Raw genomic sequence first — 111,953 nt, 5'->3', positions numbered from 1 at the left:
GTATTTGAGCATCGCCAGCCGGTCGATCCCGCAGCCGAACGCGAAGCCCTGCCATTCGTCGGGATCGAGACCGCAGGCCTCGATGACTTTGCGGTGAACCATGCCCGAGCCGAGGATCTCGAGCCAGCCATCGGGTTCGGCGCCGCCGACGACGCGCTTGCCCTTGACCAGCGTGTAGCCGACGTCGATCTCGACCGACGGTTCGGTGAACGGGAAGTAGCTGGGGCGCAGGCGGAGGACGATGTCGTCGCGCTCGAAGAACGCCTTCACGAACGTCTCGAGCGTCCACTTCAGGTGGCCGAGCGTGATGCCCTTGTCGATCACGAGGCCCTCGACCTGATGGAACATCGGCGTGTGCGTCGCGTCCGAGTCAGAGCGGTAGGTGCGGCCGGGGGCGATGATGCGGATCGGGGGTTTCTGCGACAACATCGTGCGGATCTGGACCGGCGACGTGTGCGTGCGGAGCAGCGAGAAGGTCGTCTTCTCGTCGGCGGTGCCCGCCGCCTTCGCGTCGATCCCCTGCTGGAGATAAAAAGTATCGTGCATCGCGCGGGCGGGGTGCGTCTCGGGGATGTTGAGCGCGGTGAAATTGTGCCAGTCGGTCTCGATCTCGGGACCGGTCGCGACCGCGAAGCCGAGGTCGGCGAAGATCTCGGCGAGTTCGTCCATGACCTGGCTGACGGGGTGGATCGTGCCGGCGGGCGTCGCGTCCGCGGGGAGCGTCATGTCGAGCGTTTCGCTGGCGAGGCGCGCGTCGAGCGCGGCGCGTTCGAGTGTCGCCTTGCGCTCGGCGATGCCGTTGGCGACGGCTTCGCGGAGGCCCTGGATCAGCGGGCCTTGGACGAGGCGCTCTTCGGGGGTCATCTTGCCGAGCGTCTTCAGGAGCGCGGTGATCGTGCCCTGCTTCCCGAGCGCCTCGACCCGGCACGCATCGAGCGCGTCGAGCCCGGATGCGGCGGCGATCGCCGTCAGCATGTGGTCGCGCATCTGGTTCAGGTCTTCGGTCACGTCATACTCCCAGGGCGGGTTCGGTTAGGCGGGGCAGCCCGAGGCCGATACCCAGATCGTCCCAATTTTCGTTGCGCGCTTCGATCAGCTCGATCTTCCACGCTCTTCGCCATTCCTTCAGCCGCTTCTCGCGAACGATCGCGGCCTCCATCGTGTCGAACATCTCGTAATAGGCGAGACGCTTGATGCCGTACCGGCGAGTGAAGCCGGGGATCAACCCCTCTCGGTGCTGAACCAGCCTGGCGAGGAGATTTGAGGTGACGCCGATGTAGAGCGTGCCGTGGCGGCGGGAGTGGAGGATGTAGACGCACGGCTGGAAGGTTTCGCGCATTTTCGTGCCCCCTGATCACCGCTTGAGCGCTCATCTCAAGAGCTCCGTCATCCCGGCGGACGCCGGGACCCATGGTAGCGGGTCGGGTTGTGGTAGCACGTTTTCGCCGGGTCCACCGTAACCATGGGTCCCGGCGTTCGCCGGGATGACGGAGGGGGGGAGGGGGTGGCCATAATCAGGGCCCACTTCCACAAATACAGAAAGGGCGCCGGTGGTCTCCCACCGACGCCCTCCCGAAACTCACCTCAGTCGCGAAATTACGCGGCCTGGGGGAGAGCCGCCTTCACCTGGGCGACGATGGCGCTGAATGCAGCGCCCTCGTGCATGGCGATGTCGGCCAGGACCTTCCGGTCGAGTTCGATCCCTGCAAGCTTCACGCCGTGCATGAACTGCGAATACGTTAGACCCTCGGCGCGGACGCCGGCGTTGATGCGCTGGATCCAGAGGCCGCGGAACGTGCGCTTCTTAACCTTGCGGTCGCGATATGCGTACTGTCCGGCCTTCTCGACGGCCTGACGGGCGATGCGGATGGTGTTCTTACGACGGCCATAATAGCCCTTCGCCTGAACCAAAATACGCTTGTGCTTGGCGCGGGTGGTAACACCCCGTTTTACGCGTGCCATTGTCTAATTCCTTCTCAGCTCAACGCAGGCCGTAAGGCGCCCAGGCCTTCACTGCTGCGGTATCGGCCTTCGACAGCAGCTTGGTGCCGCGGTTCTGACGGATGTACTTGCCGTTGTGATGCGCCAGACGGTGACGCTTGCCGGCGACGCCGTGCTTGAGCAGGCCGGTGGCGGTGAGCTTGAAGCGTTTCTTGACGCCGCTCTTGGTCTTCAGCTTGGGCATTTTTATCCTTTCGGTTACGAAGGAGGACGCTGAAATCGCCGCGGCAGCCCACACTGGCCGGGCGATTCGTAGAACGCGTTCCCTTCGAGGAAGCGGGCCGCATAGACGCAATGATCCGCCATATCAACCGTTGTGGAACTGACGCGGCTGTCGTGCGATAGGCGAAGCATGGACGACAGCCCGACGCAGCCGATCGAGAACCCTCCCCCGGCCCCTGCGCCGGTCGATGCGCAAAAACGTCGCAAGCGGCGGATACTGCGCAACATCCTGCTCGGGATCGTCGCGGTCGTCGTCGCGATCTGGCTGGTGCTGTACATCACTAAGGGGCGTTTCCTGAAGCATCCGTTCGAGCGCGTCGTCGGGTCGCTCACGCACCGGACGCTGACGGTGCGCGGCGACTTCCAGCTCTATTTCGCGCCGTTCCGCATCAAGCTGTACGCGGAGAACTTCACGCTCTCGAACCCCGATTGGGCGAGCAAGCCGAACCTGTTCCAGGCGGACAAGCTCGACACGCGGATCGCGCCGCTGTCGCTGCTCTTCGGCAAGCGGCGGCTGTATTGGCTCGATCTGGTCAACGGCGCGGTCGATCTTGAGTGGAACGCGGCGCATTCGGCCAATACCTGGACGTTCTCGAACAAGAAGGGTGGCAAGCCGCTGGAGTTTCCGCGGATCGACGTGGCGACGGTGACAGGCACGACGGTGCGCTATCTCGATCCGCGGATGCGCGTGCTGGCGGACCTCAAGGTCGCCGACATCCGCTCGGTCGACGCGACGATCGGGCGCGCGGTCGGGCTGACCGGCAAGGGGCGGTTGCGCGAGACGCCGTTCACCGTGACCGCGCAACTGCTCTCACCGGACGCGACCGCCAATCGCGGGCAGAACAAGCTGGTCGCGCGGGCGCGGGCGGCGGGGAACATCATCGACGTCGCGGGGACGCTGCCGAGCATCGCCGATGTCGAGAACGTGCCGCTCGCCGTCACCGCACGCGGCGCCAATCTGTCGACGCTGCTCGGCGTGATCGACGTCGCGATCCCGAACACGCGGACCTACAAACTGCGCGCGCAGCTCATCAAGCAGGGCGACGAATACGCCTTCACGCACCTGCGCGGCTTTGCGGGCCGGACCGATCTCGCGGGCAAGCTGACGATTACCAACGGCGAGCGGATCCATCTCGATTCGGTGCTCACGACCAAGAGCCTAGACATCATCGATGCGGCTCCGTTCATCGGCTTCAATCCTGACATCGTTGAGTCGAAGGGCGCGGTGGCGGCCGCTGCCGCAACGGGCGCCGCGCCGCAGCGCCTGCTGCCCGACGGGAACCTGCCGGTCGCGACGATGCAGATCTTCGATGCCGACCTGAAATGGACGATCGGGGTGGTGAAGTCGCGCAACCTGCCGATCTCCGACATCGACCTGACGCTCGACCTGGAGCGTGGGCGGCTGGCGCTGTCGCCGCTGACCTTCTCGATGGCGCGCGGCAACGTGGCGTCGGACGTCATTTTCGACACGCGCGCGCGGCCGAGCGCGGTATCCTACGACATCCGCCTTGCACCGACGCCGCTGGGTCGGCTGCTCAAGGGCTATGGGCTGACCGAGGCCGGGACGACTGGGACCGTCAAGGGTCGGATCAAGCTCGATGGCCGGGGCGACTCGATCCATGATTCGCTGGCGTCGTCGCGCGGGCGGATCGCGTTTGTGCTGCCATCGGGAGCGCTTTCTGTGCGCAACGTTCAGTTGGCTGAGCTCGACATCGGCACGTTTGCGCAGCGGATGTTCCAGGGGAAGCTGGACGAGCCCGTGCAGATCAATTGCGGGTTGATCGGCTTTACCGTGCGCGGCGGCGTTGCGGCGGCGGACCCGATCCTGATCGATACGCGCAAGAACGTGATCGTCGGCCGCGGCGGTTTCAGCTTCCGCAACGAGGCGGTGGATCTGGCCTTTCGGGCGGATTCGAAGAAGTTCAGCCTGTTTGCCGGGCAGTCGCCGGTCGGAGTCGGCGGAATGTTCGCGGCGCCTAAGCTCAGCGTGATCTCGAAGGATCTGCTTGCGCGGGTCGGCAGCGGGCTCGGGCTGGCACTGGTGGCGACGCCCGTCGCGGGGATTCTGGCGTTCGTCGATGTCGGCGATGCGAAGTCTACCGCGTGCGGGCCGGTGCTCTCCGGGGCTACGGCGGCGGCGCAGCGGACCACCAAGGGCCAGCCGCGGGACGACGTGGGGCATGGAACGACCGCCAAGGCCGAGGACGGGAAGACGTCTGACGCGGAGCGGAAGGGGCAGCGGAAGAAGTTTCTGGGGATCTTCTGAGGGCGCGGGGAGATGGTACGCCCCCTTTCCCTAGCTTGATCTTCTTCGCGTCACGCGAGCGCCGGTTTCGATGGTTGAGCGCGCTTAGAAGGCTAGCGTTGCGTGTCCGTGGGTCCCGGCGTCCGCCAGGATGACGGAATGGGGTGTGAGCGGGGCTCGGTGGTGGACATGCAGGTCGGATGTTGCCCGTGGTCGGTTGTTGCCGGTGGCCCGTTGCTGCCTGTGGCCGGTGTCGCACGTAGTGTGAAGTACATACGCTGCTGGAGCTGGATAGCGGCTTGGCTACGACGCAGCCGTCGAAGCACTTACTCCTCACCACACCAACCCCGTCACCCCGGCGGACGCCGGGGCCCATGGTTGGATCCGCTCAGAGGGCTACCTGCCCGTGTCCGTGGGTCCCGGCGTCCGCCGGGATGACGGATGGGGGTGTTGATGTGGGGGCGTTGCGGTTTGCGATGACGCCTTTTTGATCCCTTCCCTCTTGCGAGAAGGACTGATCGCGTGCCGGACGCCGGTACGTACGTCGTGCCCTCCCCTAGCCCCTCCCGCAGGCGGGAGGGGAATCCTTATCCGTGGTCATGGCCGTCATGCGCATCGTGATCGTGTGCATCCTGCAACCGGTGCATCGCCTCAAGCACGTCGTCCATTCGCGCGGGGTCGCCGATCGCGAGCACATGACCTTCGCTGTCCGCGGTCAGCGGGTCGCCGTTCCAGTCGCACATGCGGCCGCCGGCGCCTTCGACTACCGGCACTAAAGCGGCAAAGTCGTAAAGCTTGAGGCCTGACTCGCAAACCACGTCGAGATGGCCGCTCGCGAGCAGGCCGTAATTGTAGCAGTCGCCGCCATATACGGGACCTTGCCGCGGGTTGCCGCCCGAGATCGCCGCAACCAGCGCGAGATAGTGCGGCACGTCGACCTCGTCGAAGAGATGCGGGCTGGTGGTGGCGATCGTCGAGCCCGCCAGTTCACGGCAGGTGCGGGTGCGGACCGGTACGCCGTTGAGTGTCGTCGGACGTCCCGCAACACCGACCCAGCGCTCGCGCTGGATCGGCTGGTCGATGATCCCGAGTACCGGCCAGCCATCCTCGACCAGTGCGATCAGCGTCCCGAAGATCGCACGCCCGACAGTGAAGCTGCGCGTGCCGTCTATCGGATCGAGCACCCATTTGCGGTTGGTGACGCCCGGCTTCTCGCCATACTCCTCGCCGACGATGCCGTCGCCCGAGCGTTCGGCGTCGAGCAACCGGCGCATCGCCGATTCGGCCTCGCGGTCGGCGCGGGTGACGGGGGACTGGTCGTCCTTGATCTCGACGCCGTGCTCGTGGCGGAAATAGGGTCGGATGACGTGGCCCGCAGCATCCGCGAGGCGGTGCGCGAGATCGATATCGGCTTGGGTTACTGGCATATTTCCAGCCTATCGAGCGCGAGCGTCACGGGCAATGGACGGATCGATCACGCCAGCGTAGGTCATTGCGATCTAAACGGAGTATCATCCATGCGCCTCGTCTCGACACTTGCCACCGCCGCTGCCCTCCTCGTCGCGGCGCCTGCACTGGCGGCACTCGCGCCCGGCGCCAAGGCTCCGGATTTCACCACGCGCGGCGCGATCGCCGGCAAGGTGTTCACCGTCCACCTCGCCGAGCAGCTGAAGAAGGGCCCGGTCGTGCTCTACTTCTTCCCGGCGGCCTACACCGGCGGCTGCAACGCCGAGGCGCATGCGTTTGCGGAAGCAATCCCGGCGTTCACCAAGGCAGGCGCGACCGTGATCGGCATGTCGGCCGACAATGTCGAGACGCTCAGCAAGTTCTCCGCCGAGAAGTGCGCGGGCAAGTTCGCGGTCGCCAGCGCTGGGCCGAACGTGGTCAAGGGCTACGACGTCGCGCTTGGCAAGCAGATGGCAGGACGCGACATCACCAAGCGCACCAGCTACGTCATCGCCAAGGACGGCCGCATCGCGTTCGTCCATGACGAGATGAATCCCGAGGCGCATGTCTCGACGACGCTTGCTGCGGTCCAGAAGCTCACGGGCAAGTAATGATCGATACCGGACCGGCAAATACCTGCCGGTCCGGTGACATTATGATAACGCTTTCGGGTCTATCGCTTTGGCGAGGACGCGGGGGATGACATGCGCGACGTACGAGTGGCCGGATCGATACGGGGCGCAAGACCTGACACGACGCTGTTCGAGCGGATCGGCGCGTTCCTCGACGAACAGAAGTTGAGCCCCGATCCCGCGCATTACGCATTTGCCTATGCCGTGATGTCGGCGCCCGGGAGCGAGTTGGCCGCGCAAGTCGCTGCGCTGACGCAGGACGGCGTTCGTCTCACCCGATCGGATATCGAGCGACTCGGCGGAATGGTGATAGACGGGCCGCCGCCAGGCCAGTCGCGGCGAACGAGCGGCGCTGCGGACACCAATCCGGTACCGGATACCGCGATCGCGCTCGTGATCGAGACGCAACAGCAGGTCGATGGCTTCGTGCAGATCGTGCGGACGATCCAGGCTGAGACGCATGGCTTTGGCCGTGAACTGGCCAAAAGCGCGGCGTCGATTACGCAACTGGCGGAGATCGACGAGATCGCGGAAATCACAAGCGCGATGATCGCCCGTATCCACGACAGCGAGGTACGTCTGGCGGCGGCCACCGCGGAGGCCGATTCGCTCCGGTCGAAGCTGATCGAAGCGTGCGATACGGCACGCCGCGACGTACTGACCGGCCTGCCCAACCGACGCGCGTTCGAGGAAGCGTTCGCGACGCGCGACCGGGACGCCGGGCCCTATTGCCTCGCCTTGTGCGACATCGACCGGTTCAAGCGGATCAATGACGTGCACGGCCATGGTGTCGGCGACCGCGTGCTCACCGCGATCGGCCAGGCGATGGCGGCCGAATGCGCGCCACATCTCGTCGTTCGCCACGGCGGCGAGGAATTCGCGGTGCTGCTCGGCGGGATCGCCTTGGCCGAAGCTGCGGACATGCTCGATTCCGTCCGCGCGACGGTCGCCGCCAAACGCTTCCGCAACCGCGAGACAGACACCGCGCTCGGCGTGATTACGGTATCCGCAGGCGTGACCGCGATCCATGCGGACGAGGCCGCCGAAACCGCGTTCCAGCGGGCCGACCAGTTGCTCTACACCGCGAAGAAGGACGGGCGCGATCGGGTCTGCGCGGGTTGATCCCGAGGGTTGGCGAAATTTGCGACGAAGAATTGGTGCGTCGTACCAACTCGATCTTCGCAAAAACAATAAACCGCGTAAAATCAACGATCTAAAAAACTGGCACGCACCATGCAATTCATTCGATATCGGCAGCCGGATGGTCCGGCGCCCGACCATCGAAGGAAAATCTCATGTCGATCCGTTTCGAAACCGCTCAGCGCATCGCCTTCTCGCTCGTCGGCGCACTGTTCTTCGCAGCCATCGCAGTCGGCACTGCCGTCCCGATCATCCCCATCGCTTGATCGGGAAACCCATCATGAACCGCAGCATCCTCATCGGCCTCATCGCCTTTTCGACCACCATCCTGCTGATCGCGACACAGACTGGCGGCGCGCTCGCCTGACCGACGAGGCGCCTGCCGGGCGTCACGGTCAGGCGGGCGAGGCCAGCCCCACCGGCCCTACGGGCGCCTCTTCTTCGCGCGAATAGGTGCCGATCAACAGCCCTGCCGCCAGCACATGCCCGGTGATTGCCTCGATCACCGCCGAGCGCCCGGGTGTCGCACCGACATCCCCTGCGCCTACGCCGATCGCGAAGACCTGAAACGCATAGCGATGCTCGCCGTGTCCGCTGGGCGGATCGGGCGGCAACCAACCTTCGCGCAGATAGGAATTCCGACCGACATCGCGACCTTTCGCGTCGCCCTCACCGTCCGCAGCGATCGCGCCTTCGGCCAGATGGCCCGAATCCGCTTCGAGTCCCCAGATGATCGCATGGACTAAGGGTTGCGGGGCCGGGGCATCGGCATCCTCGACGATCAATACCATGCGCTCGGTCCCTGCCGGCGGTTCGCTCCACACAAGCGGTGGCGACACGCCTTCCCCGTCCGCAGTGAAGCGCGGCGGCATCCGTGCTTCGTGCGCGAACGCCGGACTGGTCAGGGTCAAGGTCTCGAAGTTCTCGCCGAGCTGGACGATCGCCAGCTTGTCGATCCCGGCACGCAGGCCGCTCATCGCATGGCCAAGCCAGGCGGGGATGTGTTCGAGCATGGCTTATCCTTCCGACGGGCAGGTTTCGGCACGACGGGCGGGCGCCGCGCCGTCATACCAGTCGCTCTGCGGGCCCATCTTGGCTGCGTCATGGTAGCAGACCTGGGTCTTGCCACGCTTGGGGTCGACGATCACCGTCCAGTTGTGATCGCCGCAATTATGCTCTTCGCAGCCCCAGGATGCCACGCGGTCGCTCATCTTGAAAATGGGCGTTGCTGGCCCCGACCGACCGCGGATCATCTCGCGCAGCTTCGCATCGCCGACCGCGTTGACGAGGCCGGTCGCGACATCAGTGCGGTCGAAGAAATCGACGCCATCGACCGCATCATGCGGGTATTTGCCGACATAGGCGGTGATCGGCGTGGTCTGCGCCTGACCTGCGATCGGCGCAGGCGCACGGGTTTCGGGCGGGGTGAAGCCGCTGGGCGCTGCGGTCTTGGTGGGATCGTCGTTACGTCCGCATCCGCCGACGAGGAGCGGCACCGCAAGCAACGCGACCGCGATTGCCGTCCTCATGATCGCACCGTCGTCATCACCTGATCTCCTCAACTCCCTTTGCAACGCATCGACCGGCATCGTGGTTGCGGAGGGGAGCCGATGCGACCATCTCGGGTGCATGGAGCATGATCTCGATCGTTTCGTCGCGGCGCAAGACGGCGTCTATCCGCAGGCGCTGGCGGAGTTGCAGCGCGGGGCCAAGCGCAGTCACTGGATGTGGTTCATCTTTCCACAGATCGCCGGACTGGGGCAGAGCGCCATGGCGCGAACCTACGCGATCACCGGGGCAGACGAAGCTCGGGCGTATCTTGCGCATCCGGTACTCGGACCGCGACTGATCGAGGTCACGCAGACGGTAACGGCTGCGCCCGGATCCGCCGAAACGATTCTCGGCGGGATCGATGCGGTGAAGTTGCGGTCATCGATGACGCTGTTCGCCGCGGTTGCCGACGATCCTTCGCCGTTACGCACGGCGCTCGACCGGTTCTTCGGTGGCGAAGACGACCAGGCGACATTGGACCTGCTGCGCCGGACGCCGAACCGATAAGATAGGGGCATTGGCGGCAACGCGTGTAGTGTGACCGCGGGGCCTTCCGCCCCATGAGGTGCCGTGATGGCGAAGAGCCAGAAGAAATCGAGCAAGGAAGTCCGCAAGCCCAAGGCCGAAAAGGCACCCAAGGCGAACGCGTCCAACCCGACCACCAAGGGCAAGCCCGTCGAGATGACGACGCTGAACTGAGGCGCGCCGGGGCGGGTACCGCGCCGGCAAGATCTTCGACCGGGCGATGACGGAGCGCCCTCCGTTGTTCCGGTCGATCGGGCGCAGTGCAGTGTGCCCGAGACGATGACGGGTCCGGCGAATCAACCCTGCTGCCTGACCACCCGATCCGGGTCAGCCCGCCGCGGCAATCTGCCGTAGTGCCTGTTCGAAGACTTCGACGGGCTGGCCGCCCGAGATCAGATGCCGGTCGTGGATCACGATCGCTGGCACCGCGTTGATTCCGCGGGCGCGCCACAGTTCCTCCGCCGCGCGAACCTCACCCGCGTAGCGTCCCGATCGCAGCACCTCTTCGGCGGTAACGGGATCAAGCCCGGCCTTGGTCGCGGCATCGACCAGGACGCGGTGATCGCCTGGATCGACATTATCGGTGAAATTTGCGGTGAAGAGCGCGTGCTTGAGCGCCGCCTGCCCCCCTTCGATCTGCGCCCAGTGCAACAGCCGGTGCGCGTCGAACGTGTTGTAGATCCGGCTTGCGTCGGTCATCGCCATCGTGAAACCGAGGTCGCGTGCCCGGTCGACGATCATCGCGCGGTTCGCCGCGGACTGCTCGGGCGTGGACCCGTATTTCTCCGCGATATGCTCGCCGATATTCTGGCCGCCTGCGGGCATTGCCGGATTGAGTTCGAACGGCTGGAAGACGATCTTCGCGTCGAGCGCATCCGCCGCACGGACCAACGCCTCTTCCAGCGCGCGCAGGCCGATGATGCACCACGGACACGCGATGTCCGACACGAAGTCGATCTTGAGATGGGCGGTCATGTCAGTCTCCGGCAAGCGCGTACCGCGGTAGATGGCGGCGGTCGGATGAGCAACCGCGGGGCTTTTGGCTGACGACGGCCGTCCGCATTCCTACATCCGCTTAATGGCCAATCCGACCGCAGACCTTTTCGGCACACCCGTCCTGCCAGGGCTCGAATATCGCGACGCGCTGCTCAGCCGGGACGAGGAGGAGGCGCTGATCGCTCGGATCGACGAACAGGATCTAGCGCCGTTCCGGTTCCAGGGTTGGCTGGGCAAGCGGCTGACCCGGTCGTTCGGCTGGCATTATGATTTCGACACCAGCCAGTTCGGTGCGACCGATCCGTTGCCCGACTGGCTGCTGCCGATCCGCCAGCGTGCCGCCGTGTTTGCGAAACTGCCGGAGGATGCGCTCGTCCAGGCGTTGCTTATCCGGTACGATCCGGGCGCGGGAATAGGCTGGCACCGCGACCGGCCGGTGTTCGAGCATGTCGTCGGTATTTCGCTCGGCGTACCGGCAACGATGCGGTTCCGACGGCGCACGCCCGGTGGGTTCGACCGCGCCGCCGTGCCGCTTGCGCCGCGGTCGGTGTACCATCTCAGCAGCGAGGCGCGGCATGACTGGGAGCACAGCATCGCCGAGATGGAAGTGACGCGCTGGTCGATCACCTTCCGCAGCTTTACCGCCAGCGCACGGTCAAACCGGCGCTGACGGTTCCGTCCTCACACGTCGAGGTTGGCGACGTTCAGCGCGTTGTCCTGGATGAACTCGCGGCGGGGTTCTACGACTTCGCCCATCAGCTGGGTGAAAATCTCGTTCGCGCTCTCGGCGTTGACCGCGGTGACGCGGAGCATCGAGCGGACCGACGGGTCGAGCGTGGTTTCCCAAAGCTGCTCGGCGTTCATCTCGCCAAGACCCTTGTAGCGCTGGATCGCGAGCCCCTTGCGCCCAGCGGTCAGGATCGCATCGAGCAGGTGGCTCGGACGCGAGACCTGCGTCGAGCCGCGTGCGGCGACGGCGGTGACCGAGCCGATCACACCGGCGCCAGGTTCCGCACCCTCTTCAGCCTCGGGCTCTTCGGTCGCCGCCGCCTTGCTGGCGGGAACGAGGTTCGAGGTGTGGGCGTAGCTCTCGGCATGCTCGCCCGACAGCGCGTGCAACTTGCGCGCTTCGGCCGACACCAAGAAACTGGCCTCGATGATGTGGTGATCGGTGACGCCGCGCCATGCACGCTGGAAGTGGATGCCGCCGTCTTCGGTCAATACCGCGGTCCAGCGGGCGTCGCCGTCGTCGAGTTCGAGACGACGCGTGACGATCTCCAGACGCGAAGTACGATCCTCGACCGACGCTTCCGGATCGAACACGCCGCCGAGCGCCAGCGCCTCGATCATACCGGCATCATAGCGCTTGGGGACGTAGCGCATGAGCGTCCGCATCCGGCGTGCGTGGTCGACCAGATCCTTGAGGTCGCGCCCCGAACGGCCGCCGCCTGGGCCGTCGAGCACCATCGTATTGACGCCCGCGTCGACCAGATATTCGTCGAGCGCCGCGTCGTCCTTGAGGTACACTTCCGACCGGCCCTTGGTCGCCTTATACAGCGGCGGCTGGGCGATGTAGAGATACCCGCCCTCGATGATCTTGGGCATGTGGCGGTAGAACAGCGTCAGCAGCAGCGTGCGGATGTGCGCGCCGTCGACGTCTGCGTCGGTCATGATGACGATCTTGTGGTAACGCAGCTTGTCCGCGTTGAAGTCGTCGCGGATGCCGGTGCCCATCGCGGTGATGAGCGTGCCGATCTCGCGGCTCGACAGCATCCGGTCCTCACGCGCGCGCTCGGTGTTGAGAATCTTGCCGCGCAACGGCAGGATCGCCTGGAAATGGCGGTCGCGGCCCTGCTTGGCCGAGCCGCCTGCCGAGTCACCCTCGACCAGGAACAGTTCGGACTTGGCGGGATCGCGCTCCTGGCAATCGGCGAGCTTGCCGGGTAGCGAGGCGATGTCCATCACGCCCTTGCGCCGCGTCAGTTCGCGGGCGCGCTTGGCAGCCTCGCGCGCGGCGGCGGCGTCGATGATCTTGGCGACGATCGCCTTCCCATGCGCGGGGTTCTCTTCCAGCCATTCCGCCATCTTGTCGGCCATCAGGCTTTCCAGCGGCTGGCGGACTTCGGACGAGACGAGCTTGTCCTTGGTCTGGCTGCTGAATTTCGGATCGGGCAGCTTGACCGAGACGATCGCGGTCAGGCCTTCGCGCATGTCCTCGCCGGTAAGCTGCACCTTTTCCTTCTTCAACATGCCCGATTTCTCGGCGTAGTTGTTGAGTGTTCGCGTCAGCGCGGCGCGGAACGCGGCCATGTGCGTGCCGCCGTCGCGCTGCGGAATGTTGTTCGTGAAGGCGAGGACGTTCTCGTAATACGAGTCGTTCCACTGCAGCGCGACGTCCATCGTGACGTCGTCGCGCGTGCCGCTGATCGCGACCGGCTCCGGCATCAACGGCACTTTCGCGCGATCGAGATACTTCACGAACGCGGCGATCCCGCCCTCGTAATAGAGCTCGACGGTCTTCATTTCCTCGTGTCGCGCGTCGGAGAGGAACAGGCGTACGCCCGAGTTCAGGAACGCGAGCTCGCGATAGCGATGTTCGAGCTTGTCGAAGTCGAAATCGGTGATCTTGAAGGTGGCGGGCGATGGGAAGAAGGTGACTCGCGTCCCCTTCTGGCCTTCCGTCGCGGGGCCGACGACCTTCAATGGCGCGACCGCATCGCCGAAGGCGAAGCGCATGTAATGCTCTTCGCCATTGCGCCAGATCGTCAGGTCGAGCCATTCGCTGAGCGCGTTGACGACCGAGACGCCGACGCCGTGGAGGCCGCCCGAGACCTTGTACGCGTTCTCGTCGTTGGTGTTCTCGAACTTACCGCCGGCGTGGAGCTGGGTCATGATGACCTCGGCTGCGGACACGCCTTCCTCGGTGTGGATGCCGGTCGGGATGCCGCGACCGTTGTCGGTGACCGAGACCGAGCCGTCGGCGTTGAGGACGATGTCGATCCGGTCGCAATGCCCCGCCAGCGCCTCGTCGATCGCGTTGTCGCTGACCTCGAACACCATGTGGTGGAGGCCGGACCCGTCGTCGGTGTCGCCGATATACATGCCGGGGCGTTTGCGGACCGCGTCGAGGCCCTTCAGGACCTTGATCGAGTCCGCGCCATAGTCGCCCATGTTCGGGAGGTTGGGATTGTTGGTTTCGGGGTTGGATGCCATGCCGAGTATATAGGCATTCGAGGGCCGAAACGGAAGCGAAATGGCCTGCGGGGGCTGGGGCGTCGGCGAGTGAAGTATAGGAAGTGCAGACGCTGGGAGCGTTTTGGCGGGGATGTGTACTTTGGTGATTGGGCGCGTCGGTTCAGAGAGGGTTGGGATCGCCATGCGGGATGGTGACAGGGTCTGGTCGTGTAGGACAGCGCGCTCGCGGCTTCTCCGATGAAGCCACCTCCCCGGCGCAGGCCGGGGCCCAGGTGGAAAGGTTTCAATAACAACGTGCCGCACTCTGTTAACGACGTCGCCCAACTGGGCCCCGGCCTTCGCCGGGGTGGTGGCCGACTAAAGCCGCGCGGCCCTTACGTCCCTCTCCCCTTGGGGAGAGGGAGGGAGGAGCCGTAGGCGACGGAGGGTGAGGGGGAGTTGGGGTGTGCGCCCGAGCCTCACTCCCCTCTCCCTTCCCACGGCAAGGGCCGCGGGCCCCTTCCCTCTCCCCGGAGGGGCGAGGGAGACCGGCTTCAAAAGCGGTCGGCGCGTTGGCCTAGCAGGGTCACTTCGACGCGGCGGTTCAGGCGCATGCCGGCCGGCGTTGCGTTGGTTGCGACCGGGTCGCGCTCGCCGTGACCGACCACGCTGAACCGCGCGCGGACGACGTCCATGTCGTCGAAGGCTTGGCGGACGCTCGCCGCGCGACGCTCGGACAGGTCCTGGTTATGCACGTCCGTCCCGCGCGAGTCCGTGAACCCGTCGATCGCGACGCGAACACCGGGGTTGCCGCGCAGATAGCGGGCGAGCGGGCGCAGCTTCTCGATCGCGCCGGGACGCAGCACGGCGCTGTCGGTGCGGAACAGCACGTCCTCCTGCAGCGTCAGCGTCGCGCCGCGCGGGGTCTGGCGGAAGCCGTAGTTGCGCATCGCGCCGCGATCCCAGGTCGTGGTGGTCTCGACTACAGTCGTGCCGCCGCGGTCGCCGCGATAACCGCGTGGGTCACGGCCATACGCATCCCAGTCGAACCGGTCGCGGCGGGGGCCGGCGATGCGCGCAAATTCGCGGTTGGCGTCGTCGGCTTCCCGCGGGCTGATCCGGCCATCGCCGTTCGCGTCGAAGTTCGGCATCACGAACGCGCGGCCGCGCGGCGTGTCGCGCAGTTCGCGGAAGAGCACCGGAACACCGGCGCCTTCCAGGCGATAGCCGGGACGCGACCAAGGCGCGCGGCTCATGTCGTAACGCCCCTCTGGCCGTCCGCCGTCACGGACCTGCGCGAAAACGGGGGCGGTGGTTGCTGCCACCATCAGGACGCCGAGGGCTGCGCGCGTGAAATTCCGAGTCATCATGATCTCTCCGTGTCTTCGATGGACGGAGCTTTGCCCGCGCCCGCTTGAACGCACGGTGAGTCCAGTCGACAGCGCGCGTTCAGCCTAACGCCCGACCGCGATCCGCGTTGCCTGCGCGCCGATCGCGTCGAACAGCGCGTCTTCGGTTCCCGTCATCCACACCTGGCCGCGGCCTGCGAGCCGGGCGAACAGCGCCGCGCGGCGGGCTGGATCAAGATGTGCGGCGACCTCGTCGAGGAGGAGGACGGGGGGCTGGCCGGTCCGCTCGGCAACGAGGTCAGCATGCGCGAGGACGATGCCGAGCAGGAGCGCCTTCTGTTCGCCGGTCGAAGCGAGCGACGCGGCGCGCGCCTTGTCGAGGTGGGTGACGATCAGGTCGACGCGGTGGGGGCCGCTGAGCGTGCGTCCGGCAGCGGCGTCGCGCGCGCGGCCCTGGGCGAGGTCGGTTTGCAGGCGCGTGGTGTCGCCGGCCCAGCCTTCGAGTGTCAGGCCGGCGCGGGGGAATAGGCTGTCGCCTTGTTCCGCAAGCCGTGTTCCGAGCAACGTCACCGTCTCGCGCCGGGCGGCATCGACCGCGGCGCCGTGCTCGGCCATCTGCGCTTCGAGCGCGGAGAGCCAGTCGCCGTCGGGGCGGCCTTCGTCGGCGAGCAGGCGGTTTCGCGCGCGCATCGCGGCGTCGTAGCGGGCGGCGTGGTGGGCGTGGCTCGGGGCGAGGGCCAGCGTGAGGCGGTCGAGGAAGCCTCGGCGTTCTCCCGCGGGGGCAACGAAGAGGCGGTCCATCGCGGGCGTGAGCCAGAGGATCGTGAGCCACTCGGCTAGTGCGTTGGCGGTGGTGGTCGCGCCCTGGATGCGGACGATGCGGCGTTCCGGGGCGGAGGCGAGCGTGCCGGTGGCGACGTCGACTTCGGCTGGAGCCGGTGCCTGCCCCTGTGCTTCTGACTCCCCTTCCGCTTGCGGGAGGGGTTGGGGGAGGGGCGCGTTTTCCTCGACGCCGGACGCCAGTACGTACGTCGTGCCCTCCCCTGACCCCTCCCGCAAGCGGGAGGGGAATTCTGTTGCGCTCTTCTGCGAGCGCTCTGGAAACAGCGTGGCCGCTACGCCGAAGCCGCCTGCCCCACCTTGTCGCGCCATTTCGCCAAGTGCCGCTCTCCGCAGCCCACGGCCGGGGGCGAGCAGCGACACCGCTTCAAGGATATTCGTCTTGCCCGCGCCGTTCTCGCCGGTCAGCACGACGAACCCTGGTCCCGGCGTCAGCGTCAGGTCGGCATGATTGCGGAAATCGGTAAGGACGAGGCGCGAGAGCATTGCACCCGCCTTAAAGGACTTTCGAAGCCGATTGCATCGCCCTTTTCCGTTCGGCCCGAGCGAAGTCTAACGGCATGGCACGAGCGCCAGTGCTTCGACTTCGCTCAGCACGAACGGGGGAGGGATCGATCCGATCACAACCGCGCTAGCGCCACGCCCCGTCCGCTATCGAGCGCAGTCCGCTATCGAGCATCGCGTTAGGCGGCGATCCGCTCCGGCACGACTGCGGGTGCGGCCGCCGCGGTCGCCGCCTTCTGCGTGCTGAGATACGATGCGAGCGCCGGTCCGAGTTCGCGCTGCGCTCGCTGATACGCGACCGGGGTCACGATCCCGAGCCGTTCGCGCGCGTTCTCCAGCGGCTCGTGGAGCAGTTCGAGATAATCCTCGCCCGACACCCATTTCGCTTTCCGCCCGTTGCGATAGCCTTCCCAGACCGCCTTCGCGAACAGCTTGCTGCCGGTGACGCGCATGCTCTTCAGCGCCGCCGCGGAGCCGATCAGCGCCCAGCCGAGCCCGCCGACCTGCGCATAGCTGAACGCAACGAGTGCCGCCTCGCCCATGCTCTCGTCCGCCTTGTAGCCGGTCAGCACGTGCCAGATGTCGTGCGTATCGCGCACCCGCCGGCCGAACCACGCGTAGGGATGCGCCAGATCGTCCTCGGACGGCACGAGCCGCGAGACCTCGACCAGGCCGTCGGCGGAATAGCCCGTCGTCTCGAGGAAAGTGCGATACGCCGCCCCGACCGTGCCGGGCGCGAAGCTCGCGACGAACGCGGAGTCGGAGAAACGCTGCGCCAGTTCGACGCGGTCATAGGCGATCCGTCCGCCCTGCTCGGTGGCGATCAACCGCGCGTAGTTCATCGGCGCATTGCCGACGTTGAGCGCGCGCATGATCCGGAACACCTGCGTGGTGTCGTCGCCGTTCGCGAGCAATTTCTTGATCGCATCGAACGCCGTACGCCAATCGCGACGACCGGTCGTACCGGGAAACGGAGGAAGCTTCGCCATCGAGTCGACTCCTTACTGACACTGCTGTTAGTATTGAGCGCTGGGCGTGGAGTCAATCAGGACGGATGATCTCGGCTTGAACGAACTAACCTCTCCGCCAGCAGGTCACCTCGTTCGATCCGCTCTTTGTCAGATCCGATATGACGAATCCGCTGAAGCGAGCTTTCCTTGAAAACGTGGATCAAACCCTAGCGCTTTGCAGCGCATCCTGAATGTCTCTCGCCCGGTTAGCGAGTGAGGCGCCGTCTCGCGTCGCATCGAAAAACGAAGGATCGTCTGGGACGATTTGCGTCAGGGACACCGCAGTGCCTGTCATGCACACCATCAACATGGCACGCTGGCCACCTACTTCAGCGTAATCGACATCTACGCCAAGAACCGCATTGCCGCCTTGCTCGATAGCTTGGGCCCGCAGTGACGCTTTGCATAGGTTTTCGCCGTCACGCAATTTTGCGTTATATGCGCCAGATTGAGTGCCAAACAGATCGGTAAAGGCAGACGCAACGTCCGAGAAAATGCCCGTCCCGGTCACTGTTTGCGCGGTAATTATTCCAAGCGGCTCATAGGTCCAACCCATCGGCTGTTGCAATGAGACGATAGGAACATGCGACAGAATCGCTGTTAGCTTGGCGCGGAGTTCGCGTGACTCCAATTCCAGCGCTTCCGTCGCATCTCGATACGATGGATCACCGCACTTGTTGCACGCAGCATCGAGATACTCGGAACTTGCCAAGTTAATCACGCGGAGCCGGCCGGGAGACAAAGGTTGATTTGACGAAATCATTCCAACCTTGAGCACGGCTCCGCAATTTGAGCAGGTATCGCTCACACCCGCATCGGCATCAGCACGTACAGCGCGGGCGACTTGTCGTTTTCGCGGATCAGCGTCGGGGCGGCGGCGTCCGCCAGATGCACCTCGACCATGTCGCCGTCGATCTGCGCGAGGATGTCCATCAGGTAGCGGCTGTTGAAGCCGATCTCGAACGGCAGCGCGACGTAATCGCCGGGGACTTCCTCGGCGGCGGTGCCGTTTTCGGGCGATGTGACCGACAGCGTGATCTTGTCGCGGTCGAGCGCCATCTTCACGGCGCGTGTCTTTTCGGTGGCGATCGTGGAGACGCGGTCGACGCCTTCCATGAAGCTCTTCGGGTCGATCTTGAGGATCTTGTCGTTGCCGGTCGGGATCACGCGGCTGTAATCGGGGAAGGTGCCGTCGATCAGCTTCGAGGTCAGGATCGCCTGGCCGAGGTCGAAGCGGATCTTAGTGGGTGACAGCGAGACGCCGACCGAACCGTCGACCTCGTCGAGCAGTTTGCGCAATTCGCCGATGCATTTGCGCGGCACGATCACGTCGGGCATCGATTCGGCGCCCTCGGGACGCGGCAGCGTGACGCGCGCGAGGCGGTGGCCGTCGGTCGCGGCGGCCTTCAGCACCGGGTTCGAGCTGTCGCCGTCCGCCACGTGGAGAAAGATGCCGTTGAGATAATAGCGCGTCTCTTCGGTCGAGATCGCGAAGCGCGTCTTGTCGATGATCTGCTTGAGAGTCTCGGCAGGCAGTTCGAACTGGGTCGGCAGTTCGCCCTCGGCGATCACGGGGAAATCGTCGCGCGGCAGCGTGCCGAGCGAGAAGCGCGCACGGCCGGCGACGATGCTCATCCGGCCTTCCGACGCGGCGAGCTGGACCTGCGAGCCTTCCGGCAGCTTGCGCGCGATGTCGAACAGCGTGTGCGCGGACACGGTGGTCGCGCCGGGCTGGTCGACCGCCGCCGCGATCGATTCGTTGATCTGCAAGTCGAGGTCGGTCGCCATCAGCTTGAGCGTGCCCTCGGCGGTCGCCTCGATCAACACGTTCGACAGGATGGGGATGGTGTTGCGCCGCTCCACCACGGACTGGACATGGCTCAGCCCCTTGAGGAGCGTTGCGCGTTCGATCGTCGCCTTCATGAAAATCCCCCATGCCGCCGCGGTCTGACTCGATACCGGGGGCAACTCCAAACCTACCTACCCAACAACAAAGGGCCGGGGCAAGCACCCCGACCCTTCGATCATGCCGACTCTTCGATCATGCAGGTAAATTCAGGGTTAACCGGATCAGAAGCGGAAGCCGTAGCTCGCCACGACCTGATGGCGGTCGGTATCGACGTCGAAGCGGCTGCTGGTGCCGCCGGTCGCATAGTCGATGTCGCCGCGCTCATAGTTCGAATAGCGATATTCCAGCTTGGCATAGCTGTTCGGCCCCATCGCGTGCTCGGCGCCTGCACCGACGCGCCAGCCGTCGAGCTTGAAGTTGGTGTCGGTGGTCTGGCTGGTGCTGCCGGCAAGGACGTTCAGCTTCGAGTTGGTGTAGCCACCCTTGACGTACAGCATCGTCGTCGGTGCGACGACATAGCCCGCGCGTGCGCCGACATAGATGTCGCGGCCCTGCTTGACGCGGCCATAGCCGAAGTCGCTGGTGTAGTCGTTGCGGTCGCTCTTCGCGGTCGAGCCGGTCAGTTCGGCTTCGGCGCCGAGCACGATGTTATCCGACGTCGCGATGTCGTAGCCGATGCCGCCGCCGTACAGCAGGCCGTCGATCTTCTGGTCGTCGCGCCCGTTGTTGTTGGACACGCTGCTGCCGGCGCCGGTGTGGTCGTAGCCGAGCGTGGCCTCGACACGGGGGCCGGTGAAGGTCGGGTTGGTCTGCGCGAGGGCGGGTGCTGCGACTGCGGTGGTGGCGAGCAGCGAGACGACGATAAGCGTACGCATTGGGGTTACTCCTTACTGATCTGGCGCCCCATTACGCGGGGCGGACCGCTCCAATGGACCAACCGCGCGGGCGTTGCATGAACCCCAGATAAACGCGGAAATCCGTTGCTTTTGCGCCACAGGGGGTTGAAACGCGGGCTATGATTCCAAGCCAACGGCAGGGTGAGAGCGACGCCCGATCAAGCGATACTCCGACCCCGCGCAAGGGTCGCGATTTCGTCGCACGGCATGGCGAAACCGTGTTCAACGCAGCGCACCGGTTGCAGGGGGATGCGGCGCATACGCCGTTGACGCGCGCTGGGTTCGCGCAGGCGGACGAGGTTGGGCGGGCGTTGAGGGAACTGCTGGGCGTTAAGCCGGCGCTGACGTTGTGGGCGTCGCCGACCGGGCGGGCCTTGCAGACGCTGGCGGTGATCTGCGAGCATCTGGAGCTGGACTGGCACGACGCCCGGACCGATCCGCGGTTGGTCGAGATCGACATGGGATCATGGGGCGGGCGCTATTATGCGGACGTTATCGACGAGGTCGGGCCGGTGATGCTGCCGGGTGGGGCGTTGAAACCTTCGCCAGACGGCGAGACCTATGCGGAGATCGCGGCACGAGTCGGCGGTTGGCTGGCGGATACGGCGGAGGATCCGGGCGATCGGCTGGTGATCATGCACGGGATTTCGAGTCGGGTGATGCTCGGCGTGATGACCGGTGCGGCGGTCGATCCGCTGCTGGGCGCGCCGGTTGCGAAGGGGTTGCCGCAAGGGTCCGTTACGCTGGTCGAGAACGGACGCGCGACGGTGCCGCATCTGGGTACGGGGTTCGCTCCGGCGTGAAATTCGCGTGGGTCGAAGGTCTCAAACCCGAGTTGTCTACTTCTGATCCCCTCCTTGGAAGGGAGGGGTTGGGGGTGGGTCGGTTTTCCCGTGTTCGAACCGCTGGGGCTCGATCGGGCCTACCCACCCCCTGCCCCTCCCTTCCAGGGAGGGAGGTTCTGTGGCGTTTGGTTTTGGCGGTGGGGGTGTTTGGGATTGCTGCTCCGGTAGCGGCGCGTGACACGATCGGCGTCTACCAAGGGTGGGGTGCGTTCCGGGACGCTACGCCAGCGCGGTGTTACGCGATCGCGCGGCCGGTGATGGCGGGGGGGCGTGCGTCCGGGTTTGCCAGCGTCGCGACGTGGCCGAAACGGGGTCTGCGCTCGTCCTTGTATGTGCGGCTCAGTCGAGAGCGGGATCGGTCGGCGGGGGTGACGCTGACCATCGGCGAGCGGCGATTCGCGTTGGTTGCGAACGGGCTGGATGCTTGGGCTGGGGATGCGCCTAGCGATCGCGCGATCGTCGCGGCGATGCGGTCTGGGCGGAGCATGAGTGTCGAGGCGGTTGGTGTTGGTGGGCGGCCGTTCGTCGATGTGTATGCGCTGTCGGGCGCGGCGACGGCGGTTGATGCGGCTGTGTTGGCGTGTAGCGGGGGGTGAAACTTCGGGCGAGCCTCCCACCCACTGGTAACACCCCGGCGAAGGCCGGGGCCCAATTGGGGGACGGGAATGACGACACTCAGTTCTCCGTTACAACGACCTTTCCAATTGGCCCCCGGCCTTCGCCGGGGTGGTGGCTCTTTCTCGAGTAACTGCGGAGTGACTGCGAAGCGATTCTGGCGTGCGTCCTGCAGCCAGTAGAAAAATCACGAAAATTCCGCTACGGGCTCGCGCATGCAGACCGCCGCGAACCTCATGCCTATTCCCGGGCACATCGATCCCGTGCCCGTTCCCCGCAGCTTCGTGCCGCGCAACGATGGGCGGATCGACTTGCTCGGGCTGTCGCTCGCCGATCTGCGGATGGCGCTGGAGACATCGCAGCTTGAGGAGAAGCAGGCCAAGCTGCGCGCGAAACAGCTGTGGCACTGGATCTACAATCGCGGTGCGACCGAGTTCTCGGCGATGACCGATATCTCGAAGACGATGCACCCGTGGCTGGAGCAGCGCTTCGTGATCAGCCGGCCGAACGTGGTCGAGGCTCAAGTGTCGACCGACGGGACGCGGAAGTGGCTGCTGCGGTCGGACGATGCGCAGGATTACGAGATGGTGTTCATCCCCGACGCGGATCGCGGTACGTTGTGCGTGTCGAGCCAGGTCGGCTGCACGCTCAACTGCACCTTCTGCCACACCGGCACGATGCGGCTGGTGCGCAATTTGACGCCCGCCGAGATCGTCGGCCAGGTAATGCTCGCGCGCGATTCGCTGGGCGAATGGCCGAGCCAGCCCGAGGGCCGCATGCTCACCAACATCGTGATGATGGGGATGGGCGAGCCGCTGTATAATTTCGAGAATGTCCGCGATGCGCTGAAGCTGGTGATGGACGGCGCGGGGCTCGCGCTCAGCCGGCGGCGGATCACGTTGTCGACCAGCGGCGTGGTGCCGATGATGGCGCGTGCGGGCGCGGAGATCGGCGTTAATCTGGCGGTGTCGCTGCATGCGGTGACGAAGGAAGTGCGTGACGAGATCGTGCCGCTCAACCGCAAATACGGCATCGAGGAGCTGTTGCAGGCGTGCGCGGATTATCCGGGCACGAACAACGCGCGGCGGATCACGTTCGAGTATGTGATGCTAAAGGACAAGAACGATTCCGACGACGATGCGCGCGAACTCGTGCGGTTGCTGCGGAAGTATGAGCTGCCGGCGAAGGTGAACCTCATTCCGTTCAACCCGTGGCCGGGGGCGCAATACGAGTGCTCGACGCCCGAGCGGATCAAGTCGTTCTCCAGCATCGTGTTCGGCGCGGGCATCTCGGCGCCGGTGCGGACGCCGCGCGGGCGTGACATCGATGCGGCGTGCGGACAGCTGAAGACCGCGTCGGAGAAAAAGAGCCGCGCGCAGATCGATCGCGAGGCCGCCGCCGAGTCCGACGCTTTTGCTTGAGTGGACTGCGGTCGCGCTGGCGGCAGGGGCTGGTGTTCTCGGCGGGGCGATGAACGCGCTCGCGGGCGGCGGCAGCTTCGCGACGATGCCGACGCTGATCGGGCTGGGCGTGCCCTCGACGTTTGCGAACGCGACCAGCAACGTCTCGCTCCAACCGGGCGCGATGGCGAGTGCGTGGGCGTACCGGCATGGGCTGCAGCCGATCTCCGGCGTCGGCATGAAGACGATGGCGGGTATTACGTTCGTCGGCGGACTGGTCGGCAGCCTGTTGCTGGTGGCGACGTCGGCGCGCGCGTTCGACCTGATCGTGCCGTGGCTGCTGCTGTTCGCGACGCTGGCGATCGCGTTCGGCACGCGCGCATCGCTGTGGCTCCGGTCGCGGGTCGAGATCGGGCCGAAGTCGCTGGTCGCGGTGCAGGCGTTGCTGGGGATTTATGGCGGATACTTCGGCGGCGGCGTCGGGCTGATGCTGACCGCCGCCTGGGGGCTGCTGTCTGGCGCGACGCCCGCCACGCTCGCGCCGCCGCGGACGCTGATGCTGGCGGTCGCGAACCTCGCCGCGACGATCATCTTCATCGCGACCGGGATGGTGGTGTGGGCGCTATGCGTGCCGATGCTGATCGGCGGCATCATCGGCGGCCATTTCGGCGCGAAGCTCGGCCTGCTGCTGTCGCCGCAAGTGATCCGCGTGTGGACGCTGCTGGTGACGATCGCGACGACGATCGTGTTCTTCTACCGCGCCTATTCCTGAAGCCCGGTCTTCGCGGCGAGCCATTTCGCCGCGACCTCGGGTGTTTCCTTGTCGGTATCGCGGTCGACCCGGTAGTTCGCGGCACGCATCGCCTCGACCGGGATGCGGCCGACCATCGGCTTCAGCGCGGCAAGGAACTTGGCGTCCCCTGCCCGCTTCGGCGCGACCATCAGGATCGCGTCGTAGCCGGGGATCGCACGCCGCGGGTCGGTCAGCACGGTGAGGCCATCCGCGGCGATCCGGCCATCCGACGAGAAGGCGGAGATGACGTCGACATTGCCACTCTCCAGCGCGCGGTACATGAAGGTCGGGCTGTACGGCGTCGTCTTGGCGAAGCGGAGCGGATAGGCGCGCTTCACCGCGGCCCATTCGGGGCGTTCGAGGAATTCGAGATCGCTGCCGAGCGTCATGCCCGGTGCGGCCTTCACCAGATCGTCGAGGCTGGCAATGCGCTTGGACTTGGCCGCATCGCCCTTCATCGCGAAGGCATAGGCGTTCTCGAACCCGAGCGAACCGACCAGGCCGACATGATGCTCGCGCCTCGCCCAGTCGGCGATCGCGGCGACCATCGCCGGGCGTTCGGGGACGTCGTTGCGCTTCATCTCGTTCGCCCAGATCGTGCCCGCATAATCGACATAGACGTCGATATCCCCGCCGGAGAGCGCGCCGAACACCACCGCCGAGCCGAGGCCGTCGCGATATTCCACGGTGTAGCCGGCCTGTTCGAGCCGGTCGCCGATCAGCCGCGCAAGGATATATTGCTCGGCGAAGTTCTTCGCGCCGACGACCACGGTGCGATTTGCGCCACCCTTGGGCCAGAGCGGGGCAGTCGCCGCCGCGGTGCCCAAGACAAGGATCACCGCGCTCGCGATCCACAGCCAGCGGCGGCGCGCGCGAATGCCGTATTCGATCGCCCCGATCAGCGCGTCGACCGCCAGCGCAAGCGCCGCCGCCGACACGCAGCCGGCGAGCACCAGCGCCCAGTTCTGCGTCTGCAATCCCGCGAAGATCATGTCGCCGAGGCTCGGCTGGCCGACCGTCGTCGACAGCGTGGCGGCACCGATCGTCCAGACCGCCGCGGTGCGGATGCCGGCGATCAGCACGGGCGCGACCAGAGGTGCCTCGACCAGCCGCAGTTTCTGCGCGGGCGTCATGCCGACCGCGTCCGCCGCCTGGATCACGGCGGGATCGATGCCGTGCAGCCCCGCGACCGCATTCCGCAGGATCGGGAGCAGCGCGTACAGCGTCAGCGCGATCAGCGACGGGAGGAAGCCAAGCGCGGGAATGCCGCCGCCGACCAGCGCGGAGAGGCTGAGCAACAGCGGATAGAACAAGGCGAGCAGCGCGAGGCTCGGGATCGTCTGGACGAGGCTCGCAAAGCCGAGCGATACGCGCGCCACGGTCGCGTTGCGCGCGGACCAGATGCCGAGCGGCAGGCTGATCGCGATGCCGAGCAGCAGCGCCGCCGCGGAGAGCAGGACGTGGTTGGCGAGCAGCGGCGGCACGCGGCCGAGCGCGTCGAGGAACGCGCTCATGCGCCCCCCCTCATGAGACTAGCGCCTGGAGGCGTTCGGCCTGCGCGCGCGGCACCTGCACCAGTGCCTGCGCGTCGTCGCCGCCCTTGCCAGCGACGAGATCGGCGGGCGTGGCGTCGGCGACGATCCGCCCCGCCTTCATCACCAGCACGCGGTCGGCGAGCAGCAGCGCCTCCGCCATGTCGTGCGTGACGAGGATGGTGGTCAGCCCGAGCCGGTCGTGGAGTTCGCGGATCCGCGTGCCGAGCGCATCGCGCGTGACCGGGTCGAGCGCGCCGAACGCCTCGTCGAGCAATAGCAGTTTCGCGCCGGGTGCGAGCGCGCGGGCGATGCCGACACGCTGGCGCTGGCCGCCCGAGAGCGCGTCGGGCATCCGGCTCGCGATGTCGCGGGGCAGGTCGACGAGGTCGAGCAGTTCGCCGACCTTGGCCTCGTCCGTGCGACCGGCGATGCGCAGGCCGATCGCGATGTTCTCGGCGATCGTCATGTGCGGGAACAGGCCGATATTCTGGAAGACGTAGCCGATCCGGCGGCGCAGTTCGGGCGCGGGCTCGGCAGCGACGTCGGCACCGTCGATCGTTACGCGCCCTTCGCTTGGCTCGACCAGGCGGTTGAGCGTCTTCAGCAGCGTCGACTTGCCCGAACCGGATGTGCCGACGAGCGCGACAAAACTGCCGCGTGCGATCTCGAGCGAAACGCCGTCGACGGCGATCGTCGTGCCCCCAGAACCAGGGTACCGCTTGGTGACGCGTTCGAAAGCGAGCGCTGGGGAATTGTCTGGCATCTGCGCGCAGGATGCGGGAAACATACCGGAAAATCAAATGGAGAGGGTATGAGCCAGCAGGGCATTTTCATCACCGGCGGCGGATCGGGGATCGGCCGCGCCACCGCGATATTGTTCGCGCGGAAAGGCTGGCGGGTCGGGCTCGCCGACGTCAACGTCGCAGGACTTGCCGAGACCGCCGCATTGCTGCCCGCGGGGATGGTCAGCACCTATCAGATGGACGTGCGCGACCGCGATGCGTGGGTGGCGTCGCTCGATGCGTTCGTCGCGACCACCGGCGGGCGGCTCGACGTGCTGTTCAACAATGCCGGAATCGGATCGGGCGGACCGCTCGCGGAGACCGACTTCGCCGAGATCGACCGGGTGATCGCGATCAACCTGGTCGGTGCGCTGAACGGTGCGCGGATCGGCCATGCGTATCTGAAGCGGACGCCGGGATCGTGCCTGCTCAATACCGCGTCGGCGTCGGCGACCTATGGCTCGGCGGGACTCGCACCCTATTCCGCCACCAAGTTCGGGGTGCGCGCGATCACCGAGGCGCTCGATGGCGAATGGGCGGCGGACGGCATCAAGGTGCGCTCGATCGTGCCGAGCTTCATCGACACGCCGCTGCTCGATTCGGCGGCGGGGAACACTAACCATTCGATCCGCGAGACGGTGACGGGTGCCGGGCTGGAGCTGACCGGCGTGGACAAGGTCGCGGAGGCGGCCTGGGCGGCGGTGCACGGCGACAAGGTTCACACGTTCGTGGGGAAGACCGCGCACCGCATGGCGTTCGCGGCAAGGTGGATGCCGGGGGCGCTGCGCAAGCGTATGCGGCGGGATATGCGGAAGGGCTGAAAATCCCCCCTCCCTGGAAGGGAGGGGTCAGGGGGTGGGTCGGCTTCCGCATGCCCGAACCTTTAGTGGCTCAAGCCGGCCCACCCACCCCCAACCCCTCCCTTTCAGGGAGGGGCGAGACAGTAGTTCCTCAGGCGTCGCCGACGATCGCGTCGATCGCTTCGGCCATCTCGATATCGCGCGGTGACAGGCCGCCCGCGTCATGCGTGGTCAGCAGGATTTCCACGCGGTTCCAGACGTTCTTCCACTCCGGGTGATGGTTCGCGCGCTCGGCGATCAGCGCCACCTGCGTCATGAAGCCGAACGCCTCGACGAAATCGGCGAACACGATCGTCCGCGTGATCGCGTCGCGCGCATCGTCGTAATCCCACTCGTCGAGCCCATCGAGCGCCTCGGCCCGCTCGGTATCGTTCAGCGCTTCGATCATCGGGCTCTCCCTTGCCGCAACAGTTCGCCGACGCGTATGGCTGGCGGCATGAGCGGGCAAGCGACAATATCCGGGGAGGCCCCCGACGCCGATACGATCGAGGCGATCTGCCGCGCGACGATCGCCAGGCTGCCCGCGCAGTTCGCCGAGCATCTCGGCGACATCATGTTCGCGGTCGAGGAGTTTGCCGACGACGAGACGCTGGCGGCGCTAGGCCTCGAACACCCGCTCGACCTGTCGGGACTGTATCACGGCCGCCCGCTCGGCGAGAAATCGTCGATGGATTCAGGGACGGTGCCCGACCGCATCGTGCTGTACCGCCGCGCGATCCTGGAGGAATGGATCGAGACCGGGGTGCGCCTCGACGATCTAGTCGCGCACGTGACGATCCACGAGATTGGCCATCACTTCGGCCTGAGCGACGACGACATGCACGCGCTGGAAGACTCCGCCGCGTGAGTCTCGCGTTTCGCGACGTGGCGTGCGTACGGGGCGGAAGATTGCTGTTCTCAAGCGTGTCGTTCGACCTCGGGCCGGGCGATGCGGCGATCGTCACCGGGCCCAATGGCGTCGGAAAATCGAGCCTGATCCGCATCGCCGCCGGCCTGCTCGCGCCATTCGAAGGCGCCGTGACGTGTGACGCGAACAAGGCGTTGCTGACCGAAGCGAGCGCGCTCGACTCGGACCGCACGCTGATCGCGGCACTCCGTTTCTGGGCCGCGTTGGACACTGCGCCCGCCCCCGATACCCGGATCGCCCACTCCCTGTCCGCACTCGATCTAAATGCGCTCACGGATATTCCGGTCCGCCTGCTGTCGACCGGGCAACGCCGCCGCGCGTCGATCGCCCGCGTTGCTGCCAGCGGGGCGCCGGTCTGGCTGCTCGACGAACCCGCCAACGGGCTCGACACGGTGTCGATCGCACGACTGGAAACGCTGATCGCCGGGCACCGCGCCACCGGCGGGATCGCGCTGGTCGCCACGCATCAGCCGCTGGCACTTCCCCACGCGCAGGAGATCGCGTTGTGATCGCGCTGATCCGTCGCGACCTCCGCCGTAGCGTGTCGAGCGGCGGCGCGACATTGGTGGTCGCGTTCTTCCTGCTGGTCGCCACGCTGTTCCCCTTCGCGATCGGCCCCGACGCGGCGTTGCTCGCGCGGATCGGCGGCGGGGTGATCTGGACCGCGGCAGTGCTTGCGGCCTTGTTGCCGGTCGAGCGCCTCGTCGGTCCCGATCTGGAGGCGGGGGTGTTCGACCAGTTCGTCGTCCGCGGGATGTCGCTCGCGCTGGTTGCGCTGGCGAAGACGATCGCGCACTGGCTGAGCTTCGGCCCGCCGCTGATGCTCGCCGCAGTGATCGCCGCCGGCCTGCTCAACGTGTCGGCCGACACGTTGCTCCGCGTCGAGATCGGCCTGCTGATCGGTACACCCGGCCTCGCCGCGCTCGCGGTCGCGACGAGCGCGCTGGTCGCGGGCGTTCGCGGCGGCGGCGCGGTGACGGGCCTCGTCATGCTGCCGCTCGCGGTGCCCTTGCTGATCTTCGGCGCGGGATCGCTCGACCCGGCTGGCGGCGCGGGCGCGGTCAAGCTGCTCGCCGCGGTCAGCCTCGTGTTCGTCGCGGGCGCGCCGTTCCTGGCGGCGGCAGCGATCCGCGCGGGCATGGACTGAGGCGATGAACAGCACCAACGAACAAGGCAGCCCCGTGCGCGTCGGGCTGATAGGCTACGGGTTCTCCGGCAAGACCTTCCATGCCCCGTTGATCGCGTCGGTCGCGGGGCTCGAACTTCGCGCGGTGTCGTCCAGCGATGCCCGCAAGGTGCAGGCGGACTTTCCGGGGATGACGGTCCACGCCGATCCGCACGCGCTGATCGCGGCCGAGGACATCGACCTCGTCGTGATCGCCACGCCGAACGAAACGCATGCACCGCTCGCGAGGGCAGCGATCGCGGCGGGGAAGCACGTCGTGATCGACAAGCCGTTCACGCTCGACCTCGACGAAGCGCGCGGGCTTGTCGCGCTGGCGGAGGATCGGGGCGTGCTGCTGTCCGTCTTCCACAACCGGCGCTGGGACAGCGATTTCCTGACCGTGTGCGCTGCGATCGACGCAGGTGTGGTCGGCGACGTCACGCATTTCGAATCGCATTTCGATAGGTTCAGGCCAGACGTCCGCGACCGCTGGCGCGAGCGGTCGGGGCCGGGCAGCGGCGTCTGGTACGATCTCGGTCCGCATCTCGTCGATCAGGCATTGCTCCTGTTCGGCCTACCGGACCAGGTGCAGGCCTCGCTCGCGACGCAGCGGCCGGGCGCGATGACGGACGATTGGGCACACGTCGTCCTGTCCTATGGCGAGCGCCGCGTGATCCTTCAGGCGAGCATGCTGGTCGCGGGCGGCGTCGACCGGTTCACCGTGCACGGCACCGCCGGCAGCATGACGAAGCGATGCGCCGATCGACAGGAGGCGCAACTTCTGAGCGGAATGCGGCCGGGCGACGCGAACTGGGGCGAGGATCCCGATCCGCTGGTGATCTACGCCGCCAACGGGCAACGCGAGCAACGCGCGATGCCCGGCGACCAGCGTCATTATTACTTTGGCATCGCGGCGGCGGTTCGGGGAGCCGCGAAAAACCCGGTCGCGCCGATCGAAGCGCTGGCGGTGATGGCGGTTGTCGAGGCAGCGTTCCTGTCCGCAAACACCGGCACGACGACGGCATTGGCGCTGACCGATCGCGAGCGGGACGCCGCAGCCCGCGCGCTATCGTCCGCGACTGTACAAATCTGAACGATCCGTCCCGGCGTCGCGCGGGTATCGAATGCGTCGCTTGCGAAGCACCTCCGGTCGGTTGCCGATCCGGATCATCTCTGACAGGATTGCGGCGTGCCCGACCCCCTTCACCATGGCCTCAACCAATCGCGGTGGCCCAAGCGGATCGGTCGACTGATCGATGCGATCTGCCTGGTGGCGCTGATCATAGTGATCGTCACGGTCATCTACGGCTTCTGGCTGCGCGCGATCTGGGCGCATGGCTATTACCTCGCGGTCGCGGTCGCGGTGCTGGGCGCGTTCGTCATCCTGATCGGGCTCGCGCAACAGGCGATCGCCGCGCGCGACGTGGCCACATGGCGCGATATGGCCGAATGGCAGATCCGCGCGGCGCGGGCGGCGGCGGGACAGGCCGGCGCGACGCAGGCGGACGCCGACGACGAGATCGAGGCGAATGCCGCGGCCTATTACGAGATCCTGATCGGGACGCTGGTCGCGCATGCCGAACAGGACGAGCGGAGCATCGTCGATGAGCGGTGATCCGCATCTCGAACTCGGCGAAAGCCTGCCGCGGTTCCTGTCGCACTGGCTGGCGGCGTGCTTCGGGCATTTCCTGATGGTGCTGCTGCCGCTGATCACCGACTGGGCGCATGTGAAGAACGCGACCTGGCCAAGCTGGTGGTCGCTGCTGCTGTTCGCCGCGTCGACCTCGCTGGTCGCGGCGATCATCAACGCCAATTTGCCGGTGACGCCGCGCGAGATGATCAAGAGCGTCGCACTGGGGTTCGCACTGAACGCGACCATCGTCATGCTGCGGCTGGCGTGATTGGCGCGCGCGTGCCGCTGGTTTCGCGGCTATTCTCGCGCGATGCGGCGCTGGACCGCGACCAGATAGCGCCGCTCCAGCTGCTGCGCGGACTGGCGGCGTCGGGCGTCGTCGTCGAGCACCTACTGGAGCGCTATGTCCGGCGCGGTGCGATTACCCATGACCTGCCCGATTTTACGACCCGGCTCGGCCAGATCGGCGTCGCCACCTTCTTCGCGATCAGCGGCTTCATCATGGTCTATATCGCGCTTCGGAAGGACCGGCCGCCGCCATCGGGCTGGTCGTTCCTGCGCAACCGGTTCCTGCGGGTGGCACCACTCTATTATCTGACGACGCTGATGATCGTGGCGTTCGGCTGGCTGGCGCAGGCGATGGGCGCACGGACCATTGTCGCGGCGCGCCTGCCGAACGTGACCGAATTCCTGTTGTCGTTCGCGTTCATCCCCCACCGCGGCGCCAACGGTTTGATCCAGCCGATCTATGAGCTGGGGTGGACGCTGCATTACGAGATGTTCTTCTACCTGCTGTTCGCGGCGGGCCTCGCGGTGCTGGCGCGGCGCGGCGCGTTCCTCGTGCTGGCGGTGCTGGGGCTGCTCGTCGCGGTGGGGACCGGCATCGATGCGCCACCCGACCGCGTCGGCGTATCGGTCGCCACCTATGTCTTCACGCGGCCGATCATGGCCTATTTCGCGATCGGGATCATCATCGCGCTTATTCGCCACCGGATCGGCGACCGCCTGCCGGTGCTGCCTATGTCGGCGATCGCATTCGTTGCAGTGGCCGCGCTGGGAGTCGCCACTATCGACCCGAGCCAGCTCGTCGCAATGGCTGCAATCGCGGTCGCAGTGGCGGTGACCGTGCTCACGACCACCGCGACGACGGGGCGGTCGGACGGGTTCGCCGCCTTCTCGCGCGCGTTCGGCAACGCGTCCTACAGCATCTATCTCACGCACAGCTTCGTGCTGGGCGCGTTCGCGTCGGCGACGGTGTCGATCGTCGCATACGGCCTGCCGGCGCTGGTCGCGATGGCAGTGCTCGCCTGTGCTATGTGCTTCGGCGTGGGGTGGCTGTCCTGGCGGTTGATCGAGCTGCCGATCGCGCAGGCGTTGCGCGGACGGCGCCCGTCCAGAGCCGAACTCGTCGCGCCTTGAGGTCAGTTGGCGGTAGGCGATACCGGCAGGACGCGGCGCTCTGGAGTCGGCGGCGAAGCGCTGCCGTCGCCGACTTCGGGACCACGCGGCAGCACCCGCCGTTCGCCAAGGCTGACCGTCGGCACCGGGGAATCGTCGGGCAAGCTGGCGCGATAGCCGCTCAGGACGGGTCGCTCGCTCGGCGCAACCGCACCGGATGCGGTGGCCATCGTTGCGGCGGCGTCCGTCGCCGTCGGGGTAACCACCGCTGCGGGCAGCGTCATCGCCGGTTCGTTACCCGCATAGACGCCGCGAAACGCACCACCTCGCCCGGCCGGACCGTTCCAGCGGTAGAAGATGTGCGCGCCGATTGCCGCGACCTTTTCCAGGCTCGATGCCCAATACGGCACGACGTAGTTGGCGTGATAATGCGTCGCCCAGCCGACCGGGGCGAACACCGCGCCGCCCAGTGCCGACGTCGCGACCCGCGAGGCGCGCAGCCAGCCCTTCTGCGACGGTAACCGGCCAAGCGCACCGTCGCAGACGAAGGTGAACTGGCAGCCGGTTCTGCGTTGCGATCCATCGAGGACGACGCCGCAGACCGTCTTGGGATAGGCGGGATGGCGGACCCGGTTGAGGATGACCTGCGCCACCGCGCGCTCGCCATCGTCCGATTCGCTGCCCGCCTCGTAATAGACCGCCATCGTCAGGCATTGCAGCGAGCGGCTGTAGTCCTCCGCCTTGCCGGTCCGCAGCGCGAAGGTGGACGCGGATTCGACGCGCTTCGCCACGGTCGGCGCGGCAGCGTTCCAGGCGACCGCCTGCTCGGGCGTCAGCGGGCGCATCGTCTTGGGCGCGAACGGAGCCTCGATTCGCGCGGTGCTTGCCCAGCGCGTGCCGCCGGTCGCGTCGAACGTCTTGTCCGGCGGCGTCCCAAGGCTGACGACCGCGACAATGATCGATCCGCCGATCAGGATCAGCGCCAGCAGGGCGGGCACGATCACGCCCAGGTGAAACCGACGCACCGGCGGCAGCGACGAAACGGTGTTCGGATCGAGGATCAGCGTCGAGGGCGCCGGCTCGTGCGACGCGGGCGCCTGTCGCCGAATAAGGTCGAGAAGAGCCATTGCTTCGTCGGGTGTTAGTGAATTGAAGCGCACCGCGCCAGCGCGTAACGACGGGCGATCATGGTCATGCCCCTCGTCCTGCTGCTCGCTGCGCCGCTGTTGGTCCAGTCCCAGAAACCGAACGGACCGGTGCCGCAGGCTTCCGCCCCGCAAGCATCGACCTCGCAAGTATCCGCGGGGCCGCTCGCCGGAGGGTTGTTCAGCGCTGGGCAGTTGCGGCAGCGCTGTTTGTCCAACGTGCCGGCCGACGCGTCCTATTGCTTCGCCTATATCACCGGCGTGCATGACACGGTCCGCGCGTACGAGGCTTGGCTGAACCAGCGCGAATTCTGCGTGCCGCGGCATGTCCCGCAAGGCGATTTGCGCCAGGCGTTCATCGACTATCTGCGCGACAAACCCTCCGACCTGTCGGGAGAAGCGGCCTCGGTCGTCGTCGTCGCGCTGAAGATCCGCTACGCCTGCGGTACCGCCCCGCGAGGGACGCCGCCTGCCCCGTCTCGGAGCGGCAAACCCTGACGTGCGCTAGCTGCTCCGGCCCAAGCCGGAGCAGCAGTGCGGCTTATTTCGACGCGTCGTCGTAGCGATAGCGGTAGTAATCATAGGACTGGCCGAAGCCTGCCTTCTTCGCGTTGTACTTCGTCATGACGCAGCCGATCACGGTGCCGCCGGCGCGGAGCAGGCGGGACACGGCATTGCGTGCCTGCCCGAAATGTGCGCTCGATGCTTCGGCGACGAACACGGTGGCCTGCGCTGCGGCCGTCAACTGCGCCGCATCGGCGAGTGCCAGGACCGGCGGGCCGTCGACGATCACGACGTCGTAATCCGCCTCCAGCGCGGCGAGCAGATCCTGCATCGCCGTCCCCGCGAACAGCGTCGCGGGATCCGGTGGCAGTCGTCCGCTCGGCAGGAAGCTGAGCCCGGGGAACGCGGTCGGCAGGATCGACGCGCCGCGCTCGGTCATCCGCGCGAGGACCGACGAAAGGCCGATTTCGGGCAAGGTGATCCCCAGCGTGCGGTGCAGCGACGGGCGCCGCAGATCCGCATCGACCAGCAGGACGCGACGGCCGAGCCCGGCGAAGTCGCGCGCGAGGGCGAACGAGGTGGTCGACTTGCCTTCCGACTTGCTGCTGCCGGTGACCAGGATCGACCGCGGCGGACCCTGGTTCGACGACAGCTCGATCGACGTCCGGATCGCGTGATACGCCTCGGCGATCTCCGACTTCGGATTGTTGAGCGCGTCGAGCGGCGAATCGCCCCGCGTGTCGGGCACGACGCCGAGCAGCGGGATGTGCAGCTTCTGCTCGACATCCTGCGGATCGCGGATCGAATCGTCGAGATAGTCGCGGCCGAACGCATAAAGCATCGCCAGTGCGAGCCCGGCGATCAGCGCGAGCGCGACGTTCAACAGCGGCCGCGGCGACGTCGGACGGCGGGGCTGTTCGGCAGTATCGACGCTGGAGACGTTGTTGGTCGTGATCCCCGCCTCGGCGCTGACCTCCTTGTAGCGCTGGAGCAGGCCCTCATAGAGCTGGCGGTTGGTATCCACCTCGCGGCGCAGGATATTGTAGCGAACGCTGCGACCCTGTTCGGCAAGCGTGGCGCCCTGGAGCGATGTGACCTGCTGGATGAGCGCGCGGTTCTGGCGTTCGGCGGTCAGATACTGGTTCTCGATCGACTTGCGCGTCACCTCCGCAAGCTGGCGGATCTGCTGGTCGAGCGTGGCGATCTCGGCAAGTGCCTGGATCACGACCGGGTGATCGGGCTTCAGGCGGCGGCGGACTTCGCTAAGGCTGGCGATATCCTCGGCGCGCTTCTGCGACAGACGCTGGACCGCCTCGTTCGCCTGCACTTCGGGCAGCGACATCAGCGGCGCACGACGCGCCTGCTCCCACCGCGCGCGCGTCCGCAGGCGGTTGGCCTCCGACGTCGCCGAATCGGCGTTGAGCTGAATGAGGTTGGCGGTGACGAGCGAGCGCGGCGCGTTGTCCGCTTCCTGCTGGCGCGCGCCCGCGCTGGCGTCGATCAACCGCGCGGACCGGGCATAGGCGATCAGGTCGCGCTCGGACCCTTCGAGGCGGGTCTTGGCGAGGCCGAGCTGGTTCTGGAGGAACCGGCGGGAATAGGACGACGCGGAGAATTTCCGCTGGATATTCCCCTCGATGAAGTTGGTCGCGTAGCTGTTGGCGATCTCTGCGGCGAGCGCGGGGTCGCGGCTGGTGAAGATGATGTGGACGACGCGCGAGTTGCGGCGAAGGTCGATCGTCAGGTTCTTTTGCAAGACGTCGACGACCTGATCAGCAAGGCTGGCATCGCCCGGCTTGATCTCGATCTGGCGCGCGCCGGTCATCCGCTTGAGGAACTCGTCGTTCGCACTCAGCGCGAGGCTGTCCGAAACGCGGCGCGCGATCGCCCGGCTGTTGAGCACGTCCGCCTGCGTCTGGAGGAAGCGATCGGCGTCACTGCCGGCGACCTGCGGCTCCGAATCCTCGGTGCCGAGAACCTTGGCGACCTGCTGGTCGATCTGAATGCTCGACTGCGCCGTATACTTGCGCGGCATCAGCAACGCGGAGGCGATGCCGAGCATCAGCGCGACGCCGACGATCGCGATCATCATGTACCGATTGCGGAAGATCGTCGCCCATACCGCGCGAAGATCGATCGCCGGTTCGTCCTCCTCGCCCTCAGGCACGGAAAAGTCTTCGCGCTCGGCGAAATTCGACCCGGGAGCCGAACCGAAGTTCCGCCGGTCGTTCGGCGTGAGAGCGCCCTGAGAGACGTCGACACTCCCCATGAGTCAGTTCTCTTCCTGTGATCTTAGAATTGCGCGAAGACGCCGAAGCCCGCGAGCAACGGTGCCGCGCGCAGAATATCATGCCAGGCCGACTTGCCCGTCGAATGACCGACGATGATCGTGTCGCGAGCCGCGATCGCGGGATCGGCATCGTCACCGCGGCGGATCCGCTTCAGATCGAACACCGCGCCCATCCGCTTGCCGTCGATGTAACGGATCACGATCACCTCGCGCAACGACGCGTCCTCGCTCTCGCCCTTGGCAAGCGCGATCGTGTCGAGCAGCGTGGTCGGCCCGGAAATCGGATAGATGCCCGGCTCCTTGACGTCGCCCTGCACGGTGACGCGCTGCGCGACCGAACTGGCGACGGTGACCGTGACTTGCGGATTGACGTAGAACCGCTCGGCCAGCTTCGCGGCGAGCAGGTCGGCGAGCTGCGTGCTGGTGTTGCCGGCCGCCTGGATCCGTCCGATCAACGGCATCGATATGACGCCGGCGGCATCGACGACGACCCCGCGCGTCGAGATGTCGGCTTCCTGGAACACGACGATGTCGAGCGTATCGAGCGCGCCGATACGATAATCCTGCACCCGTGGCGCCCCCACAGGCGCCGGGATCGTCTCATACGCGGCTTCGCCGGTTCGGAGGTTAGGGCCGACATTATCGTCGGCGCACGCGCCGAGCATGGCGCTCAGCGCGACCACCCCTATCAAGGTCGCTCGCATCCGTTGATCTTGCCCCTTTGGAATGACGAACCCTCGCACTACCCGGTGCACTCGGTCAAGCGTCTAACCTGTGTTACCGGCGCCCGCATGGACGTCACTGCCCGGCCGCGGCGGCGATGCGGACCGAATCGATCCAGAACACGCCGGGTTGCCCGCCACGCTCGCGCAGGTTGAGCCCCAGGATCTGCACCGGACAGCCGGTTCCGACCGTGACGACACCAGCCATCTGTCGCCAGCCCGCCCCTCGCCCATCAAGCGTGATGCCGTCGGTCGTGATCGACGCCGGTCGACCGGCGCATGTCAGCGAAAGCGTGGCCGGAACGTCGGCACCGCGGACCATGGCGCTCACCCGCCAGCGGCCCGGCGGCAGCGTTATCGCCTGCGCCAGCGCGGTGCCGCTCGACAGCCCGTCCGAGACGATCTGCAGTGCGTGGCCGCTGCCGTCCGCGCCGCGATCCGCCGGGATCACGCGTACGCCCGGCAAGCTCGGCGCGCCCCAGGCATAGGGGATGACCCCACCCGGCAGTGGTGACGGCAACGCCTCGAACCCGCCATCCGCGACTAGTCCGCGGCCACCGCTCGCGAGCCAGACCTGACGCGCGCCGGCCACGTCGCCCCTGTCACCGAGCTGCCAGCGGATCAGCGTGGTTTCCAGCGGCGTCGCGGCGACGCCCGCCTTCTGCAGCTTGCCGAGAAATTCGAGTGTGCGCGGCACCGATTCGGCAGCATCCTTGGCGATCAGGTTGAAGAACCCCTGCCGCCATTTGGGCGCATCGCCGAGGCGCGCGACGACTGCATCGACGCCGCCGGGCGACAGATAGGTCCGCCGCATCTGGGGCATCAGCGCGTCGGGCAGCTGTGCGCGGCGCAACAGCGCGTCGATGCGCTCGGCGGCGACACCCGTGCTGCCAACCTCGAGCGCGCGTTCCGCCAGCCACAATTGCATCAACGTATCGCGCCAGCCCAGCGCCGCGCCCGCCTGTAGCAACGCGCTGCCGCGCACCGGCTGGTCGAGCGCGAGATCGGCATAGCCGTGCGCGCGGACTGCCCCCGCATCAATCGGATCGATCGCCAGCGCACGGGCCGCAGCAGCGCGTGCCGCGGCTGGCTGGCTCGCGAGTTGCTCGGCATTGGCAAGCGCCGACCAGGCGCTGGCCGACCACGGCGAGACGGTCGTCGCGGCCGCGGGCTGGCCGCGCAACGTCAGGAAGCGACCCGCCGCATCGCCACTCGCCGCCAACCCGACAATGGCCGCAACGATCGTCATCGCTATGGTCGAGGGCGTCCAGGCGAAGGACGCGGTCGTGCGGGACTGCGGACGACCGACCGCGGCGATCAGGCCGAGCGCGGCGCCGAACAGGCCTGCGATCCCCGCCATGCGCAGTGGATAATCGACCAGCGAGAACAACAGGATCAGCGCGATCGCCGCTCCGCCCGCGACCAGTGTCGCGCGCTCCTGACGCGTGCCGGCGTGACGATCGCCGCTCTGCCGGTCGCTCGCACTACGATCGCCAGCGTGACGCCAACCTGATACCAGCGAGACGATCAGTACGATCAGCCCCGCCGCAATCAGGATCGCCGCGGGCAGCCCCCCTTCGAGGACGAGTTCGAGGAAATCATTGTGCGCGTGGTTGACGCTGAGCGGCGAGACCTGCCCGAGTGGCTCGACGCTGCGATAGACTCGCTCGAAGCTGCCAAAGCCGGTGCCGAACGGGAACGTCTCGCGGACGATGTAGAGCGAGTTCTCCCAATATTGATAGCGCAGCTCTTCGGCGACCGTGGTGAAGCGCGCGAACAGGCGCTGGACCAGATCGGTGCGCGACAACAGGAGCCCGCCGACGACATAGAGCGCGGCGGCCGCAGCGACCGACTTGCCGGTGCGCCGGACGTCGCCGACCAGGGCGAACGCGACGATCAGGGAGATCGGCAGCAACAGCAACGCGGTGCGCGAACTGGTCGCGAGAATGCCGAGCGACAGGAAGCCGATGACGCCGAGCATCCCGAGCCGGCGCGCCGCGCCCGTGCCCATCACGCCCGGCACCGCCGCGAAGACGATCGACACCAGCAGGAACGTCGCCTGATGGTTGCGGTTGACGAAGAAGCCGACGCCGAACCCGCGATGTGCGGTTTCGTAGAGGACCGGCGCACTGCCGCCGGCCGCGACCTGCAACGCGGCGAGCACCGTCGAGATCACCGCGGCGATGACGATCAGCCTCAGCATCGTCACGCGCGACTGGAGTGGAAGTCCCGCCACCGTCAGCATCGCGGCTAGCGGCACGAGCAACGTGAGCAACGCGGTAAACGTCGTATCGGGCGTCATGCTGAAGGCGTGCCACCGCGTCGTCCAGCCGAGCAGCGTGAAGATCTGTACCGCCGTCTCGCGCGCCGGCAGGCCATGCCACCATTCCGCGGGCAGCGGCACCAGTTGCGCCACCAGCAGGAGCGCCGCAGCGGCGAACACCAGCAGGAATCGGCTCAGTGCGACCGATCTCGTAGCGGTCGTCGCGGACGCAAGCGTGTTGATTGCGGAGGGTGCCGGACGAGCGGCGCGGACGATCAGGACCAGTGCCAGAATTTGCGCGGCGAGTTCGATCAGCGGATAGCCAGTGCCCGCGCCCCCGCCGAACAGCAGGACGATCAGGAACGCCACCAACGGCGCATCGGCTCGCCATGACGACGACAAACCGAACCTGTCAGTGCGAGACCGTCCGCTAGACCGTCCGCCGGACCGGCCACTCTCTCTTCGAGAGCCGCGACGCTCGTTCATGCCGCTCATGCGGAACGCCTCCACGCAACGTAGCAATGGTGCTCGCTGCGGCACAGCATGACGATGGCGTCCACCGGGTCATGCGATCCCGCGCTTACCGTTAGCGATCGTACGTCACGTAAAGCCATCGATGGACCGCTTCGATAAGGACTGGGACAGGCAGGTGAGCCCGCCAAGCGATCGATCGTCGCAATCGGCCGGAACGATCGTGCCGATTCATCGATCAACAGAAGTTGGCGAAGATCACGCCCCCAGTCGGTAAGTCGTCGACGTCGCCACCCGGACGCTTTTGACGTTACCGAACGCGACCGTGGATCAAAAACCACTGAAAGGCACAAAAAGATAAAGGCGAAGCACTCGTTCGAATGCTTCGCCTCAATAACTCTCGCGATCGCGTGCCTAGCGAGGCAGCGTCAGCCGATCAGTTCGGGCTGGAGTCGTCGTCACCACCACTGGCAACGACCGCAACCACTGCAACCAGGGCAACGACACCGAGCAGCGGCAGCAAGAATGGTGCGCCGGCAAGATCATTCTTGCGCTTGGCCGACGTTCCGACGCGCATCGGCGAACCGGCAGCATCGACCATCTTTACGCTGTCGAAGCTGACTGCTTGCGGACGCGCCGGTGCTGCATACGCGGTACCGATGAAAGCCTGGCTAGCGAGCGCCGCTCCAAGAATGATCTTTTTGAACATGATTTCCGACCCCTGAATACGGCGGTTCCGCGCCTATACTTCAGTTACTCACTTGCTGGCAGAAGAGTCAAGTACAGGGATCGCGCCACTAACCTGGATTAATTGTACAAACCGTCTGTTCCTTACAACAGAATCGTTTGTTTTTTACAATTTGCTGCAACTGCTCACTTTTGCGAGTTCACATTGGCAACGAGACAGCAAGTATGTCCCTTTTTTCACCCTCCAAGTAGATCGCACTGAGAACGCCTGTTCGATACGCACCGGTATCGATACCAATCCGGTTCTCGCGGACATCGACATCGGGGGTAATGCTGTGTCCGTGGACGACGACCGCGCCGAAGTTGCGTTCGGACCGCAGGAACTCGCCACGGATCCACAGCATGTCGTCGCGCACCTGCCGCGCAAGCGCGACACCGGGGCGAACACCCGCATGGACGAAGTAATAGTCTCCGGACTGGACGCTGAGCGGCAATTGACGAAGCCAGGCTAGCCATTGCCGCGGGATCGCGCGTCGCGCGCCGTTCATATAGTCGCGTGGGTCGTCGTCGGTGCGCAGCGGTGCGATGCCGAAGCTGGCGAGCGTCGCATCGCCGCCCACCGAAAGCCATCGCCGCAATGCGTCCGGATCGCCGTCGAGCGCCTGAAGCATCGCCTCTTCATGATTGCCGAGCAGGACGATGACGCGACTATTTTGGCGCTGGAGACCATAAAGCATTGCCAGCACCTCGGCGCTTTGCGGCCCCCGATCGACGACGTCTCCGATCAAAACCACGTACAGCGAGCGAGCCGGCGGCAAGCTTGCAGAATGCTCGCCGATCCGCGCGATCAACATCTGGAGAAGGTCGTATCGGCCGTGGATGTCACCGATGGCATATATTCGGTCACCAGAATCGGTGCTTGGCAACGCAACATCTCCGGTATAGCGTTTCCCGCAAGGTCGTGGGGGAAGCGCGGCGATCTAACTTGAATATGCCATTGCGATCAATTGGTTCGATTGCTGGAATATCGAAGTCTGCGATAGTGGAGCACTGCACATCCCATGGGCTGGCCGATAATTGAAGAGGGCCAGTCACGGACGGTATGCACCAAGTCGAGCATGATCCCGGTGGACTGGTGGCGCAAGATGGGGACGCGACAAAGTGGCTGAGGTCGGATCAACGTCAGCCCGTTCCCTGCCCGAGCGGTTCTTCGTGAACCCGGGCAATGACAGCGATACTGCCACATCATCGGCGGATTCTACGCCGCGGCGAACGAATACACCCGTTGCATCGATCGATCATTTGCGCTTCCCGGTAAATCCGGATAGCGGCACCCCAATGCGCGTCCTGCTTGTCGCCTCGGCCGGTGGGCATTGGATCGAACTTCACCGCCTTCGCGCGGCGTTCGTCGGCGCGGACTGCCAATTCGTCAGCACGTCCAAAGGCATGACGCCCCCGCTCGGCGACCGCGAGGTTCTCGAAATCGCCGACACTGCGCGGGATTCGGCTTGGGCGATGGCACCTACCCTGCTTGGCTTGCTGCGGGTCTTCCGAGCGTTCGATCCAGACCTGGTCGTGTCGACCGGTGCCGCACCGGGCGCGCTGGCGCTGATGATCGCCAAGATGTTCGGCGCAAGAACGATCTGGATCGACAGCATCGCCAACAGCGAAACATTGTCGCTGTCGGGACGCCTCGTGAAGCCGTTCGCCGATCTGCGAATCGCGCAGTGGCAACATCTCGCCGACGAGAACCCGTCGCTGCGTTACCTAGGGCAAATCCTGTGATCCTGGTGTCCGTCGGTACGCAATTACCCTTCGATCGCCTGATCCGCGCGGTCGACGGGTGGGCGGTCGACCATGGTCGGTCCGATGTGATCGCGCAGGTCGGCCCGACTCGCTATCGCCCGGTCGCTCTAAAGAGCTTTGCGCACGTCGCCTACGACGTCTTTCGCGATCTGCAGAAGGAGTGTCGCGTGATGGTGTGCCATGCGGGCATGGGATCGATCATCACCGCGATGGAGTTCGGCAAGCCGATCATCGTGATGCCGCGAAACCACAAGCTCGGCGAACATCGCAACGGCCACCAGTTCGCGACCCTGCGGCAATTTGGCGATCGCCCCGGCATCTACCCCGCGGACACGGAAGTCGAACTGCGTGCGCTGCTCGAGCGGGTCGATGACCTGACTGCGTATCCGACGCTCAATACCATCGCCTCGGATGCGTTTGTCGAGCAATTGGCGGAGATCGTTCATCGGCCCGCAAAGACATCCAAGATCCGACAACTACGGCATTTTCTCTCCGGCAAACGGGCCGGTGAGCCCGACAGACCCGGTCTCCGATAGATACCGCGATGCAACAAATTACCTTGATGCTTTAGTATCGGCATGTTAGCCAAGAACTGACAGTGTAAATGGGGGTTTGCGTGAAAAATAGAGCGGCTTTTGTCTTGCTAGCCGCCTTTGCGCTTGCCGGATGTTCGAAATCCGGCCCGCCCCCTATTTCGAGCGGTGAACGCTATGCCGAGGGCGCAGCGAGCGACGACATCTACAAACTAGGCGCTGGCGACAAGATTCGCGTCATTGTTTACAATGAACCGCAATTGAGCGGCGATTTCTCGGTCAGCAGCGACGGCGAGATCTCGCTGCCGCTGATCGGCAACGTGCAGGTCGCGGGCAAGCCGATCGAGCGCGTCACGCAGGAGGTGCAGGCACGCCTGTCCGATGGCTATCTGCGCGACCCCCGCGTGAACATGGAAGTGGCGACCTACCGCCCGTTCTTCATCCTCGGCGAAGTCCGCTCGCCCGGCCAATATCCCTATCTGAGCGGGCTGACCGCTTTGAATGCGATCGCCACGGCACAGGGCTATACGCCCCGCGCGCGCAAGGCGACCGTCCGCATCCGTCGGTTCGGCGATCAATATGAGCAGGAATATGTCCTGACGCCCAACCTGCGGATCTATCCGGGCGACACGATCCGCCTGACGGAGCGGTTTTTCTGATACCGAGCACGATCCGGTCAGGCCGGTCGATACGCTATCGCTTGTTTTCGACGAGCCGGACCTGGGACGCGGACGATATGACGGGGGTACGCAGCATCACGCAGACGCGCGCCGCGTCGAGGCACCGGACCGCAGCATTGTGGCTTCACCGTACATTGATCGCAGCGTCCGCGCTTACCCCCGCCGTTGCTGCCGCGCAGACAAGCAGCCTGTTGCTGCCGCCGGCGACAACCAGCGGTGACGACTATGATCGTGGTCACAATGTCGGTGTCGTCGAACGTGGCCGGCCCGAATATGACGCGCTGGGCGTCCGGCTCGGCAGTTTCATCGTAAACCCGCAGCTGAACACGTCGATCGGTTACAGCGACAACATCTTTAACGACAACACGAACAAGAAATCCGACGTCTACACGTCGTTCGAACCGTATGTGAACGTGGCGTCCGACTGGTCGGTGCATCAGTTGCGCCTTACCGGCGCCGCGGACATCCGGCGTTTCGCCAAGCAGACCATCCGCAACCAGGATGCGTGGAACGTCCAGGGCAGCGGTCGCGTCGACGTGACGCGCGACCTGACGGTGCGGCTCGACGCACAGGCAGACCGGACGTACGAGTCGCCGTTCTCCGCCGACGTCGTCGCGAATCTGATCGAGCCGTCGCGGTATCTGCGAACGTTCCTGGGAACCCGGACGTCGTACGATTCCGGCCGGTCGCGCGTGATCGGGACGATCGATCGCACCTCGTACGAATTCAGTTCGGTGCGTTTTGCCGACGGGTTGATCCGTGACCAGCGGTATCGCGATCGCGTCACCTATGCCGGCACCGGCACCTATGAACTCGGTTTCAGCCCCAGCCTGTCGCTCTACGCGCGGCTCGAGGCCGATCGGAACAACTACGGGCTCGCGCAGGCGTTCGGCAAACCCAACCGCGATTCGAACGGCTATCGCGGCGTGTTCGGATCGAATTTCGATATCGCCGGCGTCGCGCGCGGCACCGTCGGTATCGGCTATAGTTATCGCAAGTTCGACGCGAGCCAAACCTATCGTACGACGAGCGGCCTGTCGGTCGAAGCACGGGCGGACTGGTTTCCCAGCGAACTGACGACGGTCGGTATTCTCCTGCAACGCCGGTTGATCGACGTCGACTTGTCCAACGCGGGTAGTTCCTGGGACAACCGAATTCGAGTCACGGTCGATCACGAACTTCTGTACAATCTGATCGTCACGGTCGGCGGCGAAGTCAGCAAGCGCGAGTATCCGGAGCGGTCGAGTTCCACGCAAGTCTATCGCGCGGAAGTCGGCAGCCGCTACCAGATCACGCGATGGCTCGGTCTCGATGCGAACATCGGCTACGGATCCAACAAACCGAGCGGCATCGGCCTCGGCAATCCTTTTGACGAGTTGCGTGCACGTTTCTCGATCCGTATCAGACGATAGGACGCAACCATGTCTCAACTGAAGAACAACGGCCTGTCCGCCAGATACTTAGGAAAATCCTGACATGAAGGTCGTGAACGCGGCAGAGCCCGAGACCCGGTTGAGCGACGTGATCCGCACGGTGCGCGACGTCATCCGCCGGCGTATCCTGATCCTCCTGGGTATCACCGCGGTGGTCGCCGCGATCGGCATCATCCTGACGCTGCGGATCACGCCGGTCTATCAGGGCGTGACCCGCATCCAGATCGATCCAAGCCGCAACCCGCTGGCGCGCACCGCCAACGATGCGCAGGCGCAGCTCGCCAGTGAGGCGATCGAGACCGAGGTGTCGGTGATCCGCTCGCTCGACCTGGCGCGCGTCGTCGTCAAGCGGCTCAACCTGCTCAACGATCCGGAATTCAGTGGTGGCCCGCCCCCCGAAGGCAAGCCTGCATTGTCGCCCGCCGCCAAGCTCGACGTCGTCGCGCGGTCGGTCAACAGCCACCTCGACGTCGCGCGCGACCGCCTGACCTATATCATGGCGATCCGCTTCAATTCGGAGTCCGCTGACAAGGCCGCGCGCATCGCCAATGCATTCGCGACCGGCTATCTCGATACCAAGGTGGGCAACAAGATCGGCACCGCCGAACGCCAGACCACCTGGTACCAGAAGCGCATGGATGAACTGGCGGCCGAAATCCGCGTCGCTGACGAGAAAGTCGCGCAGTACCAGGCACAGGCCGGCATCGTCCGTGGTGCCTCGAACCAGACCGGAACGATCGTCGACCAGCAGGTCGCACCGCTGTCATTGCAGCTGGCGTCGGCCGAATCCTTTGCCGCCGAAGCGCGGTCGAAGGAACAGTCGGCTAAACAGCAGGTCCGCCGCGGCGCGCTCGACTCGATCTCCGATGTCCGCCAGTCGGCGACCATCCAGGATCTGCGGAGCAAGCGCGCATCCTTGTCGCAAACGCTCGAAGACGTCCGTGGGCGCTACGGCGAACGCCACCCAGATTTCATCAAGGTTCGCGACCAGGTTGCCGGCATCGACGCCGAACTGAGCAAGGAAATGGGTCGCGTCGTGCGATCGCTCGACGCCGATGCAGGCGCTGCCGACGCACGGGCTGCCAGCCTGCGCCAGTCGATGACCCAACTCGAACAGAAGCAGGCCGGCAACGCCCGTGCCTCGGTCATCGCCGCCAGCCTCCAGCGCGACGCCGACGGCAAGCACGACGCGTATGAGAAAATGTCGCAGATGGCGCTCGAATCACGTCAGGCCGCGCAGAACTCGATCGCGCAGGCGCAGATCATCGACAATGCCGAGCCGCCACAGTCGCCCAGCTGGCCGAACCGCCCGCTGCTGTTCCTGTTGTCGCTCATCGCCGGGTTCGGTGTCGGCATCGCGGTCATCGTGACGCAGGAAATGCTGGTCACCGGCATGCGCAGCATCGACGAAGTCGAAAGCGAGTTGGGCGTACCGTTGATCGCGGCGATCCCAAATATCCGCCAGGATCACCCTGCCGACATCGTGGTCGACAAGCCGACGTCGCAATATTCCGAGGCGTTGCGCAATGCCCGCGCCTCGCTGCTCGGCGTCCGCGGCCAGCCTCGGCCGAAGATCATCGCGCTTACCTCGGCCCTGCCGGGCGAGGGCAAGACCACCACCGCGCTGGCACTGGCGCGCGTGATGGCGATGAACGGCGACAGGACGATCATCGTCGACGCGGACGTCCGGCGTGCGCAGTTGCGGATGATCACGCAGACCAAGGCCGACGGGGTCGGCCTGGTCGAACTGCTTCACGGCGACGTGACGCTCGACGAGGCGATCGAGCCGAGCGGGTTGCAGAATCTCGACCAGATCATCATTCACAAGCCATTCTTCTCGTCCGAGAATCTGTTCGGCAACGACCTGATGCCGAAGATCCTCGAACAGCTGTCCGAGCGCTACGACACGATCATCCTCGATCTGCCGCCGCTCGTCGGTCTGGCGGATGGTCGCTTCCTCGCGGCCCTGGCCGATGCGGTCGCACTCGTGATCCGCTGGAACAACACGCCGAAGCACGCCGTCACCTCGGCCGCCGCATGGCTGAAGTCGGATGGCGCCAACCTGGTCGGGTCGATGTTCACGATGGTCGACACCAGCTCGCAGGCAGTCGGGTCGTATTATTATTATTCGAAGCAATATTCGGAATATTACCAGGAAGCATAATGGCATCGCGCCGTTGGTGAAGGCGATTGCCGGGCTTCACCAACGGCGTTCGAGCACGGAGCTACCACCGCTACAGGCGGCTCATCGGTTCGCTGTCGATAAGTTTGCCGACAAAATGCTGACGCAGCGTTCACGACCGCGACATGCAGGTCCGATCGCATTCCAGCGAACTGTCTGAATTCGTCCCTCACGAACATTCACGCGATTACGCGCCGCGTAGCGAGGAAGACTATGGGCTGCGCAGCCTACCGAACTCAGTCGTGATGCGCCGCCAGTCCAATCATCGCCTTGAGAACGCTCAACTTATCGCGAATTGGCGAGCCTTCGAACACCGCAATACGAGTCAAACTACGCGCATATCGGCGAAGCCCGGCGTCTGGTTCCCGACGTATAAGCCGCACGTCTCGACTAAAATCGATTGTCGTGTGCCGCTGGCGTGGGATGGAAGATGCGATCCACGTTCGGAGAGGTGAGTATATGCGTTCCAATCTTCCTAAATTTACCACGGTCGCGCTGATTCTGGTCGGCGCCACGGGTCTTGGCGGTTGCGCCACGAAGGGCTTCGTCCGGGAGCAGATCGCTACCGTGAACACCCGCATCGACGGCATGGACGGGCGTCTGCGCACCGTCGAGGGCACGTCCGGCCAGGCGTTGGCACAGGCTCAGGCTGCTGCCGGTCAGGCGCAGCAGAACGGTCAGCGGATCGACCAGATCAACGGTCGCGTCGATGGCATGGAGCAGCAGATGCAACAGCGGCAGCGCAAGCCACGCGGCTAAGCGCAGCATCGCGCACTCCGGTTGCCTGAAGGGACAAATCTGCTGAACAGGACCGCCGCCGTAGACGGGCCGTGCCGTATCGCCTCGCGTACGGGCATAGCCGCGGCGCTCATGATCGCAGTGCTTGCAGCGCAACCGGGTTTCGCCACGCCCCCCCCGTCGCACGCGACCGACCGCAAGGCCGCGTCGCACGCGCGCGATCGCAAGGTCGTGGCGAAACCACGTCCGAAAGCCGTTCCGGCCGAGGACGTGACCCAGGACCCGGAACCCATGCGATCGGAAGCGGCGAGCCGCATGATCGCATGGGTGACGGCCGCCCACGACAATGAGACGCTGCCCTATGTCGTCATCGACAAGCCGACGGCGACGTTGTTCCTGTTCAATGCCAAGGGCGACTATCAGGGGCAGACGCCTGTCCTGCTCGGCGTCGGCATAGGCGATGATTCGACGCCCGGCGTGGGCGCGAAGAACCTCGCGGAGATCGGTCCGGCCGAACGGACGACGCCCGCGGGCAGGTTCGTCGCGAAATTCGGCAAGGCGCTGGGGCGCCAGCGAGTGCTCTGGGTGGACTATACGAATTCGGTGGCGCTGCATGCGGTGATCACCACGCACAAGTCGGAGCATCGCGTCGAACGGCTGCTGTCTCCGACGCCGGACGACAACCGGATCAGCTTCGGCTGCATCAATGTCGGCACCAGTTTCTACACGAAGAAGCTTCGCCCGCTGCTGCAGCGCAAAGGCGGCGTGGTCTATATCCTGCCCGATACCAAGTCGCTCGACGAGGTGTTCCCCCGCGTGCGCCTGCTGCCGTATCTGAATAGCGTGGCGAGCGAGTAGGCCTATCCAGGCTGGCCAGCGTGCCTTTGCCGATACACAGGAACAGTGGCGGATCCCGGTCCGGGCGACGTCGAGAGGGACGAAGACGATGATATTGGCGCTTGCCCTGCTTGCTGCCGCGGCAGACCGACCGGTCGTCGTGAGCGCGCTCACCACCGATCAGCTCGTCGAACAGTGTCGCGGCAAGGACAACGACCCCGCGCCGACATTCTGCACCGGCTACATCCTGGCGGCGTTCGACACGCTGTCGCTGGCCCGCCAGATCTGCCCGTCGCCGACGCGCTCCTCCAACATCGAGGTCATGGCGACCGCGCGCAAATATCTGCGGACGCGGGGCAAGAAGGCGACCGGCGCACCGTCGTTCGTGGTGCGCGACGCGCTGCAGCGCGCGTTCCCGTGCAAACGGAAGGTAGCGCCGGCTACGATCTCGGACTGACGCTAGCGGGCGGGTAGCATCAGTCCGCCTGAACCGCTCCCATGCCTGCGGAGCTATCCGTTAGCGAACCGACGAGCATTGCCGGTCCGCGAGCGGACGATAGGCGGCGGGTTTGCACGGAGCAGGCTCGCCCCATATCCAGCTCGAGCCGACATAGCCGAGATACACGCGGCCGAAGACGTCGGGATCGGCGCCGACCACGCTGACCTGATCGAGCGTACCGACCGGGAAGTCGGTGAGCTGCTGCCAGCTCGCGGCGTCGTCGACCGAGCGCCAGATGCCGTATTCGCCGGCGACCCGCCCCGACAGGAACAAAGTCGGATAGATCTTGCCCTTGGCCGCCTTGCCGAACGCGATGTCGTCGACGCGGGTGACACCGGCGACGGTTTGCCAGGTCTTGCCGCCGTCGATGCTGCGACGCAGGCCGGTGTCGCTGGTGTGCTCGAAGGCGGAAGTGAAGAACAGGTTGCCCGGGTGGCCAGGCACCGACCGGAGCTTTGCCGCGAGTTCGCTCGACGGTGCGAGCTCGCCGTCGAAGACCTTGTCCCAGCCCACGCCGCCATCGGTCGTCCGCCATAGGCCCTGGAGACCGGCGTTCGCACCACTGCCGCTATGATAGAGGTAGAAGGTGCCAGGGGCGGCCTTGTCTGCGGTCAGCGTCTTGCGCTGCATCCACTGCGCCTGGAACGATCCGGGGGTATCGCCGCTCGCGCCGGGCAGGCGGACCGGGGTCCAGCTGCGGCCGCCATCCTTGGTGTAATATGGCTGGCGGTTGAACGCGGGTGCCCAGATGATGTTCTGCGGATCGCCGGACGAGACCGCGATCGTCCCGAACGACATCCGCCAGGGATCGTCATCCTTGGTGCCGGGCGGCGTCGGCAGCGTCGGGAACTTGGCCCAGTTGCGGCCGCCGTCTGTGCTGGTGCCTGCCATCACCGCATTGCCGTCTTCCGAACAGCAGCCCATCCGTGCGTCGGACGCGTTGCTGACGACGAAGCCGGGCCTGGCCGGGGTCCAGTCGAGCTGCGGGACGGTCATCAAGGCACGCTCGCCGGGGCCGAACGTGGTCGAATAGGCGTTGAGATCGTCCTTCACGTGGATACCGAAATCCCAGCCGGCAAAGATCGGCGAGCCACCGGTCGGCTGGATCACGTCGTTGGCGACGAGTTCCTCGATCCCGCGAGTCTGGCTGACCCAGTCGAGCGCGCCCGTGCCGGGCGGTACGTCGGCGTAGAACACCCCCATGCCCGCCGCGACCCAGACCCGGTTCTGCACGACGGGGTCGAACATCATGTCCGCGGTCGTGAAGAAGGGTGCGTTGGCGACGCGCAGCCAGGGGGGATCGCCCTCCCCGGCCTTCGCGCTGTGCGATACGCTGTTCCAGGTCGCGCCGCCGTCGGCGCTGGCATAGCCCTGCCCGCCGCGATCGACGACGATGACCTGGTCGGCCCGCGGATTGGCGACGACCGCGGCATATTCGCGCACGGTCAGGCCGAGGTCTGCGGTGAGATCGCGCCAGCGACCGTCGCGGTACGACCAGATCGACTTGGTCAGATCATCGACGCCGAAGAACGTGCCGCGACGATCGAACGTACCGCGCTGGAGCGTCATTGGCTGCGACCCGACTGCCGGAAGCGGGCGGAACGTCGCGCCTGCATCGTTGGACACGAACATGCCCGCACCCGATGCGAGCGCGAACAGCCGCCCGGTCGGCTTACCGCCGGCGGGTCGTTCGAACCACAGCATCGTGCCGGGTGTCTGCGCGCCGGCATCGGGCTTGCGATCCTTGCTGACCGGGACCGAGCCGACATGGGCCCACTGCGCGCCGCCATCGGTCGAGCGCCACAGCCCGGTCGCGGGGGTGCCGAGCAGGACGATGTCCGGATTGGTCGGATCGACCGCCATGAACGGGCCGTGCAGGCGGAACTCGCTGTTCGCGTCCCACACCATCGGGAAGGGGTTGCCGGCATTGGGCTGGACCCAGTGCCTGCCGGTATCGTCGGAGCGATAGACCCGGCCCTGCAGCGCCATGTAGAGGCGTTGCGCGCGCGAGGGGGCGACGACGATCTCGTACGCACCGGCGGCAGCGCCGTTCTGCGTGCGGATGCTGTCGGGCATCGACGCCGCGGTAACGAGTTGGCTCCAGCGGTTCGCCGACGCGTCCCAGATATACGCACCATAAACGTCGGTACGCGCGACGAAGGTCTTGCCCGACGCATCGCTCGACAGGCCGGAGATCATGCCACCGCCGCCGATCGCGACGTGCTTCCACTGATAGGCCTCGGACGCGACCGGGCCACCGGCCTGCGACAAAGCGGGCGGCGCGGCGTGCGCCTGATGGTCGCCCCCGAACCAGAGGGCGGCGATCCCGGCGGCGAGCGCGAGCAGCATCACGACGCCCAGGACCCAGGGCCAGCGACGGCGGGGCTGGACGAAATCCTCGTAGCGGACGGTGCGGCGTACATGTGGTTCCATCGAACTCCCTGCCGATCCCGGCCCCGCACGAGGGCTGTCAATCATGCGTTCTGGTTGCCAGATAGTAGATCGCGACCGGACTTGTCACGAGATAGCGCCAGCCGAGCCGCACCGGTTCGCGCGCGGCGCGGTAGAGCCACTCCAGCCCGGTCGCCTGCATCCATGCCGGCGCGCGCGATACGCCGCCGCCATAATGATCGAACAGCCCGCCACAGGTCCGGATCCACGCGACCCCGCCGAGCAGATGGCGGTTGTCGAGCGCGAACCGCTCCTGCGCGGGGCTGCCCATGCCGATCCACAATACGTCGGCGCCGGACGCGCGGACCTTCGCGCAAATGTCCGGGATCGCGTCCGCCGAGAAGAACCCGTGGCGCGTGCCGACGACCTTGAGGCCGGGGAAGCGGCTGCGGAGATGTTGCGCGGCACGGGCCGCGACGCCGGGTCGCGAGCCGAGGAAGAAGAAGCGGATGTCATCGCGCGCGGCGATGGTGGCCGCGTCGAGCAGGAAGTCGGTGGTGGCGATTCGCTCCTCGAGCGGCTCCCGGCACAGGAGCCGGCTGGCGAACACCAGCGGCATGCCATCCGCATCGACGATGTCCGCGCCGTCGATAAGCCGTCGATACTCTTCGTCGCGGTTATACGCGGCGATCACGCTGCCATTGGCCGAGGTGACGATCCGCGGTTCCGCCAGCGTCCCGGCCCGCGCGCGCGCCGTGTCGGCCAGCATCAACGCCGCGAGTTCGTCGCGCCGCAGCCGGGCGATCTTCATGCCGCCGATCGTCGCGGTCCGCACGCGGCCTTTGTCGCCGATCGAGGCGTCGACGGCGTTCGGCGCAGTCCCGTGATGATCGCGTTCGAACAGCGGCTCGTCTCCCGTCCAGATCTTACAAGACCGCAAACGTCTGACCTGTATTGGGGATGCTATGCGCGGGCCTGCCAAGCGATTGCAACCCCAAGTCCGCAATTGTGGACGTTACGGTGCAAGTCGATACACGTCGTATACTTCATCGCCCGATGCGGTCCGCAGTGTCGCAAGCTTGGTCGTTGCCGCGCGAAACTTGGCGATGTCGTCCGGATCGAGGATCAGCGGCCCGAACGTGCCGCGATCGATGACCGTGCGCTGCCCGATATCGTCGAGCGACGCGGAGAGCAGGATCACGACCGGCCTGCGCGTAGCCGCGGCGAGGCGCTTTGCGGTTGCGAGCAGGCGCCCCGGGCTCATCGGCGCGGTCTCGGCGAGCGTCATCGGCACGAGCGACGTGAACCGATCGCGGCGCACGGACCAGGTCGGGTTGGCGCCGTAATAGGCGATGCTCTCGATCAGGAAGTCCGGGTCGGCGATCACGACCGATCGGGACAGGCCCTTGGTCGCGAGCAGGTCGACCAACGCCTTCGCCTCGCCCTGCGGCTGGGACTTCGCCGCCTGGACGACGGCGCGCGCGGTCGCGGGAAGCTGGGCGGCTAGCAGCGCGAGGAAGGCGATGCGGCCGATCCGCTCTGCGCGACGGGCGAATACCGTGTCGTACCAGCCGCCGAACCCCTTTGCCGTCAGCCAGTGCAACACGACGAAGAACACGATCAGCAACGCGTCGTGGCGATAGTGGCCCGGGTAGACGAACACGAACAGCAGTTGCAGCCCAGCCAGCGCTGCGATCGCGGCGACCAAGGCGGCGGGGCGACGCGCAAAGGCGGCGACGTTGCCGGTAACGAGCACCGCCGCCAGGATCGTGACCGGCAGGCTCGCGTTGAAATTGCCGAAGATCCGCTGGAACTCGACGCCGGGTATGAGGTGAAGCAGCGTCTGGCCGAAACTCCGATGCACGGCGGCGGGTGCGTCCTCGACGGACGGATAGACCGATACGAATGCGAGCGAGGCCCCAGCGGCGGCGACGATCATTGCTATTAGCCATTGCCGCTTCGCCCGGCTCCAGCCCCAACCCTCCTGCGCGATCAGGTCGCCAAGCCAGAAAATACCGAACGCGCCGGCCAACACGACCGCATGGACATTGGTGTTACACAGCAGGAACAACAGGCCGCCGAGGATCAGCGGGTGATACCGGCCGCGCTTCCGAACTTTTGGATAGGCCCAGGCGACAAGCAACAGCAACAACATCGCGAGCCCGTAGTTCCGCGCCATCACGACATAGTCGAACGTCGCGAACCCGCCGAACAGCGTCAGGATCAACACCGGCAAGGACAGGCGGGCGACGAATACCAGGATGCCTGCGGCAACGATGCCGATCGCCAGTGCGAGGCCCGGCAGGACGAGTTTCGTGCCCAGCAGGTCGGTGCCGAACCGCAGCAGCACATGCCAGAGCAGCGGATGACCGTAACCGCGCGCCGCCGCCGGCATGTCGAGGATCGACGCCCCTTGCGTCGCGAGGCTGAGCGCGCGGACCTCGTCGCGCCACATGACGTGATGCGCGACCAGGAACGTGACGAGCGCGAGCCATGCGACGAAGATCAGGAGGCGTAGCGGCCAATGGCGTGCCGGCGGTCTCGCGGCGCCATCTTCAGCGGGAAACAGCCCGTCCACCAGCCCCCACAACCGCGCCGAACCGATCGCCCGGGTCATCAGCGGCGCGATAGCCGGGCCGGCCTCCGCAACAACCGCGTCATCCGCCCACGCAGCGCATGATGTGCGCCAGGGCTAGCATCGGACTCGCGATAAGTGATCGCGATCGCGATCAACAGGAACACTTCGACGAGCGACGCGGTGTTCAACAGCGTCGATTCGGCCAGATTATGCCCGGCGCAGAAGATGATGATCGCCACCAGCAGCGATCGCCGCGGCTTGCCGATCGACTGGCTGAGCAACAGCCGCAGCAACGGCCAGACGATCATCACGACGATCGCCAACAACAGGCCGGGCAGGCCGATCGTGACGAGCAGATCGAGGAAGCCGTTATGCCCATGCGCGGCATACACCGCGACCCAACCACTGGTCAGCGTCCAGATCGGACTGTCCGGGCCGATCTGCCAGAACGAACTGAAGCCGGCGCCGGTCCAGAGATGCTCGCGCGCATATTCGAACAACAGCGGCCAGATCGCGCCGCGGCCGGTCAAGGCACCGGGATCATTCACGAAATCGCTCAGCGCCGTGAGGTTTACGAAGAGGATCTGCAACGCCAGCCCGACGACCATCGCAAGGCAGATTCCGACGGCGAAGCGGTGGCTGGCATCATAGGGCCGGATCGCAAAACCCATCGCCAGCGCGAGGACGAGCGACAATTCCGACGTGCTCGAATGCGTGTAATACAGGAAGATCGTCGCCGCCGCGATCACCAGCGCGGAAACGATCCGCGGAAACTGCCGGTTGTCGAACGTGAAGAAGAGCACGGTGAACGCGCACGCTGCCCCAGCGACGTTCTTGTGCGGGATGATTCCGCGCCAGTCACCGACCACCGACGATTCCTCGCCGAACACTTCCGAATGGATGCCGTACGGCGTCAAGAACACCATCAGGTAATTGACGATCAGCACCGCGATCAACACGTAGCGAATGAGCTTCAGTGCGCGTTCGGTACCAAGATCGTTGATCTGCCGGAACGTCACCCAGACCACGAGCGCGGTCAGTGATATGCGCCGGAACGAGATGAACGGCGCGATCGCCCAGGTTACCGAGAAGAAACAATAGGCGAGCAACAGCGCAAGTCCGAGGGGGATGCAGAACAGTTGACGCTTGCTCGGCATGCCGCTGCCCGCGAGCAGCATCACGAAGATGACGACGTGCAGCACCTGGTTGGCCGCGTCGCCTTGGCCGATCGCCCCGGAAAACGCCCATTCCTGGAACGCCGACGTGCCGACCAGCACCAGTGCGAGGAACACCACGAAACACGCATTGGCGATGGCGTAGCGCCGACGCGTACGCAGGCGCGTCGCGCGTTGCTGGGGCGTGATCGGCCCCGATGCGGGTCGTCGCGCTACGTTGATCGCCGTCGCCATGACCTGTCCTATCGCGCCGGTGCCGCGGGAGCCAGTACCGCCTCGTACCGATCCAGCATTCGCGCGTTCGACGCCTCGCCGCCGAGCCGTGCGGCAAGATCCGCCCAGTGCGACCGGCGTGCGGGATCGTCCTGCAATCCCCGGAGCGCCGCCGCCAGCGCGGCCGGGTCGTCGAGCGGGACGACGATCCCGCACCGCGTTCCGTCGCGTGCGGTGATGCCCTCGACCTGCACCGGCACGTCCGACACGACCAGCGGCAGGCCTAGCCGCGCCGCCTCGATCAGCGCGAGGCTGTGCCCCTCGTAGCGGCTGACCTGGACGAAGACGTCGGCGGACGCAGCCTTGGCGAGCGCGGCGTCGCGCGGGATCAGGCCGGCGAAGGTCACGCGCTCGTCGAGGTCCAGGTCCGCGACGAGCGTGCGCAACGCCGCCTCGTCCTCGCCGCCGCCGACGATCTCCAAATCCGCGCCCGGCACTTCAGCCATCGCGCGGATCAGCATCGGATAGTTCTTCTGGTAGGACAGCCGCCCCAACGCGACCACGCGCAACCGGTCGCCCCCCGCCTTTGCCCGAGGCAAGGCATCGAGGACCTGTTCGACCCGCTCCGACAGCGCGTTGTGGATCGTGAGCGTCCGCGCGCGATAGGTGGCGGGCTTGTGCGACAGCGTCGCGCCGACCGCGTCCGACACGCTGATGATCCCGGCGACACACGGCAAACTGCCGGTCCAGCCGTCGATCCGATCGAGCAGGCGGTTATGCGTATCGGTCGGCGAGTGATGCGACAGGAACACGCGGGTGCGCACGCGCGCGATCGTTACCGCGAGCGGCAGCAGCACGTTCGCGGCCGGCATCGCCGACACGACCGCGGCGGGTCGCTCCCGGCGCAGATAGCGAACCAGCGCCGCGAACGTGCGAACGGCGCCGAGAACCGACCGCGGGCGGGCGTCGGCAACGTGGTGCCAGACCGCCATGTCGACGCCTTCGCCCTCCGCGTCGGCGGGCGGATAGAGGACGAAGCGCTTCACCGGATGGCCGCGTGCGATCAGCCCCTCGGCGATGTCGTCCCAGAGTTCGCGCAAGCCGCCCGCCGTCGAATGCGTCATCGTAAAGTGGATAGCGCCGGTTCGAGCCGTCATGCCGGCCCGTCCAGCGCGGCGACGGTATGCGCCGACAGCCAGGCGCGATCCTCGGCATCGTCGCGCACCCAGCGATCGATCATCTCGCCCCATTTGACCGGGTTCTGCATGCGGTGCCACGCCGCCGCCGACCCTTGCGATACATGCGCGTACAATGCCGGGTCGGTCATCAGGCGCGCGATCGCATCGGCCAGCGCGCGTGGTTTGCCCGCGGCGAACACCAGCGCGCTCTCGCCGTCCTCCAGATGTCCGCGGAACATCGGATGATCCGACGCGATCACCGGCGTGCGGGAGGCGAGCCCCTCGAACAGCGTCAGCGGCAGGCCCTCGGGGAAATTGTGACGGCTGGGTACGATCACCGCATCGGCGTCTTGCATCATCGCCGGGATCGCACCGTTCGGGACGAGCCCGAGGAACCGGACGCGGTCGGCAATGCCGAGGCGTGTCGCGAGCGCCGCGAACTTGTCCGTTGCACCCAGGCCCGCGACGTCGAGTCGGACGTCGAGCCGGTCCTTCAGCAACGCCACCGCGCGAACCATGTCGCCGACGCCCTTCTTCGCGCTGATCGACCCGACGAACAGGAGTGTAAAGGGCGGCCCGGACGCACGCGACTTGCAGGGCTGCGTCTCGGGCGTGCGATCGTGCGGGAAATCCCATGCGAGCACCTTGTCCGCGCGCAAACCGATCCCGACCAGCGCCCGTGCGGCATTGGCGCCGTGATTGGCGACCAGCGTCACGCGGCGATCGTCGAGCAGCTTCGGCAGCCGCCGGAACCGAACCCAGCGATAATAGGGATTGGCGAACGAATCGGCCATGATCACGCCCAGCCGGACGTCGTGCTCGATCCCCCAACGGATCAACGGCAGCATCGGCCCGAACACGATCAGGTGGGTCGGCGCGAACCGCTCGATCAACGCCAGCACCGGCGCGGGATCCTGGTCCGGATTGGTGTCCGCGCCAATTACCGTCACGCCGCTGTCGAGCGTCTCCCAATAAGACGGCGCGAGCGAGCAGAGGAACCCGACCGCCTCATGCTGCGCCTGCCACGCGGCGAGCTGGTCGAGAACGTAGCCGTGGCCGTAATAGGTCTCCCCACCGGTGGCGCGGCGCAGGCGGTCGGCCTCGCGGTAGTCGCCTGCATAATGGACGATCAGCAGCCGGGTCATCCGATCCTCCCAAGGCCCGCCAGCGGCGTGCCGAACCCGAGCTGCCAACGTGCCGCCAGCACCACCGCGAATACCGCGCAGGCCGCCCCGATCGCCAGCGCGTCCTGTCGCCAGAAGCTCATCCGCACGCGGTGCAGCCCGACCGCGATATAGCCATATTGCAGCAGCTCGGTAACCGCGACCGCAACAACCGCGCCGGGAAAGCCCGCCAACCGGTGGCCGGTCGGCAGCAATATGGCGAGCGTCGCCAGCCGCATCATGTTGGCGACGCTCGCATAGAAGGGCCGCCCGGCGCTGAGCAGCAACGCCTCGTTGAGGTTGGACAATACCGCGAACACCGCGCCGCCGAGCAACACCGACAGCATCCAACTCGCCGCCTGATACCGCGGATCGTAGATTACCAGGATCAGGCCATCCGCTACCGACGCCGCCAGCGCCAGCGCCGCGCAGACGCCGAGCGTGAACACCGCGCGCGAGCCGGCGATCGCCGCCATCTGCCCCGCCCGGTCGCCTTCGGAAACGCTGGCGAGCGCGGGGAAGATGATCTGATAGCTCATCCGCCGCGCGAGCGTGGTCGGCAGCTCGGCGATCGCGCGCGCGATGCCGTAGATGCCGAGCAGCGCGAGCGGTGCGACCCGGCCGAGATACAGCCGATCGAGATTGGTCGCGGCGTACATCACCAGCGACGTGATCGCGATCCACTTGCCGAAATGGATGATGCGCCGGACGATTTCGCGGTCGAAGCGGAGGCGCTGGCCGGGATCGGGCAGCAGGTAGCTTAGCGCCGAGCGGATCGCGACCGCGAGGACGAGGCCGATGACCGGTGCCCAGACCGAGCGCAGCCACGCCGCCAGCGCGACCTGCACCGCGAACGCCAGCGCCTCGCACGACAGTTCGAACAGGTTGCGGCGGCGGACTTCCATCTGCTTGACCAGCACGAAGATCGCGGTCGAGTGCGCGCCACCGATCATCGGCGACAGCGCCGCGACCAGGAAGATGCGGACGTCGATGCCGTAGGCGTGCGCGAGGAACGGCGCGGCGATCAGGAAGACCAGGCTCAACAGCACGCCGCGCAACAGTTGCAGCGTCCAGGCGGTGTCGCGGAACTGGCGGTCGAGCCCGTCGCGGTGGTGGATGATGTTCTGCTCGATCCCGACATCGGTCAGCAATTCGACGCCGAGCCGGATCGCGTTGACGACCACCATCACGCCGAGGATCTCCGGCGCGAGCAGATAGGCGAGGACGATGTTGAGCCCGAACTTCAGCCCGGCGGACACGACGAAGGTGCCCGCCGTCCAGACGAACTTGCCGAGATAGCCGGACGCGGTGGTCATCGCCCCGGCGCGGACAGGTCGCGCGCGGCAACGGGCGCATCGGCGGGGCGGCGGGCGCGGACGAGGCCCTGGAGCATGCCGATCGCGATCACGTTCCACGTCACCAGCGAGTAGATCCCGACCCGCAGGCTCCGGCGGCGCATCGTCAGGAACGCCAAGGGCAGCAGCACGACCGCGAGCAACGCGATGCCCTGCCCCATCGCCAGCGCGACGAGCATCGCCAGCCACCAGCCATAGACGATCACGCTGTAGCGCAACTGGGCGAACCCGCGCAGGACCTCCGACCAGTGCGGCCGCCCCCAGGCGGCGCGGATCACTTCGCCCGGACCGCCGGCATAGCCGGTGCGCAGCCGTCGCCACATCAGCTGGTAGCCGCCGGTCGCATGGCCGTGATGCTCGACCGCGGGCACGTCGATCCGCGCCAGCCGCCAGCCGTCCGCGCGCAGCCGGGCGCCGAGTTCATATTCCTCGAACGCGTGGAGGTTGCGGTCGGCGAAATGCCCGACGCGCTGCACCGCGGCGACGCGGTACAGACCGCCGCAATCGAGCCGGTCGACATCGCCCGCCACCGCGCTCCCCTTCACGCGATCGTTGCGCGCGCGCAGTTCGAACTCGATGCTGTCGGTATTGACCTCGCGCACGCGGCCTCCGACCGCAGCGTGACGGGAGTTCGCCTCGAGGAACGCGATGCCTGCTTCGAGGAAGTGCGGGTCGAGAACCATGTCGCCGTCGAGCAGGTAGAAATAGTCGACGCCGGCAGTCTCGGACGCAGCCTGGAACGCGAGTTGTGCCCCCGTGCCGCAGGACCGCTCGGCAGGATCGGCAAGCTGCGCGATCCGCGTGCCCGGATACGCCTGCGCCAGCTTTATCGTCGCGTCGGACGATCCACTGTCGGCGAGCACGACCAGACCGCCGCCGACCCGATCGAGCGCGGCGCGCGCGCTGCCGATCGCGGCGTCGATATGCGCCGCCTCGTTCAGCGCCTTGATCCCGACTGCGACCGTCACTCTGCCCCCGTATCCCCACGCAAGCGATAGCGTGCCAGATACGCGGACGCCATCGCCTCCGGACTGAAGCTGCGGGCAAGGTCTTCGCCGTAGCGTGCCGCGGTAACGCGCGCGGTCGCCGGATCGTCGATCACCTTCGCCAGCTGCGCGCCGATCCCCGCGACGTCGTCGACCGCGGCCTTGAACGGATAGTCGGCCGGGATCGCTTCATCGAGGCCTGGAGCGTCGGTGGTCACCAACGCGATGCCTGCCATCAATACCTCGAGCGGGAGCAGCGCGAACCCTTCGAACCGTGACGGCAGCAGCACCGCGTCATACTCCTGCAGGCGTTCAGAGAGCCGCTCGATCGGCGCGGTCATCCGGACGTCCCAGCCCGCCAGGTCCTCTGCGAGCCCCTGCGCCACCGAGTCTCGCATCGCGCCCGAGCCGGCGATCGTCACCACGACGTCGCGGCGCGGCGTGCGGGCATGGGCCTCTCGAAGGATGGCAGGCAACAGGTCGGCGCCCTTCTGGTGAACGAGCCGCCCCGCGAACAGCAGTCGTACCGGTCCCGCTTCCCTCCTGATCGGAGACGCCGCTGGTGGCGACACGCCGTTATAGATGACGTCCGCGACCGGTCGGCGCCTGCGCGTGACGATCGCCGCGTCGGCGTTGGCGGCGTTGCGCGATACCGCCACCGCGTCGCCCTTGGCGAGCCGCTGCGTCACCCATCGGCCGATGCCGCCCCAGGCGATCCACAACTCGCTATTGTGGACGGTACGCAGCAACGGCGTGCGGCGGACCCGGCGCGAGATCACGCCTGCCACCGCCAGCGTCAGTTCCGGAATCTCGGTATGGACGTGGATCAGGTCGGGCCGCTGCTCGGCGACCGCGCGCGAGAGCGACCGCGCCGCCAAGACCACGCCACCCGACTTGAACCCGCGCGCCGTGCCGAACCGGAACGGCACGCCCCAGCGTTCCAAGCGCTCGGCCATGTCCTGCCCGACCTTGCTCAGCGGCGACTGGCGGAGGACCGCGAACAGCGAGAAGTCGACCCGGTCGCGCAAGGCATCGATCAACCCGAGCGCGACATTCTCGGCGCCGCCCAGGTCGAGATGCGTGATGACGTGCATCACGCGGAGGCGCGGCGCATCTGCCGCTTGCGAAGGCTCGTCGTTCGTACCCGTCACCAGATGATCCGCCCTCCGCCGCCGTCTGCGCGTAGCAACGCCCGGCAGGCGCGTCCATGCCGGCCCTAGCAGCATGCCGCCACCCGCTATAGACCGGCGGCGCAAGTGGGGGCGTCGGCACAAGTGAGCGAGAGCATAGCGACAGGATCGGCCGCACACGCAGGCACGCGAACGTCGGCGCCGCAGGACGGACGCACGCTCCGCTACCGGCCGGATATCGACGGACTGCGCGCGCTCGCGATCCTGCCGATCCTGCTCCTGCACTGCGGCGTGACGAAGTTGCGGGGCGGGTTCGTCGGGGTCGACATCTTCTTCGTGATCTCCGGGTTCCTGATCACCGCGATCATGGTGCGCGATATCGCCGAGGAGCGCTTCTCGATCGCGCGCTTCTATCGCCACCGGATCGTCCGCATCCTGCCTGCGCTGCTCGTGATGATGACGGTCACGCTGGCGCTCGGCTGCGTGCTGCTGCTGCCCAATCAGTTGCGCGATCTCGGACGGAGCGCGGCGGCGACCAGCGTGTTCGGGTCGAACGTCTATTTCTACCTGACGTCGGACTATTTCGCGGCGGCATCGGACGCAAAGCCGCTCGTCCATACCTGGTCGCTGGCGGTGGAGGAGCAATTCTATCTGCTCTACCCGGTGTTGCTGTGGTCTCTCCGTGGGCTGTCGCGCCAACGTCTCGCGCAGGTGATCGCCGGCCTTGCACTCGTCTCGTTCGCGATCGGCGGGTGGCTGGCGACGATCTACCCTTCCGCCGCCTTCTTCCTGCTGCCCGCACGAATCTGGGAATTGTCGCTTGGCGCGCTGGTCGCGCTCGGCGCCGTACCGACGATCGCGAACCGATCGATCCGGGCGGCCCTGTGCGTTCTCGCCATCGCAGTGATCGCCGCGAGTTGCATCGCGATCAGCAGCGGCTGGCCGTTTCCCGTTCCCTTCGCGCTGCCCCCCGCGGTCGCTGCCGCGGTGCTGCTGGCGTATGGCGGCGAGGGCCCGACGGCACGACTGCTCGGTGCGTGGCCGCTGCGGACGGTCGGACTGATCTCCTATTCGGCGTATCTCTGGCATCGCCCGATCATTGCCTTCTACCAGATCCGCCACGGCTCGACGCTCGCGCCGGTCGAGACTTTCGGACTGCTCTGCGCGTCGCTTGGCGCGGCATGGCTGAGCTTTGCACTGGTCGAGCGCCCGGCGAGCAGGCGTTGGCGTAGTGGATCGGGGCTCGTCCCGCACGCCGTCGCAGTCGTGCTGCTCGCGGCAATGGCGATCGCCGGGCTGACGATCACCGCCAAGGCCGACAACATTCGCCCGCTCTCGCCGCGCCAGGCGCTCGCCGCCAGCTATCTCGGCTGGGACTCGACGGAGGCGGGAAAACGCCAATTCAGCACGGATCGCTGCTTCATCCTGCCGACCGGCCGCGGCTTTTCGCCCGACTGCCTGCGCTTGTCGGCGACCAGGCCCAACATCGCGCTGTTCGGCGACAGCCACGGTGCGCATTTCTCGGAAGCGCTGCACACGCTGCTGCCGGGCGCGAACATCCTCCAGGTGACTGCGGCGGGATGTCGGCCGCTGCTGCACGGGAAGGGCCTGCCGACCTGTCGCACGACCATGGACGCCGCGTTCGAGACGCTGAATTTCAAGCGGATCGACACGGTCGTGCTCTCCGCGCGATGGCTCGACTTCGAACAGCCGGCGTTGCTCGACACGATCCGCTGGCTGCGGGCGCGGGGCACGCGCGTTCTGGTGATCGGGCCCTCGGTCGAATACGACGCGGACCTGCCTGCGTTGATCGTGCGATCGGACGCGGACCGCGACCCGACGCTCGCGGACGGGTTTCGCCTGCCCGACCGTATCGCGCTCGACCGCGCGATGGCGGGGCCGGTCCGCGCAGCGGGCGCCGATTACGCCTCTGCCATCGACACGGAGTGCACCGGCACGACCTGCCGCCTGACCACTGCCGATGGCACGCCGCTACACTTCGATCATTCGCACTTCACGCCCGCCGGCGCTCAGGCCGCGCTGGCGGCGATCCTGGCCCGTCACCCGGTCATTCGCCCGCGGTAAGCACCGGGCGATGCTTGCGCTTGCGGCGGCGGAGTTCGCGCATCACGTCGTCGCCCGCCTGCTTCACCGGTGCGGTCCGCTTGTCGTCCATCGTGCAATAATGCGCGAGCGCGACTGCGAAGAAGAAGATCGTGCTGACGATGCCGTCGCGCTCGAACAGGCCGCTCTCGGTGATGTTGTGACCGATGCAGAACATCAGCATCGCCGAGATCAACGCGCCCCGCCCCTTCGCGACGTCCGCGCTCGCAAGCAGCCTCCCCAACGGCCAGACTGCCATCGCGAAGACCATCAGCAGCACGCCGGGAATACCGACCGTCACGAGCTGGTCGATATACCCCGAATGGCCGACGGTGATCTTGGTGACATAGCCATGGCCGTATTCGAACACCGGGCTGCTGCCCTCGATGTTCCAGAACGACCCGAAGCCTGCGCCGAGCAGGGGATGATCGCCGGCATAGTTCAGCAGCGCCCCCCAGATCTGGCCACGGCCGGTAAATGCCTTTGGCTGGAGGAAGTTGGACTGGACCATGTCGGCATAGGCGCTGGTCAGGAACCAGAAAACCGATCCGACGATCATCAGGATCGGGATGATGTAGCGACGCAGGCGGATGCTGACCGTCTCGAAGACGATGCCGCCGACCGAGGCGAGCACCACCATGCCACCCGACGTCTTCGACTGCGACCGGAACAGGAAATACCCCGCCACCAGAATCGCGAAGATGCGGATCGTCGGTCGGATACGCTTCGCATCGAACAGGAACATGATGATGCACAACGCACACACCGCGCCGGCGAAGTTCTTGTGGCCGAGAAAGCCGCGCCAGTTGCCGATCAGCGCCATCGCCTGCTCTTCACCCTGAAGATGAATGCCTACCATCGGATCCAGCACGACTACGAGATACGAGATCAGGATCGCGGCAAGCAGCGAATAGCGAAGCAGGTCGACGTTCAATTGATAGCCGCCGTGCCGGACGAGACTGAACACCATCCACGCAACCAGTGTTGTCAGGAATACACGGCGGAATGCGGTACCCGGGTCGAGCGCCCAGGATACGCTGATCCAGCACCACGCGAGCGCCAGCAGCATCGGCCAGGTGAACGCGACCAGCGACTTCGGACTTGCCGAGGGGCGGATCGCGAAGATCGTGCCGGCCAGGATCGCGAGATAGCCGATCTGTCGTATGGCGCTCCCGTCGCCGCCATTGCCGCCCTCGACATTGGTCATGATCGGACCGAGCATCACCAGGGAAATCAGTGCGATGATAGCGATCCGCAGCGGCATCAGCCGATCGCCGACGCTTCTCAGCATCGGCGCGTCGTCGTCCGCATTGCCCTTGCCGAGCTTGGCGAGCCAGTCGCTGCCCGAATAGGCGTCCGCCTTCGACAGCGCCTTCGCGGTCCCGCCCATGCCGGAGGATCGGTTCGCGCGTTCGGATCGGTTCGCGCCGTCGGGACCTGAAAGCATGCGGAAACTCTCTCGATAGGATGCATCGCAGCTACGATGCGTGCCGAACAGGTTGCACGATAGCTATCGATGCGGCCGACGATACGCACGCGACCGTCACGTGAGTTCTATCCGCCGCGACGACAGGCGTCCAGCCATCCGCGACCCGCGATATCTTCGCCGTGCTTGCTTTGTTCATGCTCGGAAACTCTAATTTAGAGCAATCGAAATGAACCGATCTTCATCCGTTCCCACTTCCAATGTCGATTTTTACAATTTAATGGGCTGAAAACGTCTTTGGATGGTTGAACCCAATGTCGCACGTCGTTACGGCGTCCGCAGACAATGGAGTATACTATGGCCGAAGATACCACCGACCTGAATGCCGTCGAGCTGGCAACAGAACTGACGATCGCATGGCTCGGCAACCCGAATACCCGGAGTTCGGCTGATGACGTTCCCGCGTTTCTCGGCAAGATGCATGAGACCGTCGCGACGTTGCTCGGCGCCACCACCGAAGCTGCTCCGGTCGAAGCTGCGACCGAATACACGCCTGCCGTAACGGCACGAAAATCGCTCGCGTCGAAGGATCACATCATCTCGATGATCGACGGCAAGTCGTACAAGACCTTGCGCCGTCACCTCGCGACGCACGGCATGACGCCGGCCGAGTACCGCGAACGTTACGGCCTGAAGCCGGATTACCCGATGGTCGCCGAGAACTACTCGGAAAGCCGTCGTGCGATGGCGAAGAAGATCGGCCTCGGTCGCAAGCCCGGCCCGCGCAAGACCGAATCGGCGCCTGCCCAGCAGACGACGACGCGCAAGCGCAAGACGGACACTGCCGCCGCCGCTGAATAAGCGACGCAGACGGTGACGACAAAAAGGACCGGCGCCTCGCGGCACCGGTCCTTTTTTGTTGCGCATACCGTGGGAAGGCGGCGTCGTTACTTGGCGAAGATCCCACGCCTGTAGAGCAGCGTGATCGCGACGCGGCGATTGCGCGGGTCAGCGGGGTCTTTCACGATCAGCGGTTCGCGGTCGGCGACGCCTTCGATCCGCTCGAACCGTTCCTCCGGCGTGCCACCCGACAACAGCCGCCGCCGCGTCGCCTCGGCGCGCCCCGAAGACAGCATCCAGTTGTTCATCGCACGCGGGTCGCCATACGGCACGCTGTCGGTATGGCCGCGGATCATGATCGGGTTCTGCATGCCCTGCACCGAGCCTGCGATCATGCCGATCAACGCCGATGCCTCCGGATCGAGCGCGGTCGTGCCGAGCGCGAACATCGAATAATCCGCGTCGTCCACCAGATCGATCCGCATGCCGTCTTGGGTCGGCACGAAGCGGACATGGTTTTGCAGCCGCGACAGTTTCGCATTGCCCGACATCTCGCCAAGCACGCGCCGACGCAGAGCCTGGAAGTTCTTCTGGTCTTCCTTGGTCAGCGCATCGCGGCTTTTCAGCGAACCCTTCGGCCCCGTCCCCGCCGACGGACCGCCGAGCCCGGCATCGGGAATCGCCAATTGTGCCATGCTGGTCTGGCCGGGCTTCGGCCCGATGCGATTCTTGTCGAGGATCGATTCGCCGCCGAACAGCCCCCCGCCGCCGATCCCGAGAGAACGCGTGTTAAGGATAGTCGGCGCGAAGTAGTCGGCGATGCCCTTGCGCTGTTTCTCGGTGGTCGCGCCGACGATCCACAGCAACAGGAAGAACGCCATCATCGCGGTCACGAAATCGGCGTACGCGACTTTCCACGCGCCGCCGTGATGGCCGCCATGCCCCTCGATATAGATCTTCTTGACGATGACCTTGGGCGGCTGGTTCGTCCCATGAGGCGCGCGCGCGGCCACGACGTTACTTGCCCCTCAGCCCGTCGAAGACTTCGGCGAAGCCGGGCTGGTTCTTGTGCGCGATGCCCGAGCGTGCGGCCTCGATCACCAGCGGCTGCGGGTGGCCGTGCAGCGAGGCGATGATGATCTGCTTTACGACGTCGTAGATCGACGCGTCGGCATCGAGCACCTGCTTCAACCGGTTCGCGAGCGGCGCGACGATGCCGTAGGCGAGCAACACGCCCATGAACGTGCCGACCAGCGCCGAACCGATCATTGCGCCGAGGATCGACGGTGGCTTGTCGATCGAGCCCATCGTCTTCACCACGCCGAGCACCGCGGCGACGATGCCGAGCGCCGGCAGCGCGTCGGCGAGGCTCGCGAGCGTGCCGTGCGCGGCCTCCTCCTCGTGATGATGCGTCTTGATCGAGTGGTCCATCACCTCCTCGACCGCATGGACGTCGAGCGTCCCCGACGACACCACGACCAGGCGCAGCGTATCGGCGATCAGGTTGACGAGCGCCTTGTCCTTCAGGAGCTTCGGATATTCGGCGAATACGGCCGAAGATTGCGGATCCTCGACATGCGGCTCGAGCGCGATCGGGCCATCCATCCGCAGCATCTTCATCAGCTTGCTGACGAGGAAGATGACGTCGAGATAGTCCTGCTTCTTGTACTTCGGCCCCTTGAAGACCTTCCCCAGGCCAGCGCCGAGGCCCTTCAGCTCCTTGCCCGAATTGCCGATGATCAGCGCACCGGCAGCGGCACCACCGATGATCAGCATCTCGTGCGGGATCGCCTCCATGACGGGGCCGAGCGCGCCGCCGGTGAACGCGAATCCGCCAAACACCATGACGAGCAGGACGACGATGCCGATGACCGGAAACATGGTGTTCGAAATTCCCCCAGGGCCGATGGCGGCACTTGCGTCGCCACAGAATTAACCGCCTTTGGTAGCCAACCGGTTACCAAGACGACGTCGAGCGCGATTAAATTCGGATCAGCGCAGATAATCGAACAGCGACAGCGCCGAGAGCTTCGAGAAGCTCGCCTGCGTCGCCGACAGGATCGTCATCGTCTTCTGCAACTCGACCACCGTCGTGGTGATGTCGGTATCCTCCAGCCCCGACCGGGTCGCCTCGCGGTCGGCGGCGACATCGGTCAGCCGCGACGTCTCCAGATCGACGCGCGCGGCGCGAGCCCCGAGCGAGGCCTGCACCGCCGACACCTGATCCGACGCGGCGCTGATGTCGGCGAGCGACGTATCGAGCGAACTCGCCTTGAAATCGTCCGACTGCAGCGCGGTCGCGATCGCCGAGAGCATCGCCAGCGTATTGGTGCCACCCTCGATGCTGCCATCCGGCTTGGCCTTGCCGCCGACGGTGAAGATGCGCGCCGCGGTTTCGTTCGCCTGGACGGTCTGGCCATCGCCGATCGGGATGCCCGAGACCGGCTTCGCGGCGAGCGCGTAGGTCCCGCCCGCGGCCACCGCGGGCGCGCCGTCCGCCCCACCGAACAGCGCCTGTCCGCGGGCGTCCTTCGCATTGGCGAGATTGGTCAGCGTCGCGACAAGGCCGGCGATCTGTTCGCCGATCGCCTTGCGGTTCGCCGCATTCAGCGTGCCGGTCTTCGCCTGCGTCACCAGCTCGGTCGCGCTCTGCAACTGGTCGGTGATCGCGGACAGGCTGGTGTCGCCCTGTTTCAACACCGATTCGGCGGTGCCGAGATTGGCGGCATAGGCCTTGTCGTCGACGGTATCGCGCTTGATCCCCGCAAGCCGCTGATACGCGGCGCTGTCCGACGACGGCGCCGACAATTTGGTCCCGGTCGAGATCTGGTTCTGCAACGACTCCGCCTTGGCGCCGAGCGAAGTCATCGACGCCGAGGCGCGGTCGTAGAAGAGGCGAGTCGCGATCTGCATGGGCGTTACCGAAGATCGAGGATGGTCTGGAGCGTGTCGCGCGCGGTCTGGATCACGCGGCTGGACGCCTGATAGGCCTGCTGGAAGCGGAGCAGGTCGACCGCCTCGCTATCGAGATCGACACCCGACGACGACGCGAGCGAACTGACCGCACCGTCGCGGATCGCGCCCTGCGCATCGGCCACGACCTTGCGCTGTTCGAGCGCGGCGGCGTTGCCGGCGATCAGCGTCGTGGTGCGCGTTTCGAAGCCACCGCTGGTGCGGGCTCCCTGCAACGCGGAGAGATTGGACGCATCGCGCTTGCCGCCGGTCGCACTCGCGGCGGCGATCCCGCGTCCGTCGGCGAGCGCAACCGAGATGTCGGTCGGCGTAGTACCGGTGGCGAACATCGCCGCCCCCGCATTGCCGTCGAGATCGCGGCCCTGCGCCTGCACTGCGTTGATCTTGCTCGTGAAGTCGGTAGCGATCGCATTGAGCGACCCGCGCGCCGCGGCGATCCGCTGCGCCCCTTCCGCGAACCCGGCGAGCGCGCCACCCGTCGGCGACAGCGCAGACGTGACGTTGCCGCGCGTTACCGCGAACTGGACCGCGCCCTCGTCGTTGCGCGCGTAGGACGCCTGCGCGCTCTCGCCGCCCGCGACGAAGACCGAGCCCGCCGCGCCACCGAGCCGGACGGTGGTCCGCCCGAGATCGTCGAACGACGTGGTGATATCGGTGATCGTGCTCATCTGCTCGAGCATCTGGTCGCGCTGGTCGGCGAGTTGCGCCGCGGTCGACGATCCCGGCGCGGTGCGCGCGATCCCGTCGTTGATCTTGGCAAGCGCGGTGCCAAGCGCATTGAGCGACTGCACCGCCTGCGATGCGGTCGAGTCGAGATCGGCCGCCGCGGTATCGAGCGCCGTCCCGGTCGCGCTGAACGCCGCCGCCGCCGTACCGGCCGATTCGAGCATCACCGCACGCGCCGGCTCCGACGTTGGGTCGGCGGCGAGTTTCTGGGCGGACGTGAAGAAGCTGGTGAGCCGGTCGCCGAGCTGGTTGTTGCCCAGCGCCGTCTCGATCCGGTTCATCCAGGTGACGCCGGCTTCGGTCTTGGCGAGATCGGTGCCCGCCGAGCGGACCGCCTGCGACCGGTATGCATCGGCGCTGCGCCCGATCCCCGTGACCGTGACGCCGTTGCTGCTGACCGACTTTTGCGCGTTCAGCCCGCCATTGACCGACGACACTTCGGAAAGGGTGGTCGTCCGCCGGGTATAGCCCGCATTGCCGGTGTTCGCGATGTTCTCCGACACCGTGGACAGCGCGGTCTGGTACGCGCGCACGCCCGAAGCGCCGATCGGAAGGAGATCGCTCATGGCGGCGAGTCTGCCGCGCCCTGGTTAAGATCGGATTGAGATTTGGCGAGAAAATCGGTCATCGCCTTGCCAATGCCGAGCGGCGTGTGCTCCGCCATCGACTTCGCGATCAGCCCGTCCTGCATGTCGGTGAAGGTGTCGATCGCCTTCGAATCGAACAGCGGGTCGGCGAGTTTCGCCTGGCGCATGCTTTTTAGCATCATCCCGGTGAAGACCGCCTCGAACTTCTCGCCCGCCTTGTCGAGATTGTCCTTCGACTTGAGGCGGCTCGTGTCGGTCGAGATCCCGGTCGTGGACGCGGTTGCGGGGGCGTTGAGCGGGCTCACAGGACGATCAACTCGGCCTTGAGCGCGCCGGCTTCCTTCAGCGCCTCGAGGATCGCGACTAGATCGGCCGGCGATGCGCCGATCGCGTTGACCGCCTTGACGATGTCGGCGAGCTTCGGGCCGGGGTTGAGCAGGAACATCGGGCGACGCTCCTCCTCGACCGCGACGCGGCTGTTCGGGGTGATCGCGGTCTGGCCCTGGCTGAACGGGGCGGGCTGGCTGACCTGCGGCTTCTCGTCGATCCGCACCGTCATCTTGCCGTGCGTTATCGCCGCAGGCCCCACGCGGACCGCCGAGTTGATGACGACGGTGCCGGTGCGCGCGTTGACGATCACCTTGGCGGACGGCTCGGCGGAGACCACGTCGAGATTCTCGATCGTCGACATCAGCGTCGCACGGATGTCGGCGCCGATCGGTGCGCGAACCGCGACGGAGACCGCATCGATCGCCTGCGCACTGCCGAAGCCGAGCTTGGAATTGATCGCGCCGGCAACGTTCTGCGCGGTAGTGAAATCGGCACGCGCAAGGTTGAAGGTGAGAGTCGGCGCGCTGTCGAACCCGGTGGCGACAGCGCGTTCGACGGTGGCACCTTCGGGGATGCGACCGGTCGAGGGTACGTTGACGACGATCTTCGACCCATCCGCGCCTTCCGCGCCGAGACCGCCGACCGCCAGGTTGCCCTGCGCCATCGCGTAGATCTGGTTATCGGCACCGAGCAGCGGCGTCATGATCAGGCTGCCACCGCGGAGGCTCTTCGCCTTGCCCATCGAGGCGACGGTGATGTCGAGCCGCTGGCCGGGCTTGGCGAACGGCGGCAGTTCGGCGGTAATCATCACCACCGCCGCGTTCTTCATACCGGGATTCGCAGACGGCGGTAATTGAAGACCGAAACGCGACGCGACGGCCTTCAGCGACTGCACGGTGTATTCGAGATTGTCGTCGCCGGTGCCTGGCAGGCCGACGACGATGCCGTAGCCGGTCAGCTGGTTCGAACGGATACCCTGGAACCCGCCCAGGTCCTTGATCCGGTCGGCCGAGGCCGGCGCGGCGATCAGGCAACCGGCGAGGATAGTCAGGAGAAAGCGGATCATGGGAAACCTCAAGCCGGAACGCGTGCCCTCACCCTTCGCCGCCTTCGGCGTCTCTCCCTCTCCCCTGAGGGGAGAGGGAAGGGGCCCGGCCGGCGCTTGCCGGGTGGGAAGGGTGAGGGCACGGGTCAGCGGGCGCATCAAAACGGGCTGACGACGGAGAAGAAGCGGCTGAGCCACCCCTGGCGGCCGGCGCGGGCGACGTCGCCCTTGCCGGTGTACGAGATCTGGGCGTCGGCGACGCGGGTCGACAGGACGCGGTTGTTCGCGTCGACGTCGGCGGTGCGGACCAGGCCCTTGATCTTCAGGAACTCATCGCCGCGGTTGAGCGTGACGCGCTTCTGGCCCTGCACCAGCATCGTCCCGTTGGGATAGACTTGCGCGACCGTCACGCTGACTTCGCCCGACAGCGAGTTGGTCTGGTCGGCCGCGCCAGTGCCATTGAAACTACGCCCGCCGCTGAGCGTCGCGTCGCTCTTGTTGAACAGGTTGAGGAAGCCGGTGGTCGGCGGCGTGATGCTGCCCGATCCGTTGCTGTCGAGCTTCGAGCCCGACGACTTCGACGCGGCGGTGCGCTCGACCAGCACGATCGTCAGCGGATCGCCGACTTTGCGCGCGCGCCAGCCTTCGTACAGCGCGGCATAGCCGTCCTGCGCCTGGAAGATCGAACCGGTAGCGACGACCGGCACCGGCTGGACCGGCAAAGGCCGCGCGACCGAGAAATCCTCGGGCGGTGCCTTCTTGCCGAACAGGCTGGCGTCTGCCGAAGACGCAGCGAGGATCGGGGCGAGGATCGCGGCGAGGGCGGCAAGCGACGTTGAGACGGTGCGCATCACAGGTTCTGGTTGACGTATTTGAGCATGTCGTCGGTCGCCGAGATCATCTTCGAATTGACCTCGTACGCGCGCTGAGTCTCGATCATGTCGACCAGTTCCTCGACGACGTTGACGTTCGATGCCTCGAGCATGCCCTGCTTGATGCCGCCGCGACCGTCTTGGCCGGCAACGCCGACGTTCGCCGCGCCGCTGGCCGCGGTCTCGACGAGATAGTTGTCGCCGGTCGCCTGGAGCCCTGCCCCGTTCGGGAAGCTGGCGACCTGGATCTGGCCAATCTGCGATGCCTCGGTCTGGCCGGGGACCATCGCCGATACGGTGCCGTCGCGACCGATCGTGATCCCCGTCGTCCCCTCGGGCACGGTGATGCCGGGCTGCACCTGATAGCCTTCGCTGGTCACCAGCAACCCCTCGGCGGAGCGCGAGAAATTGCCGGCGCGGGTGTAGCCGAGCGTGCCGCCAGGCATCTGCACCTGGAAATAGCCGTCGCCGTCGAGCGCGAGATCGAGGCTGTTGCCGGTCGTCTGCATCGCGCCCTGCGTGTCGATCCGCGCAGTGCCCTGGATACGGACGCCGGTGCCGAGGTTGAGCCCGGTCGCGTATTTGGTCTCGGCGGTGCTCTGCGTACCGGGCGTCGTGACGGTCTGGTAGGCGAGCGTCTCGAACGCCGCACGGTCCTTCTTGAAGCCCGTGGTGTTCACGTTGGCGAGGTTGTTCGAGATGACGCGCATGCGCATGTCCTGGGCGTCGAGCCCGGTGCGCGCGATATGCATGGCTGCGGATGACATTCGTCTGTTCCTTCTAGCTCGGCAGGCGCATCAGCGATGCACCGCTCTCGTCGATTTCCTTGGCGGATTTCATCATGTTGGCCTGGACTTCGTAGCTGCGCTGGTTCTCGATCATGTCGACCAAGGCCTGCGTCATGTTGACGTTCGATCCCTCGATCGCGCCGCCCTGAACCTTCGCGTCCATGTCCTCGGGCAACGCCCCGCCGCCACGCACGCGCAGCAGGTTGTCGAGGCCCTTCACGGTATCCGACCCCTTGGTGTCGGCGAGCTTGAGCTTGTCGATCACCTGCGTATCCTTGGCGTCGCCGCCCTGCGGCACGATCGAGATCGTTCCGTCGGCCGAGATCGTCAGCGACTGATAGGGCGGCAGCGTGATCGGCCCCCCCGAGCCGATCACCGGATGCCCGTCGCCGGTCTGCAGCACGCCCGACGGCGCGACCTCGAGATCACCGCGGCGGGTGTACGCCTCCGACCCGTCCGACGCCTGCACTGCGAGCCAGGCCGTCGTGCCGGTGATCGCGACGTCGAGCGGACGCCCGGTCAACTGGATCGCGCCCGGCGAACGATCGGCGTCGGTCACCTCTTCCGACGTCGGCGCGCGCGCCTCGATCGTCGAGCCGTCGCCCTTCAGGTTGAGCCGGTCGAACACCACGCGATCGGCGCGAAAGCCGGTGGTCGACGCGTTCGCCATGTTGTTGGCGATCGCCGCCTGCGCCGCCATGTGTGCGCGCAGGCCCGTCGCCGCGGTGTAGACCAGCTTGTCCATTCAGGGTCCCCTGCTCGCTCGTGCTTAGCTGCGGATGTTGAAGATGGTTTCGGAGATCTGGTTGGCGGTATCCAAGGCCTTCGAGTTCGCCTGGAAATTGCGCTGTGCCGCGATCAGGTTGACCAGCTCCTCGGTGATGTCGACGTTCGATCCCTCGATCGTCCCCGACATCAGCTTGCCGAACCCGTTGGTGTCGGCCGAGCCGAGCTTCGCCGAGCCGGAGATGCCGGTCGACTGCCAATAGCTGCTGCCGAGTTGGCGCAGGCCTTCGGGATTGGAGAAGTTCGCGAGCATCACCTGACCCAGCACCTGCGTGTCGCCGTTCGAGAAGCTGGCGTTGACGAGCCCCTTCTCGTCGACCGTCACGCCCTGGATCTGGCCGACCGCCTTGCCGTCCTGCGTTCGCGAGGCGACGTTGAACGCGCTCGACAGCTGCGTCGTGCCGCTGCCGAAGGTGAAGGCGATCGCCTGCGGATCGGTCGAGTTCGCGGTGGTGAACTGGTCGAACTTGATCGTTGCGGTCGGCGCGGTCATCTTGCCGGTCGGGTCGAACGTCATCGACGTCCCGGCGGTGCCGTTGGTCGTCAGCTCCTTGTCGCCGACGAAGCTGTGGACTTCCCAGGTGCTGTTCGCGTTGGTGGTCGTCGGTGCCGAGGTGCGCTTGAAATAGTTGGTCAGCGTCATCGCGTTGCCGCTGGCATCGTACACCGTGGTCTGCGCGGACTGGTTGTAGCTCGACGGATCGAACCGGTCGAACGTCGCCGTCGTCGGCAGCGCCGAATTGGCGTTGAGGTTGAGGGTCATAGTAACCGCCGAAGTCGGCACCGGCGTCCCGCTCGTCTCGGGCAGGCGCAGGCTCACCGCGGAATCGGAGCCGGTCGCAACCACCGCGCCCGAGCCGTCGACCGGGAACACCTGCAGATGTGAGCCCTGCGAATCGACGACATAGCGGTTCGAGTCGACCAGAAAGCCGCCGTTGCGCGTATAGTTGATCGAGGCGGATTCGATGCTCGGCTTGACCGCGAAGAAGCCGTCGCCCGACACCGCGAGATCGAGGCTGTTCGAGGTCTGGATCAGGCTGCCTTGCGCGAACTGCTGGCGATTGGCCTGGACGATCGCGCCCGAGCCGATCTGCTGCGACGGCGCGACCGACACGCTCGAGGCGATCACGTCGGCGAATTCGGTGCGGCTCTTCTTGAAGCCGTTGGTGGCGACGTTCGCGAGGTTGTGCGAGATGGTCGACATCTCGGCTTGCGAGGCCTGAAGACCCGAGAGCGAAGTGTAGAAGGACATGGCGGTTTAACTCCTGGAAACTCTGGGTTCAGCCGATCTGGCGGACGGCGCTGGCGGGGATTTCGCCGAGGCCGGGAAGCGTGAGGATGGCGACGCCGGTGGTGGTCGACACCGACTGGACGGGGGACCAGACCAGGCCGGTCGCACCGACCGTGGTGCCGGCGTTCTGCGCGTTGACCTGAACCGTGAACGGGCCGTTGCCGGTTTCCGCACCGGCGGCGTCCTTGCCGTCCCAGTCGTAGCCGATCGTGCCCTTGGCCTGCTTGCCGAGCGACATGGTCTTCAGGACCGCACCGTTCGCGTCGCTGATCGTGACGTTGACGTCGGTCGCGGCACCCGCCAGCTCGACCGCACCGGCGATACCGCCGGCCGCGCGACCGTAAGCGGTGCTGCCCGGGGTCAGGACGGTCTTGCCGACATAGCCGAGCGCTTCGCCGGTGCTGGTCACGCCCAGCTTGTCGGCGATCGCCTTCATCGTCGTGTTCATCTCGGAGATGCCCGAGGTGGTCGAGATCTGCGCCATCTGCGCGACCATCTGGGTGTTGTCGACCGGGTTGAACGGGTCCTGGTTCTGCATCTGCGCGGTCATCAGCTTCAGGAAATCGGACTGGCCGAGCGACGTCGACGACTTGGTCGTGGTGGTCGCCGCGGCGGTCGACGTGCGCGTGATGCCGAGGTTGGACAGCGTGGTATCGAACGATGTTGCCATGATCAGCGGCCTAGCTTGAGGGTATCGATGATGAGCGACTTGGCCGTGTTCATCACTTCGATGTTGTTCTGGTAGCTGCGAGCGGTCTCCATCATGTCGACCATCTCGCGGGTTTCATCGACCGCCGCTTCGAAGATGTTGCCATCCTTGTCGGCCATCGGGTTGTCGGGATCGTAGCGCTTGGTCGGCGCGTCACCGGCGGTGACGACGCGCTCGACGTCGACCGTCGACATGCCGCTGGCGGCGTCGAAGCTGGTGCGGAACACCGGCTTCATCGTCTTGTACGCGGTCTCGGCGGAGCCCGTGGTGCCGCCGGCATTGGCAAGGTTGGACGCCGTCGTGTTCATCCGGACGAGCTGCGCGGACATCGCGCGGCCGGCGACCTGGAAAATCGTCATGGGGTGGTTGGACATGGCCTATTCCCCCTTCAAGGCGCGCGTGATCTGGCCGATCCGCCCGTTCAGGAACGACAGCGTCGTCTGGTACTGGACGGCGTTCTCGGCGAAGGCGGTCTGCTCCTGGCTCAGCTCGACGGTGTTGCCGTCCATCGAGGTCTGCGTGGGCACGCGGTATTTGGTCGCCGCATTGGTGCCGCCGTCATTCTCGACCGACGCGAGCGCGGCCTGGAAATCGATGTCGCGCGCCTTGAAGCCGGGCGTCGAGGCGTTGGCGATGTTCGACGCCAGCACACCCATGCGCTGCGACCGCACCTCGAGTGCCGCCCCGTGAACTCCGAAAAGCGTGTCGCCTGACACAAGCCCGTCTCCTGGCGCACCGATTGCGCAACCGGACATAAGCAATGGCCGTGCCAGTTTTCGTGTTGCGGGTGGGGGATGGTGGTTTGCCGGGCGGCGGCAGGTGGGCGGCAAGGGGAGCGGCAAGAGGTTGCCGGTGTTGCAGGGGTGGGCGGCAATGGAGTTGCCGGTTGGCGTGTTTGGGGCGGCAAACCGAACCACTGCCCCCTGCCTCACTATGTTTCCCCGCGGAGGCGGGGACCCAGTCTGGGTCCCGCCTTCGCGGGAGAACAAGGAAGCAGGCACCACTGCCACCACCGCGGCGAAGGCCGGGGGCCAATTGGAAAGGTCGCAGTAACGAAGCGCACCCTCAGTTAGCGACGTCCCCCAATTGGGCCCCGGCCTTCGCCGGGGTGGCGGTTGAGTGGCCGCCGGCATCACCCTTCTTCCCCCCTCCCTCGTGAAGGGAGGGGTCGGGGGTGGGTGGGCCGCTTGGCAAGCGCACCGCATGCCAACGAACCCACCCACCCCTAGCCCCTCCCTTCACGAGGGAGGGGAACAGAAGACCAGCTCCCGGCATGACACAGCGGCCTTACGCTTCGCTGCCTTCCAATTGGCCCACCCCTTGCATCACGCCAGGCGCATGATCACGCTCGCCCAACTCCTCGACCCCGCAGCGCTCACCATCGTCGGCGGCGGGACGGCGCTCGCCGTCGTCCTCCGCACCCCTCTCCGCGACCTCGGTCGAGCACTCGCCGCCGTCACCACGCTCAGCCGCGGACGGTTCGACGCCGATCCGTTGCTACTCCAGATCACCGCCCTCGCCCGCATCGCCAAGCGCCACGGCGTCATGGCGCTCGATCGCTCGGTCATCACCGACGCGGACGTCGCCGCGGGGATCGCCGCGATCGTTGACGGCGCCTCCGCGACCGACGTCGCGACGCTGGTCCAGCATCGCCGCCGCGCCCGCATCGAACGCCACGTCGCCGCCGCCGACGTCTGGGCCGGTGCCGCCGAGGTCGCGCCGGCGATGGGCATGGTCGGCACGCTGATCGGCCTGGCGCAGATGTTCGCGACGATGAGCGATCCCGGCGCGATCGGCGGCGCGATGGCGGTCGCGCTGCTCGCCACGCTGTACGGCGCGCTGTTTGCCAATTTGCTCTTCATGCCGATCGCCAACCGCCTCCGTGCGCAAGGGCGTAACGAGGCGTTCGAGCGCGCGCGGATCGAAGCACCGCTCGTGGCGCTCGCCGAACGCGAGACGCCGCGCGGTTATGTCGCGCCCGTTCTGGCCACCGTCGCGTGAACGCGAGCGAATATCCCGACGCGACGACCGGCAAACCGCTCTGGCTGATCACGCTCGCCGACCTCGCGCTGTTGCTCGTCGGCTTCCTCGTGCTCCTGCAAGCAACGCAACATATCGGCGGCAAGGACCTGGCGAAGGGCATCCGCGAAGGGTTCGGCGCCAACGATACCGAGCCGACGCCGATGCCCGTCGCCGCCGCCGGCATCCTCGATTTCGCACCCGGCTCGGCGATCCTGCCGACTACCCCCGGCGCGCTCGTCGCCTGGGCGCGGGAAGCGGCGCGTGACCCGCGCGTGATGCTCACCGTCACCGGATCGACCGACGGCACGCCCGGCGATATCGACCGAGTCACCGGCAGCGCCGCGATCCTCGCCGCCGACCGCGCGCGCACCGTCGCCGCCGCGCTCGCCGCGGTCGCACCGTCTCGCGTGGCGATCGTCACTGCTACCAAGCCCGGCCGCCGTGCCGCCATCGTCTCCGTCGCCTTTGTCGGCGAAGCCCCGAGGACCCAACCATGATTCTTCCAATCCTGCTCATGGCCGCAAGCTTCCAGGATACCGCCGCGCTCGATCGCTCGGTCGCCGCGTTTACCGGCCGTCCGACCGGGGCCGAGGGTGGCGCGCGCACGCCGGTCGATGCGCGGTTGCGGCTTGCGACCTGCCCGACGGTGTCGCTGTCGTGGCGCTCCGAACAGCATGACGCGGTCGTCGTGTCGTGCGCCGGCCCGGCGTGGCGGATCTTCGTGCCCGTCATCCGCCCGGCCAATGCGCCGGCCGCGATCGCCGCCTCGTTCACGCCCGCCGTGAAGGCCGCGCCGGTCATCAAACGTGGCGATCCGATCGTCATAGAGGCCGGCACAGAGGGCTTCTCGATCAGCCGCGAAGGCGTCGCGATGGGCGATGCCGCCCCCGGAGGGCGTTTCATGGTCAAGGTCGACGACACCCGCACGCCGGTTCAGGCTATCGCCGTCGATGCCGGTCGCGCGACGCTTCCCGGTTGGTCGAACTGAGCCTGATCGAACTAATTTCAGACGAACAGATTAATTTTGCTAAAGGTTTTGCCGGTGCGGCCGTTTCTCCTGATGTCAGCGCAAACCAGAGGATGCGGACATGGTGGATTCGATCGGCGCGAAGCCGTCAGTAGCAGGAGATCGTTCCGTCGCGCGCATCGCCGCGGCGACGCCGACGACGGTCGTACAGACGCCGGTTCTGCCCAGGCAGATTTCGGTGGTGCCGGAATCGATCGCGCTCGCCAAGTCGATGGCCGCCTCGCCGCCGATCGATGCGAGCCGCGTCGCCGCGATCAAGAAGGCGATCGCGACGGGCACCTTCCCGATCCTCCCCGCGACCATCGCCGATCGCCTGATGGCGCTTCGCCTGGACTGGAATTCGAATGAAACGGCGTGATGCCCTGATCCGCGTCATTGATGCGCTGCACGCGGAGATCGCCGCGCTGAAGTCGAACGACGTCGCCAGCCTGGAACGCGCGACTGCCGACAAGCTCGCCGGGATCGAACAGGTCGCGCTGCTCGGCACCGGGCCCGCGGGCACCGAGATCCGCGAGCTGGCGGACGAGGCGAACCGCCTCAACGAGACGTGCCGGATCTACACCAATTTGATGGCGGCAAATGTTCGCCGCCGCCTGCAAACCCTGACCGGCGACGGTGCCGTTGCCGGCTATCGGCCTGGGTTGCGGGCCGCTTACGCTTAAGTAGCGCCCTTACCCGCCCCAATCTCGGTCATCCTGACGAAAGTCAGGATCCAGGGTAACTGGGGACGGCGCTAGATGGCTCTGGATCCTGACTTTCGTCAGGATGACGGCGTTACGGGAACCGAACACCGAAACTGGCACGTCCCTTGCTAAGGATCCCCTGAACCAGGGGCACCGCACACGGGCATGACCGTCAATCCTATCACTACCGGCCGGATCCAGTCCGCGATCGCGCTTGCGAGCAGCAAGACGGGCGTGGATTTCGACTATCTGCTGGGCCAGGCAAAGCTCGAGAGCGGGCTCAACGCCAACGCCAAGGCCGGCACGTCGAGCGCCTCCGGCCTCTATCAGTTCATCGAACAGAGCTGGCTCTCCGTCGTCAAGAAGCACGGCGCCGAGCACGGCCTCGGCTGGGCCGCAAACAGCATCGGCCAGTCGTCGAGCGGCCGCCTCTCGGTTGGCGATGCCGGCACCAAGGCGGCGATCCTCGCGCTGCGCAACGATCCGAACGCCGCCTCGCTGATGGCCGCCGAATACGCATCGGACAACAAGGCGTCGCTCGAAGGCACGCTGAACCGCCCCGCGTCGGGCACCGACCTGTATATGGCGCACTTCATGGGGCTCGGTGGCGCGACCAAGTTCCTGAAGACGATGCAGGCCAACCCGCAGGCGAGCGGCGCCGCGCTCTTCCCCGCCGCCGCACGCGCGAACCACAACGTCTTCTACGATTCGAACAACCAGCCGCGCACGCTGTCGGCGATCTACGACCGGTTCGCCGACAAGCTCGGTGGTGCCGCCGCCGGGGCAAGCGCGACCGCGACGCCCGCCAACTACGCCGCGCAGGCGCTCGAACTGGGGGGCGACATGAACGGCAGCACGGTTATCACCGGCAGCAACGAAAGCGCCGACGACGCGCTCGCCTGGGCAACGACTGCAATGGGCAGGTTCACCGGCAAGACGGCCCAGGCCGCGGTGAACGTCCTGCGCCCGACGCCCGATACCGCGCGGCTCGCCTACATGATGCTCGCACGGTTGGGCGGCTAAGCGATGAACCGCATCCTCTCCAACGCGCGCGCGTCGGTACTGCCGCTCGCGATCCTGCTGCTCGTGCTCGTCATGGTCGTGCCGATCCCGGCGTTCATGCTCGACATCTTCTTCGTGGCGAACATCGCGATCAGCCTGGCCGTGCTGATGGTCGCGCTCAACGCGCAGAAACCGCTCGATTTCTCCGCTTTCCCGACCGTGCTGCTGTTCGCCACGCTCTTCCGTCTCGGCCTGAACGTCGCCTCCACCCGCATCGTGCTGGTCCACGGCCACGAGGGCGAGAGCGCGGCGGGTCATGTGATCGAGGCGTTCGGCACGTTCCTAATCGGCGGCGATTACGTCGTCGGCATCTTCGTCTTCGCGATCCTGATGATCATCAACATGATCGTCGTGACCAAGGGCGCCGGCCGCGTGTCGGAAGTCAGCGCGCGCTTCACGCTCGACGCGCTGCCCGGCAAGCAGATGGCGATCGACGCCGACCTCAACGCAGGCCTGATCACGCCCGACGAAGCCAAGGCACGCCGCGTCGAAGTCTCGACCGAAGCCGATTTCTACGGCTCGATGGACGGCTCGTCGAAGTTCGTGAAGGGCGATGCGGTCGCCGCGATGCTGATCCTCGCCGCCAACATCATCGGCGGCCTGATCCTCGGCCCCGTCAGCCACGGCATGACGATCGCGGATGCGGCGCACAATTACATCCTGCTCGCGATCGGCGACGCGCTCGTCGCGCAGCTGCCGAGCCTGATGCTGTCGATCGCCGCCGCCTCGATCGTCACGCGCGTCACCTCCGACAAGGATCTCGCCGGCCAGATCGGCGGCCAGTTCGGTAGCCCCCGCACCTGGACCCCGGTCGCGGTCATCCTCGCGCTGCTCGGCATCCTGCCCGGCATGCCGCACATGGTCATCCTGCCCGCCGCGGCCATCGCCGGGTTCGCCGCGTGGAAGCTGCGCCAGATCGAGCGCCGCCCTGCCCCCGTCGTCGTCGTCCCCGTCGAGACGATCGACCAGTCGAAGATCGGCTGGGAGGAAGTTACGGATGGCATGCAGGTCAATCTCGACATCGGCTACGGCCTGGTGCCGCTCGCCGACGAGCGTCGCGGCTCGCCGTTGATGGGCCGCATCACCGGCGTGCGCCGCCAGCTGTCGAAGGAACTCGGCTTCGTCGTGCCGCAGGTCCGCGTCCGCGATGACATCAACCTCGCCCCCTACGTCTACCGCATCCTCGTCAACGGCGTCGTCGTCGGCGAGGACACGGTGTCGCCCGACGAGATGCTCGCGCTCGACACCGGCCAGGCGTTCGGCGATCTCTACGGTAAGAAGGTCAAGGACCCGACCTTCGGCCTCGACGCCACCTGGGTCGATGCGGGCGATGCCGATGCGGCGACCGGTGCCGGCTATCTCGTGGTCGATCCCGGCACCGTGATGGCGACGCATCTGAACCACCTGCTCGGCCAGAACGCGGCCGAGCTGCTCGGCCAGGACGAAGTGCAGGCGCTGCTAGACGGCCTCAAGGAGCGCGCAGCGCAGCTGGTCGCAGCCCTCGCGCCGCTGCCGATCACGACGCTGACGCAGGTCCTGAAAGGCCTGCTCGCGGAGAACGTGCCGCTCAAGGAATTCCGGCGCATCGCTGGCGCGATCGCGGTCGCGGCGCAGCGCACGCAGGACGCCGAGGAGATCATCGAGACGATCCGTCCCGAGCTCGGCGCGCTCATCATCCAGAAACTGTGCGGCGTGCGCGAACCGCTGCGCGTCATGACGTTGGAGGGTCAATTGGAAGGTCTGCTCGGCCAGGCGATGCGCGCCGATCAATCGCGCCGCCACGTCATCGAACCCGATCTCGGCCGCCGCATCGTCGAGGCGCTGCAACGCGCCGCCGAACCGCTGATCGCCGAGGCGAAACCGTTCGCGCTGGTTGTCCAGCCGACCATTCGCATCGCCATCCGCAAGCTGGTGCGGACGTGCCTGCCCGATACGCCGGTGATGTCGTTCTTCGAGGTGCCCGAGGAAAAGGCCGTCGAAGTCGTCGCGGTCATCGGTGCCTCGCAACAGGCGCTCGCAGCATGAGCGCCCTCCCGATGCGCGGCGCGTTCGCCGATGCCCAGCCGCTGACGTACCGCCCGCACCAACGCCCCGGCGGCGACGCGGACCAGCTGGTGAAGCAGCATCTCCCGCTGGTCCGCCGGATCGCCTGGCACGTCCACGGCAGCATGAGCAGCAGCGTCGAGGTCGAGGATCTGATCCAGGTCGGCCTCGTGGCGCTGGTCGAAGCCGCCGCGAATTTCGACGAACGCGGCATGCCGTTCAAGACCTACCTGATCACCCGCCTCCGCGGCAGCATGATCGACGAACTCCGCCGCCAGGCCACGAGCACGCGAGGCGCGATGCGTCGCCGCCGCCAGTACGCAGACGCGATCTCGACGCTCACCGCCCGTACGGGGAAAGCCCCGGGAGAAGACATGATCGCAGAGCACATCGGCGTCACGATCGAGAAACTCCGCACCGACTACGTCACCGCCGACTCGATCCGCTTCGATCCGATCGACGAGCTGTACGCCGACGACCTGCCCTGGTTCGCCGACGACACGCCGGATGCGTTCGAGCAACTCGCCGACAGCGACATGCGCGAAGCCCTGATCGCCGCGATAACGGCGTTGCCGGAACGCGAGGCACAAGTGATCCAGCTCTATTACGTTGAGGAACTCAACCTCGAGGAAATCGGCGAAGTCTTCGGCGTCGGCTCCGCGCGCGTGTGCCAGATCAAGGCGTCGGCGCATGCGAAGCTGAAAAAGGCCTTGGCTCGAACGCTATAGATAGCTGTCAGTACAGCGAGCGAGCGGACGCACTTTCAGGCACTCCAACCGCCGTCGATATTATACACCGCGCCGGTGATGAACCCCGCTTCGTCCGAGGCAAGATAGGCGACCAGCCCGGCCACCTCGTCGGGCGTGCCGTGCCGGCGGATTGCGAGCGGCGCCCTGTTCGCCTCCGCATTGGGGCCGTCGGCAGGATTGCGTTCGGTGTCGACCGGTCCCGGCTGCACCAGGTTTGCGGTGATGCCGCGTGGTCCGAGATCGCGCGCCAGCCCCCGGGTCATGCCAGCGAGCGCCGATTTACTGGCAGCATACAGTGTAACGCCCTCGCCGGGGGCGCGGTCGGCGACGATGCTGCCGATCGTTATGATACGTCCGCCGGTGGCCATCGCGGCTGCAACCCGCTGCGCGGCAATGAACGGCGCACGGACGTTGACCGCAAATACCCGGTCGAACGCATCGTCGGCATAGCTCGCGAGCGTGCCGTTTTCCGACATGCCGGCGACGTTCACCAGGATATCGATCGTGCCGTAACGCGCGATCACCGTGTCGATGGCAGCGCGCAACGCGGCGGCATCGCTCACATCGGCCTGAACCGCGAAGACCGCGCGTCCACCGTCCTCGATTCTGTGGATGAACTGTCGCGCATCGTCAGCGCGCGATCGATAGATCACCGCCAGCGACGCGCCATCGGCAGCGACGCGGCGCGTGATCGCGGCCCCTATGCCGCGCGTCCCGCCGATCACCAGGGCGATCTTTCCGTGCAATGCCGTCATCGCTCTTCCCAAACAGCCTATGCTGCGACGCCGGTGGTGGCACGCGCAGAAGAGGGCAGTGTACGCCTGCTCCCCCGTGCAGACCATGCGCGCTATTGAGCGACGACAACGCCTTTCCTCGATCGCCCGCGAACATGCAAAAACCCCGGCAGCTTGCGCCACCGGGGTCTTTCCCGCCCCCGCTTCGAGGAAGCGAGGCGGGTCCGACCGGCACCGTCACCCTGCGGGGGGCTGGTGCCGGTGCCGGTCCGGATTAGCCCAGAAGCTTCAGCACGCTCTGCTGGCTCTGGTTCGCCTGGCTCAGCATCGCGGTCGATGCCTGGCTCAGGATCTGTGCCTTGGCGAGCGCGGTGGTCTCTGCCGAGAAGTCGGTGTCTTCGATGCGGCTCTTGGCGTCCGACAGGTTGGTCGCGTTCGAGGTCAGGTTGTTGACCGCCGACTGCAGCTGGTTCTGCGAAGCGCCGAGCGATGCCCGACGGTTCGAAACGGTAGCGATCGCGTTGTCGTAATCCTTCAACGTGGTTTCCGACGATGCCGCAGCGCCCATTGCGGTCACTACTGTTCCGACGCCCCCGCCGGCCGCCTTCGCTGCTTGCGCAGTCACCGCGGCGGAACCGCCGTTACCGTTAGCGTCGGCAGCGACTGCAGCCTGTCCCACAACCGCTGCGGTAGCGGCCGTGTAAGCCCCGCTAAGATCGGTACCCAGGTTGAGATTGATCGAATCGGTCTTGTCAGCACCCGCCTGGATCTTAACAACCGCACCATCGGTTGGTGGGGTTGCAGCACCGGCCTTACCGTCAAACAACTTCACACCGTTAAAGCTTGTGTTAGACAATACATTGGTGATCTGCTTGGCCAGTGCATCCTGCTCGGTCTTGATATTGGCGATATCGCTCGCAGAATACGTGCCGTTGCCCTTCTGGACTTCGAGTTCGCGCATGCGCTGCAGATTGTTCGTGACCTCGTCGAGCGCGCCCTCTGCGGTCTGCGCCATCGAGATGCCGTCGTTGGCGTTGCGGATGCCCTGGTTCATGCCCTTGATCTGCGACGTCATCGACGACGAGATGGCGAGGCCGGCGGCGTCGTCCTTGGCCGAATTGATGCGCTTGCCGGTCGACAGGCGCTCCATCGAGGTCGCGAGCAGGCCCGATGCCTTGGTCGAAGCGTTGGTCGCGCGCAGCGCCGAGATGTTGGTACCGATGACAGTCATTGCGAAATCTCCGTGATCTTCGACGATCCGCGCCGCCCCCATGGCGAAGTGCCGATCCGTCAAAGTGGGTAACGGCCGGTTCGGGACGGACTTAAGCGAAAAAATGCAACCGGGGCCGGGCCTCGCACGCGCCCGTACGTGGGCCCGCACATGCGTTCGTGTGCGCAAACGCGCGCCTGTGTGCTCGCGGAGACGCGCCCGGAAATAATCTGCCGGGGGCGGCAGGGTTTAACCGCGCGTTTACCACCAATGCCGCATTCCCCGAATCGTCCAGGGGGAACTCCATGCGTTCTATTTTTCCATCGGCTGCAGTCACTTCGCGGAAATACGCGCTTGTTTCGTCATTGCGCGCACAAGGGTTCGGCGTGGGCTCGTTCGAGACCGCGCAGCCCGGCGCGAACGACCTGTTCCTGGTCGCTGATGGCGAGGGCGTGACCGCTCCAGCGCGCACCGTGGTGATCGGTTGCGAAGGGCGTGAAGTGACCCCCTCGCGCGACGGTTCGCCGGCGCGGATCAGCTTCGCCGCAGAGGACACCGCGGTCGGCAACGGCTTCGCGCGCGCCCTGATCGGCGGTGCGGACATGCCGACCGCCGCCGATCCCGAATCCCTCGCGCTGCTCGCGCTTGCCGAGCGCGTTGCCGCCGCCGACATCACCGTGCTGATCAACGGCCCGACCGGCACCGGCAAGGAAGTGCTCGCCCGCGCCATTCACAACGGCTCGGCACGCAAGGACAAGCCGTTCATCGCGATCAACTGCGCGGCGCTCCCCGAATCGATGCTCGAAGCTTTGCTGTTCGGTCACCAGAAGGGTGCGTTCACCGGCGCATCGTCAGGTGGCGACGGGTTCTTCCGCGCAGCCAATGGTGGCACGATCTTGTTGGACGAGATCGCCGAGATGCCACTGCAATTGCAGGCCAAGCTGCTCCGCGTGTTGCAGGAGCGCGAGGTCGTGCCGCTCGGTGCCTCGGTGCCGCAGCCGATCGACGTGCGCGTGATCGCCTGCGCCAACCGCGACCTTCACGCCGAAGTCGCCGCCGGCCGGTTCCGCGCCGATCTCTACTACCGCCTTGCCGTGTTCCCGCTCGCGACCAAGTCGCTGGCGGAGCGCCCGCAGGACATTCCCGCGCTCGCCGCGACGCTGATCCTGCGTCATGCCGGCAACCGCAACGTCATCCCCTGGCCGAGCCACGCCGCGATCGAGCAGCTGATGCTGCACGACTGGCCGGGCAACGTCCGCGAGCTGGAGAACGTGATCCAGCGCGCACTGCTGTTCTGCGGCGGCGATACGATCGAGGCGAACCACATCGTCTTCGACCGCCCGGTGACGATGACCTTTCAGCGCACCGCGGTAGTGACGCCGATCGCACCAGTCGCAACGCCGGCCGAACCCGAGACCTTGGGCAACATCGTCCAGATGAGCGAGTTCGCCGCGATCCGCGAGACGCTCAAGGCGTGCAACGGCAGCCGTATCGAGACCGCCAAGCGCCTCGGCATCTCCGAACGCACCCTGCGCTATCGCCTCGCCAAGGCGCGCGAACAGGGTGACGACATCGGCAGCGCACAGAATTGGGCAGCCTCGGCATGAGCGGCGTCTCAGGCATTGGCGGCGGCGCGATGAGCGTCGACCGCGTGATGGCGCTGCGCTCGCAGATCCTCGAACGCAACCAGGCGCTCTCGCGCGCTGGTGCCGCCGGGAACGTCGCGCCGACCGAGACAGTCAAGTCGACCAGCTTTGCCGACACGATGGAAACCGCGCTGAAGAGCGTCAACGACGGCCAGACCCAGGCCGCCAAGCTCAGCGAAAGCTATGAGCGCGGCGAGACGGTCGACATCGCGAAGGTGATGCTCGCGCGCCAACAGGCGTCGGTCGGTTTCGAGGCGACGTTGCAGGTCCGCAACAAGCTGCTGTCCGCCTACAAGGATATCATGAGCATGCCGGTCTGACATGAGCACCGCACTCATCCCCACATCATCCGGCGGCACCGAACGGTTCGCCAATCCCCTCCAGCAGATCAAGGGCGCGTTCGCGCAGCCCGCGGTCCGTCGTTCGCTGCCGATGGCGCTGATGGTTGGCCTCATTGCGGCCGCCGCGCTCGCGTGGATGAGCCTGTCGACGCCGACGCAGAAGACGCTGTTCAGCGGCCTGCCCGATTCCGACAAGGCCGCGGTCACGTCCGCGCTGACGACCGCCAACATCAAGAGCCATATCGACGAGGGCACCGGTGCGCTGACCGTCGGCGAGGACGATTACAGCCGCGCCAAGATGCTGCTCGCCGGCCAGGGCCTGCCGAAAGCGGCGCCGGGCGGCTATGCGATTCTCGACCAGTTGCCGATGGGCGTTTCGCGCGCGGTCGAAGGCGAACGCCTACGCCAGGCGCGCGAATCCGAGATGGCGAAGTCGATCGAGGAGATCGACGCGGTCGCCGAGGCGCGCGTGCATCTCGCCATGCCCGAAGCGTCGGTGTTCGTCCGCGACAACGCTGCGCCCTCCGCCTCGGTGATCCTGAAGTTGCAGGGTGGCCGTTCGCTGAGCGATGCGCAGGTCAGCTCGATCATCAACCTCGTCGCCTCGTCGGTCCCCGGCATGAAGCCCGAGGCCGTCACGATCGTCGATCAGTTGGGCGCACTGCTCACCAAGGCGGGCAGCAACGACGGCGCGGGTGCGGCCAGCGACGCGCGGATCGATATCCAGCGCCGCGTCGAGGACAAGTATCGCACGCAGTTGATTGCGCTGCTGACGCCGCTGGTCGGCGCGGGCAATTTTACCGCGGAAGTGCAGGCCGACGTCAATCTCGACGAGAGCCAGGCGACCCGCGAAAGCTACGAGAAACAGGGCGTGCTGCGCGCCGAGACGGGCAACTGGACCGGCAACCAGAAGGACGGCCCTGCTGCACCCGGCGGTATTCCCGGTGCGCTGAGCAACACGCCGCCTGCCGCGAGCACCTTGTCGACGCCGCAAGCCGCTAACGGCGCGTCGGGCAGCGCTCAGCCGGTCGCCGGTGGCGCTGCGCCGGACGCGATGAAGCAGTCCGACCAGTATCAGCGCGCCTACGATCTCGGCCGCGAAGTGTCGGTCACGCGCGCCACGCCGGGCGGGGTCAAGCGCCTGTCGGTCGCCGTCCTCCTGCGCGATCCTGAAAAGGGCCGCCGCACCGCGATGGAGATCAACCAGATCAGCGATCTCGTGAAGAGCGCGGTCGGCTTCGACCAGGCGCGCAACGACAACCTAACGGTCATCAGCCGCAAGTTCGCCGGCGCCGATGCAACCGCGACGAGCGGCCCGGCCTGGTACGACAACGCCTGGCTGCCGGTACTTGCGCGCAACGGCACCGCGATCCTGATCGCGCTGCTCGTGCTGCTGCTCGGCGTCCGCCCGATCGCCAAGGCGCTGATGAAGAAGCGCGAGGATGCCGGCACGCGCCCTGCGCTGGGCCAGCCGGGCGGCGCGGCGAGCGGCGACGGCATGGCGGTCGCAGCGCCGGTCAGCCTCGACCAGCTCGAGAACACGCGCGGCTATGACGACCGGATCGGCGCGGTGCGCGGCTTCACCCGCGACAATCCCACGCGCGCCGCACTTGCCGTCCGCGACATGATCAAGGCCGACGCCAAGTGAGCGACGTCGCGATCCGCACCTACACGGGCGTCGAGCGCGCCGCGGTGCTGATGATGCTCGTCGGCGAGGAGGAGGCCGCCGCCATCCTCCAGAAGCTGGAGCCTGAAGAAGTGCGCCAGCTCGGCGCGGCAATGTTCAAGGTCGCCGACGTCAGCGAGCAGGAAGTCGAGGACGTGCTCGACGATTTCGTCGGTCGCGCTCGCGAGCGGACCGCGATCGGCTTCGACCCGCGCCCGCAGATTGAGGCGGTGATGAACCGCGCGCTTGGCCCTGAGAAAGCGGAAAGCGTCCTCGCGCGCATCACGCCGCCCGAGGCCGCCTGCGAACTCGAACTGCTCGACTGGCTCGACGCACCCGAGATCGCGGCGATGATCGAGAAGGAGCATCCGCAGATCGCGGCCGTCCTGATCGCCAATCTCGACGCCTCGATCGGCGGCCAGGTGCTCGAACTGCTGCCCGACGCGGTCCAGCCCGACATCCTCCACCGTATCGCACGGCTGGGACCGATCACGCCCGAGGCGGTCGAGACGCTCAAGACCGTGCTCGCCAACCGTACCACGGCGGCGCCCGGCTCGGTCGGCGTCACGCTCGGCGGCACGCGCGAGGCCGCCAAAATCCTGTCGGGTGCGCGCAAGGCGACCGAACAGCGCGTCATGCCGAAACTGTTCAAGATCGACCGCGAAGTCGCCAAGGCGATCGAGGAGGCGATGTTCGTCTTCGACAATCTGCTCGCGCTCGACGACAAGAATCTGGGCACGCTGATCCGCAACGTCGACAGCGAGATCCTGACCAAGTCGTTGAAGGGCGTCGACGAGACGATCCGCAACCGTTTCCTCGGCTGCATGTCGGCGCGCGCCGCCGACGGCATCCGCGACGAGATGGAGGCACGCGGGCCGATGAAGCTCGCCGAAGTGCTCGAAGCGCAGAAGGCGATGATCGCGATCGCACGTGGGCTGGCCAAGGACGGCACGATCCATATGGGTGGGGGGGAAGACGATTATGTCTAACGGCTTCACCGCGGGCTTCGCGTCGCGCCACACGACGACGGCCAACATTCTCGCGAGCGCATTCGCCCCGCCCTCCGGATTCGCGGCGGCGGATATTCGCGAACGTGCGACGGTGCGTCCGACCAACTTCGCGTCCCCGAACTTCTCGTCGGAGCCAAGTGCGCCTCGCCACTTCAGCCCGGCCGACAAGGACGTGAACCCGACCGCCGGCTGGGATCCACTCGATCCGGTGAGTGAGTCGTCGTTCATCGATCCGCTCGCCGACGCGCATGCCGCCGGCTATGCGGAGGGCCTTGCCGCCGCGGCCGCTGCGGCACAGGAAACGGCCGCACGGGACGGCGCATTGCTCGGCGATCTTGCCACCGCGCTGGGCAACGACCGGATCGACCGCGACCGTGTCGCCGCGCAGCTCCGCCAGACGGTGCTTTTCCTCGTCTCGAAACTTGTCGGTGAAGTCGGTATCGCCCCCGACGTCCTCGCGGACCGGATCGAGACCGCCGCCGAACTCCTGTCCGACTCCGCCGAGTCCGCGCTGCTCCGCGTCCACCCGGACGACGTCGCATTGCTCGAAGGCCGGCTGCCCAAATCGATCTTCGCCGCGGGCGATCCGGGCGTCGCGCGTGGCAGCTTTGTGCTCGAAAGCGCATCGACCATCGTCGAGGACGGCCCCGAGCTTTGGCTCGATCAACTGGCGCAAGCGATCGACCGGGTGCCGGTGCCCAAATGCTGAATCGCTTCACCGCCGACTATCTCGAAACCCTGTCCAACGCCGATTTCGTCGCCAAGCCAAAGGTCTCCGGCCGCCTCGCCTCGTTCGACGGCCTGTTGATGGAAGCGGTCGGCCTGACCCTACCAGTCGGCACCGTCTGCCAAGTCGGCGAAGGCGCGGCGAGCGTAGAGGCGGAAGTCATCGGCTTCCGCAACGGTCGCACGTTGATGATGAACCTCGGTGGCCCCGCGGCGCTCCTCCCGCGCGCGCCGGTCAAGCCGATCGGCTCGCCCGGTAAGGCGGAAGTCGGTGCAGCTCTGCTCGGCCGCGTCGTCGATGGCGCGGGCAAGCCGATCGACGGCCTCGGCCCGATCCGCGGCGCGGGTCGCTGGCCGCTCGCCGGGAAACTCCAGTCGCCGCTCGATCGTGGCCGCGTGCTTGAACCGCTCGACGTCGGCGTGCGCGCGATCAACGGCCTGCTGACGATCGGCCAAGGCCAGCGCGTCGGCATCATGGCCGGCTCGGGCGTCGGCAAGTCGGTGCTGCTTGGCATGATCGTCCGCGCCGCGCAGGCCGACGTGATCGTGATCGGCCTGATCGGCGAGCGCTCACGCGAAGTCGCCGACTTCCTCGAAACCAAGGTCGCCGGCGCCGCGCGCAAGCGTTCGGTGGTCGTCGCCGTCCCCGCCAACCATTCGCCCGTCCTCCGTATCCGCGGCGCGCTGCGGGCGCACGCGATCGCCGAATCCTTCCGCGACGAGGGCAAGAAAGTGCTCCTCATCATGGATTCGCTGACCCGCGTCGCGCATGCCGGTCGCGAGATCGGCCTCGCGCTCGGCGAACCCGCGTCCGCGCGCGGCTATCCACCCAGCGCCATCGCGATGCTGCCGAACCTGATCGAGCGCGCCGGCGTCGACGTCCACACCGGCGGCTCGATCACCGCGATCTACACGGTGCTGGCGGACGGCGACGACGGCAACGATCCGGTGGTCGATTCCGCCCGCTCGATCCTCGACGGCCACATCGTCCTCAACCGCCACCTCGCCGAGCGTGGCGTCTATCCGGCAATCGACATCGGCCCATCGGTCAGCCGCGTGATGACCGACATCGTGCCCGCGCATCACGCCAAGGCCGCGCGGACGCTTCGTCGTCATCTCGCCACCTATGAGGAAAACCGCGATCTCGTCCTGATGGGCGCCTATCGCCACGGTGCCGATCCCGCGATCGACGCGGCGATCGCCTGCCACCCAGCGGTCATGGAATATATCCGCCAGGATGCCGACGAGAACGTCTCGCTGAACGACGCGGTCGCCGAACTAACCGGCGTGTTCGGCGGCTGAGATGGCGGATGCCCGCGGCAAGACCCTCGCGCGCATCCACCGCGTCCGCACGCTCCAGCTCGGGCTGACCCGCGCCGACGAAGCACGCGCGCACGACAAGTTCGCCAGCGAACAGGAGCTGTCCGGCCGCATCGCCTTGCTCGCCGAAGCCGTCGCGCCAGTCCACGAAACGCAGGTCGCCGTGTCGCTCGGCGCCGCCGCGCATTATCGCGACCGCCTGCAACAATCCGCCAACGCCGCCGTCGAGCGCGTGCAGGCCGCCGAATATCATGTCGAGCGCGCAGCTGAGGCCACACGCGCCGCCAAGCGCGACCAGAGCGCGGTCGAGAAGCTGCTCGCGCGCGCCGACGCCGATGCGGTGCTCAAAGCGATCCGCGCGATGGAGGAAGCACCCGCCTTCCGGAAGGTTCGGCACGATCCTTGCTGAGTGAGGGTCAGATGCCCGAACGCGAGTGCCCGAATGATTCAGACCGCGCCCCTTTCCCGTACCGTCCCTCTCCATCCTCGCGCCTCTGTTGCGAAGAGTGGCGGCGAGTCGGGCGATTTCGCGGGCGCCTTCGAACAGGTCAGCGACGACGCGAAACCCGAACCGTCCGCCACAGCGCCGGAAGACGAGCCCCGGCAGGACGACGCCGCGACCGGCAACGCCTTGCCGCTGCCGGATATCGTGCTTGATGCCGCCTTCGTGTGGCAGCCGATCACTGCAAAGCCTGCCCCTGCCTCACCCGTTTCCCTGCCCGCTGCACGCATCGCCGATGCATGCACCATGCAACCAACTAGCGCGCAGCGCCCGACCTTCGCGCAATCGCAGCCGCAGGCCGCCACGCCCATTCCGACAGAGCCTCAACCGCCCCTGCCCTCCCCGCCGCTCCAAGCCGGCGGCATACCCGCAACGCAGCTCGCCGCCGCGATCATGGCCGCGCTGCAACCGGTAAAGACGGCCGTGCAGACGCCGGTGGACACGCCGACCACCGACGCGCCGCGTTGGGCCACGCCCGATACGACGCCCGTCACCCTCGCCGTCGCGCAACCGGATGTCGTCCAGCCGCAACCCGGCACGGTCGCGTCGGCTGCAATGGTGTTCGGTGCAGCGATCCAGGCGGCAACCAAGGAGCGCGACGAGCCGGATATCCCCGCCGCTCCGTCCGACACACCGCTGACCCCAATCGGTGCCGCCGCGGCACATGAGATCAAGGTCGCCGATGCGCAGCAGGCCCCGCTCGACATGCGCCAGGATCGCTGGCCGCACGCGATGATCGAACGGATCGAGATGCTCCGCGACGCCGCGGACGCGGTCGATACGCGCATTCGCCTCGTCCCCGATGCGCTCGGAGCGATCGACGTCTCGGTGAAGACGGACGGCGACACGGTGCGCGTCCATTTCAACGCCGAGCAGGCCGCGACGCGGACGTTGCTGGCGGACGCACAGCCACGGCTCGCCGAACTCGCCGAGGCGCGCGGGTTGAAGCTTTCGCAAGGCTCGCTCGGCGACAGCGGCGCGCAACAGCAGCGCGCCCCCGCGGCTCCGCAAACCCCGAATCGCTCCGCGACGGTCTCGACCGTGACCGCTGATACGCCCGACGACATCCGAATCGCTTGAACCGAAGGACTCCGAAATCATGAGCGACACAAAAGAAACGCCCGAAGCCGCCCCGAAGAAAAAGGGCAAGATGAAGACGATCCTGATCGGCGGCGTCGCGCTGCTGGTGCTCGTCGGCGGTGGCGTCGGCGCAGGCGTCTATGCCTCCAGTGCCGGGCTGCTCGGCGGTGGTGGTCACGCAGCCGAAGCTGACGACGGCAAGCCCAAGCTTGTGCCCAAGAGCGAACAGAAGCACGCGACCGAAGGCGGCGAAGGCGGTGGTCATGGCGGCGACGAAGCAGCGCCCGAAAACCACGGCATGAAGCCCCCCGCAGGGCAGGGCGGCGACAAATATGCCTCCACCTACTACCCGCTGGAGAAGGATTTCACCTCGAATCTCCAGGACTCGGTGCACTTCGTCCAGGTCGGTGTCGCGGTCTCCACACCATACGACGACACCGTGATCACCAACCTGAAGACCAACGACATCGCGGTCCGATCGGCGATCTTGATGGCGCTCGGCGACACCACCGAAGAGCAGGTGATGAGCAGCGACGGCAAGCGCCAGCTGCAGGTCCGACTGGCGAAGGCGATCAACGATACGCTCAAGCAGAAGGAAGGATTCGGCGGCATCGGTAACGTTTACTTTACCAGTTTCGTCGTTCAGTGAGTCATGGTTAACGAGGCCTCAGCAAAGACGCGCGAGCGACGCGACCGGGATCGCTCCGGCGCGCCCAAAGAGGGCGTGTTGCACCAGGGCGTACTCGGCGGGGCCAAGCTCAATCCGTTCGGCGACCTGCACTCGCTCCAGCATTTGTCCGCCCGGTTCGCACGCGGTTTGCGCGGCGTGTTCGAGCCGTTGCTGCGCCAGGAAGTGCGCTGCTGGGCCGAGCCCTTGGTGGTCCAGCGCTTCACCGATTACCGCGCGGAACGCAGCGATGCGCTGACCGCGTGGCTGCCGCTGATCATGACGCCGGGGATGGCGCAGGCGCTGTGCATCATGGACGGCAAGTTCGTGCTCGAGATGCTCGACATGTTCTTCGGCGGCACCGGCGCTGCGCCGCACACGCTGCCGACCGAGTTCTCGCCCGCCGCCGAGGCAATGGTCGCGCGGATCGGCCAGATGATCGCGACGCCGCTGAAGACCGCGTGGGAGCCGATGGCACGGTTCGATTTTCTGCCGACGCGCGTCGAGGTGAACCCGGCGATGATCGCCGATCTCGACGGCGAGGACGCGATGATCGTCACGCGCTTCGGCATCGCCGCGGGCGCTGCGAAACCGGTGTTCCTCGATCTCGTCTACCCCGTCTCCGCGTTGAAGCCGCACGCGCCGTCGTTGACCGCGAAGGTCGTCGGCAAGTCGGCCGAGCCCGATCCGGCCTGGCGCACCGAGCTGACGCGGGCCGCGATGAACGTGCGCTTCCCGATCCGCTCGGTACTCGCCGAGCCGATCGTCAAGCTGACGATGCTGATGGACCTGAAACCCGGCGACGTGATCCCGATCACCATCTCGGGCGACGTGCCGGTGATGGTCGGCAACAACCGCCTCGGCTGCGGCACGGTCGGCACGTCCAACGGCTTCGCCGCCATCCAGCTCACCTCGATTACCCGTTTCGACGAAGGATTTGCAGCATGAACGACATGACCGGAGGCTTCCCCGTAGATGCTGCCGTCGCCGCCAATTTCCGGCTGCTCCAGGATGTCGACGTCAAGCTGACCGTCGAGATCGGCTCGACCAGCCTGACGCTGCGCGAACTGCTCGCGCTCGGCGAATCCAGCGTGATCGAGCTCGATCGCCAGGCCAACGAGCTGCTCGATGTATTCGTCAACGGCACGCTGATCGGGCGCGGCGAAGTGGTGACGGTCGGCGAGCGCTTCGGCGTGCGGATGACCGAGCTCGTGTCTCCAGACAAGCGCGGCTGAGCCCGATGCTGTGGACCTATATCCTCAAGCTCGTCATCCTGCTGCCACTCGTGTGCGGACTGATGTTCGGTTGCCTGTACCTGTGGCGCAAGTTCGAGAGCCGGATTCCGGGCAAGCCCTCGACGCGGCTGATCGGCGTCAAGGAAACGATGATGATCTCGCCGGGCCTGCGCCTCGCGGTGATCGATTTCGAGGGCCGCCGGCTGCTTGTCTCGGTCGGCCGTGGCGGCGTGCACCTGATCGACAAGGTCGACGCATGAGCGCGGCTGTTCGTCCGACGGTGACGCGCAAAGGCTCGGGCCCTGCCCTGTTTACCGCGCCGAAGCGCTCCCCGTTTTCCCGCGAACGCGGGAATCCAGGAGCCCCGAACGAAGCGCTCCCTAACCCTGGATCCCCGCGTTCGCGGGGAAACAGTTTAGTGTGGATAGGGCTCGCTCTCCTCCTCGCGCTATTCCTCGCGATGCCCGCCTTCGCGCAAGGCGTCCCCGCCCCGACCAGCCCCGCCGTCGGCGACGCGGTCGATCGCGCACTCGGCCAGCTCGGTGGTCAGGCCGCGGGCAATACCGGCCAGAGCGGCTCACTCTCGCTCAGCCTGCAAGTCCTCATCATCATGGGACTGCTCACGGTCCTCCCTGGCATCCTGCTGATGATGACCAGCTTCACGCGGATCATCATCGTGCTCGCGATCCTGCGCCAGGCGCTCGGGCTGCAGCAGACGCCGCCGAACCAGGTGCTGCTCGGGCTGTCGCTGTTCCTCAGCTTCTTCATCATGGCGCCGACGATCAGCCAGATCAACACGACCGCGATCCAGCCCTATGCCGCCGGACAGCTCGCCGGCACGCAGATGATCACGACGGCTGGCGTGCCCCTGCACGCGTTCATGGTCAAGCAGACGCGGATCAAGGACGTCACTATGTTTGCGCAGATCGCAAAGTCCGGGCCCTACGCGACGCCGACCGACATCCCCTTCTCGGTGCTGCTGCCCGCGTTCGTCACGTCCGAGCTGAAGACCGCGTTCCAGATCGGCTTCCTGATCTTCCTGCCGTTCATCGTCATCGATCTGGTCGTCGCGACTGTGCTGATGTCGCTCGGCATGGCGATGCTGAGCCCGACGATCATCTCGATGCCGTTCAAGCTGCTGCTGTTCGTGCTGGTCGACGGCTGGGCGCTGACGATGGGCAGCCTCGCCAACTCGTTCGCGACCTGACCAATGGACGCGCAATATTTCCTGACCGTCGCCAATCAGACGATGTGGGTGCTGGCGCTCGCCAGTGCGCCGATCCTGATCCCGGCGCTGCTCGCGGGCCTGATCCTGGGGATGATCCAGGCGGCGACGTCGATCAACGAGCAGACCTTGTCGTTCGTGCCCAAGCTGGTGGTGGTCGCTGTGTCGATCCTGATCTTCGGGAGCTTGATCCTGGGGTTGCTGAGCGATTTCACGATCGGGATCTTCGAGCGTATTCCGGATCTGGTAAAATGAGCGCACTTGCTGCTCCCCTTCCGCCTGTGGGAGGGGTCGGGGGAGGGGCGTGCCCCACCAACCGGACGCCAGTACGTACGTTGCGCCCTCCCCTGCCCCCTCCCGCAAGCGGGAGGGGCATTTTACAGTGCTAGGCTTCGGGCTCAGCATCGAGCCGCAGCTCTGGGCGCTCGTGTTCGTGATGATCCGCATCGGTGCGACGTTCATCGCCGCGCCGGTGTTCGGGTCCGTGTCGATCCCGCTGACCGTGCGCGTCACGCTGTCGGGCGCGATCGGGTTTCTCGTGCTTGCCGCGCATCCGATCGTACCGCCGCAGAACATCTTTGCGGTCTCCACGATCCTCTCCGCCGCCGCCGAAGCGCTCGTCGGCCTCGCGCTCGGCTTCGTGCTTCAGATCGCGTTCGCCGCACCGATGATCGCGGCCGAAGTGATCGGCGGCGCGATGGGGCTCGGTTTCGCGTCCTCGATCGATCCGCAGAACGGCAAGTCCTCCCCCGCGCTCGGCCAGTTCTTCTCGATCATGCTGACGCTGCTGTTCCTGTCGGTCGACGGCCACCTGATCCTGATCGACCTGCTGGCGAAGAGCTATGACGTCCTCCCCCCCGGCGCCGCGTGGATCGGCATCGAGCGGTTGAAGGCGATCGCGTTCTTCGGTGGCTATGCGTTCCTCGCCGGCCTGCTGCTTGCGCTCCCGGTCGGCTTCCTGCTGCTCTGCCTCAACATCGTCGTCGGCATGCTGAGCCGTGCCGCGCCCTCGCTCAACCTGTTCGCGGTCGGCCTCCCCGCCAGCCTCGCGGTCGGCGTCGTCACGCTGGCGATCGCGTTCCCGACGATGGGTGACTACATGCTCGTCATCGTCCGCGAAGGTCTCGCCGCCACCGAAAACCTGGTGCTCGGCTGATGTCGGAGGATGCCCATGTCTGAAGATTCGGGCGAAAAAACCGAAGCACCAACCGCCAAGCGCAAGAAGGATGCGGTCGAGAAGGGCGACATCCTAAAATCGCGCGATTTCGCGACCGCGCTGAGCATGCTCGCCGGGGTCGCCTGGCTGATCTACGCCGGCCCCACGCTGATCACCGCGTGCAAGGCGATCATGAGCTCGAGCTTCCAGTTCACGCACGCCGACGTCGAGGATTTTTCGCCGTGGCGCCCGCTGATGGAGGCCGGCGGCAAGCTCGCGCCATCGCTCATAACCCTGTTCATCGTCAGCATCGGCGCGGCGATCCTGAGCCAGGCGGGGCTCGGTTCGCTCGGCTTCAACGGCGGTCTGCTCGCACCCAAATACAGCCGTGTCGATCCGGCGGCGGGGCTCAAGCGCATCTTCGGTACGAACGGCTGGATCGAGCTTGGCAAGTCGCTGCTCAAAGTCATCCTGCTCGGCACGATCGGCGGCTGGATGCTGTGGAACGCCGCGCATTCGACGATGGGCCTCGCCTCGTCCGCCGATCTCAACCAGGCGCTGTCGACGCTGGGTGGGATCTTCAAGGGCATCCTGATCGCGATGGCGTTCGGGCTGTGCGCGATCGCCGGCATCGACCTGCCGATCCAGATCATCCGCCGGCTCGGCAAGATGCGGATGTCGAAGCAGGAGGTAAAGGACGAGCACAAGTCGACCGAGGGCAATGGCGAAGCGAAGGGTCAGATGCGGGCGAAGATGCGTGCGATGGCGAGCGGTGGCCTGCGGAAGTCGGTTGCGGAGGCGCATGTCGTGCTGACCAACCCGACGCACTTTGCGGTGGCGCTGCGCTATGATCGTGGCAGGGACCAGGTGCCGGTGGTGGTCGCCAAGGGGCGCGGTGCGACCGCGCTGGCGATCCGCGAACTGGCCGGCGAAGGCCGCGTGCCGATCCTCGAATATCCGGTGCTGGCGCGCGCGGTCTACTACACCAGCAAGGAGGGGCAGGAAGTCCGCGACGACCTGTACACCGCGATCGCCACGGTGCTGGCGTTCGTGTTCGGGCTGAACGCGGCGGCGGGCGGGACCACGCCCGGAGTCCAGCCCTTCGTCACCGTGCCGAAGGATGCGCGGTTCGACGAAAACGGCATGAAACAGGCCTAAACATTCGCACCGCCCGGCCGTTCTTACTGACGAGCGCGCACGTGCAGGGATTTCACGATGGTAACTTCGACCACCAGCACGACCGCCACACCGACCCCGACACCCACGCCTACCGCGCAAAGTGCCGTCAACGACGCGACGCAGGCACTGCTGAAGGGGCTGAGCGCGGGCTCCGGCGTCGATACCGGCACGTTGGTCACCTCGCTCGTCTCCGCGCAGTTCGCCGCACGGACGGCCGCGTTGAAGACCAAGTCCGACACGCTCACCGCGCAGATCTCGGGCGTCGGTACGCTCAAGAGCACGATGACCGGCTTTTCGACCGCGCTCGCCAATCTGGTGAAGGGCGGCAGCCTGCAGACACAACCGGCCAGCTCGAACGGTGCGATCCTGTCCGCCACCGCGCAATCGGGTGCCAAATTGTCGGGGCTGTCGTCGAGCATCACGGTGACGCGCCTCGCCACCGGGCAGGTCGCGCGGACGACGACCGCCGTCGACGCCGAGGATCGCGCGACATCGCTTGGCACCGGTGCGCTGACGCTGAACATCGGCGGCAAGGACACCGTGATCGACGTCGGCGACGGCAGCATCGACGCGATCGCCGCGGGTATCAACGCGTCTAAGACCGGGGTCACCGCCTCGGTCGTCACCGACGCGAACGGCGGCGCGTATCTCTCGGTCAAGGGCACGACCGGCAGCGCCAACGCCTTCACGCTTAAGGGACAGAAGGGCGACGCGCTCGACATCGGCGGCAGCACGGCGACGAAGACCAGCCTCGTCTCCACCGCGCAGAACGCGCAGCTGACCGTCGACGGGATCGCCGTCGAGCGCCCGGGCAACACCGTGAGCGATCTAGTCACCGGCGTGACGCTCCAGCTCAACGGCATATCCACCGTCCCCGTTTCGCTTACCAGCACGCCCCCGACCGACGCGCTGACGCAAGCGGTCAACGATGTCGTCACGACCTATAACGAGGTCCTGAAGACGATCACCGAACAGACCGATCCGATCACCGGCAACCTTCGTGCGGATCCCGCCGCGAAATCGCTGCTGCGGTCGTTGCAGGCCCTGGTGTCGAAGCCGCTGGTCGGTGGCGCGATCGCCGGGCTTCCGCGGTCGCTGTCGGAGATCGGCGTCGCCACCAATACCGATGGCACGCTGCGGGTCGATTCCGCGCTGCTCGCCAAACAGCTTGCGGCGAACCCCGACACGATCGAGGCGATGTTCGCGCCGCCGGGCACCAACGCGCTCGGCCTGTCCGCGACGTTGACGGCGCTGACCACCAGCGCGACCAGCACGGTCACCGGTCTCGGCGCATCGACCGTGCGCTACACCGCGGCGGAGGCCGATGTCGCCAAGCAGCAGGACAAGGTCACCGACCAGTCCGCGCAGCTGACCACGCGCCTGACGCAGCAATATGCCAGCATGAATTCGCGCGTGTCGGCGTATAAATCGACGCAGACCTTCCTCACCAACCAGATTGCCGCGTGGAACAAGGATTCGTGACCTACGCCAGCACGTTGATGCGCGACCCGTTCGCGACCTATCGCCAGATCGACGCGGTCGGCCAGACCGCTACGGCGGACGGCCCTGCGCTCGTCCAGTTGCTCTACAAGGAACTGGTCGCCGCCCTGCGCGCTGCCGCCTGGGCCTGCGAAAAGCGCAAGTTCGCGATCAAGAGCGAGCGTATCACGCGCGCCACCGCGATCCTGTTCGCACTCGAAGCCGGGCTCGACTTCGAGAAAGGCGGACAAGTCTCGGAAACGCTCGCACGACTATATGGCGGCGCGCGGAAAACCGTGATCAACGCCTCGCTTGGCCACGACCCACAGCCGTTCCGCGACTCTGCCGACATGCTCGACGAGATCGCGCAGGCGTGGCGGACCGCCAGCGCCGCGTAAACCCTACCGCTTGAACCAGTGGCGCATGGAAAAATACGCCACGACACCGACTGCGATCAGCACGCAGGCTCCGGCGATCGCATCGAACGCCCACGGCTCCTCGGCATAGGGCAGGCCCTTCACGTTCATGCCGTACAGCCCGGTCAGGAACGTCAGCGGCAGGAACACCATCGCCGCGATCGAGATGATCAGCGATCGGTTGTCGATCTGTTCGGCGCGCAGGTCGGTCAGCGTCTCGTGGATCAGCGCCGAGCGTTCGCGGATCGATTCCAGTTCCTCCGCCATTCGCGCGGCGCGGTCCGCCGCCGCCGCCAGATGCAGCCGGTCGTCGTCGGCCAGCCAGTCGCCCGGTAACGCCGCCAGCTTCTCCAGCGCCGCGCGTTGCGGGCTGAGGAAGCGTTTGTAGCCGATCGCCGCGACTCGCACCTTGCTGACCGCGCGGCGCAGTTCGAACACGCGGTTGGCGTCGAGCTGTTCCTCGCAATCGTCGAGTTCGTCGCCGAGCGTGGCCACGTCGGGATCGAGATCGGTGGTGATCGCGGTGGCGAACGCGGCGATCAGGTCGCCTGGATCGCGCACCTCGTGGTGCTCGACCATCTTCTCCACCTCTGCGACCGCGATCAGCGGCTTCCGCGTGACCGAATAGACGCGGCCCTTAACCGCCCAGATCCGCACCGACGCGAGCAGGTCGGAGGTGTCGAGCTCCTCCTTCGATCGCCCGCGCAAATTAAGGAACGCCCCGTCGCCGACCGCCTCGCAGCGCGGCCGGGTCTCGGTCGCGGTGAGCGCATCGACGACATAGTCGAGCAGCTTGGCCTCGTCGCGGAGCCAGGTCTGCGCATGCTCGGCGGTGGTCGACAAATGCACCCAGACGAGGTCGGCGGTGCAGGTGAGCGCTTCCTTGACGTCGACGCGGGTCGCTTTCCCATCGACGATCCGGAATGCGAAACCGCTCATAGTGCCATCTCGACTTCGACCGACAGGCCGGTGCCGGGATTGGCGGGCATCGCCGCGCACAGCCGCGCGGCATCGGCGCGGGCGCGGTCGAGGATCGCCGCAGGCACGTCGGGGCGGTGGTAGACCCGGTCGGCGCTGGCGAGCGCGCGCGCCTGGCGCAACGTCAGGTCCTCGGGATCGTCGGAGAGCAGGACGAGGGTTATCGCTACGTCGCGCTTTCCAGATAACTCGGCGGTTGGGGCCAACCATGCGTCGACATCATGCGTCGGCGACAGCGGGTCGAGCATACCGCCCGCCCCCATCGCCGTGGCGAGTGCCCGGCGACGCTCCCCCATATCGGGCCAGCGTTTTCGCAGGGTACCCCGCGCAGCCTGCAACGCCAGCGCGAGCTTGCCGAGATCGGCAGGGATCAGCGCCTCCAGCCGTTGTCGCAACGCCGCCGCCAACCCGGCCGACACACCGCTGGTGCCGATCGCGATCAACACCGGAGCACGGTCGACGATCGCGGGCAGCGTAAAGTCACACAGCGCCGAACGATCGACCGCGTTGACCAGGATGCCGCGCGCCTTAAGCCGCGCGACCGCGGCCAGCGCTTCCTCCTCGTCGTCGATCGCGACGATCGCGAGCGAAGCGCTAGCATCCTCGCCGACGACGTCCGCCCCCGCACGATCGAGCAAGCGCCGTTTCGCATCCGCCGCCTCGCCCTCGCCCAGCAGGATCACCGGACGACCCGCCAGCCTCACGAACAGCGGCAGGCTCTGGAGTATCACCGCTTGAGCCATTCGGGCACGCGCTCGGCGGCCAGAATCGTCTCCGGGTGGATACGGTCCGCAACTACCGCGAACCGGTCGCCATCGACCAGCACTTCGGGGACCAAAGCGCGGCTGTTGTAGGTCGAGGCCATCGTCGCTCCGTACGCGCCGGCGGTGCGGAAGATGCCGAGATCGCCTGACTTCACGACGTCGATGTCGCGGCCCATCGCGAAGGTGTCGCCGGTCTCGCACACCGGCCCGGCGATGTTCGCGGTCATCCGCTCGCCGCTCGGCTCGACCGCGACGAAATCGTGATACGCATCGTACATCGCGACGCGCGCGAGGTCGTTCATAGCCGCGTCGACGATCACATACGGATTGACGACGCCCGGCTTCACCCAGATCACCTCGGTCAGCAGCACGCCGGCATTGCCCGCGATCACGCGACCGGGCTCGAACATCAGTTCGACATCCCAATCGGCGGTCGCGCGTGCGACCATCGCGCCATACTCGGCCGGGCTCGGCAGCATGTCGTCAGGCTTGTACGGCACGCCGAGACCGCCGCCGAGATCGACGCGGCTGATCGTGTGCCCCGCAGCGCGCAGTTCGGCGACCAGCTCGCCGATCCGCGCATAGGCGGCCTCGAGCGGCGCGAGGTCGGCGAGCTGGCTGCCGATGTGAATCGCGACGCCGCGCAGGTCGAGGCCGTCATGCTTCGACAGGCGGTCGAACATCGCCACCGCCTGATCGATCGCGACGCCGAACTTGTTCTCCTTGCGCCCGGTCGATATCTTTGCGTGCGTGCCGGCATCGACGTCGGGGTTCACCCGCAGCACCGCCGGCGCGCGTTCGCCGCGCGCATGGGCGAGCGCGGCAAGAACCTCGCCCTCTTCTTCCAGCTCGAGATTGAACTGGCCGATACCGGCATCGAGCGCCTGCGCCAGCTCGCGCCGTGTCTTGCCGACACCCGAGAACACGATGTCCGACGCCGGGATCCCCGCCGCCAGCGCGCGCTGCATCTCACCGGCGGAAACGACGTCGGCGCCATAGCCCTCGTCAGCGAGCACGCGAAGCACAGCGACGTTGGGGTTCGCCTTGATCGCATAGGCCAGATGGACGCGCCCCGCGCCCTTCAGCGCGTCGCGAAACACCTGCGCATGGCGGCGGAAGGTAGCGGTCGAATAGACATAGACGGGCGTGCCGACGGCCTCGGCGATCGCCGGCAGGGCGACGTCCTCGGCGTGCATGACACCGTCACGATAGGCGAAGTGATCCATGATTCAGGTCTTCAATTCGGCGGCGGCAGGTCGAACTCGTCGCTGCGGCGTGGCTGGGAGGTGGTGAGCAGCTCGTCGCTGCGCTGCGGGCGTTGCTGCGTCGTGGGGGTCAGCAACTGCTCGGGAGTCGGCGGCGTTTTCGCACCGTAAGGCGCAATCGGGAGCGTCTTGCCCTCCGCCGGCACGAGTCCGTCCGCTGCGCCGCAGCCGGCCAGCGCCAGCGCCAAACCCACGATGCCAAAAAGCCGTTTCATGCTACCTCCCCCCGCGCCGCACGGATCGCAGCGCGCACATTGTCCGGCGCAGTGCCGCCGAAACTGGTCCGGCTGGCGACCGACGCATCGACCGAGAGCACGCCGTACACGCGTTCGTCGATCCGCGCATCGATTGCCTTCAGGTCCTCGATCGGCAGCGCATCGAGCGCGACCTTGCGCTCCTCGGCCAGCTTCACCGCGCGCCCGGTAACATGATGCGCCTCGCGGAACGGCAGCCCCGCCTCGCGTACCAGCCAATCGGCCAGATCGGTCGCGGTCGCAAAGCCGCTCTCCGCCAGCCCGCGCATCCGATCGGTGCGGAACGTCGCGCTCTCGACCATCCCGGTCATCGCCGCGATCGACAAAGCGAGCAGGTCGTGCGCCTCGAACACCGGCGGCTTGTCGTCCTGCATGTCCTTCGAATAGGCGAGCGGCAGGCCCTTCATCGTCACCATCAGCGCGGTCATGCAGCCGAGGATGCGTCCGGCATGCCCGCGGACCAGCTCGGCCGCATCGGGATTGCGCTTCTGCGGCATGATCGAGCTGCCGGTCGACCATTGATCGCTGAGCGCCACGAAGCCGAACGGCTGCGACGCCCACAGCACGAACTCCTCGGCGAGCCGCGAGAGATGCAGCGAGGTCTGCGTCGCGGCGGTGAGATACTCGATCGCGAAATCGCGGTCGCTGACGCCGTCGAGCGAGTTGGTCATCGGCCCGTCGAAGCCGAGAGCCTCGGCGGTCATCGCCCGGTCGATCGGGAAACCCGTGCCAGCCAGCGCAGCCGAGCCGAGCGGCGATCGGTTCATCCGCGCGCGCGCATCGGCAAACCGCCCGACGTCGCGCGAGATCATCGCGTGATACGCCATCAGGTGATGCCCGAGCGTCACCGGCTGCGCAGACTGCAAGTGCGTGAAGCCAGGCATCACGCTAGCCGCATGCTCTTCCGCCCGCGCAAGCAATGCCGTCTGGAACCCCGCCAGCGCCGCCAGCGCCTGGTCGATCGCATCGCGCACCCACAGCCGGAAATCGGTCGCGACCTGATCGTTGCGCGAGCGCGCGGTATGCAGCCGCCCCGCGACAGGCCCGATCGCATCGGCGAGCCGCGCCTCGGTCTGCATGTGAATATCCTCAAGGACCAGATTCTCCTCGACGCCGTGCTCGGCATAATGCGCCGCCACCGTATCGAGCCCGGCGGCGATCGTCGCGGCGTCCTCCGCCGAAACGATGCCCTGCTTGCCGAGCATCGCGACATGTGCCTTCGATCCGGCAATATCCTGCTGCCAGAGGCGCTTGTCGAAGGGAATTGAGGCGTTTATCTCGCGCATGACCGCTGCCGGCCCCTCGGCGAACCGCCCGCCCCACATCGAATTGGAACCGTCCATGTTCTCGCGTCCTGTGTTCAATTCGCGCCCCATCATCTGTTTCGTCGGGATGGGCCTGCTGGTCGCCGGCTGCGATAGGAAATCGCCCGCGCCGGAGCAAGCAAACGTCGTCGCCGCGAACACCGTGTCCGCCGACGAGGTTACGTCCGGCCCAACTCCCGACGAGGCGACCGGGCCTGCCGCCAGCACCGAAAAGCTCGACCGCAGCCACAAGGGCGAGACCGGCCCAACGGTCGCCTTCACCGCGCCAGACGGCAAGTCGGTCACGCTCGCATTGTTCAAGGGCAAGCCGTTGCTGCTCAACATGTGGGCGACCTGGTGTGCGCCGTGCGTAGCGGAAATGCCGACGCTCGATGCCGCCGCCAAGTCGCTGGCCGGCAAGGTTCAGGTGATCGCGGTCAGCCAGGATATGCAGGGCGCGGAGAAGGTGACGCCGTTCTTCGCCGAAAAGAAGTTCTCGACGCTCAAGCCGTATCTAGACCCGAAGCTCGGGCTCAGCCTCGCCTATCAGGCAAACCTGCCGACCACGATCCTGTACGATTCGGCGGGCAAGGAAGTGTGGCGGATGACCGGCGGCTATGAATGGAACACGCCCGCCGCCGCAAAGCTGATCGCCGAGGCATCGTAACGCGTTGATCCGACCCATTGATGTTGAACAGGGTGTGCCGACCCGCCTTGGTGACGAGCCAAAGGTTGATGGCGAGCCGGCACACCCCTCTAACGCGTCCGGCTATGCCAAAGGCGTAAACAACATCGAAATGCGATGAACCGAGTAACGCCCATACTGGAGGGCAAGCGCATACGGGTCGTCGTGCGGCGACCTACCAGTAGCGGCTACCCGGCTCGCCCTTGAACGGTCCGGCGAGATCTGCGGTGATCCAGCCGCCGTAAAACTCGCCGGGCTGTGGGATGACGCGTTCGCCATCGACGAAGCACCCGTCGAACGGGGTTGCATAGAACGCTATGTGGTCGCGCAAAGCTGCAAACGCGGGCGTCGGCGTCGGATAGCTCCAGGCGATATCGCGCAGGACATCGCCGGCGATCTCGACGTCGTAATAGACCGCGTTGCCCTTCCATTCGCAGAAGGATTGCCGCGTGGAGCGCCGGAGCGCCGACATCAGGATGTCGGAGGGCGGGATATAATAGCTCGGCGGATGGCTCGTCTCGATCGTGCGGACGCTGTGCCGCGTGTCGGCGAGCGTCACCCCGCGGTGCTCGATCAGGACATGACGATCGCTGCGCTGCGCGATCGCCGGACGCGGATAATCCCAGACGCTTTCCTGGCCCGGTCGCGCGGTATCGGGAACGACCGGCCTCATGCGGTGCGATCCACCTTCCGGGCGAAAGACTGGAGGCGAGGCCGAACGTGGAGAAACGCCCGATACACTCGCTCAAGCCCAGCCAGGACGACCGGGTTGCGCGCTGCCAGCCCCAGCGGTCGCAGCAGCGGGATGGCGCGCCACATCGCTGCGAAGGCCGCGGCGCCGGACAGCATCGGGTCCCCTTCGCGCGCATGGAACCGTGCCAGCATCGCATCTCGGTCGATCGGACAGCTCGTGTCGTCGTTGCTGGCATCGACGAAATCGATCGCGCCACGTCGATCGAGACGGCGCATCAGCGCGATCTCGCGTCGGCACAGCGGACATCCGCCATCGTGCCAGACCGTCAGGCGGGTCATGCCTCGTCCGGGCCGTCGGACCGGTTCCGCTCCCAGATGCGCTCGGCAAGCACGGTCGCGAACCCGAGCCAGGCGACGAACGGGACCGCAGTGGCCGCCGCGGTACGATCGACCTTCGCCGCAGCCGCGACATAGCCGGCACCGCTGGCGATCATCGCACCCGACGCGACCGCGCTGGGGCCAAGCGCCTTGCGTCGGAAGAACAGTTCGGTCCAACCACCGACCATGCCGGTATTCAGCAACCAAAGTCCGACCGCGAGGTTGCGCGGCGCATCGGCGGGGCGGCGCAACAACCGATAGCCCCCGACCGCGAGCCCGGTCTCGAGCACCGGCCATACCGCGCCGAACGCGGCGTCGGGTGGCGTGTACGCCGGCTTGTCGAGCCGTTTGTACCAGCGGCGAATACCGGGATGCGACGGGTCGGGCGCGTTACGGCGCCCGAGCACCGCGCTGGCGCCGAGCACCCCCACGACGACCGCGAGCGCAGCCGGACGGGACAGGCCACCGCCACGCTCGTCCGTGATCGTATCGCCTGGATTCTGGGTCATGCTCGCCGTCCTCATGTCCGGGCACGCCGCCCGCTGACATCACAGCGAAGCAGCAGCCACGACGTTCCGTGGCCAGCGCGGCGATCGCTACCGTCGCAGCAGCAGGATGCCCGTAGCTTGCCCCCCTCTCGTTCGGACTCGGTACGACCTACGCCGCGAACTCTTCCGGCAGAAAGCGGTCGGCCACGATCTCGAATTGGTCGCCGTCGACCAGGACCTGTGGGCTGAGCGGGCGGCAATTGTAGCTCGATGCCATCGCGGCACCGTACGCCCCGGTCGCATGAAAGACCGCGAGATCGCCGCGGCGGACCCGGTCGATATCGCGGGCGAGCGCGAACACGTCGCCGCTTTCGCAGATCGGTCCGGCAATGTTCGCGACCATGCGTTCGCCGTCCGGCGCGACGGCTTCGAAGCGGTGGAAGGCATCGTACAGCACTGGTCGAGCCAGATCGTTCATCGCGGCATCGACGATGACGAAGGGGCGGTCCGCCCCGGGCTTTACCCAGATCACCCGCGTCATCAGGACGCCGGCTAGTCCTGCGACGACCCGCCCCGGCTCGAAAATAAGGTCGACGTCCCAGTCGCGCGTCACCTTAGCGACCATGGCGGCATAGGCGTCGAGCGTCGGAACCACGTCGTCGACACGGTAGGGGATGCCGAGGCCGCCGCCGAGATCGACGCGGGTTATGCCGTGGCCGCGCGCGCGCAGGTCGATGACCAGCGAACCGATGCGCTCGTACGCGGCCTCCAGTGGTGCAAGGTCATGGAGCTGGCTGCCGATGTGGAGCGCGACCCCGACCAGATCGAGGCCATCGAGTCGTGACAGGCGATCGTACATTGCGGGCGCATCGGCGATCGCCACGCCGAACTTGTTCTCGCGCCGGCCGGTAGAGATCTTGGCATGGGTGCCGCCGTCGACGTCGGGATTGACGCGCAATACCGCGACCGCCCGCTTGCCACGCGCCTGGGCAAGCGCGGCGAGCACCCGCCCCTCCTCCTCGAGCTCGAGGTTGAACTGCCCTATGCCGGCGTCGAGTGCGTCGGCGAGTTCCCTGTCGGTCTTGCCGACCCCGGAGAAGACGATGTCCGATGCGGCGATACCGGCTCCGAGCGCGCGGCGCATCTCTCCGCCCGAGACGATGTCGGCACCGAAGCAGCAGCCGGCCAGCAGATGCAGCACCGCGCTGTTCGGGTTTGCCTTGACCGCGAACGCCGTCCGCGTTCGCGGCAGGATCGACAGCGCCGCTGTGAAACGCCGGGCCGCGTCGCGCAGTGCAGCCGCCGAATAGACGTGGACCGGCGTACCGACGGCTTCGGCTATGGCCGACAACGGCACGCCTTCGGCACACAGGACACCGTCCCGCCGATCGAAATACGTCATGATGATCCTGAAGGCTCGAGGCCAGGGATGCGGTTGATCGAGTCGGCGGCGATAGCGGCGGACGCGGACGGCATGGATCACTTCGGCGGTTCGTGCATGACCGTGGCGTTCGGCGCGAAGTGCGATGATGACCCGCTTGCCGTTGATCGCCAGTGTCAGGCCTAGCAATGCGAAGGGGAATACGAACATCGCGCGTGCCGAGCCGTCCATCGCAACCGCGACGCTGCACGCGCCCACGCACAATGCCAGGCCGATCCCCCGCCATAGGATGTCACGCTTCGTCATGCTTCGGTACCGACGGCATGCCACGTCGCGTCGTCGCCGATGACGATCCGCGCTTCACTCCCCAACGCCGACGCCACCTCCGGCCGCCGGTCTTTCGCCATGCCGTGACAGATCACGAGATCGGCTGGCAGGTCCTGCTCCGCCCGCAAGGCGGTGACCATGTCCGCCACCTCGAACGTCGTGCCGATCGCAAGGTTGGTGCAACGGTTCGCCGCCGCGCGGGCGCGACCGATCAGCGCGGGCGATCCGTCGATCCCGCGCCCCTCGATCGCCGTGAAACCGAGCGCCCGGGCATGATGCACCGCTTGCAGGAGGAGCGAGCCCGCGCCGCAATCGGCATCGACGATGCGGACCGCGTGACGACCGTCTTCGCGCAACGTTGCAAGGGCGGCGGCGATGACCGGCCAACGCGGATCGTGGGTCGCGGTTTTCGACCCTGGCATCGCAGTTTTGGTCGCGATCTTCGGGCTTGAGGCGGGGTGATAGATGTCGCGCTCGGCCTGGGCGTAGCTCATCGCCGCGCCGTAGGAGATGAAACGCCCTTCGAGATTGCGCCTGCTGTCCTGCACGAGCCAATGCCCTGCGCGATCCTGGCCGACATAGATGACGAGCCCAGTAGAGAGCCCGGTAGGATCGGGTTCCGATATGGTTTCAGACGACATGTCGCCTCGTTGCCTTTCGTATCACGAGCATCGTGCCCGCGCTCATGATCTACGAGCCGCGACATAGCGCTGCGAGATCGATCCCCACGGATCGCATAGCGCGCGCATAGTGCGGCCCTCACTTCACCGCGTTTGGGCGGGCGGAGGCGCATGAACACAGCGGCGCAGTGGCCTGCTGGTACCGACTACGGGTTACCGGAAATCGGCGCGCATGGCTCGGCGATCGACCCGATAGCGCTGTGCCGAGGGATTGTCGGTCAGTACACGCGCTGCAACCCCTGAAGGCGAAACCAAGCGCTACTGACGTGGCGACTATCGGCGCAATATAGCCAACGCAGCGTCAGGATCATCGGCATCACGACCAAGAGCGGGCTGTTCCAAACCAACCGCACAGTGTCGCTGTATGGCTGCGACCACGATACGACCAAACCGAGCTTTACCTATAGCGGCTCGAACGATGCCACACACTATTGGGTATCGGACGACTATTGCCACGAAGCGCTTGGGAGCGGCGTCGGCATGGGTGCAGCATTATGGCCACGTCGCAACGTGTTTTGGGTGTGGGCAAGGCGTTCGGTTAGGCCGTCAAGTTGCGAAGGGCATCATCCGGGTGCCCCTGGCCGGCACCACCCCTTGGGTCGCTCCTCATGCGCAAAGCGCGATCAGGACCGCCGACAGCGTCGCAAGAACAACTGTCCGATCAGCACTTCGAGAATGGACTGGCTGCGCTTCAGCGGCTCAGCGGCACGATGTCGCCGAACCCGTGGCCTTGATCGTCGTCAGGCTGGAACAGGTGAACGCGGCATACAACACAGTTGCGACGTGCGGATCGAAGCCGGATCCGCCGCACGCACCGGGCGCGTGCATCTCAAGCGTGCCAGAGGCGATAGTGAATGCCCATTTCTTCAGCATTCGCGTGGCCGTTTATAGCTCAACCTGTCCCTGCTACTCGTTCGACAACCACGCGGATCGCCTCCCGACTAAGGGGGGCCGCATCGATCGAGTTGTAGATGCCGACACCCTCGATCAGTGCATCCAGCGCACGCGCGGTCAGCGGGTCGAAAAAGCGACCGAGCGCGACGCGGCTGCTGTCCATCCACTGTTGCATCACTGCCGTGACCGGGGGCTGCCGCGCGGCAAAGGCATAGAGTTCATAGCTGAGCAGCAACGTGCGTGGTTCGGCCCAGACCGAGTCGGCGATGATATCGATGATAGCTTCCACCGCCTCTCTCCGATCGGCGGCCCTCTCCAGACGCGCCTTGAATGCCTCCGAAGCCTGTGTTGCCAGTTGTAGAAAGGCGGGGGGAAGACGTAAGCCTGAAACACGTTCTGTCATTATTGGCGGGCGCGTCGGGCACGAGCCACAATTCGCCGCTGCTTGAGGTGGAGCTTTCCAACCTCACGCAAAATCTTCTGGGCGGCCTTGTCAGTCCCATCCTAATGGACATGATCTCGGACCGCGAAGCGGAACTCGCGCGGCTGTCGGCTCAGACTGTCAGCGCGACGGCGCGCAAACCCGCGGATATCCTGCCGCCTCCGGTTCTGCTGGAGCGTTTCAGCCAGAAGGTAACCGCGCTCCGGACGTCCCTAGACGATGTAACTATCCGTTCCGAGGCCGCGTCTGTCCTCGCGACACTCATCGAGAGCGTAACGATCTACCCGAACGGCGAGCATGGTCCGGAGGCGGAGGTGGTGGCGAAGGTGTCGGATTTGCTGGCCTGGGCCACAAACGACAACGCCGCCCGTAAGGGCGGCGATCGTAGTTCTATAGAGTTGGTTGCGGGGACAGGATTTGAACCTGTGACCTTCAGGTTATGAGCCTGACGAGCTACCGGGCTGCTCCACCCCGCGACGGTTCCTGTTGAGGAA

Annotated in this window: 117 protein-coding genes and 1 tRNA gene (1 of these 118 running past the window's edge); 56 read left to right on the top strand and 62 right to left on the bottom strand. The window is 66.3% G+C overall.

All coding sequences use genetic code 11. From position 1 onward, the window contains the following. The 4 genes from pheS to rpmI all read right to left on the bottom strand — a co-directional run. Positions 1 to 1,008 carry the 5' portion of a phenylalanine--tRNA ligase subunit alpha gene (pheS, locus tag C8J42_RS16280; RefSeq protein WP_133020904.1) on the bottom strand. Its footprint begins 108 nt before the window's first position, so only the first 1,008 of its 1,116 coding nucleotides appear in the window; it begins with the start codon at positions 1,006 to 1,008; its stop codon lies off the left edge, out of view. A gap of 1 nt (position 1,009) precedes the next feature. Further along, a complete protein-coding gene (locus C8J42_RS16275) occupies positions 1,010 to 1,339 on the bottom strand; it encodes a GIY-YIG nuclease family protein (RefSeq protein WP_056061401.1) in 330 nt (109 codons plus the stop codon). A 257-nt stretch (positions 1,340 to 1,596) separates the two neighbouring features. Further along, positions 1,597 to 1,962, bottom strand: coding sequence for a 50S ribosomal protein L20 (rplT, locus tag C8J42_RS16270; RefSeq protein ID WP_056054375.1), 366 nt, complete (start codon positions 1,960 to 1,962; stop codon positions 1,597 to 1,599). Between the two features lie 19 nt (positions 1,963 to 1,981). Then, on the bottom strand, positions 1,982 to 2,185 hold the full coding sequence (rpmI, locus tag C8J42_RS16265) for a 50S ribosomal protein L35 (protein WP_031395289.1): 204 nt from the start codon (positions 2,183 to 2,185) through the stop codon (positions 1,982 to 1,984). Between the two features lie 168 nt (positions 2,186 to 2,353). On the opposite strand from rpmI, the gene C8J42_RS16260 reads away from it, so the two are divergent. Continuing rightward, positions 2,354 to 4,489 (top strand): AsmA family protein, encoded by a 2,136-nt coding sequence (locus C8J42_RS16260; RefSeq protein ID WP_207897153.1) that lies wholly within the window; start codon positions 2,354 to 2,356, stop codon positions 4,487 to 4,489. Positions 4,490 to 5,055: 566 nt separating this feature from the next. Here C8J42_RS16260 and C8J42_RS16255 read toward each other — a convergent pair. After that, positions 5,056 to 5,895, bottom strand: a complete 840-nt coding sequence (locus C8J42_RS16255) for an inositol monophosphatase family protein (RefSeq protein ID WP_133020903.1) — start codon at positions 5,893 to 5,895, stop codon at positions 5,056 to 5,058. Between the two features lie 90 nt (positions 5,896 to 5,985). On the opposite strand from C8J42_RS16255, the gene C8J42_RS16250 reads away from it, so the two are divergent. Further along, positions 5,986 to 6,525: a peroxiredoxin gene (locus tag C8J42_RS16250; RefSeq protein ID WP_056061405.1), complete on the top strand. Its 540-nt coding sequence runs from the start codon at positions 5,986 to 5,988 to the stop codon at positions 6,523 to 6,525. Positions 6,526 to 6,618: 93 nt separating this feature from the next. After that, positions 6,619 to 7,668: a GGDEF domain-containing protein gene (locus tag C8J42_RS16245; RefSeq protein ID WP_133020902.1), complete on the top strand. Its 1,050-nt coding sequence runs from the start codon at positions 6,619 to 6,621 to the stop codon at positions 7,666 to 7,668. Between the two features lie 413 nt (positions 7,669 to 8,081). Here the strand turns inward: C8J42_RS16245 and C8J42_RS16240 are convergent, their stop codons facing one another. Further along, a complete protein-coding gene (locus C8J42_RS16240) occupies positions 8,082 to 8,699 on the bottom strand; it encodes a YbhB/YbcL family Raf kinase inhibitor-like protein (protein ID WP_133020901.1) in 618 nt (205 codons plus the stop codon). 3 nt (positions 8,700 to 8,702) lie between these two features. Continuing rightward, positions 8,703 to 9,215, bottom strand: a complete 513-nt coding sequence (locus tag C8J42_RS16235) for a hypothetical protein (protein ID WP_133020900.1) — start codon at positions 9,213 to 9,215, stop codon at positions 8,703 to 8,705. A gap of 100 nt (positions 9,216 to 9,315) precedes the next feature. Here C8J42_RS16235 and C8J42_RS16230 point away from each other — a divergent pair, with 100 nt between their 5' ends. Continuing rightward, positions 9,316 to 9,744, top strand: coding sequence for a DUF1810 domain-containing protein (locus C8J42_RS16230; RefSeq protein WP_133020899.1), 429 nt, complete (start codon positions 9,316 to 9,318; stop codon positions 9,742 to 9,744). 66 nt (positions 9,745 to 9,810) lie between these two features. Further along, positions 9,811 to 9,936 (top strand): hypothetical protein, encoded by a 126-nt coding sequence (locus C8J42_RS20655; RefSeq protein WP_259457500.1) that lies wholly within the window; start codon positions 9,811 to 9,813, stop codon positions 9,934 to 9,936. A 153-nt stretch (positions 9,937 to 10,089) separates the two neighbouring features. On the opposite strand, the gene C8J42_RS16225 is transcribed toward C8J42_RS20655, so the two are convergent. After that, positions 10,090 to 10,737: a DsbA family oxidoreductase gene (locus C8J42_RS16225; RefSeq protein WP_133020898.1), complete on the bottom strand. Its 648-nt coding sequence runs from the start codon at positions 10,735 to 10,737 to the stop codon at positions 10,090 to 10,092. A 103-nt stretch (positions 10,738 to 10,840) separates the two neighbouring features. Between C8J42_RS16225 and C8J42_RS16220 the strand changes: the two genes are divergently transcribed. After that, a complete protein-coding gene (locus C8J42_RS16220; RefSeq protein ID WP_133020897.1) occupies positions 10,841 to 11,428 on the top strand; it encodes an alpha-ketoglutarate-dependent dioxygenase AlkB in 588 nt (195 codons plus the stop codon). 11 nt (positions 11,429 to 11,439) lie between these two features. Here C8J42_RS16220 and gyrB read toward each other — a convergent pair whose 3' ends face one another. From gyrB to C8J42_RS16185, 7 genes are all read right to left on the bottom strand, one after another. Continuing rightward, entirely contained in the window at positions 11,440 to 13,971 is a 2,532-nt protein-coding gene (gyrB, locus tag C8J42_RS16215; RefSeq protein WP_133020896.1) for a DNA topoisomerase (ATP-hydrolyzing) subunit B, read from the bottom strand. A gap of 515 nt (positions 13,972 to 14,486) precedes the next feature. Then, entirely contained in the window at positions 14,487 to 15,302 is an 816-nt protein-coding gene (locus C8J42_RS16210) for an OmpA family protein (RefSeq protein ID WP_243644523.1), read from the bottom strand. Between the two features lie 84 nt (positions 15,303 to 15,386). Beyond that, a complete protein-coding gene (locus C8J42_RS16205; RefSeq protein ID WP_133020895.1) occupies positions 15,387 to 16,607 on the bottom strand; it encodes a DNA replication/repair protein RecF in 1,221 nt (406 codons plus the stop codon). Between the two features lie 197 nt (positions 16,608 to 16,804). Then, complete coding sequence (locus tag C8J42_RS16200) at positions 16,805 to 17,614, bottom strand: Coq4 family protein (protein WP_133020894.1); 810 nt, start codon at positions 17,612 to 17,614, stop codon at positions 16,805 to 16,807. 181 nt (positions 17,615 to 17,795) lie between these two features. After that, positions 17,796 to 18,443 (bottom strand): heavy metal-binding domain-containing protein, encoded by a 648-nt coding sequence (locus tag C8J42_RS16195; RefSeq protein ID WP_133020893.1) that lies wholly within the window; start codon positions 18,441 to 18,443, stop codon positions 17,796 to 17,798. Next, positions 18,440 to 19,558 (bottom strand): DNA polymerase III subunit beta, encoded by a 1,119-nt coding sequence (dnaN, locus tag C8J42_RS16190; RefSeq protein WP_056017955.1) that lies wholly within the window; start codon positions 19,556 to 19,558, stop codon positions 18,440 to 18,442. The genes C8J42_RS16195 and dnaN overlap by 4 nt, the downstream gene beginning before the upstream one ends. Before the next feature lie 147 nt (positions 19,559 to 19,705). Then, complete coding sequence (locus C8J42_RS16185; RefSeq protein ID WP_133020892.1) at positions 19,706 to 20,359, bottom strand: porin family protein; 654 nt, start codon at positions 20,357 to 20,359, stop codon at positions 19,706 to 19,708. A gap of 140 nt (positions 20,360 to 20,499) precedes the next feature. On the opposite strand from C8J42_RS16185, the gene C8J42_RS16180 reads away from it, so the two are divergent. From C8J42_RS16180 to C8J42_RS16165, 4 genes are all read left to right on the top strand, one after another. Next, positions 20,500 to 21,183: a histidine phosphatase family protein gene (locus C8J42_RS16180; protein ID WP_133020891.1), complete on the top strand. Its 684-nt coding sequence runs from the start codon at positions 20,500 to 20,502 to the stop codon at positions 21,181 to 21,183. Between the two features lie 179 nt (positions 21,184 to 21,362). Next, a complete protein-coding gene (locus C8J42_RS16175; RefSeq protein WP_243644521.1) occupies positions 21,363 to 21,821 on the top strand; it encodes a hypothetical protein in 459 nt (152 codons plus the stop codon). Between the two features lie 234 nt (positions 21,822 to 22,055). After that, positions 22,056 to 23,261 (top strand): 23S rRNA (adenine(2503)-C(2))-methyltransferase RlmN, encoded by a 1,206-nt coding sequence (rlmN, locus tag C8J42_RS16170; protein ID WP_165895521.1) that lies wholly within the window; start codon positions 22,056 to 22,058, stop codon positions 23,259 to 23,261. Beyond that, a complete protein-coding gene (locus tag C8J42_RS16165; RefSeq protein WP_133020890.1) occupies positions 23,254 to 24,012 on the top strand; it encodes a sulfite exporter TauE/SafE family protein in 759 nt (252 codons plus the stop codon). Before rlmN ends, C8J42_RS16165 begins: the two co-directional genes overlap by 8 nt. Here C8J42_RS16165 and C8J42_RS16160 read toward each other — a convergent pair. Continuing rightward, complete coding sequence (locus C8J42_RS16160) at positions 24,003 to 25,547, bottom strand: ABC transporter permease/substrate-binding protein (RefSeq protein ID WP_133020889.1); 1,545 nt, start codon at positions 25,545 to 25,547, stop codon at positions 24,003 to 24,005. The two genes, C8J42_RS16165 and C8J42_RS16160, sit on opposite strands and share 10 nt — an antisense overlap. Before the next feature lie 10 nt (positions 25,548 to 25,557). Next, complete coding sequence (locus C8J42_RS16155) at positions 25,558 to 26,331, bottom strand: ATP-binding cassette domain-containing protein (RefSeq protein WP_133020888.1); 774 nt, start codon at positions 26,329 to 26,331, stop codon at positions 25,558 to 25,560. 48 nt (positions 26,332 to 26,379) lie between these two features. On the opposite strand from C8J42_RS16155, the gene C8J42_RS16150 reads away from it, so the two are divergent. Next, positions 26,380 to 27,171 carry an SDR family oxidoreductase gene (locus tag C8J42_RS16150; RefSeq protein WP_133020887.1) on the top strand — a complete coding sequence of 264 codons (792 nt, stop codon included), beginning with the start codon at positions 26,380 to 26,382 and terminating at the stop codon, positions 27,169 to 27,171. A 130-nt stretch (positions 27,172 to 27,301) separates the two neighbouring features. Here the strand turns inward: C8J42_RS16150 and C8J42_RS16145 are convergent, their stop codons facing one another. Beyond that, a complete protein-coding gene (locus tag C8J42_RS16145) occupies positions 27,302 to 27,598 on the bottom strand; it encodes a 4a-hydroxytetrahydrobiopterin dehydratase (RefSeq protein WP_055881974.1) in 297 nt (98 codons plus the stop codon). A 48-nt stretch (positions 27,599 to 27,646) separates the two neighbouring features. On the opposite strand from C8J42_RS16145, the gene C8J42_RS16140 reads away from it, so the two are divergent. The 7 genes from C8J42_RS16140 to C8J42_RS16115 all read left to right on the top strand — a co-directional run bounded on the left by C8J42_RS16140 (position 27,647) and on the right by C8J42_RS16115 (position 32,334). Next, positions 27,647 to 28,057 (top strand): metallopeptidase family protein, encoded by a 411-nt coding sequence (locus C8J42_RS16140; RefSeq protein ID WP_133020886.1) that lies wholly within the window; start codon positions 27,647 to 27,649, stop codon positions 28,055 to 28,057. 56 nt (positions 28,058 to 28,113) lie between these two features. Then, positions 28,114 to 28,626 (top strand): heme ABC exporter ATP-binding protein CcmA, encoded by a 513-nt coding sequence (gene ccmA / locus C8J42_RS16135; protein WP_165895512.1) that lies wholly within the window; start codon positions 28,114 to 28,116, stop codon positions 28,624 to 28,626. Further along, positions 28,623 to 29,264 (top strand): heme exporter protein CcmB, encoded by a 642-nt coding sequence (locus tag C8J42_RS16130; RefSeq protein WP_133020884.1) that lies wholly within the window; start codon positions 28,623 to 28,625, stop codon positions 29,262 to 29,264. Before ccmA ends, C8J42_RS16130 begins: the two co-directional genes overlap by 4 nt. Before the next feature lie 4 nt (positions 29,265 to 29,268). Then, positions 29,269 to 30,375 carry an oxidoreductase gene (locus C8J42_RS16125; protein WP_133020883.1) on the top strand — a complete coding sequence of 369 codons (1,107 nt, stop codon included), beginning with the start codon at positions 29,269 to 29,271 and terminating at the stop codon, positions 30,373 to 30,375. 96 nt (positions 30,376 to 30,471) lie between these two features. Continuing rightward, positions 30,472 to 30,897, top strand: a complete 426-nt coding sequence (locus tag C8J42_RS16120) for a hypothetical protein (RefSeq protein WP_133020882.1) — start codon at positions 30,472 to 30,474, stop codon at positions 30,895 to 30,897. Then, positions 30,887 to 31,183, top strand: a complete 297-nt coding sequence (locus C8J42_RS20210) for a hypothetical protein (protein ID WP_056061473.1) — start codon at positions 30,887 to 30,889, stop codon at positions 31,181 to 31,183. The genes C8J42_RS16120 and C8J42_RS20210 overlap by 11 nt, the downstream gene beginning before the upstream one ends. Further along, complete coding sequence (locus tag C8J42_RS16115; RefSeq protein ID WP_165895520.1) at positions 31,180 to 32,334, top strand: acyltransferase; 1,155 nt, start codon at positions 31,180 to 31,182, stop codon at positions 32,332 to 32,334. The genes C8J42_RS20210 and C8J42_RS16115 overlap by 4 nt, the downstream gene beginning before the upstream one ends. A 2-nt stretch (positions 32,335 to 32,336) precedes the next feature. Here the strand turns inward: C8J42_RS16115 and C8J42_RS16110 are convergent, their stop codons facing one another. Continuing rightward, on the bottom strand, positions 32,337 to 33,440 hold the full coding sequence (locus tag C8J42_RS16110) for a cell wall hydrolase (RefSeq protein WP_243644519.1): 1,104 nt from the start codon (positions 33,438 to 33,440) through the stop codon (positions 32,337 to 32,339). Positions 33,441 to 33,500: 60 nt separating this feature from the next. Here C8J42_RS16110 and C8J42_RS16105 point away from each other — a divergent pair, with 60 nt between their 5' ends. Next, positions 33,501 to 33,956 carry a Rap1a/Tai family immunity protein gene (locus tag C8J42_RS16105; protein WP_165895519.1) on the top strand — a complete coding sequence of 152 codons (456 nt, stop codon included), beginning with the start codon at positions 33,501 to 33,503 and terminating at the stop codon, positions 33,954 to 33,956. 43 nt (positions 33,957 to 33,999) lie between these two features. On the opposite strand, the gene C8J42_RS16100 is transcribed toward C8J42_RS16105, so the two are convergent. From C8J42_RS16100 to C8J42_RS16080, 5 genes are all read right to left on the bottom strand, one after another. Continuing rightward, the gene (locus tag C8J42_RS16100; protein ID WP_133020879.1) at positions 34,000 to 36,231 is read right to left on the bottom strand and encodes a polysaccharide biosynthesis tyrosine autokinase; all 2,232 of its coding nucleotides are present in this window, start codon (positions 36,229 to 36,231) and stop codon (positions 34,000 to 34,002) included. 23 nt (positions 36,232 to 36,254) lie between these two features. Then, positions 36,255 to 36,956 (bottom strand): polysaccharide biosynthesis/export family protein, encoded by a 702-nt coding sequence (locus C8J42_RS16095; protein WP_082441380.1) that lies wholly within the window; start codon positions 36,954 to 36,956, stop codon positions 36,255 to 36,257. Positions 36,957 to 37,050: 94 nt separating this feature from the next. Continuing rightward, positions 37,051 to 39,606, bottom strand: coding sequence for an O-antigen ligase family protein (locus C8J42_RS16090; protein ID WP_165895518.1), 2,556 nt, complete (start codon positions 39,604 to 39,606; stop codon positions 37,051 to 37,053). A gap of 538 nt (positions 39,607 to 40,144) precedes the next feature. Then, a complete protein-coding gene (locus C8J42_RS16085; protein WP_056061494.1) occupies positions 40,145 to 40,417 on the bottom strand; it encodes a hypothetical protein in 273 nt (90 codons plus the stop codon). A 178-nt stretch (positions 40,418 to 40,595) separates the two neighbouring features. Further along, a complete protein-coding gene (locus tag C8J42_RS16080; protein ID WP_133020877.1) occupies positions 40,596 to 41,321 on the bottom strand; it encodes a metallophosphoesterase family protein in 726 nt (241 codons plus the stop codon). 412 nt (positions 41,322 to 41,733) lie between these two features. Between C8J42_RS16080 and C8J42_RS16075 the strand changes: the two genes are divergently transcribed. From C8J42_RS16075 to C8J42_RS16040, 8 genes are all read left to right on the top strand, one after another. After that, the gene (locus tag C8J42_RS16075) at positions 41,734 to 42,180 is read left to right on the top strand and encodes a hypothetical protein (protein ID WP_056061499.1); all 447 of its coding nucleotides are present in this window, start codon (positions 41,734 to 41,736) and stop codon (positions 42,178 to 42,180) included. After that, a complete protein-coding gene (locus C8J42_RS16070) occupies positions 42,123 to 42,737 on the top strand; it encodes a glycosyltransferase (RefSeq protein ID WP_333961218.1) in 615 nt (204 codons plus the stop codon). The genes C8J42_RS16075 and C8J42_RS16070 overlap by 58 nt, the downstream gene beginning before the upstream one ends. A 68-nt stretch (positions 42,738 to 42,805) precedes the next feature. Beyond that, the gene (locus tag C8J42_RS16065; protein WP_056061505.1) at positions 42,806 to 43,393 is read left to right on the top strand and encodes a polysaccharide biosynthesis/export family protein; all 588 of its coding nucleotides are present in this window, start codon (positions 42,806 to 42,808) and stop codon (positions 43,391 to 43,393) included. 77 nt (positions 43,394 to 43,470) lie between these two features. Continuing rightward, positions 43,471 to 44,826, top strand: coding sequence for an outer membrane beta-barrel protein (locus tag C8J42_RS16060; RefSeq protein WP_165895517.1), 1,356 nt, complete (start codon positions 43,471 to 43,473; stop codon positions 44,824 to 44,826). Between the two features lie 64 nt (positions 44,827 to 44,890). Further along, on the top strand, positions 44,891 to 47,011 hold the full coding sequence (locus C8J42_RS16055; RefSeq protein WP_133020875.1) for a polysaccharide biosynthesis tyrosine autokinase: 2,121 nt from the start codon (positions 44,891 to 44,893) through the stop codon (positions 47,009 to 47,011). A gap of 477 nt (positions 47,012 to 47,488) precedes the next feature. Continuing rightward, positions 47,489 to 47,788: a hypothetical protein gene (locus C8J42_RS16050; RefSeq protein ID WP_056061514.1), complete on the top strand. Its 300-nt coding sequence runs from the start codon at positions 47,489 to 47,491 to the stop codon at positions 47,786 to 47,788. 111 nt (positions 47,789 to 47,899) lie between these two features. Further along, entirely contained in the window at positions 47,900 to 48,625 is a 726-nt protein-coding gene (locus tag C8J42_RS16045; protein ID WP_133020874.1) for a hypothetical protein, read from the top strand. A gap of 88 nt (positions 48,626 to 48,713) precedes the next feature. Beyond that, entirely contained in the window at positions 48,714 to 49,061 is a 348-nt protein-coding gene (locus C8J42_RS16040) for a Rap1a/Tai family immunity protein (protein ID WP_133020873.1), read from the top strand. A gap of 60 nt (positions 49,062 to 49,121) precedes the next feature. Here C8J42_RS16040 and C8J42_RS16035 read toward each other — a convergent pair whose 3' ends face one another. From C8J42_RS16035 to C8J42_RS15995, 9 genes are all read right to left on the bottom strand, one after another. Continuing rightward, positions 49,122 to 51,536: a sialidase family protein gene (locus C8J42_RS16035; RefSeq protein WP_133020872.1), complete on the bottom strand. Its 2,415-nt coding sequence runs from the start codon at positions 51,534 to 51,536 to the stop codon at positions 49,122 to 49,124. Between the two features lie 37 nt (positions 51,537 to 51,573). Then, positions 51,574 to 52,434 carry a WecB/TagA/CpsF family glycosyltransferase gene (locus C8J42_RS16030; RefSeq protein WP_243644517.1) on the bottom strand — a complete coding sequence of 287 codons (861 nt, stop codon included), beginning with the start codon at positions 52,432 to 52,434 and terminating at the stop codon, positions 51,574 to 51,576. 75 nt (positions 52,435 to 52,509) lie between these two features. Next, entirely contained in the window at positions 52,510 to 54,111 is a 1,602-nt protein-coding gene (locus C8J42_RS16025; protein WP_133020871.1) for a hypothetical protein, read from the bottom strand. Next, positions 54,111 to 55,481, bottom strand: a complete 1,371-nt coding sequence (locus C8J42_RS16020; RefSeq protein ID WP_133020870.1) for an O-antigen ligase family protein — start codon at positions 55,479 to 55,481, stop codon at positions 54,111 to 54,113. The genes C8J42_RS16025 and C8J42_RS16020 overlap by 1 nt, the downstream gene beginning before the upstream one ends. Positions 55,482 to 55,489: 8 nt before the next feature. Beyond that, on the bottom strand, positions 55,490 to 56,617 hold the full coding sequence (locus C8J42_RS16015) for a glycosyltransferase (protein WP_165895516.1): 1,128 nt from the start codon (positions 56,615 to 56,617) through the stop codon (positions 55,490 to 55,492). Next, a complete protein-coding gene (locus C8J42_RS16010) occupies positions 56,614 to 57,783 on the bottom strand; it encodes a glycosyltransferase (protein WP_133020868.1) in 1,170 nt (389 codons plus the stop codon). The genes C8J42_RS16015 and C8J42_RS16010 overlap by 4 nt, the downstream gene beginning before the upstream one ends. Beyond that, a complete protein-coding gene (locus tag C8J42_RS16005) occupies positions 57,780 to 59,117 on the bottom strand; it encodes an oligosaccharide flippase family protein (protein WP_133020867.1) in 1,338 nt (445 codons plus the stop codon). Before C8J42_RS16005 ends, C8J42_RS16010 begins: the two co-directional genes overlap by 4 nt. Next, complete coding sequence (locus C8J42_RS16000) at positions 59,114 to 60,124, bottom strand: glycosyltransferase (RefSeq protein ID WP_133020866.1); 1,011 nt, start codon at positions 60,122 to 60,124, stop codon at positions 59,114 to 59,116. The genes C8J42_RS16005 and C8J42_RS16000 overlap by 4 nt, the downstream gene beginning before the upstream one ends. Further along, entirely contained in the window at positions 60,121 to 61,293 is a 1,173-nt protein-coding gene (locus C8J42_RS15995; protein ID WP_165895515.1) for a glycosyltransferase family 4 protein, read from the bottom strand. Before C8J42_RS15995 ends, C8J42_RS16000 begins: the two co-directional genes overlap by 4 nt. 123 nt (positions 61,294 to 61,416) lie before the next feature. Here C8J42_RS15995 and C8J42_RS15990 point away from each other — a divergent pair, with 123 nt between their 5' ends. Further along, complete coding sequence (locus tag C8J42_RS15990; protein ID WP_165895514.1) at positions 61,417 to 63,357, top strand: acyltransferase family protein; 1,941 nt, start codon at positions 61,417 to 61,419, stop codon at positions 63,355 to 63,357. On the opposite strand, the gene C8J42_RS15985 is transcribed toward C8J42_RS15990, so the two are convergent. After that, entirely contained in the window at positions 63,341 to 64,822 is a 1,482-nt protein-coding gene (locus C8J42_RS15985) for an O-antigen ligase family protein (RefSeq protein WP_133020863.1), read from the bottom strand. The genes C8J42_RS15990 and C8J42_RS15985 overlap by 17 nt on opposite strands. A gap of 336 nt (positions 64,823 to 65,158) precedes the next feature. On the opposite strand from C8J42_RS15985, the gene C8J42_RS15980 reads away from it, so the two are divergent. Continuing rightward, on the top strand, positions 65,159 to 65,662 hold the full coding sequence (locus C8J42_RS15980) for a MucR family transcriptional regulator (RefSeq protein ID WP_133020862.1): 504 nt from the start codon (positions 65,159 to 65,161) through the stop codon (positions 65,660 to 65,662). Between the two features lie 86 nt (positions 65,663 to 65,748). On the opposite strand, the gene C8J42_RS15975 is transcribed toward C8J42_RS15980, so the two are convergent. The 13 genes from C8J42_RS15975 to C8J42_RS15915 all read right to left on the bottom strand — a co-directional run bounded on the left by C8J42_RS15975 (position 65,749) and on the right by C8J42_RS15915 (position 76,464). After that, on the bottom strand, positions 65,749 to 66,654 hold the full coding sequence (locus C8J42_RS15975; protein ID WP_133020861.1) for a flagellar motor protein MotB: 906 nt from the start codon (positions 66,652 to 66,654) through the stop codon (positions 65,749 to 65,751). A gap of 4 nt (positions 66,655 to 66,658) precedes the next feature. Next, a complete protein-coding gene (gene motA / locus C8J42_RS15970) occupies positions 66,659 to 67,522 on the bottom strand; it encodes a flagellar motor stator protein MotA (protein WP_056061555.1) in 864 nt (287 codons plus the stop codon). A 111-nt stretch (positions 67,523 to 67,633) separates the two neighbouring features. Next, positions 67,634 to 68,554 carry a flagellin gene (locus C8J42_RS15965; RefSeq protein ID WP_133020860.1) on the bottom strand — a complete coding sequence of 307 codons (921 nt, stop codon included), beginning with the start codon at positions 68,552 to 68,554 and terminating at the stop codon, positions 67,634 to 67,636. A gap of 5 nt (positions 68,555 to 68,559) precedes the next feature. Further along, entirely contained in the window at positions 68,560 to 69,906 is a 1,347-nt protein-coding gene (gene flgK / locus C8J42_RS15960; protein ID WP_133020859.1) for a flagellar hook-associated protein FlgK, read from the bottom strand. Beyond that, positions 69,903 to 70,232, bottom strand: coding sequence for a rod-binding protein (locus C8J42_RS15955; protein WP_133020858.1), 330 nt, complete (start codon positions 70,230 to 70,232; stop codon positions 69,903 to 69,905). Before C8J42_RS15955 ends, flgK begins: the two co-directional genes overlap by 4 nt. Continuing rightward, the gene (locus C8J42_RS15950) at positions 70,229 to 71,323 is read right to left on the bottom strand and encodes a flagellar basal body P-ring protein FlgI (protein WP_133020857.1); all 1,095 of its coding nucleotides are present in this window, start codon (positions 71,321 to 71,323) and stop codon (positions 70,229 to 70,231) included. Before C8J42_RS15950 ends, C8J42_RS15955 begins: the two co-directional genes overlap by 4 nt. Before the next feature lie 137 nt (positions 71,324 to 71,460). Next, the gene (locus C8J42_RS15945) at positions 71,461 to 72,153 is read right to left on the bottom strand and encodes a flagellar basal body L-ring protein FlgH (RefSeq protein WP_133020856.1); all 693 of its coding nucleotides are present in this window, start codon (positions 72,151 to 72,153) and stop codon (positions 71,461 to 71,463) included. Continuing rightward, entirely contained in the window at positions 72,153 to 72,941 is a 789-nt protein-coding gene (gene flgG, locus C8J42_RS15940) for a flagellar basal-body rod protein FlgG (RefSeq protein WP_056061573.1), read from the bottom strand. Before flgG ends, C8J42_RS15945 begins: the two co-directional genes overlap by 1 nt. A gap of 13 nt (positions 72,942 to 72,954) precedes the next feature. Then, positions 72,955 to 73,707, bottom strand: coding sequence for a flagellar basal-body rod protein FlgF (gene flgF / locus C8J42_RS15935; protein WP_120299608.1), 753 nt, complete (start codon positions 73,705 to 73,707; stop codon positions 72,955 to 72,957). 24 nt (positions 73,708 to 73,731) lie between these two features. Further along, on the bottom strand, positions 73,732 to 75,000 hold the full coding sequence (locus tag C8J42_RS15930; protein ID WP_133020855.1) for a flagellar hook protein FlgE: 1,269 nt from the start codon (positions 74,998 to 75,000) through the stop codon (positions 73,732 to 73,734). A gap of 28 nt (positions 75,001 to 75,028) precedes the next feature. Beyond that, positions 75,029 to 75,709, bottom strand: coding sequence for a flagellar hook capping FlgD N-terminal domain-containing protein (locus C8J42_RS15925; protein ID WP_133020854.1), 681 nt, complete (start codon positions 75,707 to 75,709; stop codon positions 75,029 to 75,031). Positions 75,710 to 75,711: 2 nt separating this feature from the next. Next, positions 75,712 to 76,122, bottom strand: coding sequence for a flagellar basal body rod protein FlgC (gene flgC / locus C8J42_RS15920; protein ID WP_133020853.1), 411 nt, complete (start codon positions 76,120 to 76,122; stop codon positions 75,712 to 75,714). Positions 76,123 to 76,125: 3 nt separating this feature from the next. Then, the gene (locus tag C8J42_RS15915) at positions 76,126 to 76,464 is read right to left on the bottom strand and encodes a flagellar basal body protein (protein ID WP_279388757.1); all 339 of its coding nucleotides are present in this window, start codon (positions 76,462 to 76,464) and stop codon (positions 76,126 to 76,128) included. A 622-nt stretch (positions 76,465 to 77,086) separates the two neighbouring features. Between C8J42_RS15915 and C8J42_RS15910 the strand changes: the two genes are divergently transcribed. From C8J42_RS15910 to fliA, 8 genes are all read left to right on the top strand, one after another. Beyond that, positions 77,087 to 77,749: a MotA/TolQ/ExbB proton channel family protein gene (locus tag C8J42_RS15910; protein WP_133020851.1), complete on the top strand. Its 663-nt coding sequence runs from the start codon at positions 77,087 to 77,089 to the stop codon at positions 77,747 to 77,749. After that, positions 77,746 to 78,267 carry a hypothetical protein gene (locus C8J42_RS15905; RefSeq protein WP_133020850.1) on the top strand — a complete coding sequence of 174 codons (522 nt, stop codon included), beginning with the start codon at positions 77,746 to 77,748 and terminating at the stop codon, positions 78,265 to 78,267. The genes C8J42_RS15910 and C8J42_RS15905 overlap by 4 nt, the downstream gene beginning before the upstream one ends. Then, positions 78,264 to 78,758, top strand: a complete 495-nt coding sequence (locus C8J42_RS15900) for a flagella basal body P-ring formation protein FlgA (RefSeq protein WP_133020849.1) — start codon at positions 78,264 to 78,266, stop codon at positions 78,756 to 78,758. Before C8J42_RS15905 ends, C8J42_RS15900 begins: the two co-directional genes overlap by 4 nt. Positions 78,759 to 78,858: 100 nt before the next feature. After that, positions 78,859 to 79,155, top strand: a complete 297-nt coding sequence (gene flgM, locus C8J42_RS15895) for a flagellar biosynthesis anti-sigma factor FlgM (RefSeq protein ID WP_120299615.1) — start codon at positions 78,859 to 78,861, stop codon at positions 79,153 to 79,155. Further along, entirely contained in the window at positions 79,142 to 79,459 is a 318-nt protein-coding gene (locus tag C8J42_RS15890; protein WP_055881695.1) for a hypothetical protein, read from the top strand. Before flgM ends, C8J42_RS15890 begins: the two co-directional genes overlap by 14 nt. A 186-nt stretch (positions 79,460 to 79,645) precedes the next feature. Next, a complete protein-coding gene (locus C8J42_RS15885; protein WP_133020848.1) occupies positions 79,646 to 80,503 on the top strand; it encodes a lytic transglycosylase domain-containing protein in 858 nt (285 codons plus the stop codon). A gap of 3 nt (positions 80,504 to 80,506) precedes the next feature. Then, a complete protein-coding gene (gene flhA, locus C8J42_RS15880) occupies positions 80,507 to 82,567 on the top strand; it encodes a flagellar biosynthesis protein FlhA (RefSeq protein WP_133020847.1) in 2,061 nt (686 codons plus the stop codon). Further along, a complete protein-coding gene (gene fliA, locus C8J42_RS15875) occupies positions 82,564 to 83,313 on the top strand; it encodes an RNA polymerase sigma factor FliA (RefSeq protein ID WP_133020846.1) in 750 nt (249 codons plus the stop codon). The genes flhA and fliA overlap by 4 nt, the downstream gene beginning before the upstream one ends. 35 nt (positions 83,314 to 83,348) lie before the next feature. Here the strand turns inward: fliA and C8J42_RS15870 are convergent, their stop codons facing one another. Together C8J42_RS15870 and C8J42_RS15865 are read right to left on the bottom strand one after the other, a co-directional pair. Beyond that, positions 83,349 to 84,089 (bottom strand): SDR family oxidoreductase, encoded by a 741-nt coding sequence (locus C8J42_RS15870; protein ID WP_133020845.1) that lies wholly within the window; start codon positions 84,087 to 84,089, stop codon positions 83,349 to 83,351. Between the two features lie 253 nt (positions 84,090 to 84,342). Continuing rightward, entirely contained in the window at positions 84,343 to 85,299 is a 957-nt protein-coding gene (locus tag C8J42_RS15865; RefSeq protein WP_120299766.1) for a flagellin, read from the bottom strand. Between the two features lie 284 nt (positions 85,300 to 85,583). Here C8J42_RS15865 and C8J42_RS15860 point away from each other — a divergent pair, with 284 nt between their 5' ends. From C8J42_RS15860 to C8J42_RS15775, 18 genes are all read left to right on the top strand, one after another. Continuing rightward, entirely contained in the window at positions 85,584 to 86,885 is a 1,302-nt protein-coding gene (locus C8J42_RS15860) for a sigma 54-interacting transcriptional regulator (RefSeq protein ID WP_133020844.1), read from the top strand. Then, positions 86,882 to 87,244, top strand: a complete 363-nt coding sequence (fliE, locus tag C8J42_RS15855; protein ID WP_133020843.1) for a flagellar hook-basal body complex protein FliE — start codon at positions 86,882 to 86,884, stop codon at positions 87,242 to 87,244. Before C8J42_RS15860 ends, fliE begins: the two co-directional genes overlap by 4 nt. Position 87,245: 1 nt before the next feature. Continuing rightward, on the top strand, positions 87,246 to 88,913 hold the full coding sequence (gene fliF, locus C8J42_RS15850; RefSeq protein ID WP_133020842.1) for a flagellar basal-body MS-ring/collar protein FliF: 1,668 nt from the start codon (positions 87,246 to 87,248) through the stop codon (positions 88,911 to 88,913). Further along, positions 88,910 to 89,920 carry a flagellar motor switch protein FliG gene (gene fliG / locus C8J42_RS15845; RefSeq protein ID WP_133020841.1) on the top strand — a complete coding sequence of 337 codons (1,011 nt, stop codon included), beginning with the start codon at positions 88,910 to 88,912 and terminating at the stop codon, positions 89,918 to 89,920. The genes fliF and fliG overlap by 4 nt, the downstream gene beginning before the upstream one ends. Continuing rightward, a complete protein-coding gene (locus C8J42_RS15840; RefSeq protein ID WP_120299624.1) occupies positions 89,913 to 90,650 on the top strand; it encodes a FliH/SctL family protein in 738 nt (245 codons plus the stop codon). Before fliG ends, C8J42_RS15840 begins: the two co-directional genes overlap by 8 nt. Further along, on the top strand, positions 90,644 to 91,969 hold the full coding sequence (locus C8J42_RS15835) for a FliI/YscN family ATPase (RefSeq protein WP_133020840.1): 1,326 nt from the start codon (positions 90,644 to 90,646) through the stop codon (positions 91,967 to 91,969). The genes C8J42_RS15840 and C8J42_RS15835 overlap by 7 nt, the downstream gene beginning before the upstream one ends. 1 nt (position 91,970) lies before the next feature. Further along, entirely contained in the window at positions 91,971 to 92,396 is a 426-nt protein-coding gene (locus C8J42_RS15830) for a hypothetical protein (protein WP_133020839.1), read from the top strand. A 33-nt stretch (positions 92,397 to 92,429) separates the two neighbouring features. After that, positions 92,430 to 93,569: a flagellar hook-length control protein FliK gene (locus C8J42_RS15825; protein ID WP_133020838.1), complete on the top strand. Its 1,140-nt coding sequence runs from the start codon at positions 92,430 to 92,432 to the stop codon at positions 93,567 to 93,569. 19 nt (positions 93,570 to 93,588) lie between these two features. Next, positions 93,589 to 94,218 carry a flagellar basal body-associated FliL family protein gene (locus tag C8J42_RS15820; protein ID WP_133020837.1) on the top strand — a complete coding sequence of 210 codons (630 nt, stop codon included), beginning with the start codon at positions 93,589 to 93,591 and terminating at the stop codon, positions 94,216 to 94,218. 3 nt (positions 94,219 to 94,221) lie between these two features. Next, on the top strand, positions 94,222 to 95,184 hold the full coding sequence (locus C8J42_RS15815) for a flagellar motor switch protein FliM (RefSeq protein WP_056061632.1): 963 nt from the start codon (positions 94,222 to 94,224) through the stop codon (positions 95,182 to 95,184). Continuing rightward, on the top strand, positions 95,181 to 95,471 hold the full coding sequence (gene fliN, locus C8J42_RS15810) for a flagellar motor switch protein FliN (protein WP_056054132.1): 291 nt from the start codon (positions 95,181 to 95,183) through the stop codon (positions 95,469 to 95,471). The genes C8J42_RS15815 and fliN overlap by 4 nt, the downstream gene beginning before the upstream one ends. Before the next feature lie 5 nt (positions 95,472 to 95,476). After that, positions 95,477 to 95,731, top strand: coding sequence for a flagellar biosynthetic protein FliO (locus tag C8J42_RS15805; protein ID WP_056054129.1), 255 nt, complete (start codon positions 95,477 to 95,479; stop codon positions 95,729 to 95,731). 200 nt (positions 95,732 to 95,931) lie between these two features. Beyond that, positions 95,932 to 96,678 (top strand): flagellar type III secretion system pore protein FliP, encoded by a 747-nt coding sequence (fliP, locus tag C8J42_RS15800; protein WP_243644527.1) that lies wholly within the window; start codon positions 95,932 to 95,934, stop codon positions 96,676 to 96,678. A gap of 3 nt (positions 96,679 to 96,681) precedes the next feature. Beyond that, positions 96,682 to 96,951 carry a flagellar biosynthesis protein FliQ gene (fliQ, locus tag C8J42_RS15795; protein WP_055874447.1) on the top strand — a complete coding sequence of 90 codons (270 nt, stop codon included), beginning with the start codon at positions 96,682 to 96,684 and terminating at the stop codon, positions 96,949 to 96,951. A 127-nt stretch (positions 96,952 to 97,078) separates the two neighbouring features. Beyond that, positions 97,079 to 97,852 (top strand): flagellar biosynthetic protein FliR, encoded by a 774-nt coding sequence (gene fliR / locus C8J42_RS15790; protein WP_120299629.1) that lies wholly within the window; start codon positions 97,079 to 97,081, stop codon positions 97,850 to 97,852. 15 nt (positions 97,853 to 97,867) lie between these two features. Continuing rightward, positions 97,868 to 99,010 (top strand): flagellar type III secretion system protein FlhB, encoded by a 1,143-nt coding sequence (locus C8J42_RS15785; protein ID WP_120299630.1) that lies wholly within the window; start codon positions 97,868 to 97,870, stop codon positions 99,008 to 99,010. 57 nt (positions 99,011 to 99,067) lie between these two features. After that, the gene (gene fliD / locus C8J42_RS15780) at positions 99,068 to 100,513 is read left to right on the top strand and encodes a flagellar filament capping protein FliD (RefSeq protein WP_133020836.1); all 1,446 of its coding nucleotides are present in this window, start codon (positions 99,068 to 99,070) and stop codon (positions 100,511 to 100,513) included. After that, complete coding sequence (locus C8J42_RS15775) at positions 100,510 to 100,908, top strand: flagellar protein FliS (protein WP_082441390.1); 399 nt, start codon at positions 100,510 to 100,512, stop codon at positions 100,906 to 100,908. The genes fliD and C8J42_RS15775 overlap by 4 nt, the downstream gene beginning before the upstream one ends. A 3-nt stretch (positions 100,909 to 100,911) precedes the next feature. On the opposite strand, the gene C8J42_RS15770 is transcribed toward C8J42_RS15775, so the two are convergent. Genes C8J42_RS15770 through argH form a run of 5 tightly spaced genes read right to left on the bottom strand, consistent with a single transcriptional unit; the run spans position 100,912 to position 105,530 of the window. After that, positions 100,912 to 101,865 (bottom strand): zinc transporter ZntB, encoded by a 954-nt coding sequence (locus tag C8J42_RS15770; RefSeq protein ID WP_107951764.1) that lies wholly within the window; start codon positions 101,863 to 101,865, stop codon positions 100,912 to 100,914. Next, complete coding sequence (locus C8J42_RS15765; RefSeq protein WP_243644515.1) at positions 101,862 to 102,635, bottom strand: bifunctional precorrin-2 dehydrogenase/sirohydrochlorin ferrochelatase; 774 nt, start codon at positions 102,633 to 102,635, stop codon at positions 101,862 to 101,864. The genes C8J42_RS15770 and C8J42_RS15765 overlap by 4 nt, the downstream gene beginning before the upstream one ends. Next, positions 102,632 to 103,894, bottom strand: a complete 1,263-nt coding sequence (lysA, locus tag C8J42_RS15760) for a diaminopimelate decarboxylase (RefSeq protein ID WP_133020834.1) — start codon at positions 103,892 to 103,894, stop codon at positions 102,632 to 102,634. The genes C8J42_RS15765 and lysA (C8J42_RS15760) overlap by 4 nt, the downstream gene beginning before the upstream one ends. A gap of 11 nt (positions 103,895 to 103,905) precedes the next feature. Then, positions 103,906 to 104,148 (bottom strand): hypothetical protein, encoded by a 243-nt coding sequence (locus tag C8J42_RS15755; protein WP_133020833.1) that lies wholly within the window; start codon positions 104,146 to 104,148, stop codon positions 103,906 to 103,908. Next, positions 104,145 to 105,530 (bottom strand): argininosuccinate lyase, encoded by a 1,386-nt coding sequence (argH, locus tag C8J42_RS15750; RefSeq protein ID WP_243644513.1) that lies wholly within the window; start codon positions 105,528 to 105,530, stop codon positions 104,145 to 104,147. The genes C8J42_RS15755 and argH overlap by 4 nt, the downstream gene beginning before the upstream one ends. On the opposite strand from argH, the gene C8J42_RS15745 reads away from it, so the two are divergent. Next, the gene (locus tag C8J42_RS15745; RefSeq protein WP_133020832.1) at positions 105,529 to 106,158 is read left to right on the top strand and encodes a TlpA disulfide reductase family protein; all 630 of its coding nucleotides are present in this window, start codon (positions 105,529 to 105,531) and stop codon (positions 106,156 to 106,158) included. The genes argH and C8J42_RS15745 overlap by 2 nt on opposite strands. A gap of 193 nt (positions 106,159 to 106,351) precedes the next feature. On the opposite strand, the gene C8J42_RS15740 is transcribed toward C8J42_RS15745, so the two are convergent. From C8J42_RS15740 to C8J42_RS15710, 8 genes are all read right to left on the bottom strand, one after another. Then, positions 106,352 to 106,849: a DUF427 domain-containing protein gene (locus C8J42_RS15740; protein WP_133020831.1), complete on the bottom strand. Its 498-nt coding sequence runs from the start codon at positions 106,847 to 106,849 to the stop codon at positions 106,352 to 106,354. Then, a complete protein-coding gene (locus C8J42_RS15735; protein WP_133020830.1) occupies positions 106,846 to 107,208 on the bottom strand; it encodes a DUF393 domain-containing protein in 363 nt (120 codons plus the stop codon). Before C8J42_RS15735 ends, C8J42_RS15740 begins: the two co-directional genes overlap by 4 nt. After that, positions 107,205 to 107,756: a TspO/MBR family protein gene (locus tag C8J42_RS15730; RefSeq protein ID WP_133020829.1), complete on the bottom strand. Its 552-nt coding sequence runs from the start codon at positions 107,754 to 107,756 to the stop codon at positions 107,205 to 107,207. Before C8J42_RS15730 ends, C8J42_RS15735 begins: the two co-directional genes overlap by 4 nt. Positions 107,757 to 107,904: 148 nt before the next feature. After that, the gene (lysA, locus tag C8J42_RS15725; RefSeq protein WP_133020908.1) at positions 107,905 to 109,137 is read right to left on the bottom strand and encodes a diaminopimelate decarboxylase; all 1,233 of its coding nucleotides are present in this window, start codon (positions 109,135 to 109,137) and stop codon (positions 107,905 to 107,907) included. Positions 109,138 to 109,418: 281 nt separating this feature from the next. Next, a complete protein-coding gene (locus C8J42_RS15720) occupies positions 109,419 to 110,084 on the bottom strand; it encodes a methyltransferase domain-containing protein (protein WP_243644511.1) in 666 nt (221 codons plus the stop codon). Between the two features lie 738 nt (positions 110,085 to 110,822). Further along, complete coding sequence (locus C8J42_RS20200) at positions 110,823 to 110,996, bottom strand: hypothetical protein (protein WP_165895513.1); 174 nt, start codon at positions 110,994 to 110,996, stop codon at positions 110,823 to 110,825. A gap of 19 nt (positions 110,997 to 111,015) precedes the next feature. Continuing rightward, complete coding sequence (locus C8J42_RS15715; protein ID WP_347812416.1) at positions 111,016 to 111,420, bottom strand: hypothetical protein; 405 nt, start codon at positions 111,418 to 111,420, stop codon at positions 111,016 to 111,018. A 438-nt stretch (positions 111,421 to 111,858) separates the two neighbouring features. Beyond that, positions 111,859 to 111,935, bottom strand: a tRNA-Met gene (locus C8J42_RS15710). Positions 111,936 to 111,953: the final 18 nt, after the last annotated feature.

Origin of the sequence: Sphingomonas sp. PP-CE-1A-559, assembly GCF_004340965.1 — a bacterium.
In the GTDB taxonomy this organism is placed as follows: domain Bacteria; phylum Pseudomonadota; class Alphaproteobacteria; order Sphingomonadales; family Sphingomonadaceae; genus Sphingomonas.
Note: the sequence above shows the minus strand (reverse complement) of the source record. Positions and strands in the feature narration are given on the sequence as shown.

Coding starts and splice junctions, on each gene's coding strand:
- flgK (WP_133020859.1), bottom strand. CDS start 69,906: ATGAGCGATCTCCTTCCGATCGGCGCTTCGGGCGTGCGCGCGTACCAG.
- C8J42_RS15805 (WP_056054129.1), top strand. CDS start 95,477: ATGCTGTGGACCTATATCCTCAAGCTCGTCATCCTGCTGCCACTCGTG.
- C8J42_RS15865 (WP_120299766.1), bottom strand. CDS start 85,299: ATGACTGTCATCGGTACCAACATCTCGGCGCTGCGCGCGACCAACGCT.
- C8J42_RS15740 (WP_133020831.1), bottom strand. CDS start 106,849: ATGAGGCCGGTCGTTCCCGATACCGCGCGACCGGGCCAGGAAAGCGTC.
- C8J42_RS15910 (WP_133020851.1), top strand. CDS start 77,087: ATGATCACGCTCGCCCAACTCCTCGACCCCGCAGCGCTCACCATCGTC.
- rlmN (WP_165895521.1), top strand. CDS start 22,056: ATGCAGACCGCCGCGAACCTCATGCCTATTCCCGGGCACATCGATCCC.
- C8J42_RS16100 (WP_133020879.1), bottom strand. CDS start 36,231: ATGGGGAGTGTCGACGTCTCTCAGGGCGCTCTCACGCCGAACGACCGG.
- C8J42_RS15965 (WP_133020860.1), bottom strand. CDS start 68,554: ATGCAGATCGCGACTCGCCTCTTCTACGACCGCGCCTCGGCGTCGATG.
- C8J42_RS15770 (WP_107951764.1), bottom strand. CDS start 101,865: ATGAGCGGTTTCGCATTCCGGATCGTCGATGGGAAAGCGACCCGCGTC.
- C8J42_RS16110 (WP_243644519.1), bottom strand. CDS start 33,440: ATGGCTCTTCTCGACCTTATTCGGCGACAGGCGCCCGCGTCGCACGAG.
- C8J42_RS16220 (WP_133020897.1), top strand. CDS start 10,841: ATGGCCAATCCGACCGCAGACCTTTTCGGCACACCCGTCCTGCCAGGG.
- C8J42_RS16010 (WP_133020868.1), bottom strand. CDS start 57,783: ATGACCCGGCTGCTGATCGTCCATTATGCAGGCGACTACCGCGAGGCC.
- flgF (WP_120299608.1), bottom strand. CDS start 73,707: ATGGACAAGCTGGTCTACACCGCGGCGACGGGCCTGCGCGCACACATG.
- C8J42_RS16035 (WP_133020872.1), bottom strand. CDS start 51,536: ATGGAACCACATGTACGCCGCACCGTCCGCTACGAGGATTTCGTCCAG.
- C8J42_RS15885 (WP_133020848.1), top strand. CDS start 79,646: ATGACCGTCAATCCTATCACTACCGGCCGGATCCAGTCCGCGATCGCG.
- C8J42_RS16200 (WP_133020894.1), bottom strand. CDS start 17,614: ATGGCGAAGCTTCCTCCGTTTCCCGGTACGACCGGTCGTCGCGATTGG.
- flgC (WP_133020853.1), bottom strand. CDS start 76,122: ATGTCCAACCACCCCATGACGATTTTCCAGGTCGCCGGCCGCGCGATG.
- C8J42_RS15720 (WP_243644511.1), bottom strand. CDS start 110,084: ATGTCGTCTGAAACCATATCGGAACCCGATCCTACCGGGCTCTCTACT.
- C8J42_RS16025 (WP_133020871.1), bottom strand. CDS start 54,111: ATGACCCGGGCGATCGGTTCGGCGCGGTTGTGGGGGCTGGTGGACGGG.
- C8J42_RS16230 (WP_133020899.1), top strand. CDS start 9,316: ATGGAGCATGATCTCGATCGTTTCGTCGCGGCGCAAGACGGCGTCTAT.
- dnaN (WP_056017955.1), bottom strand. CDS start 19,558: ATGAAGGCGACGATCGAACGCGCAACGCTCCTCAAGGGGCTGAGCCAT.
- C8J42_RS16015 (WP_165895516.1), bottom strand. CDS start 56,617: ATGACGGCTCGAACCGGCGCTATCCACTTTACGATGACGCATTCGACG.
- argH (WP_243644513.1), bottom strand. CDS start 105,530: ATGGACGGTTCCAATTCGATGTGGGGCGGGCGGTTCGCCGAGGGGCCG.
- C8J42_RS20200 (WP_165895513.1), bottom strand. CDS start 110,996: ATGCTGAAGAAATGGGCATTCACTATCGCCTCTGGCACGCTTGAGATG.
- C8J42_RS15950 (WP_133020857.1), bottom strand. CDS start 71,323: ATGATCCGCTTTCTCCTGACTATCCTCGCCGGTTGCCTGATCGCCGCG.
- C8J42_RS15930 (WP_133020855.1), bottom strand. CDS start 75,000: ATGTCCTTCTACACTTCGCTCTCGGGTCTTCAGGCCTCGCAAGCCGAG.
- C8J42_RS16260 (WP_207897153.1), top strand. CDS start 2,354: ATGGACGACAGCCCGACGCAGCCGATCGAGAACCCTCCCCCGGCCCCT.
- C8J42_RS15945 (WP_133020856.1), bottom strand. CDS start 72,153: ATGCGCACCGTCTCAACGTCGCTTGCCGCCCTCGCCGCGATCCTCGCC.
- C8J42_RS15745 (WP_133020832.1), top strand. CDS start 105,529: ATGTTCTCGCGTCCTGTGTTCAATTCGCGCCCCATCATCTGTTTCGTC.
- fliP (WP_243644527.1), top strand. CDS start 95,932: ATGCCCGCCTTCGCGCAAGGCGTCCCCGCCCCGACCAGCCCCGCCGTC.
- C8J42_RS15870 (WP_133020845.1), bottom strand. CDS start 84,089: ATGACGGCATTGCACGGAAAGATCGCCCTGGTGATCGGCGGGACGCGC.
- C8J42_RS15730 (WP_133020829.1), bottom strand. CDS start 107,756: ATGACCCAGAATCCAGGCGATACGATCACGGACGAGCGTGGCGGTGGC.
- lysA (WP_133020908.1), bottom strand. CDS start 109,137: ATGACGTATTTCGATCGGCGGGACGGTGTCCTGTGTGCCGAAGGCGTG.
- fliA (WP_133020846.1), top strand. CDS start 82,564: ATGAGCGCCCTCCCGATGCGCGGCGCGTTCGCCGATGCCCAGCCGCTG.
- C8J42_RS16065 (WP_056061505.1), top strand. CDS start 42,806: ATGGGGGTTTGCGTGAAAAATAGAGCGGCTTTTGTCTTGCTAGCCGCC.
- C8J42_RS16055 (WP_133020875.1), top strand. CDS start 44,891: ATGAAGGTCGTGAACGCGGCAGAGCCCGAGACCCGGTTGAGCGACGTG.
- C8J42_RS16095 (WP_082441380.1), bottom strand. CDS start 36,956: ATGCGAGCGACCTTGATAGGGGTGGTCGCGCTGAGCGCCATGCTCGGC.
- C8J42_RS20210 (WP_056061473.1), top strand. CDS start 30,887: ATGAGCGGTGATCCGCATCTCGAACTCGGCGAAAGCCTGCCGCGGTTC.
- C8J42_RS16145 (WP_055881974.1), bottom strand. CDS start 27,598: ATGATCGAAGCGCTGAACGATACCGAGCGGGCCGAGGCGCTCGATGGG.
- C8J42_RS20655 (WP_259457500.1), top strand. CDS start 9,811: ATGGCGAAGAGCCAGAAGAAATCGAGCAAGGAAGTCCGCAAGCCCAAG.
- C8J42_RS16205 (WP_133020895.1), bottom strand. CDS start 16,607: ATGCTCTCGCGCCTCGTCCTTACCGATTTCCGCAATCATGCCGACCTG.
- C8J42_RS15860 (WP_133020844.1), top strand. CDS start 85,584: ATGCGTTCTATTTTTCCATCGGCTGCAGTCACTTCGCGGAAATACGCG.
- C8J42_RS16050 (WP_056061514.1), top strand. CDS start 47,489: ATGCGTTCCAATCTTCCTAAATTTACCACGGTCGCGCTGATTCTGGTC.
- C8J42_RS16235 (WP_133020900.1), bottom strand. CDS start 9,215: ATGAGGACGGCAATCGCGGTCGCGTTGCTTGCGGTGCCGCTCCTCGTC.
- C8J42_RS15825 (WP_133020838.1), top strand. CDS start 92,430: ATGATTCAGACCGCGCCCCTTTCCCGTACCGTCCCTCTCCATCCTCGC.
- flgG (WP_056061573.1), bottom strand. CDS start 72,941: ATGTCATCCGCAGCCATGCATATCGCGCGCACCGGGCTCGACGCCCAG.
- rplT (WP_056054375.1), bottom strand. CDS start 1,962: ATGGCACGCGTAAAACGGGGTGTTACCACCCGCGCCAAGCACAAGCGT.
- C8J42_RS16245 (WP_133020902.1), top strand. CDS start 6,619: ATGCGCGACGTACGAGTGGCCGGATCGATACGGGGCGCAAGACCTGAC.
- C8J42_RS16150 (WP_133020887.1), top strand. CDS start 26,380: ATGAGCCAGCAGGGCATTTTCATCACCGGCGGCGGATCGGGGATCGGC.
- motA (WP_056061555.1), bottom strand. CDS start 67,522: ATGTTTCCGGTCATCGGCATCGTCGTCCTGCTCGTCATGGTGTTTGGC.
- C8J42_RS16225 (WP_133020898.1), bottom strand. CDS start 10,737: ATGACCGCCCATCTCAAGATCGACTTCGTGTCGGACATCGCGTGTCCG.
- C8J42_RS16020 (WP_133020870.1), bottom strand. CDS start 55,481: ATGGCGACGGCGATCAACGTAGCGCGACGACCCGCATCGGGGCCGATC.
- C8J42_RS16160 (WP_133020889.1), bottom strand. CDS start 25,547: ATGAGCGCGTTCCTCGACGCGCTCGGCCGCGTGCCGCCGCTGCTCGCC.
- C8J42_RS15715 (WP_347812416.1), bottom strand. CDS start 111,420: ATGACAGAACGTGTTTCAGGCTTACGTCTTCCCCCCGCCTTTCTACAA.
- C8J42_RS15815 (WP_056061632.1), top strand. CDS start 94,222: ATGGTTAACGAGGCCTCAGCAAAGACGCGCGAGCGACGCGACCGGGAT.
- C8J42_RS16255 (WP_133020903.1), bottom strand. CDS start 5,895: ATGCCAGTAACCCAAGCCGATATCGATCTCGCGCACCGCCTCGCGGAT.
- C8J42_RS16060 (WP_165895517.1), top strand. CDS start 43,471: ATGACGGGGGTACGCAGCATCACGCAGACGCGCGCCGCGTCGAGGCAC.
- C8J42_RS16240 (WP_133020901.1), bottom strand. CDS start 8,699: ATGCTCGAACACATCCCCGCCTGGCTTGGCCATGCGATGAGCGGCCTG.
- C8J42_RS15925 (WP_133020854.1), bottom strand. CDS start 75,709: ATGGCAACATCGTTCGATACCACGCTGTCCAACCTCGGCATCACGCGC.
- C8J42_RS16105 (WP_165895519.1), top strand. CDS start 33,501: ATGGTCATGCCCCTCGTCCTGCTGCTCGCTGCGCCGCTGTTGGTCCAG.
- flhA (WP_133020847.1), top strand. CDS start 80,507: ATGAACCGCATCCTCTCCAACGCGCGCGCGTCGGTACTGCCGCTCGCG.
- lysA (WP_133020834.1), bottom strand. CDS start 103,894: ATGGATCACTTCGCCTATCGTGACGGTGTCATGCACGCCGAGGACGTC.
- C8J42_RS16210 (WP_243644523.1), bottom strand. CDS start 15,302: ATGATGACTCGGAATTTCACGCGCGCAGCCCTCGGCGTCCTGATGGTG.
- fliQ (WP_055874447.1), top strand. CDS start 96,682: ATGGACGCGCAATATTTCCTGACCGTCGCCAATCAGACGATGTGGGTG.
- C8J42_RS16180 (WP_133020891.1), top strand. CDS start 20,500: ATGATTCCAAGCCAACGGCAGGGTGAGAGCGACGCCCGATCAAGCGAT.
- C8J42_RS16075 (WP_056061499.1), top strand. CDS start 41,734: ATGCGCGTCCTGCTTGTCGCCTCGGCCGGTGGGCATTGGATCGAACTT.
- rpmI (WP_031395289.1), bottom strand. CDS start 2,185: ATGCCCAAGCTGAAGACCAAGAGCGGCGTCAAGAAACGCTTCAAGCTC.
- C8J42_RS16040 (WP_133020873.1), top strand. CDS start 48,714: ATGATATTGGCGCTTGCCCTGCTTGCTGCCGCGGCAGACCGACCGGTC.
- fliF (WP_133020842.1), top strand. CDS start 87,246: ATGAGCACCGCACTCATCCCCACATCATCCGGCGGCACCGAACGGTTC.
- C8J42_RS16085 (WP_056061494.1), bottom strand. CDS start 40,417: ATGTTCAAAAAGATCATTCTTGGAGCGGCGCTCGCTAGCCAGGCTTTC.
- C8J42_RS15890 (WP_055881695.1), top strand. CDS start 79,142: ATGAAACGGCGTGATGCCCTGATCCGCGTCATTGATGCGCTGCACGCG.
- C8J42_RS15840 (WP_120299624.1), top strand. CDS start 89,913: ATGTCTAACGGCTTCACCGCGGGCTTCGCGTCGCGCCACACGACGACG.
- fliE (WP_133020843.1), top strand. CDS start 86,882: ATGAGCGGCGTCTCAGGCATTGGCGGCGGCGCGATGAGCGTCGACCGC.
- C8J42_RS16275 (WP_056061401.1), bottom strand. CDS start 1,339: ATGCGCGAAACCTTCCAGCCGTGCGTCTACATCCTCCACTCCCGCCGC.
- C8J42_RS16155 (WP_133020888.1), bottom strand. CDS start 26,331: ATGCCAGACAATTCCCCAGCGCTCGCTTTCGAACGCGTCACCAAGCGG.
- C8J42_RS15830 (WP_133020839.1), top strand. CDS start 91,971: ATGGCGGATGCCCGCGGCAAGACCCTCGCGCGCATCCACCGCGTCCGC.
- C8J42_RS16125 (WP_133020883.1), top strand. CDS start 29,269: ATGAACAGCACCAACGAACAAGGCAGCCCCGTGCGCGTCGGGCTGATA.
- fliD (WP_133020836.1), top strand. CDS start 99,068: ATGGTAACTTCGACCACCAGCACGACCGCCACACCGACCCCGACACCC.
- C8J42_RS15755 (WP_133020833.1), bottom strand. CDS start 104,148: ATGAAACGGCTTTTTGGCATCGTGGGTTTGGCGCTGGCGCTGGCCGGC.
- C8J42_RS16250 (WP_056061405.1), top strand. CDS start 5,986: ATGCGCCTCGTCTCGACACTTGCCACCGCCGCTGCCCTCCTCGTCGCG.
- C8J42_RS15820 (WP_133020837.1), top strand. CDS start 93,589: ATGAGCGACACAAAAGAAACGCCCGAAGCCGCCCCGAAGAAAAAGGGC.
- C8J42_RS15980 (WP_133020862.1), top strand. CDS start 65,159: ATGGCCGAAGATACCACCGACCTGAATGCCGTCGAGCTGGCAACAGAA.
- C8J42_RS16005 (WP_133020867.1), bottom strand. CDS start 59,117: ATGACCACCGCGTCCGGCTATCTCGGCAAGTTCGTCTGGACGGCGGGC.
- gyrB (WP_133020896.1), bottom strand. CDS start 13,971: ATGGCATCCAACCCCGAAACCAACAATCCCAACCTCCCGAACATGGGC.
- fliN (WP_056054132.1), top strand. CDS start 95,181: ATGAACGACATGACCGGAGGCTTCCCCGTAGATGCTGCCGTCGCCGCC.
- C8J42_RS15835 (WP_133020840.1), top strand. CDS start 90,644: ATGCTGAATCGCTTCACCGCCGACTATCTCGAAACCCTGTCCAACGCC.
- C8J42_RS16140 (WP_133020886.1), top strand. CDS start 27,647: ATGAGCGGGCAAGCGACAATATCCGGGGAGGCCCCCGACGCCGATACG.
- C8J42_RS16185 (WP_133020892.1), bottom strand. CDS start 20,359: ATGCGTACGCTTATCGTCGTCTCGCTGCTCGCCACCACCGCAGTCGCA.
- C8J42_RS15985 (WP_133020863.1), bottom strand. CDS start 64,822: ATGCTTTCAGGTCCCGACGGCGCGAACCGATCCGAACGCGCGAACCGA.
- flgM (WP_120299615.1), top strand. CDS start 78,859: ATGGTGGATTCGATCGGCGCGAAGCCGTCAGTAGCAGGAGATCGTTCC.
- C8J42_RS16045 (WP_133020874.1), top strand. CDS start 47,900: ATGATCGCAGTGCTTGCAGCGCAACCGGGTTTCGCCACGCCCCCCCCG.
- C8J42_RS15785 (WP_120299630.1), top strand. CDS start 97,868: ATGTCTGAAGATTCGGGCGAAAAAACCGAAGCACCAACCGCCAAGCGC.
- C8J42_RS15735 (WP_133020830.1), bottom strand. CDS start 107,208: ATGACCCGCCTGACGGTCTGGCACGATGGCGGATGTCCGCTGTGCCGA.
- C8J42_RS15900 (WP_133020849.1), top strand. CDS start 78,264: ATGATTCTTCCAATCCTGCTCATGGCCGCAAGCTTCCAGGATACCGCC.